The sequence below is a fragment of the Enterobacter sp. 940_PEND genome, from assembly GCF_001059415.1.
GTDB lineage: Bacteria > Pseudomonadota > Gammaproteobacteria > Enterobacterales > Enterobacteriaceae > Enterobacter > Enterobacter cloacae_M.
The window spans coordinates 1-113,772 of sequence record NZ_JUMS01000042.1 but is presented as its reverse complement, the minus strand read 5'-3'; the positions used below and the strand labels follow the sequence as shown (position 1 = coordinate 113,772).

110 protein-coding genes, 1 pseudogene and 1 other annotated feature (1 of these 112 only partly in view) are annotated in these 113,772 nt (G+C 53.5%); of the genes and pseudogenes, 59 read left to right on the top strand and 52 right to left on the bottom strand.

What is annotated here, in order from left to right; translation table 11 throughout:
- Together purU and ADJ24_RS06120 are read right to left on the bottom strand one after the other, a co-directional pair.
- On the bottom strand, positions 1-21 hold the beginning of the coding sequence (gene purU / locus ADJ24_RS06125) for a formyltetrahydrofolate deformylase (RefSeq protein WP_023312104.1). It extends 822 nt beyond the left edge of the window; only the first 21 of its 843 coding nucleotides appear in the window; it begins with the start codon at positions 19-21; its stop codon lies off the left edge, out of view.
- Between the two features lie 46 nt (positions 22-67).
- Positions 68-526 carry a YchJ family protein gene (locus ADJ24_RS06120; protein WP_023312103.1) on the bottom strand — a complete coding sequence of 153 codons (459 nt, stop codon included), beginning with the start codon at positions 524-526 and terminating at the stop codon, positions 68-70.
- 114 nt (positions 527-640) lie between these two features.
- Between ADJ24_RS06120 and rssA the strand changes: the two genes are divergently transcribed.
- The 3 genes from rssA to galU all read left to right on the top strand — a co-directional run bounded on the left by rssA (position 641) and on the right by galU (position 3,757).
- The gene (gene rssA, locus ADJ24_RS06115; RefSeq protein WP_023312102.1) at positions 641-1,543 is read left to right on the top strand and encodes a patatin-like phospholipase RssA; all 903 of its coding nucleotides are present in this window, start codon (positions 641-643) and stop codon (positions 1,541-1,543) included.
- Between the two features lie 91 nt (positions 1,544-1,634).
- A complete protein-coding gene (rssB, locus tag ADJ24_RS06110) occupies positions 1,635-2,648 on the top strand; it encodes a two-component system response regulator RssB (protein WP_023312101.1) in 1,014 nt (337 codons plus the stop codon).
- A gap of 200 nt (positions 2,649-2,848) precedes the next feature.
- Positions 2,849-3,757 (top strand): UTP--glucose-1-phosphate uridylyltransferase GalU, encoded by a 909-nt coding sequence (galU, locus tag ADJ24_RS06105; RefSeq protein ID WP_008502780.1) that lies wholly within the window; start codon positions 2,849-2,851, stop codon positions 3,755-3,757.
- Between the two features lie 201 nt (positions 3,758-3,958).
- Here the strand turns inward: galU and hns are convergent, their stop codons facing one another.
- Positions 3,959-4,372, bottom strand: coding sequence for a histone-like nucleoid-structuring protein H-NS (gene hns, locus ADJ24_RS06100; RefSeq protein ID WP_008502781.1), 414 nt, complete (start codon positions 4,370-4,372; stop codon positions 3,959-3,961).
- A 549-nt stretch (positions 4,373-4,921) separates the two neighbouring features.
- Here hns and tdk point away from each other — a divergent pair.
- Positions 4,922-5,536: a thymidine kinase gene (gene tdk / locus ADJ24_RS06095; RefSeq protein WP_023312100.1), complete on the top strand. Its 615-nt coding sequence runs from the start codon at positions 4,922-4,924 to the stop codon at positions 5,534-5,536.
- Positions 5,537-5,602: 66 nt separating this feature from the next.
- On the opposite strand, the gene adhE is transcribed toward tdk, so the two are convergent.
- On the bottom strand, positions 5,603-8,281 hold the full coding sequence (gene adhE / locus ADJ24_RS06090) for a bifunctional acetaldehyde-CoA/alcohol dehydrogenase (RefSeq protein ID WP_023312099.1): 2,679 nt from the start codon (positions 8,279-8,281) through the stop codon (positions 5,603-5,605).
- A gap of 478 nt (positions 8,282-8,759) precedes the next feature.
- Between adhE and ADJ24_RS06085 the strand changes: the two genes are divergently transcribed.
- The 7 genes from ADJ24_RS06085 to ADJ24_RS06055 all read left to right on the top strand — a co-directional run bounded on the left by ADJ24_RS06085 (position 8,760) and on the right by ADJ24_RS06055 (position 16,647).
- Positions 8,760-9,407 carry a YchE family NAAT transporter gene (locus tag ADJ24_RS06085; RefSeq protein WP_023312098.1) on the top strand — a complete coding sequence of 216 codons (648 nt, stop codon included), beginning with the start codon at positions 8,760-8,762 and terminating at the stop codon, positions 9,405-9,407.
- Positions 9,408-10,177: 770 nt separating this feature from the next.
- A complete protein-coding gene (gene oppA, locus ADJ24_RS06080; protein ID WP_023312097.1) occupies positions 10,178-11,809 on the top strand; it encodes an oligopeptide ABC transporter substrate-binding protein OppA in 1,632 nt (543 codons plus the stop codon).
- Between the two features lie 84 nt (positions 11,810-11,893).
- Positions 11,894-12,814 (top strand): oligopeptide ABC transporter permease OppB, encoded by a 921-nt coding sequence (gene oppB, locus ADJ24_RS06075; protein ID WP_008502786.1) that lies wholly within the window; start codon positions 11,894-11,896, stop codon positions 12,812-12,814.
- A gap of 14 nt (positions 12,815-12,828) precedes the next feature.
- Positions 12,829-13,737, top strand: coding sequence for an oligopeptide ABC transporter permease OppC (oppC, locus tag ADJ24_RS06070; protein ID WP_023312096.1), 909 nt, complete (start codon positions 12,829-12,831; stop codon positions 13,735-13,737).
- 11 nt (positions 13,738-13,748) lie between these two features.
- Entirely contained in the window at positions 13,749-14,762 is a 1,014-nt protein-coding gene (locus ADJ24_RS06065) for an ABC transporter ATP-binding protein (RefSeq protein ID WP_023312095.1), read from the top strand.
- The gene (oppF, locus tag ADJ24_RS06060) at positions 14,759-15,763 is read left to right on the top strand and encodes a murein tripeptide/oligopeptide ABC transporter ATP-binding protein OppF (RefSeq protein WP_023312094.1); all 1,005 of its coding nucleotides are present in this window, start codon (positions 14,759-14,761) and stop codon (positions 15,761-15,763) included. Before ADJ24_RS06065 ends, oppF begins: the two co-directional genes overlap by 4 nt.
- A gap of 14 nt (positions 15,764-15,777) precedes the next feature.
- A complete protein-coding gene (locus ADJ24_RS06055) occupies positions 15,778-16,647 on the top strand; it encodes an ion transporter (RefSeq protein ID WP_047741773.1) in 870 nt (289 codons plus the stop codon).
- A 31-nt stretch (positions 16,648-16,678) separates the two neighbouring features.
- Here ADJ24_RS06055 and ADJ24_RS06050 read toward each other — a convergent pair whose 3' ends face one another.
- Positions 16,679-17,008: an HI1450 family dsDNA-mimic protein gene (locus ADJ24_RS06050; protein ID WP_006810881.1), complete on the bottom strand. Its 330-nt coding sequence runs from the start codon at positions 17,006-17,008 to the stop codon at positions 16,679-16,681.
- A 33-nt stretch (positions 17,009-17,041) separates the two neighbouring features.
- Positions 17,042-18,502 carry a cardiolipin synthase gene (cls, locus tag ADJ24_RS06045; RefSeq protein ID WP_008502791.1) on the bottom strand — a complete coding sequence of 487 codons (1,461 nt, stop codon included), beginning with the start codon at positions 18,500-18,502 and terminating at the stop codon, positions 17,042-17,044.
- Between the two features lie 144 nt (positions 18,503-18,646).
- Here cls and ADJ24_RS24960 point away from each other — a divergent pair, with 144 nt between their 5' ends.
- Both ADJ24_RS24960 and leuE read left to right on the top strand, forming a co-directional pair.
- On the top strand, positions 18,647-18,820 hold the full coding sequence (locus ADJ24_RS24960) for a YciY family protein (protein WP_086379783.1): 174 nt from the start codon (positions 18,647-18,649) through the stop codon (positions 18,818-18,820).
- A gap of 109 nt (positions 18,821-18,929) precedes the next feature.
- Entirely contained in the window at positions 18,930-19,565 is a 636-nt protein-coding gene (gene leuE, locus ADJ24_RS06040; protein WP_023312092.1) for a leucine efflux protein LeuE, read from the top strand.
- 45 nt (positions 19,566-19,610) lie between these two features.
- On the opposite strand, the gene ADJ24_RS06035 is transcribed toward leuE, so the two are convergent.
- Together ADJ24_RS06035 and ADJ24_RS06030 are read right to left on the bottom strand one after the other, a co-directional pair.
- On the bottom strand, positions 19,611-21,827 hold the full coding sequence (locus tag ADJ24_RS06035) for a phosphoglycerol transferase I (RefSeq protein ID WP_048955431.1): 2,217 nt from the start codon (positions 21,825-21,827) through the stop codon (positions 19,611-19,613).
- Positions 21,828-21,935: 108 nt separating this feature from the next.
- A complete protein-coding gene (locus ADJ24_RS06030) occupies positions 21,936-22,232 on the bottom strand; it encodes a YciI family protein (RefSeq protein WP_023312090.1) in 297 nt (98 codons plus the stop codon).
- Between the two features lie 220 nt (positions 22,233-22,452).
- On the opposite strand from ADJ24_RS06030, the gene tonB reads away from it, so the two are divergent.
- Complete coding sequence (tonB, locus tag ADJ24_RS06025; protein WP_032668470.1) at positions 22,453-23,175, top strand: TonB system transport protein TonB; 723 nt, start codon at positions 22,453-22,455, stop codon at positions 23,173-23,175.
- 38 nt (positions 23,176-23,213) lie between these two features.
- On the opposite strand, the gene yciA is transcribed toward tonB, so the two are convergent.
- From yciA to ADJ24_RS23435, 4 genes are all read right to left on the bottom strand, one after another.
- The gene (gene yciA, locus ADJ24_RS06020; RefSeq protein WP_008502796.1) at positions 23,214-23,609 is read right to left on the bottom strand and encodes an acyl-CoA thioester hydrolase YciA; all 396 of its coding nucleotides are present in this window, start codon (positions 23,607-23,609) and stop codon (positions 23,214-23,216) included.
- A gap of 104 nt (positions 23,610-23,713) precedes the next feature.
- Complete coding sequence (locus ADJ24_RS06015; protein ID WP_023312088.1) at positions 23,714-24,253, bottom strand: septation protein A; 540 nt, start codon at positions 24,251-24,253, stop codon at positions 23,714-23,716.
- 56 nt (positions 24,254-24,309) lie between these two features.
- Positions 24,310-25,053, bottom strand: coding sequence for a YciC family protein (locus ADJ24_RS06010; protein ID WP_023312087.1), 744 nt, complete (start codon positions 25,051-25,053; stop codon positions 24,310-24,312).
- A gap of 25 nt (positions 25,054-25,078) precedes the next feature.
- Complete coding sequence (locus ADJ24_RS23435) at positions 25,079-25,483, bottom strand: YkgJ family cysteine cluster protein (RefSeq protein ID WP_021240310.1); 405 nt, start codon at positions 25,481-25,483, stop codon at positions 25,079-25,081.
- On the opposite strand from ADJ24_RS23435, the gene ADJ24_RS25340 reads away from it, so the two are divergent.
- Positions 25,376-25,672 (top strand): hypothetical protein, encoded by a 297-nt coding sequence (locus ADJ24_RS25340; RefSeq protein ID WP_162200813.1) that lies wholly within the window; start codon positions 25,376-25,378, stop codon positions 25,670-25,672. The genes ADJ24_RS23435 and ADJ24_RS25340 overlap by 108 nt on opposite strands.
- 94 nt (positions 25,673-25,766) lie before the next feature.
- On the top strand, positions 25,767-26,399 hold the full coding sequence (ompW, locus tag ADJ24_RS06005; RefSeq protein ID WP_023312086.1) for an outer membrane protein OmpW: 633 nt from the start codon (positions 25,767-25,769) through the stop codon (positions 26,397-26,399).
- A gap of 46 nt (positions 26,400-26,445) precedes the next feature.
- On the opposite strand, the gene ADJ24_RS23955 is transcribed toward ompW, so the two are convergent.
- The 3 genes from ADJ24_RS23955 to yedE all read right to left on the bottom strand — a co-directional run bounded on the left by ADJ24_RS23955 (position 26,446) and on the right by yedE (position 28,352).
- On the bottom strand, positions 26,446-26,784 hold the full coding sequence (locus tag ADJ24_RS23955; RefSeq protein WP_047174179.1) for a hypothetical protein: 339 nt from the start codon (positions 26,782-26,784) through the stop codon (positions 26,446-26,448).
- A 126-nt stretch (positions 26,785-26,910) separates the two neighbouring features.
- Positions 26,911-27,144 carry a sulfurtransferase-like selenium metabolism protein YedF gene (gene yedF / locus ADJ24_RS05995; protein ID WP_003856774.1) on the bottom strand — a complete coding sequence of 78 codons (234 nt, stop codon included), beginning with the start codon at positions 27,142-27,144 and terminating at the stop codon, positions 26,911-26,913.
- Entirely contained in the window at positions 27,141-28,352 is a 1,212-nt protein-coding gene (yedE, locus tag ADJ24_RS05990) for a selenium metabolism membrane protein YedE/FdhT (protein ID WP_023312084.1), read from the bottom strand. The genes yedF and yedE overlap by 4 nt, the downstream gene beginning before the upstream one ends.
- 617 nt (positions 28,353-28,969) lie before the next feature.
- Between yedE and ADJ24_RS05985 the strand changes: the two genes are divergently transcribed.
- Positions 28,970-29,605 carry a response regulator transcription factor gene (locus ADJ24_RS05985; RefSeq protein ID WP_023312083.1) on the top strand — a complete coding sequence of 212 codons (636 nt, stop codon included), beginning with the start codon at positions 28,970-28,972 and terminating at the stop codon, positions 29,603-29,605.
- Between the two features lie 133 nt (positions 29,606-29,738).
- Here ADJ24_RS05985 and trpA read toward each other — a convergent pair whose 3' ends face one another.
- The 6 genes from trpA to trpL all read right to left on the bottom strand — a co-directional run bounded on the left by trpA (position 29,739) and on the right by trpL (position 36,409).
- Positions 29,739-30,548: a tryptophan synthase subunit alpha gene (trpA, locus tag ADJ24_RS05980; RefSeq protein WP_023312082.1), complete on the bottom strand. Its 810-nt coding sequence runs from the start codon at positions 30,546-30,548 to the stop codon at positions 29,739-29,741.
- Positions 30,548-31,741: a tryptophan synthase subunit beta gene (gene trpB / locus ADJ24_RS05975; RefSeq protein WP_023312081.1), complete on the bottom strand. Its 1,194-nt coding sequence runs from the start codon at positions 31,739-31,741 to the stop codon at positions 30,548-30,550. Before trpB ends, trpA begins: the two co-directional genes overlap by 1 nt.
- Before the next feature lie 10 nt (positions 31,742-31,751).
- A complete protein-coding gene (trpCF, locus tag ADJ24_RS05970; RefSeq protein WP_023312080.1) occupies positions 31,752-33,110 on the bottom strand; it encodes a bifunctional indole-3-glycerol-phosphate synthase TrpC/phosphoribosylanthranilate isomerase TrpF in 1,359 nt (452 codons plus the stop codon).
- A 3-nt stretch (positions 33,111-33,113) separates the two neighbouring features.
- Positions 33,114-34,709 (bottom strand): bifunctional anthranilate synthase glutamate amidotransferase component TrpG/anthranilate phosphoribosyltransferase TrpD, encoded by a 1,596-nt coding sequence (gene trpD / locus ADJ24_RS05965; RefSeq protein ID WP_023312079.1) that lies wholly within the window; start codon positions 34,707-34,709, stop codon positions 33,114-33,116.
- The gene (locus ADJ24_RS24785; RefSeq protein WP_023312078.1) at positions 34,709-36,271 is read right to left on the bottom strand and encodes an anthranilate synthase component 1; all 1,563 of its coding nucleotides are present in this window, start codon (positions 36,269-36,271) and stop codon (positions 34,709-34,711) included. Before ADJ24_RS24785 ends, trpD begins: the two co-directional genes overlap by 1 nt.
- A gap of 23 nt (positions 36,272-36,294) precedes the next feature.
- Positions 36,295-36,388: a sequence feature (Trp leader region), on the bottom strand.
- Complete coding sequence (gene trpL / locus ADJ24_RS24950) at positions 36,365-36,409, bottom strand: trp operon leader peptide (RefSeq protein WP_071524153.1); 45 nt, start codon at positions 36,407-36,409, stop codon at positions 36,365-36,367. It overlaps the preceding feature by 24 nt.
- A gap of 139 nt (positions 36,410-36,548) precedes the next feature.
- Here trpL and rnm point away from each other — a divergent pair, with 139 nt between their 5' ends.
- From rnm to rluB, 3 genes are all read left to right on the top strand, one after another.
- The gene (gene rnm, locus ADJ24_RS05955) at positions 36,549-37,430 is read left to right on the top strand and encodes an RNase RNM (protein ID WP_048702282.1); all 882 of its coding nucleotides are present in this window, start codon (positions 36,549-36,551) and stop codon (positions 37,428-37,430) included.
- On the top strand, positions 37,427-38,047 hold the full coding sequence (locus ADJ24_RS05950) for an L-threonylcarbamoyladenylate synthase (protein ID WP_003856793.1): 621 nt from the start codon (positions 37,427-37,429) through the stop codon (positions 38,045-38,047). The genes rnm and ADJ24_RS05950 overlap by 4 nt, the downstream gene beginning before the upstream one ends.
- A gap of 96 nt (positions 38,048-38,143) precedes the next feature.
- Positions 38,144-39,019, top strand: coding sequence for a 23S rRNA pseudouridine(2605) synthase RluB (gene rluB / locus ADJ24_RS05945; RefSeq protein ID WP_023312076.1), 876 nt, complete (start codon positions 38,144-38,146; stop codon positions 39,017-39,019).
- Positions 39,020-39,054: 35 nt separating this feature from the next.
- On the opposite strand, the gene cobO is transcribed toward rluB, so the two are convergent.
- Together cobO and ADJ24_RS05935 are read right to left on the bottom strand one after the other, a co-directional pair.
- Positions 39,055-39,645 carry a cob(I)yrinic acid a,c-diamide adenosyltransferase gene (gene cobO, locus ADJ24_RS05940; RefSeq protein ID WP_023312075.1) on the bottom strand — a complete coding sequence of 197 codons (591 nt, stop codon included), beginning with the start codon at positions 39,643-39,645 and terminating at the stop codon, positions 39,055-39,057.
- On the bottom strand, positions 39,642-40,403 hold the full coding sequence (locus ADJ24_RS05935; RefSeq protein WP_023312074.1) for a YciK family oxidoreductase: 762 nt from the start codon (positions 40,401-40,403) through the stop codon (positions 39,642-39,644). The genes cobO and ADJ24_RS05935 overlap by 4 nt, the downstream gene beginning before the upstream one ends.
- A 251-nt stretch (positions 40,404-40,654) precedes the next feature.
- Here ADJ24_RS05935 and sohB point away from each other — a divergent pair, with 251 nt between their 5' ends.
- Positions 40,655-41,701, top strand: coding sequence for a protease SohB (gene sohB, locus ADJ24_RS05930; RefSeq protein ID WP_023312073.1), 1,047 nt, complete (start codon positions 40,655-40,657; stop codon positions 41,699-41,701).
- A gap of 34 nt (positions 41,702-41,735) precedes the next feature.
- Here sohB and ADJ24_RS05925 read toward each other — a convergent pair whose 3' ends face one another.
- A complete protein-coding gene (locus ADJ24_RS05925) occupies positions 41,736-41,987 on the bottom strand; it encodes a YciN family protein (protein ID WP_023312072.1) in 252 nt (83 codons plus the stop codon).
- A 399-nt stretch (positions 41,988-42,386) separates the two neighbouring features.
- Here ADJ24_RS05925 and topA point away from each other — a divergent pair, with 399 nt between their 5' ends.
- The 5 genes from topA (at position 42,387) to acnA (ending at position 49,872) form a co-directional block, all read left to right on the top strand.
- The gene (gene topA, locus ADJ24_RS05920; protein ID WP_023312071.1) at positions 42,387-44,984 is read left to right on the top strand and encodes a type I DNA topoisomerase; all 2,598 of its coding nucleotides are present in this window, start codon (positions 42,387-42,389) and stop codon (positions 44,982-44,984) included.
- Positions 44,985-45,171: 187 nt separating this feature from the next.
- Positions 45,172-46,146 (top strand): HTH-type transcriptional regulator CysB, encoded by a 975-nt coding sequence (gene cysB / locus ADJ24_RS05915; protein WP_008502814.1) that lies wholly within the window; start codon positions 45,172-45,174, stop codon positions 46,144-46,146.
- Positions 46,147-46,484: 338 nt separating this feature from the next.
- Positions 46,485-46,625 (top strand): YmiA family putative membrane protein, encoded by a 141-nt coding sequence (locus ADJ24_RS23430; protein ID WP_213327741.1) that lies wholly within the window; start codon positions 46,485-46,487, stop codon positions 46,623-46,625.
- Between the two features lie 311 nt (positions 46,626-46,936).
- The gene (gene ymiC / locus ADJ24_RS25490; protein ID WP_032623144.1) at positions 46,937-47,035 is read left to right on the top strand and encodes a small membrane protein YmiC; all 99 of its coding nucleotides are present in this window, start codon (positions 46,937-46,939) and stop codon (positions 47,033-47,035) included.
- A gap of 161 nt (positions 47,036-47,196) precedes the next feature.
- Complete coding sequence (gene acnA / locus ADJ24_RS05910) at positions 47,197-49,872, top strand: aconitate hydratase AcnA (RefSeq protein ID WP_023312069.1); 2,676 nt, start codon at positions 47,197-47,199, stop codon at positions 49,870-49,872.
- A gap of 37 nt (positions 49,873-49,909) precedes the next feature.
- Here the strand turns inward: acnA and ribA are convergent, their stop codons facing one another.
- Positions 49,910-50,500, bottom strand: a complete 591-nt coding sequence (ribA, locus tag ADJ24_RS05905; RefSeq protein WP_008501210.1) for a GTP cyclohydrolase II — start codon at positions 50,498-50,500, stop codon at positions 49,910-49,912.
- 197 nt (positions 50,501-50,697) lie between these two features.
- Here ribA and pgpB point away from each other — a divergent pair, with 197 nt between their 5' ends.
- The 5 genes from pgpB (at position 50,698) to yciH (ending at position 54,348) form a co-directional block, all read left to right on the top strand.
- Positions 50,698-51,465: a phosphatidylglycerophosphatase B gene (gene pgpB / locus ADJ24_RS05900; RefSeq protein ID WP_023312068.1), complete on the top strand. Its 768-nt coding sequence runs from the start codon at positions 50,698-50,700 to the stop codon at positions 51,463-51,465.
- Positions 51,466-51,613: 148 nt separating this feature from the next.
- Positions 51,614-51,922, top strand: coding sequence for a LapA family protein (locus ADJ24_RS05895; RefSeq protein ID WP_023312067.1), 309 nt, complete (start codon positions 51,614-51,616; stop codon positions 51,920-51,922).
- A 6-nt stretch (positions 51,923-51,928) separates the two neighbouring features.
- On the top strand, positions 51,929-53,098 hold the full coding sequence (gene lapB, locus ADJ24_RS05890) for a lipopolysaccharide assembly protein LapB (protein WP_023312066.1): 1,170 nt from the start codon (positions 51,929-51,931) through the stop codon (positions 53,096-53,098).
- Positions 53,099-53,284: 186 nt separating this feature from the next.
- Positions 53,285-54,022 (top strand): orotidine-5'-phosphate decarboxylase, encoded by a 738-nt coding sequence (pyrF, locus tag ADJ24_RS05885; protein WP_023312065.1) that lies wholly within the window; start codon positions 53,285-53,287, stop codon positions 54,020-54,022.
- Complete coding sequence (gene yciH, locus ADJ24_RS05880) at positions 54,022-54,348, top strand: stress response translation initiation inhibitor YciH (protein WP_023312064.1); 327 nt, start codon at positions 54,022-54,024, stop codon at positions 54,346-54,348. Before pyrF ends, yciH begins: the two co-directional genes overlap by 1 nt.
- A gap of 105 nt (positions 54,349-54,453) precedes the next feature.
- On the opposite strand, the gene osmB is transcribed toward yciH, so the two are convergent.
- From osmB to ADJ24_RS05865, 3 genes are all read right to left on the bottom strand, one after another.
- Positions 54,454-54,672, bottom strand: a complete 219-nt coding sequence (gene osmB / locus ADJ24_RS05875) for an osmotically-inducible lipoprotein OsmB (protein ID WP_008501216.1) — start codon at positions 54,670-54,672, stop codon at positions 54,454-54,456.
- A 263-nt stretch (positions 54,673-54,935) separates the two neighbouring features.
- Complete coding sequence (locus ADJ24_RS05870) at positions 54,936-55,688, bottom strand: DNA-binding transcriptional regulator YciT (RefSeq protein WP_023312063.1); 753 nt, start codon at positions 55,686-55,688, stop codon at positions 54,936-54,938.
- Positions 55,689-55,731: 43 nt separating this feature from the next.
- Positions 55,732-55,914: a hypothetical protein gene (locus tag ADJ24_RS05865; protein ID WP_029740522.1), complete on the bottom strand. Its 183-nt coding sequence runs from the start codon at positions 55,912-55,914 to the stop codon at positions 55,732-55,734.
- Between the two features lie 193 nt (positions 55,915-56,107).
- On the opposite strand from ADJ24_RS05865, the gene ADJ24_RS05860 reads away from it, so the two are divergent.
- The gene (locus tag ADJ24_RS05860) at positions 56,108-56,977 is read left to right on the top strand and encodes a crotonase/enoyl-CoA hydratase family protein (RefSeq protein WP_023312061.1); all 870 of its coding nucleotides are present in this window, start codon (positions 56,108-56,110) and stop codon (positions 56,975-56,977) included.
- Here the strand turns inward: ADJ24_RS05860 and pdeR are convergent.
- The 7 genes from pdeR to ADJ24_RS05825 all read right to left on the bottom strand — a co-directional run bounded on the left by pdeR (position 56,974) and on the right by ADJ24_RS05825 (position 68,032).
- Positions 56,974-58,965, bottom strand: a complete 1,992-nt coding sequence (pdeR, locus tag ADJ24_RS05855) for a cyclic di-GMP phosphodiesterase (protein ID WP_023312060.1) — start codon at positions 58,963-58,965, stop codon at positions 56,974-56,976. The genes ADJ24_RS05860 and pdeR overlap by 4 nt on opposite strands.
- A 323-nt stretch (positions 58,966-59,288) precedes the next feature.
- A complete protein-coding gene (locus ADJ24_RS05850; protein ID WP_023312059.1) occupies positions 59,289-61,223 on the bottom strand; it encodes an exoribonuclease II in 1,935 nt (644 codons plus the stop codon).
- Positions 61,224-61,311: 88 nt separating this feature from the next.
- Positions 61,312-62,298, bottom strand: coding sequence for a CMD domain-containing protein (locus ADJ24_RS05845; RefSeq protein WP_048702281.1), 987 nt, complete (start codon positions 62,296-62,298; stop codon positions 61,312-61,314).
- Between the two features lie 153 nt (positions 62,299-62,451).
- A complete protein-coding gene (gene fabI / locus ADJ24_RS05840; protein ID WP_003856831.1) occupies positions 62,452-63,240 on the bottom strand; it encodes an enoyl-ACP reductase FabI in 789 nt (262 codons plus the stop codon).
- A gap of 270 nt (positions 63,241-63,510) precedes the next feature.
- A complete protein-coding gene (locus ADJ24_RS05835; protein WP_048702280.1) occupies positions 63,511-66,606 on the bottom strand; it encodes a multidrug efflux RND transporter permease subunit in 3,096 nt (1,031 codons plus the stop codon).
- Between the two features lie 4 nt (positions 66,607-66,610).
- Positions 66,611-67,522 carry an ABC transporter six-transmembrane domain-containing protein gene (locus ADJ24_RS05830; protein ID WP_023312056.1) on the bottom strand — a complete coding sequence of 304 codons (912 nt, stop codon included), beginning with the start codon at positions 67,520-67,522 and terminating at the stop codon, positions 66,611-66,613.
- Between the two features lie 123 nt (positions 67,523-67,645).
- A complete protein-coding gene (locus ADJ24_RS05825) occupies positions 67,646-68,032 on the bottom strand; it encodes a hypothetical protein (RefSeq protein ID WP_032668468.1) in 387 nt (128 codons plus the stop codon).
- 271 nt (positions 68,033-68,303) lie between these two features.
- On the opposite strand from ADJ24_RS05825, the gene ADJ24_RS05820 reads away from it, so the two are divergent.
- Complete coding sequence (locus ADJ24_RS05820; RefSeq protein WP_023312054.1) at positions 68,304-69,008, top strand: response regulator; 705 nt, start codon at positions 68,304-68,306, stop codon at positions 69,006-69,008.
- Entirely contained in the window at positions 69,005-70,069 is a 1,065-nt protein-coding gene (locus tag ADJ24_RS05815; RefSeq protein ID WP_023312053.1) for an ATP-binding protein, read from the top strand. Before ADJ24_RS05820 ends, ADJ24_RS05815 begins: the two co-directional genes overlap by 4 nt.
- On the opposite strand, the gene ADJ24_RS05810 is transcribed toward ADJ24_RS05815, so the two are convergent.
- From ADJ24_RS05810 to pspF, 7 genes are all read right to left on the bottom strand, one after another.
- On the bottom strand, positions 70,050-70,991 hold the full coding sequence (locus ADJ24_RS05810) for an ATP-grasp fold amidoligase family protein (protein ID WP_023312052.1): 942 nt from the start codon (positions 70,989-70,991) through the stop codon (positions 70,050-70,052). The two genes, ADJ24_RS05815 and ADJ24_RS05810, sit on opposite strands and share 20 nt — an antisense overlap.
- Positions 70,992-71,151: 160 nt before the next feature.
- Entirely contained in the window at positions 71,152-71,958 is an 807-nt protein-coding gene (gene sapF, locus ADJ24_RS05805; RefSeq protein ID WP_023312051.1) for a putrescine export ABC transporter ATP-binding protein SapF, read from the bottom strand.
- Between the two features lies 1 nt (position 71,959).
- Positions 71,960-72,952, bottom strand: coding sequence for a putrescine export ABC transporter ATP-binding protein SapD (gene sapD, locus ADJ24_RS05800; protein ID WP_008501228.1), 993 nt, complete (start codon positions 72,950-72,952; stop codon positions 71,960-71,962).
- On the bottom strand, positions 72,952-73,842 hold the full coding sequence (gene sapC, locus ADJ24_RS05795) for a putrescine export ABC transporter permease SapC (protein ID WP_023312050.1): 891 nt from the start codon (positions 73,840-73,842) through the stop codon (positions 72,952-72,954). Before sapC ends, sapD begins: the two co-directional genes overlap by 1 nt.
- Positions 73,829-74,794, bottom strand: coding sequence for a putrescine export ABC transporter permease SapB (gene sapB / locus ADJ24_RS05790; RefSeq protein WP_023312049.1), 966 nt, complete (start codon positions 74,792-74,794; stop codon positions 73,829-73,831). The genes sapC and sapB overlap by 14 nt, the downstream gene beginning before the upstream one ends.
- On the bottom strand, positions 74,791-76,431 hold the full coding sequence (gene sapA, locus ADJ24_RS05785) for an ABC transporter substrate-binding protein SapA (protein ID WP_023312048.1): 1,641 nt from the start codon (positions 76,429-76,431) through the stop codon (positions 74,791-74,793). The genes sapB and sapA overlap by 4 nt, the downstream gene beginning before the upstream one ends.
- 88 nt (positions 76,432-76,519) lie before the next feature.
- Positions 76,520-77,497, bottom strand: a complete 978-nt coding sequence (gene pspF, locus ADJ24_RS05780) for a phage shock protein operon transcriptional activator (RefSeq protein WP_023312047.1) — start codon at positions 77,495-77,497, stop codon at positions 76,520-76,522.
- Positions 77,498-77,663: 166 nt separating this feature from the next.
- Here pspF and pspA point away from each other — a divergent pair, with 166 nt between their 5' ends.
- The 15 genes from pspA (at position 77,664) to ADJ24_RS05705 (ending at position 92,099) form a co-directional block, all read left to right on the top strand.
- Positions 77,664-78,332: a phage shock protein PspA gene (gene pspA, locus ADJ24_RS05775; RefSeq protein WP_023312046.1), complete on the top strand. Its 669-nt coding sequence runs from the start codon at positions 77,664-77,666 to the stop codon at positions 78,330-78,332.
- A 49-nt stretch (positions 78,333-78,381) separates the two neighbouring features.
- The gene (gene pspB, locus ADJ24_RS05770; RefSeq protein ID WP_023312045.1) at positions 78,382-78,606 is read left to right on the top strand and encodes an envelope stress response membrane protein PspB; all 225 of its coding nucleotides are present in this window, start codon (positions 78,382-78,384) and stop codon (positions 78,604-78,606) included.
- Positions 78,606-78,965, top strand: a complete 360-nt coding sequence (gene pspC / locus ADJ24_RS05765) for an envelope stress response membrane protein PspC (protein ID WP_023312044.1) — start codon at positions 78,606-78,608, stop codon at positions 78,963-78,965. The genes pspB and pspC overlap by 1 nt, the downstream gene beginning before the upstream one ends.
- Before the next feature lie 12 nt (positions 78,966-78,977).
- Complete coding sequence (gene pspD, locus ADJ24_RS05760) at positions 78,978-79,202, top strand: phage shock protein PspD (RefSeq protein ID WP_023312043.1); 225 nt, start codon at positions 78,978-78,980, stop codon at positions 79,200-79,202.
- Positions 79,203-79,399: 197 nt separating this feature from the next.
- Entirely contained in the window at positions 79,400-81,097 is a 1,698-nt protein-coding gene (locus ADJ24_RS05755; RefSeq protein WP_023312042.1) for a sugar phosphorylase, read from the top strand.
- Positions 81,098-81,111: 14 nt separating this feature from the next.
- Positions 81,112-82,404, top strand: a complete 1,293-nt coding sequence (locus ADJ24_RS05750; RefSeq protein ID WP_023312041.1) for an ABC transporter substrate-binding protein — start codon at positions 81,112-81,114, stop codon at positions 82,402-82,404.
- 22 nt (positions 82,405-82,426) lie between these two features.
- Positions 82,427-83,308 (top strand): carbohydrate ABC transporter permease, encoded by an 882-nt coding sequence (locus ADJ24_RS05745; protein ID WP_023312040.1) that lies wholly within the window; start codon positions 82,427-82,429, stop codon positions 83,306-83,308.
- Entirely contained in the window at positions 83,295-84,137 is an 843-nt protein-coding gene (locus ADJ24_RS05740; protein WP_045400139.1) for a carbohydrate ABC transporter permease, read from the top strand. Before ADJ24_RS05745 ends, ADJ24_RS05740 begins: the two co-directional genes overlap by 14 nt.
- A gap of 28 nt (positions 84,138-84,165) precedes the next feature.
- Positions 84,166-85,218: a zinc-dependent alcohol dehydrogenase gene (locus ADJ24_RS05735; RefSeq protein ID WP_023312038.1), complete on the top strand. Its 1,053-nt coding sequence runs from the start codon at positions 84,166-84,168 to the stop codon at positions 85,216-85,218.
- 17 nt (positions 85,219-85,235) lie between these two features.
- Entirely contained in the window at positions 85,236-86,024 is a 789-nt protein-coding gene (locus ADJ24_RS05730) for a sugar phosphate isomerase/epimerase family protein (RefSeq protein WP_023312037.1), read from the top strand.
- Between the two features lie 11 nt (positions 86,025-86,035).
- Positions 86,036-87,094, top strand: coding sequence for a Gfo/Idh/MocA family protein (locus ADJ24_RS05725; RefSeq protein WP_088545041.1), 1,059 nt, complete (start codon positions 86,036-86,038; stop codon positions 87,092-87,094).
- Positions 87,088-89,367: a glycoside hydrolase family 65 protein gene (locus ADJ24_RS05720; protein ID WP_023312035.1), complete on the top strand. Its 2,280-nt coding sequence runs from the start codon at positions 87,088-87,090 to the stop codon at positions 89,365-89,367. Before ADJ24_RS05725 ends, ADJ24_RS05720 begins: the two co-directional genes overlap by 7 nt.
- Positions 89,357-90,025: a beta-phosphoglucomutase gene (gene pgmB, locus ADJ24_RS05715; RefSeq protein WP_023312034.1), complete on the top strand. Its 669-nt coding sequence runs from the start codon at positions 89,357-89,359 to the stop codon at positions 90,023-90,025. The genes ADJ24_RS05720 and pgmB overlap by 11 nt, the downstream gene beginning before the upstream one ends.
- 10 nt (positions 90,026-90,035) lie before the next feature.
- Positions 90,036-91,118 (top strand): ABC transporter ATP-binding protein, encoded by a 1,083-nt coding sequence (locus tag ADJ24_RS05710; RefSeq protein WP_023312033.1) that lies wholly within the window; start codon positions 90,036-90,038, stop codon positions 91,116-91,118.
- A gap of 66 nt (positions 91,119-91,184) precedes the next feature.
- Positions 91,185-92,099, top strand: a complete 915-nt coding sequence (locus tag ADJ24_RS05705) for an OmpG family monomeric porin (protein ID WP_023312032.1) — start codon at positions 91,185-91,187, stop codon at positions 92,097-92,099.
- Between the two features lie 34 nt (positions 92,100-92,133).
- Here the strand turns inward: ADJ24_RS05705 and ADJ24_RS05700 are convergent, their stop codons facing one another.
- Positions 92,134-93,144 (bottom strand): LacI family DNA-binding transcriptional regulator, encoded by a 1,011-nt coding sequence (locus ADJ24_RS05700; RefSeq protein ID WP_023312031.1) that lies wholly within the window; start codon positions 93,142-93,144, stop codon positions 92,134-92,136.
- 155 nt (positions 93,145-93,299) lie between these two features.
- Between ADJ24_RS05700 and ADJ24_RS05695 the strand changes: the two genes are divergently transcribed.
- The 3 genes from ADJ24_RS05695 (at position 93,300) to tyrR (ending at position 97,400) form a co-directional block, all read left to right on the top strand.
- On the top strand, positions 93,300-94,697 hold the full coding sequence (locus ADJ24_RS05695; protein ID WP_023312030.1) for a YcjX family protein: 1,398 nt from the start codon (positions 93,300-93,302) through the stop codon (positions 94,695-94,697).
- Positions 94,694-95,746 carry a YcjF family protein gene (locus ADJ24_RS05690; protein WP_023312029.1) on the top strand — a complete coding sequence of 351 codons (1,053 nt, stop codon included), beginning with the start codon at positions 94,694-94,696 and terminating at the stop codon, positions 95,744-95,746. The genes ADJ24_RS05695 and ADJ24_RS05690 overlap by 4 nt, the downstream gene beginning before the upstream one ends.
- 112 nt (positions 95,747-95,858) lie before the next feature.
- Positions 95,859-97,400 (top strand): transcriptional regulator TyrR, encoded by a 1,542-nt coding sequence (tyrR, locus tag ADJ24_RS05685; RefSeq protein ID WP_023312028.1) that lies wholly within the window; start codon positions 95,859-95,861, stop codon positions 97,398-97,400.
- A gap of 37 nt (positions 97,401-97,437) precedes the next feature.
- Here tyrR and ADJ24_RS05680 read toward each other — a convergent pair whose 3' ends face one another.
- Positions 97,438-98,646 (bottom strand): aldose 1-epimerase family protein, encoded by a 1,209-nt coding sequence (locus tag ADJ24_RS05680; protein WP_023312027.1) that lies wholly within the window; start codon positions 98,644-98,646, stop codon positions 97,438-97,440.
- A 275-nt stretch (positions 98,647-98,921) separates the two neighbouring features.
- Complete coding sequence (tpx, locus tag ADJ24_RS05675) at positions 98,922-99,428, bottom strand: thiol peroxidase (RefSeq protein WP_023312026.1); 507 nt, start codon at positions 99,426-99,428, stop codon at positions 98,922-98,924.
- A 107-nt stretch (positions 99,429-99,535) separates the two neighbouring features.
- Here tpx and ycjG point away from each other — a divergent pair, with 107 nt between their 5' ends.
- Positions 99,536-100,501: an L-Ala-D/L-Glu epimerase gene (ycjG, locus tag ADJ24_RS05670; protein ID WP_023312025.1), complete on the top strand. Its 966-nt coding sequence runs from the start codon at positions 99,536-99,538 to the stop codon at positions 100,499-100,501.
- Here ycjG and mpaA read toward each other — a convergent pair.
- Complete coding sequence (mpaA, locus tag ADJ24_RS05665) at positions 100,492-101,205, bottom strand: murein tripeptide amidase MpaA (protein WP_023312024.1); 714 nt, start codon at positions 101,203-101,205, stop codon at positions 100,492-100,494. The two genes, ycjG and mpaA, sit on opposite strands and share 10 nt — an antisense overlap.
- Before the next feature lie 185 nt (positions 101,206-101,390).
- On the opposite strand from mpaA, the gene ADJ24_RS05660 reads away from it, so the two are divergent.
- On the top strand, positions 101,391-103,007 hold the full coding sequence (locus ADJ24_RS05660; protein WP_023312023.1) for a peptide ABC transporter substrate-binding protein: 1,617 nt from the start codon (positions 101,391-101,393) through the stop codon (positions 103,005-103,007).
- A 90-nt stretch (positions 103,008-103,097) separates the two neighbouring features.
- Here ADJ24_RS05660 and ADJ24_RS05655 read toward each other — a convergent pair whose 3' ends face one another.
- The 4 genes from ADJ24_RS05655 to ADJ24_RS05640 all read right to left on the bottom strand — a co-directional run bounded on the left by ADJ24_RS05655 (position 103,098) and on the right by ADJ24_RS05640 (position 107,548).
- Complete coding sequence (locus tag ADJ24_RS05655) at positions 103,098-103,661, bottom strand: DJ-1/PfpI family protein (RefSeq protein WP_023312022.1); 564 nt, start codon at positions 103,659-103,661, stop codon at positions 103,098-103,100.
- Positions 103,662-103,878: 217 nt separating this feature from the next.
- A complete protein-coding gene (locus tag ADJ24_RS24945; RefSeq protein ID WP_032668497.1) occupies positions 103,879-104,019 on the bottom strand; it encodes an Ecr family regulatory small membrane protein in 141 nt (46 codons plus the stop codon).
- A gap of 74 nt (positions 104,020-104,093) precedes the next feature.
- Complete coding sequence (locus ADJ24_RS05645; protein ID WP_023312020.1) at positions 104,094-105,326, bottom strand: sensor domain-containing diguanylate cyclase; 1,233 nt, start codon at positions 105,324-105,326, stop codon at positions 104,094-104,096.
- 92 nt (positions 105,327-105,418) lie between these two features.
- Positions 105,419-107,548, bottom strand: a complete 2,130-nt coding sequence (locus ADJ24_RS05640; protein WP_023312019.1) for a putative bifunctional diguanylate cyclase/phosphodiesterase — start codon at positions 107,546-107,548, stop codon at positions 105,419-105,421.
- Positions 107,549-108,004: 456 nt separating this feature from the next.
- Between ADJ24_RS05640 and ADJ24_RS05635 the strand changes: the two genes are divergently transcribed.
- The 4 genes from ADJ24_RS05635 to dbpA all read left to right on the top strand — a co-directional run bounded on the left by ADJ24_RS05635 (position 108,005) and on the right by dbpA (position 112,143).
- On the top strand, positions 108,005-109,147 hold the full coding sequence (locus tag ADJ24_RS05635; protein WP_023312018.1) for a methyl-accepting chemotaxis protein: 1,143 nt from the start codon (positions 108,005-108,007) through the stop codon (positions 109,145-109,147).
- A gap of 155 nt (positions 109,148-109,302) precedes the next feature.
- Positions 109,303-110,286 (top strand): zinc transporter ZntB, encoded by a 984-nt coding sequence (gene zntB, locus ADJ24_RS05630; protein WP_023312017.1) that lies wholly within the window; start codon positions 109,303-109,305, stop codon positions 110,284-110,286.
- A 270-nt stretch (positions 110,287-110,556) separates the two neighbouring features.
- Entirely contained in the window at positions 110,557-110,742 is a 186-nt protein-coding gene (locus ADJ24_RS25670) for a hypothetical protein (RefSeq protein WP_419095316.1), read from the top strand.
- A gap of 27 nt (positions 110,743-110,769) precedes the next feature.
- Positions 110,770-112,143 carry an ATP-dependent RNA helicase DbpA gene (dbpA, locus tag ADJ24_RS05625; protein ID WP_048702279.1) on the top strand — a complete coding sequence of 458 codons (1,374 nt, stop codon included), beginning with the start codon at positions 110,770-110,772 and terminating at the stop codon, positions 112,141-112,143.
- Positions 112,144-112,185: 42 nt separating this feature from the next.
- On the opposite strand, the gene ttcA is transcribed toward dbpA, so the two are convergent.
- On the bottom strand, positions 112,186-113,121 hold the full coding sequence (gene ttcA / locus ADJ24_RS05620; RefSeq protein WP_023312015.1) for a tRNA 2-thiocytidine(32) synthetase TtcA: 936 nt from the start codon (positions 113,119-113,121) through the stop codon (positions 112,186-112,188).
- A gap of 35 nt (positions 113,122-113,156) precedes the next feature.
- Positions 113,157-113,225: pseudogene (locus ADJ24_RS25790) on the bottom strand (hypothetical protein); the annotation flags it as partial.
- A 141-nt stretch (positions 113,226-113,366) separates the two neighbouring features.
- Here ADJ24_RS25790 and ADJ24_RS05615 point away from each other — a divergent pair.
- Positions 113,367-113,687 carry a cupin domain-containing protein gene (locus ADJ24_RS05615; RefSeq protein ID WP_023312014.1) on the top strand — a complete coding sequence of 107 codons (321 nt, stop codon included), beginning with the start codon at positions 113,367-113,369 and terminating at the stop codon, positions 113,685-113,687.
- Positions 113,688-113,772 lie beyond the last annotated feature (85 nt).

Below are 113,772 nucleotides of genomic sequence, written 5' to 3'. Positions count from 1 at the left end.
TTTACGTTGTAATGATTGCATCGCCGGGAAATCCTGTTTGTATTTGCGAAGTCTGGGTTGTCAGGCATTACTGCCCGCAACACTTTTTAAATTTTTTACCTGAACCACACGGGCAGGGATCGTTACGACCAAACTGTGGGCGCGTTCCGTCAATATAATACCACTGCCCGCTTTCCTTTAAGAACCGGGAACGCTCGATAATGGCACCAGGTTTATTATTCTCGGTAAAACGAGCAACAAAGCTGACGTAACCTTCATTAACATGGCTGCCCGTTGAGGATTCATAGACGGTAAGGCCGAGCCACTGCGTGTTCGCGAAGCCGGCTTCGATGTCCTGTCTGAATTCGGCAGCCTGGCAGGAGGGATGCCAGGTTTTAATCAGGTAGTCTGCGTCTTTGATCACAAAAGCAGTGTAACGTGAACGCATGAGGTGTGACGGGTCTGGTGCAACCTGATCGCCAGACAGATATCGCTGGCAACATAGGCTATACTCCAGAGCGCTACCACAAGGGCAGAGTTGAGACACGATTCTCTTCCTGGAACAAATAATAAAGGCGTAAAACGCTTCGGGTAGCACTATGTTAACTGAGCTGTTGCGTTGACGCTATGTCAGGAATCCAGGGGAAGTAAAACAGGGCTAATGAGAAAGGTTAAAATTGGACTGGCGCTGGGCTCAGGTGCAGCCCGGGGATGGTCGCACATCGGCGTGATTAATGCCTTAAACAAGATGGGCATTAACGTAGATATTGTCGCAGGTTGTTCAATAGGATCGCTTGTCGGCTCCGCTTACGCGTGCGGGAAGCTTCCGGAACTCGAGACTTGGGTGCGTTCCTTCAGCTACTGGGACGTCCTGCGTCTGATGGACCTTTCGTGGCAGCGGGGTGGGCTGTTGCGCGGCGAACGCGTCTTTAACCAGTTCCGCCAGGTGATGCCTCTCGAAGACTTTACTGATTGTCAGATGCCCTTCGGCGCCGTCGCGACGAACCTCAGCACGGGACGCGAACTGTGGCTAACCGAAGGGGATATCCATCTTGCCGTGCGCGCCTCCTGCAGCATGCCGGGGCTCATGGCGCCTGTCCCACACAACGGTTACTGGCTTGTCGACGGTGGCGTCGTGAATCCGGTTCCCATCTCTCTGACCCGTGCAATGGGGGCGGATATCGTAATTGCCGTCGACCTGCAGCACGACGCCCACCTGATGCAACAGGACCTCATGCCGGTAAATCTCCAGAGCGAAGATGCAGAGGGCGAGAAACTGGCCTGGCATGAGCGCCTGCGCGGCAGAATCGGGCGCATGGCCGCGCGACGCTCGGTTGCCGCGCCGACGGCGATAGAAATCATGACCACGTCAATCCAGGTTCTGGAGAACCGCCTTAAGCGCAATCGTATGGCAGGCGATCCGCCAGATATTCTTATTCAGCCTTACTGTCCGCAAATCTCTACTCTTGATTTCCATCGGGCTGAGGCCGCCATCGCAGCGGGCTCGTTAGCCGTCGAAAAGAAAATGGACGAATTGTTGCCTTTTGTGCAAACAGCACGTTAAGCACCTTTTTTTGACTACTTCAGCAAAATCTGACAGGCGATAGTGCCGATCGCATGCCACTATTTAGTTACTGTCAGCCAGGGGAGGAACCATGACGCAGCCATTGGCCGGAAAACACATTTTGATTGTAGAAGACGAGCCCGTTTTCCGATCGCTACTGGATTCGTGGTTATCCTCGCTGGGAGCAATCACTTCACTCGCTGAAGATGGTATCGACGCCCTGGAAAAAATGATCAGCATTACGCCCGATTTGATGATTTGCGACATTGAGATGCCGCGCATGAATGGACTGAAGCTGGTTGAACATCTGCGTAACGAAGGCAACCAGACGCCGATTCTGGTGATCTCTGCCACAGAGAATATGGCGGATATCGCCAAAGCATTGCGTCTTGGCGTCCAGGATATTCTGCTTAAGCCGGTCAAGGATCTGAACCGGCTGCGAGAAACGGTCTTAGCGTGCCTTTATCCAAATATGTTTAATTCCCGGGTAGAGGAAGAGGAGCGTCTTTTCCAGGACTGGGATGCACTGGTGAGTGATCCTCCTGCTGCGGCGAAACTGTTGCAAGAACTTCAGCCGCCCGTACAGCAAACTATTTCACACTGCCGCGTAAATTATCGCCAGCTGGTGGCGGCTGACCAGCCGGGACTGGTGCTGGATATCGCACCATTATCTGATTCCGACCTTGCGTTTTATTCTCTGGATGTCACCCGTGCGGGGGATAATGGCGTATTAGCCGCGTTACTTCTTCGTGCGCTATTTAATGGTTTGCTGCAGGAACAGTTATCGCATCAGGGACAACGGCTGCCGGAGTTAGGCAGTTTGCTTAAACAGGTAAACCAGCTTTTTCGTCAGGCTAATTTGCCCGGACAGTTCCCGCTGCTGGTCGGCTATTACCACAGCGGTTTAAAGAATCTGATCCTCGTCTCAGCGGGTCTCAACGCTTCACTGAATACCGGTGAACATCATATTGAGGTGAGTAACGGTGTGCCGCTTGGGACATTGGGTACGGCGTATCTTAATCAAATTAGCCACCGCTGTTCCTCCTGGCAGTGCCAAATTTGGGGCGCCGGGGGACGGCTGCGCTTAATGTTGTCCACGGAATAAGCAATTGGATCTTAATTTTAAGATTGCTTTACCTGTGTTTTACGGGGAGTGCTACTATCGCTGCCCAGTTTCATGCGTATTTATCCTAATTGATCGGCAACGCGTTCTTTTCAGACCCGAACTGCGGGGCGAGGCTGATATACTCAACGCGTTATTTATTGCATAAAAGTTCAAAACTTGAACAGCTCAGGAGAATTTGAATGGCTGCCCTAAATTCGAAAGTCAGAAAGGCCGTCATCCCGGTAGCGGGATTGGGGACCAGGATGTTACCAGCAACTAAGGCAATTCCTAAAGAGATGCTGCCTCTGGTTGATAAGCCATTAATCCAGTATGTCGTTAATGAATGTATCGCAGCCGGCATCACTGAAATTGTGCTGGTTACGCATTCATCAAAAAACTCTATCGAAAACCATTTCGATACAAGCTTTGAACTTGAAGCCATGCTGGAAAAGCGTGTTAAGCGTCAGCTGTTAGAAGAAGTTCAGTCTATTTGCCCGCCGCACGTTACCATTATGCAGGTTCGTCAGGGCCTGGCTAAAGGTCTGGGCCACGCTGTGATGTGTGCACATCCTGTTGTAGGTGATGAGCCTGTAGCGGTAATTCTGCCTGACGTAATTCTGGACGAATACGAATCCGATCTTTCTCAGGATAACCTTGCTGAGATGATCAAACGTTTCGATGAAACCGGCAGCAGCCAGATCATGGTTGAGCCTGTTGAAGACGTGACGGCATACGGTGTGGTTGACTGCAAAGGCGTTAACCTTGAACCGGGCGAAAGCGTGCCAATGGTTGGCGTGGTAGAGAAGCCTAAAGCCGACGTAGCGCCTTCAAACCTGGCCGTTGTAGGTCGCTATGTCCTGAGCGCTGAAATCTGGCCTCTGCTGGCGAAAACGCCTCCAGGAGCGGGGGATGAGATTCAGCTGACGGATGCCATTGATATGCTGATCGAGAAAGAGACCGTTGAGGCTTACCATATGAAAGGTAAGAGCCATGACTGCGGTAATAAGCTTGGTTATATGCAGGCGTTCGTTGAATATGGTATTCGCCACAATACTCTTGGTGAAGAATTTAAAACCTGGCTCAAAGAGAGCGTAGGTATTAAGAAATAAGCCACGGTTACATATGTCCGAAACCGGTGAGGCGCTGCCCACCGGTTTTTTTATGCCCTAAACACTTCTGAAACCTGTCTCTAAGTACAGTTATTAAAATTGCCAAATAATGCTTTATGACAGAGTGTAAGGGGTTGTTTGCGACAAATTTAGGTTAAAAAAAATCCCGCATTACGCGGGATTTTTCTGAATACGGTTGGATTAATCCTTGATCAGGAAGTCGTCCAGCTGTTTGCCTTGTTCGTCCATGGCTTTCTTGATAACAGCAGGAGTGCGGCCCTGGCCAGTCCAGGTTTTAGTTTCGCCGTTCTCGTCAACGTAGCTATATTTAGCAGGACGAGCAGCACGCTTGGCTTTAGTACCGGTTTTAGCTGCAGCCATGCTGTTCAGCAATTCATTTGGATCGATACCATCAGCAATCAGCATTTCACGATATTGCTGCAGTTTACGAGTACGTTCTTCGATTTCAGCAGCAGCTGCGCTTTCTTCTTCACGACGTTCATTAACTACAACTTCTAATTTTTCCAGCATTTCTTCAAGCGTTTCGAGGGTGCATTCTCTTGCCTGCGCACGAAGAGTACGGATGTTGTTCAGAATTTTAAGTGCTTCGCTCATTGTAGTAATCTCAAACTTATAATGGGGGGTGGTTTGTTGACCTAATAATAGAGCCATAAATTCAGTTGTGCAATAGCCAGGAATGTAAGGAATTCAAAAAATACTAAATAATGCCGCTATTATTAATTACGCTAACTTAAATTTCATCACCCAACAGTCTCGTTTGTTATCAGCTAACCCGGCTGGACCCGGTCGATTGCATCTTTTTTTTGTGACATTTACCGCAGGAATTATAGTTGCGGCGGAGAAATATCAGCCTTTTGTATTAGTTCCCCACCGTGATGTTAAGACTGTAATAGTTAATAAATAGTGAATTTTAAAGAACGGGGATTCCACTATAAAAAGCAGTGTTATGTTTGGCTGAACATATAACATATTGGCCGGGCAGAAGGAGTTTACTTCATGTTTTAACGGGCTATTTTCATGAAAAGAAGGTCGTGAACTCCACGCTGAAACGCTTCTTCTGTGTGCTGCATCGCTGATGACCAGACAAATTATGGTACAATGAATCATCGGGAATATTACACATTGATTAGGGTTTTACGGCCAATGGCACAACTTTATTTCTACTATTCGGCAATGAATGCCGGGAAATCCACCGCGTTGCTGCAATCCTCGTACAATTACCAGGAGCGCGGGATGCGTACCGTTGTCTATACGGCTGAAATTGACGATCGCTTTGGCGCAGGGAAGGTGAGTTCCAGAATAGGGCTCTCGTCGCCTGCCAGACTGTTTAACCCGAAAAGCGATCTGTTTGAGGACATTCGTACAGAACATGCTTTGCAGCCCATTCACTGTGTTCTGGTAGATGAAAGCCAGTTTCTGACGCGTGAACAGGTTCATGCCCTTTCAGAGGTGGTCGATGAGCTTGATATTCCCGTGCTGTGTTATGGCCTGCGTACGGATTTCCGCGGTGAGCTCTTTGCTGGTAGCCAATATTTGCTTGCCTGGTCGGATAAGCTTGTCGAATTGAAAACAATCTGCTTCTGCGGTCGCAAAGCCAGCATGGTGCTTCGTCTCGACCAGGCCGGGAAACCTTATGCAGATGGCGAGCAGGTGGTGATAGGCGGTAATGAACGCTATGTTTCAGTCTGTCGTAAGCATTATAAAGAAGCGTTGTCTGTAGGCTCGCTGACGGCGATTCAGCACGACAACAGGAAATAACGCCGGCCTTGTTATACAGACATAAAAAAACCCGCCATAAAGGCGGGTTTTTTCTTCTACTTTCAATTAAGCGCTTTTCTTCGCTTTCTTGTCAGCTTTGATGACAGGAACTTCTGTTTTCACAGCGGCAACGTCACCTTCTTTGAACTCACGACCGTAGAAGGTATCCAGCAGAATCTGTTTCAGCTCGGAGATCAGTGGGTAGCGCGGGTTAGCACCAGTACACTGGTCATCGAATGCATCTTCAGACAGCTTATCTACATGAGCGAGGAAGTCAGCTTCCTGAACGCCTGCTTCACGGATAGATTTAGGAATACCCAGCTCAGCTTTCAGGCTTTCCAGCCATGCCAGCAGTTTCTCAATCTTCGCAGCAGTACGGTCACCCGGTGCGCTCAGACCAAGGTGGTCTGCGATTTCAGCGTAACGACGACGCGCTTGCGGACGGTCATACTGGCTGAAAGCAGTCTGCTTGGTTGGGTTGTCGTTAGCGTTATAACGGATAACGTTGCTGATCAACAGGGCGTTCGCCAGACCGTGAGGAATGTGGAACTGAGAACCCAGCTTGTGCGCCATAGAGTGGCAAACACCCAGGAAGGCGTTCGCAAACGCGATACCGGCGATGGTTGCTGCACTGTGAACGCGTTCACGTGCTACCGGGTTTTTAGACCCTTCGTTGTAGGACGCTGGCAGGTTTTCCTTCAGCAGTTTCAGAGCCTGCAGAGCCTGACCGTCAGAGAACTCAGATGCTAGCACAGAAACGTAAGCTTCCAGGGCGTGAGTTACCGCATCCAGACCACCGAACGCACACAGTGATTTCGGCATCTCCATGACCAGGTTCGCATCAACGATAGCCATGTCTGGGGTCAGTGCATAGTCAGCCAGTGGATATTTCTGACCTGTTGCATCGTCCGTTACTACTGCGAATGGCGTAACTTCTGAACCGGTACCGGAAGTGGTGGTTACCGCGATCATTTTCGCTTTTACGCCCATTTTCGGGAACTTGTAGATACGTTTACGGATGTCCATAAAGCGCAGCGCCAGTTCTTCGAAGTGGGTTTCAGGATGCTCGTACATGACCCACATGATTTTCGCGGCGTCCATTGGGGAACCACCACCCAGTGCGATAATCACATCTGGTTTGAAGGAGTTAGCCAGTTCAGCACCTTTACGCACAACGCTCAGGGTAGGGTCAGCTTCAACTTCAAAGAACACTTCAGTTTCAACGCCAGCCGCTTTCAGTACAGAGGTGATCTGGTCAGCGTAGCCGTTGTTGAACAGGAAACGGTCAGTCACGATGAGCGCACGTTTGTGGCCATCAGTAATCACTTCATCCAGCGCGATTGGCAGTGAGCCACGGCGGAAGTAGATAGATTTCGGAAGTTTGTGCCACAACATGTTTTCAGCTCGCTTAGCAACGGTTTTCTTGTTGATCAGGTGTTTTGGACCAACGTTTTCAGAGATGGAGTTACCACCCCAGGAACCACAACCCAGAGTCAGGGAAGGTGCGAGTTTAAAGTTGTACAGATCACCGATACCACCCTGAGAAGCAGGGGTGTTAATCAGGATACGTGCAGTTTTCATCATCTGACCGAAGTGGGCAACGCGTTCTGGCTGGTTGTCCTGGTCGGTGTACAGACAAGAAGTGTGACCGATACCGCCCATGGCAACCAGTTTCTCGGCTTTCTCTACCGCGTCTTCGAAATCTTTCGCACGGTACATGGCAAGCGTTGGAGACAGTTTTTCATGTGCAAACGGCTCGCTTTCGTCGACAACTTTCACTTCACCGATCAGGATTTTGGTTGTTGCCGGAACGGTAAAGCCTGCGAGTTCAGCAATTTTGTAAGCCGGCTGACCCACGATAGCAGCGTTCAACGCGCCATTTTTCAGGATAATGTCCTGAACGGCTTTCAGCTCTTTGCCCTGCAGCAGGTAGCCGCCGTGGCTGGCGAAACGTTCACGAACAGCGTCGTACACGGAATCGACAACAACAACAGATTGTTCAGATGCACAGATCACGCCGTTATCGAAGGTTTTAGACATCAGTACAGACGCAACGGCACGTTTGATGTCAGCGGTTTCGTCGATAACAACAGGGGTGTTACCCGCGCCCACACCGATTGCTGGTTTACCGGAGCTGTAAGCGGCTTTAACCATGCCAGGACCACCGGTCGCCAGGATCAGGTTAATGTCCGGGTGATGCATCAGCGCATTGGAGAGCTCAACGGAAGGTTGGTCGATCCAGCCAATCAGATCTTTTGGTGCGCCAGCAGCGATCGCCGCCTGCAGGACAATATCTGCCGCTTTGTTGGTCGCGTCTTTCGCACGTGGGTGTGGAGAGAAGATGATTGCGTTACGAGTCTTCAGGCTAATCAGTGATTTGAAGATAGCTGTAGACGTTGGGTTAGTTGTCGGAACAATACCGCAGATGATGCCGATAGGTTCAGCGATGGTGATGGTACCGAAGGTGTCGTCTTCGGACAGGACGCCACAGGTTTTCTCATCTTTATAGGCGTTGTAGATATACTCGGAAGCAAAGTGGTTTTTAATCACTTTATCTTCCACGATACCCATGCCGGATTCGGCAACGGCCATTTTAGCGAGAGGGATTCGAGCATCTGCAGCAGCCAGTGCGGCCGCGCGGAAGATTTTATCAACCTGTTCTTGGGTGAAATTGGCATATTCACGCTGGGCTTTTTTAACGCGCTCGACGAGGGCGTTCAGTTCAGCGATATTAGTAACAGCCATAATGCTCTCCTGATAATGTTTAAACTCTTTTAGTAAACCAGCGCTCGATACGTCACACAGTATAGACAGAGCCGATACGACTTGCGTAACACAAAGTAAAACAAAGAGTTACTTTATGCGTCAGCACACTAATTTACTAAAAGAGCCTTACCTTAGCATCATCCCTTTTTGTCAGGTGATCTCCCTGGGGGCGTAACCAAGATTACTCACTTCTGAGTACGGAAATCATGATCTGCGTCAATTTTCCCCCAAGCTGATACCTTTCAGCAGGGTTATTTCGTTGAGGTTTTTCAAGTGTTAAATAATTACGTAAGTAATGGAAGTGGCGCTGTCATTGATTATACATATATTTAACATCCTGAAATGGTAACGTTTTGCCGCAGATTTCGAGTGAAGTATGCTAATAAAAAGGGTATCTTCAGCGCGATTTCTCATGACAAATTGTCAGGCCCGGGCATGTGTATAAGCGGAGCAAAACGTGATTCAAACGCTCTTTGATTTTCCAACGTATTTTAAATTTTTTATTGGTTTGTTTGCCCTGGTCAACCCGGTGGGGATCATTCCTGTCTTCATTAGTATGACGAGTTATCAGACGGCGGCGGCCAGGAATAAGACCAACCTCACCGCTAACCTGTCAGTAGCTATCATCTTGCTCACCTCCCTTTTCCTGGGTGACGCCATTCTCCAGCTCTTCGGGATTTCGATTGACTCGTTCCGCATAGCGGGTGGGATCCTGGTCGTGACCATCGCCATGTCAATGATCAGCGGTAAGCTAGGCGAGGATAAACAAAACAAGCAGGAGAAGTCAGAAACTGCCATCCGCGAAAGTATTGGCGTGGTGCCGCTGGCCTTACCGCTCATGGCTGGCCCTGGCGCCATCAGTTCAACCATTGTCTGGGGCACGCGTTACCATAGCCTGATGCACCTGATTGGCTTTTCCGTTGCCATTGCACTTTTCGCGCTGTGCTGTTGGGGAGTATTCCGCATGGCACCCTGGCTGGTGCGACTGTTGGGGCAGACGGGCATTAACGTCATAACGCGTATTATGGGCCTGCTGTTGATGGCGTTAGGGATTGAATTCATCGTTACAGGAATTAAAAGCATTTTCCCCGGTTTGCTGCACTGATATTTCGTATGAAAGAACGGAGCCACGGCTCCGTTTTTTTACGTCATTATCAGTAAATCCTATAACTAAAGTTGAAATGCTCACATATCATAATAAATTCTACTAATAATGTTCATTGGTTGTATTTCAATGAGTTATTAATTTCCGCCAAACCCGCCTGCGCAGAAAACCTTCGATCGAACTGTTATTTTACTCACATGATACTCTGGGGCTTGCTGAGAGATAACCGAAATGATATTAGTAAATTCAACATTCCCCTAGATGAATGTGCTAAATAATAACCAGTTGTTAAATTTTCATACAAAATCACTCGATGATAGCGCAGCGACGCGCTTGTAGAGAAAATTTTCTCTATCCTATTGAATGTCATATTTTTTTAGTGGCATTCAATGTCCGGCAAGGCTGCCCTCAACGATGCGGTACTCACCGTAAAAGAGAATTGCTTAACAAATTTGCAAAATGTATTGGCGCGCGTTTACGCCATTTGATACTTTCCGGCCTAATATTTTGCAGCATAAAACAAGCAGATGAGAATTATTTTCATATGGTTCTCTTCTCAGATATCCAGCGCAGGTCTCAAACAGGGGAGGCCTGTAACGAATCGACGCAAGACGGCCATACGAGCGGTCAGTAATAAAAAAGTCGGTGATAGCAAGCAGTAAAAGAAGAACCTGACAGCAGCAAAAAAAACTCCTGCGCTGTACAGGCCCCAACAGGGGATTACACAGCTGGCGAAGGCCAGTCATTATAATGAGTGGAGTACCAACACAATGTCCATCATCACAAAAAAAAATCTGGTAGCGGCGGGGATTTTAACTGCGCTAATCGCGGGCAACGCTGCAATGGCTGCGGACGTTCCTGCAGGTGTTCAACTGGCGGAGAAACAGACGCTGGTGCGTAACAACGGTGCGGAAGTTCAGTCTCTTGACCCGCACAAAATTGAAGGTGTCCCTGAGTCTAACGTTAACCGCGACCTGTTCGAAGGCCTGCTGGTGACAGACGTAGACGGCCACCCGGCACCGGGTGTAGCAGAAAAATGGGAAAACAAAGATTTCAAAGTCTGGACATTCCATCTGCGTAAAGATGCGAAATGGTCCGACGGTACACCGGTTACGGCCGAAGATTTCGTTTATAGCTGGCAGCGTCTGGCGAATCCAACCACCGCCTCTCCGTATGCGAGCTACCTGCAATATGGCCACATTGCCAATATTGATGACATCATCGCGGGCAAAAAACCTGTAACCGATCTGGGCGTAAAAGCGATCGATGCCAATACCTTTGAAGTGACGTTGAGCGAACCTGTTCCGTACTTCTATAAGCTGCTGGTTCACCCGTCCGTCTCTCCGGTACCAAAATCCGCTGTGGAAAAATTTGGTGAAAAATGGACGCAGCCTGCCAATATCATCACCAATGGTGCCTATAAGCTGAAAGACTGGGTGGTCAACGAGCGTATGGTCCTTGAGCGTAACCCACAATACTGGGACAACGCTAAGACCGTTATTAATCAGGTTACCTACCTGCCAATTTCGTCCGAAGTGACTGACGTTAACCGCTACCGCAGCGGTGAAATCGACATGACCTATAACAACATGCCGATTGAACTGTTCCAGAAACTGAAAAAAGAGATCCCTAAAGAAGTTCACGTCGATCCGTACCTGTGCACCTATTACTATGAAATCAACAACCAGAAAGCACCGTTCACCGACGTACGTGTCCGTACCGCGCTGAAGCTGGCACTGGATCGCGATATCATCGTGAACAAAGTGAAAAACCAGGGCGATCTGCCGGCGTACAGCTATACCCCGCCATACACCGATGGCGCAAAACTGACCGAGCCAGAGTGGTTCAAACAGACTCAGGAACAGCGTAACGCAGAAGCGAAGAAACTGCTGGCCGAAGCGGGCTACACCGCAGATAAGCCGCTGACCTTCAGCCTGCTCTACAACACTTCCGATCTGCACAAAAAACTGGCTATCGCCGTCGCCTCAATCTGGAAAAAGAACCTGGGCGCGAACGTCAAGCTGGAGAACCAGGAGTGGAAAACCTTCCTCGACAGCCGCCATCAGGGCACCTTTGATGTGGCTCGTGCTGGCTGGTGTGCGGACTATAACGAACCGACCTCCTTCCTGAACACCATGCTGAGCGACAGCTCGAACAACACCGCTCACTATAAGAGCCCGGCGTTCGACAAGCTGATTGGCGACACGCTGAAAACCACTGACGAAGCACAGCGTAAAGAACTGTACTCTCAAGCAGAGCAGCAGCTGGATAAAGATTCCGCGATCGTTCCGGTTTACTACTACGTTAACGCCCGTCTGGTGAAACCGTGGGTAGGTGGGTATACCGGTAAAGACCCGATGGATAATATCTACGTTAAAAACTTGTATATTATCAAGCATTAATGGCAATGAGTGGGGCGGGCGTGCTCGCCCCACGGTGTCTAACCAACGTCACATAATATAGGCACACGCCAGAAGGTACGGGCAATGTTGAAATTTATCCTACGTCGCTGTCTTGAAGCGATTCCAACGCTATTTATTCTCATCACGATTTCCTTCTTCATGATGCGCCTTGCGCCGGGAAGTCCATTTACCGGTGAGCGTACGCTGCCGCCTGAAGTCATGGCGAATATCGAAGCGAAATACCACTTAAACGATCCTATCTCCACCCAGTACTTCAATTATCTGAAGCAGCTGGCCCACGGCGATTTTGGACCGTCATTTAAATATAAAGACTATTCCGTTAACGACCTGGTCGCGTCCAGCTTCCCGGTTTCGGCTAAGTTGGGTGCTGCGGCATTCATTCTGGCCATCGTTTTCGGGGTCACCGCAGGCGTTATCGCCGCGCTCAGACAAAATACCAAATGGGATTATGCCGTAATGGGGGTGGCAATGACCGGGGTAGTAATACCCAGCTTCGTTGTCGCGCCATTACTGGTGATGATATTTGCCATCACGCTGAAGTGGCTGCCTGGCGGCGGCTGGAACGGCGGGGCATTGAAGTTCATGATTTTGCCGATGGTGGCATTATCTCTGGCGTACATCGCCAGTATCGCGCGTATCACCCGTGGTTCAATGATCGAAGTGCTGCACTCGAACTTCATTCGTACCGCGCGCGCTAAAGGGCTGCCGATGCGTCGGATTATCTTCCGCCACGCGCTCAAACCGGCGCTGTTGCCCGTGCTCTCCTACATGGGACCGGCATTCGTTGGGATCATCACCGGCTCTATGGTTATCGAAACAATCTACGGCCTGCCTGGCATTGGTCAGCTGTTCGTTAACGGCGCGCTCAACCGCGACTATTCGCTGGTGCTGAGCCTGACCATTCTCGTCGGTGCGCTGACCATTCTCTTTAACGCTATTGTCGATGTGCTGTATGCCGTCATCGACCCGAAAATTCGTTACTAACGCTGGAGCACGCCATGATGTTGAGTAAGAAAAACAGCGAGGCGCTGGAAAACTTCAGTGAAAAACTGGAAGTAGAAGGTCGTAGCCTCTGGCAGGACGCGCGCCGTCGCTTTATGCACAACCGTGCAGCGGTTGCCAGTCTGGTTGTTCTGGTGATCATCGCGCTGTTTGTAACCCTGGCGCCGATGCTGTCGCAATTTACCTATTTCGACACTGACTGGGGCATGATGTCCAGCGCGCCGGATATGGAATCAGGCCACTATTTTGGCACGGACTCCTCTGGACGCGACCTGCTGGTGCGTGTCGCTATCGGTGGCCGTATCTCGCTGATGGTCGGTATTGCTGCCGCGCTGGTCGCGGTGATCGTGGGTACGCTCTATGGCTCACTTTCCGGATACCTCGGCGGCAAAATAGACTCGGTAATGATGCGTCTGCTGGAAATCCTGAACTCCTTCCCGTTTATGTTCTTCGTCATCCTGCTGGTGACCTTCTTCGGCCAGAATATCCTGCTGATCTTCGTGGCCATCGGGATGGTGTCCTGGCTGGATATGGCGCGTATTGTTCGCGGCCAGACGCTGAGCCTCAAACGCAAAGAGTTTATCGAAGCGGCGCAGGTAGGCGGTGTGTCCACCGGGAATATCGTGGTTCGCCATATCGTTCCTAACGTGCTGGGCGTGGTGGTGGTTTATGCCTCACTGCTGGTACCAAGCATGATCCTGTTTGAATCTTTCCTGAGCTTCCTGGGTCTCGGCACACAAGAGCCTCTGAGCAGCTGGGGCGCGCTGCTGAGCGATGGCGCAAACTCGATGGAAGTTTCACCGTGGCTGCTGCTTTATCCGGCGGGTTTCCTGGTCGTTACCCTGTTTTGTTTTAACTTTATCGGCGATGGCCTGCGTGATGCCCTCGACCCGAAAGACCGTTAAGGAGCGCCGTCATGACAATTATTGAAACGGCCACTGCGCCACAGGCGCAACAGCAGAATAACCTTTTGCTGGATGTGAAAGACCTCCGCGTGACCTTTAAAACGCCGGACGGGGATGTTACCGCCGTCAACGATCTCAACTTCAACCTGCGCGCGGGTGAAACGCTGGGGATCGTGGGGGAATCCGGATCCGGGAAATCTCAGACCGCCTTTGCGCTGATGGGCCTGCTGGCTGCTAACGGCGTGATTGGCGGCTCCGCTAAATTCAACGGTCGTGAAATCCTTAACCTGCCGGAGCACGAGCTGAACAAGCTGCGCGCCGAACAGATCTCGATGATTTTCCAGGATCCGATGACCTCGCTGAATCCGTATATGCGCGTAGGCGAGCAGCTGATGGAAGTCCTGATGCTGCACAAAGGCCTGGGTAAAGCGGAAGCTTTTGAAGAGTCGGTCAAAATGCTGGATGCGGTGAAAATGCCGGAAGCACGTAAGCGTATGCGCATGTTCCCGCATGAGTTTTCTGGCGGTATGCGTCAGCGCGTGATGATTGCGATGGCGCTGCTGTGCCGGCCAAAGCTGCTGATTGCCGATGAACCTACCACCGCGCTGGACGTTACCGTTCAGGCGCAAATCATGACCCTGTTGAACGAGCTGAAGCGCGAGTTCAACACGGCGATTATCATGATCACCCACGACCTGGGCGTGGTGGCAGGCATCTGCGACAAAGTGCTGGTGATGTATGCCGGTCGTACCATGGAATATGGCAAAGCGCGCGATGTCTTCTATCAGCCTGCGCACCCGTACTCCATTGGTCTGCTGAACGCGGTACCCCGTCTTGATGCGGAAGGGGAATCCCTGCTCACCATTCCGGGCAACCCGCCAAACCTGCTGCGTCTGCCGAAAGGCTGTCCGTTCCAGCCGCGCTGCCCGCACGCGATGGAAATCTGTAACAGCGCTCCGCCGCTGGAAGAGTTTGCACCAGGCCGTCTGCGCGCCTGCTTTAAGCCGCAGGAGGAGCTGGTATGAACGCATTAGATGAAAAACGCAACGTGCTGCTCGAAATCGCCGATCTTAAAGTGCATTTCGACATCAAAGACGGCAAACAGTGGTTCTGGCAGCCACCGAAGACCCTGAAAGCGGTGGACGGCGTCACGCTGCGCCTGTACGAAGGGGAAACCCTGGGCGTGGTGGGAGAGTCCGGCTGCGGTAAATCGACCTTTGCGCGAGCCATTATCGGTCTGGTCAAAGCCACCGACGGTAAAGTGGCCTGGCTGGGTAAAGATCTGCTGGGCATGAAGCCCGACGAGTGGCGCGAGGTGCGCAGCGATATCCAGATGATTTTCCAGGATCCGCTGGCATCATTAAACCCGCGTATGACCATCGGCGAGATTATTGCCGAGCCGCTGCGGACCTATCATCCAAAGATGTCTCGTCAGGAAGTGCGCGACCGCGTGAAGGCGATGATGATGAAAGTCGGCCTGTTGCCGAACCTCATCAACCGCTATCCGCATGAGTTCTCCGGCGGTCAGTGCCAGCGTATTGGTATTGCCCGTGCGCTGATCCTCGAACCGAAGCTGATTATCTGCGATGAGCCGGTTTCCGCACTGGACGTTTCCATTCAGGCGCAGGTGGTTAACCTGCTGCAGAAGCTGCAGCGCGAAATGGGACTGTCGCTGATCTTCATCGCGCATGACCTGGCCGTGGTGAAACACATCTCTGACCGCGTGCTGGTGATGTATCTGGGGCATGCCGTGGAGCTGGGCACCTATGACGAGGTGTACCATAATCCATTGCACCCATACACCAGAGCGCTGATGTCCGCGGTGCCGATCCCCGATCCGGATCTGGAAAAGAATAAAACCATCCAGCTTCTGGAAGGGGAATTACCTTCGCCGATTAACCCGCCGTCAGGCTGCGTCTTCCGCACGCGCTGCCCGATGGCCGGACCGGAATGTGCTAAAACGCGACCGGTTCTCGAAGGCAGCTTCCGACATGCGGTTTCCTGCCTGAAAGTAGACCCGTTATAATCGCAAGGGCTGACATGATGTCAGCCCTTATTTTTTGCGAGGTAACTGTGTCGCGTTTATTCACGTTAGCCCGTCGGCGGCTATATCATTTTTTATTCGATCCTGAAACGGTTTCCGGGCGACGCTTTGAAGGTCTGTGCGGTTTATTTGCGCTCCTCAGCGTGGTTGTCATCTTTATTGAATCGGGTGCCGGGACGCAATACCACCTGACGTTTGACGAATGGCATATCTTTGTCTGGCTTGAGCTGGCGATTACCCTGGTTTTTACCGCTGAATATCTCCTGCGGGTAATAGCCTGGCCCAACCCGGCCAGATATGTTTTCAGCTTCTGGGGATTTATCGATTTAGCCACCATCCTGCCGCTCTATGTTATGTGGCTGTGGCCGGAGATTAGCCTGAGTTATGTCTTTGCCTGGCGAGCGATGCGCGTGATTCGGGTATTACGTATTCTGAAATTACTGCGTTTTATGCCGTCATTACGCGTGTTCTGGAGTGCGATCGTCAGCGCCCGCCATCAGCTTATTTTGTTCTACTCGTTTATTGCCATCGTCATGATTGTTTTTGGCGCGCTGATGTATTTAATAGAAGGGCCTAAATATGGCTTTACGACGCTCAATGCGTCCGTCTACTGGGCCATTGTGACCGTCACCACCGTGGGTTACGGTGATATCACGCCCCATACGCCACTGGGGCGCATCGTGGCGTCCGTGCTGATTTTGATTGGCTATTCGGTTATTGCCATCCCGACGGGACTTATTACCACACACATGAGCAGCGCGTTTCAGAGCCGCAAGCAACAGCGCAAATGTCCTCATTGCCAGAAGGGTGAACATGAACACGACGCGCGGTTTTGTCACCGCTGCGGCAGTGAATTACCGGAGTAAATAAAAAAGGCTGCAATCGCAGCCTTTTTTATTATTCGCGCCAGAGAATATGGCACAGCTTGTGGTCTTTCTCCCGACAGAGCAGGACGCGGGCGAAAATATCGTTAATTTCGCCGCCGTCTTCATCGGCCAGCCCAATCACCACTTCGGCAAAGAAGTCAGGATTCAGGTCGAAATCCACATGCTCAGCCCAGTCTTCTGAAGGGTCGAACAATTCAGCACCGCCGCGCTCTTCGAACTGCAGATTAAAGAGGATCACGTCTGCGGGATCGAGGTTATCAACCGCCAGTTCGAGAAAAATGTCATAGGCCTGCTCGAGCGTTTCGTCTTCGGTCAGGCGATTGTTCAGATCCATTTCCATGATGACTACCTGTTTAACATCGTTGGGCACGTTTTACAGCAACGGACTAAAGAAGTAAAACAGTCGTTCGGCAATTCTCTGCCACAGCGGTCGTTTTACCCACAGTCTGGCATCCAGCAGCCGCGAGCGGGAGATATAATCATCCTGCACCGCCGCAAGGTCGCCGCCAAAGCCAGCATCATCAATGACCAGCGTGATTTCAAAGTTTAGCCACAGGCTGCGCATATCCAGGTTGACCGTTCCCACCAGGCTCAGCTCACCGTCGACAAGAACGCTCTTGGTGTGGAGCAATCCGCCTTCAAACTGGTAAATTTTCACCCCTGCGGCCAGCAGTTCGCTGAAGAATGCCCGGCTGGCCCAGCCCACCAGTAGGGAGTCATTTTTGCGTGGCAAAATGATGCTCACATCGACACCGCGCTGCGCGGCGGTACAGATCGCATGCAGGAGGTCGTCGCTGGGGACAAAGTAGGGCGTCGTCATGATCAGATATTCACGCGCCGAGTAGGTTGCCGTCAGCAGCGCCTGATGGATTAAGTCTTCCGGGAAGCCCGGCCCGGAAGCAATGGTATGAATGGTATGACCGCTCGCCTCTTCAAACGGCATAATATTGCCGTCCGGAGGTGGCGGCAGGATACGCTTGCCGGTTTCTATTTCCCAGTCGCAGGAATAAACGATGCCCATCGAGGTGGCAATCGGCCCCTCCATTCGCGCCATCAAATCAACCCATTGACCTACGCCCGAGTCCTGTTTGAAGAAGCGCGGGTCAACCATATTCATGCTGCCGGTGTAGGCAATATAGTTATCGATCATGATCATTTTGCGATGCTGACGAAGATCCATCCGGCGCAGAAATACGCGCAGGAGATTCACTTTCAACGCCTCAACCACTTCGATCCCGGCATTACGCATCATGCCCGCCCAGGGGCTACGGAAAAATGCCACGCTACCCGCGGAGTCAAGCATCAGGCGGCAATGAATGCCGCGCCGCGCGGCGGCCATCAGCGACTCAGCGACCTGGTCAGCCATCCCGCCGGGCTGCCAGATATAAAAAACCATCTCGATATTATGACGCGCCAGCTGAATATCGCGGATTAACGCCTGCATGACGTCGTCGGACGAGGTCAGCAGCTGCAGTTGATTGCCCTTGACGCCGCCAATCCCCTGACGGCGCTCGCACAGCTTAAACAGTGAGGAGGCGACGCTGCTGTTCTCCTCGGCAAAAATATGTTTGCAGGCTTTAAGGTCGTTCAGCCACTTCGCGGTGGAGGGCCACATGGCGCGGGCCCGCTCGGCGCGGCGTTTACCCAGATGAAGCTCGCCGAAAGAGAGATAGGCAATAATTCCCACCAGCGGGAGGATATAAATGATCAGAAGCCAGGCCATGGCAGAGGGTACGGCTCTGCGCTTCATCAGGATGCGTAATGTCACACCCGCGATTAACAGCCAGTATCCCAAAATGACCAGCCAACTCACCACGGTGTAGAAGGTTGTCATAGGTAAAAAAATCCTTTTGAAAGCGTATTGTTATGAGTGTACGCATCAGGATTCATCTGGCAAATAAAAACGCCAGGTAAAAGCGCTGGTTTGCTGCCGGGTTGGGTTTATAATGGCGACTCTGTTAGTTAAAGAGTTGTAGACATGAAGCGCAGTAGAACAGAAGTAGGGCGCTGGCGCATGTTGCGACAGGTGAGTCGTCGCAAGGCTCGTTGGCTGGAAGCTCAATCCCGCCGCAATATGCGTATTCACGCCATCAGAAAATGTGGATTGACCAGGCACCGCAATGCGTTGCTGTTCGCAGTCCAGGATATCTGAAACCATGAGGGCACCGTAACGGGTGCCCGCTGATTTTATAGCGTCTGATTTTTTAGGAATAGCGTATTTGCAGCGATATTCCTGTTGTGTTTAGCAAAAGGAGGGAGAAGTGTTTGCGGAGTTTGGCGTACTGAATTTCTGGACGTATGTTGTCGGCGCATTTTTTATCGTGCTGGTGCCAGGGCCGAATACCCTGTTTGTGCTAAAAACCGGGATCGGTCACGGCGTTAAAAAAGGGTATCTTGCCGCCACGGGCGTATTTATCGGCGATGCGGTGCTGATGTTTCTGGCCTGGGCGGGCGTCGCGGCATTAATCCAGACCACGCCGGTACTGTTTAATATCGTGCGCTATCTCGGGGCCTTCTATCTGCTCTGGCTGGGCGGCAAAATGCTCTGGTCAGTGGTGAACCGCCAGAAAAATGCCCATGAGAGCGGCCCCGAACCGGCCAGTATGATCATGAAACGTTCGCTGGTGTTAAGCCTGACCAACCCCAAAGCGATTCTGTTCTACGTATCGTTCTTCGTTCAGTTTATTGACGTGAATGCGCAGAGCACCGGCACTTCTTTCCTGATCCTCGCAACGACGCTGGAGTTAATAAGCTTTATGTATATGAGCTTCCTGATCTTCTCCGGTGCGTTTGTCACACGTTATCTGAAAACGAAAAAGAAACTGGCAAAGCTGGGGAACGGGCTCATAGGGCTGCTGTTTGTCGGGTTTGCGGCGAGGCTAGCGTCGCTACATTGATGGTTTGAAAGGCTCCTGAGGGAGCCTTTCAAAAGATTATAAAAATTATCTACAGTCTTTGAAAATGGTACATAATTCATTCAGCTTATAATTTGTTTTGTTTATAAACACATCTAATGGGATATCAGGGCTCCCTAAAATGAACTTAGTATCACTTTTAGTATAAGTTCCTATTATTTGCTGTCTGGGGGCCAGGTCAGTAGCCGCATTCGAGCGCAATAATTCATTAACTGATGGTCTGGTTTCATAAGGGATACAAAAAACAGACTCATTTGAAGCAATGATGAGAGTCGAACTGTCTTTACCAATCAAGTTTTTTACTGCATTCACATCAACTGGAACGTTATTGCATGTGTTAAAATTGGCCAAGAGTTTAAGTTCATTATTTTCTCCTTCCAGTTTGTAAAAATTAACCCCATATGGCATGGTTTGCTCTTGAGTATTATCATTAATGCCTGTCTGGACATTAAGTGGCCCAGACGAAATGCCAATAAGTTCCTCAGAAAACAAAGGAGATGCAACGTTAAGTTCTCTTCTATTGAAAATACCTTTTTCATTTATTTGGTACTGTGTCGTACTATTATGTGTTAGTTCATAACCACATAAACCTTGTTTACTTTTTGATGTTACTGAACAATCATTTATATAATAAAGAATATTATCTCCCCCAGTAATTTTTTGCGCGTTTAAGGCAAAGGCTTCAAAATAAATGCTCTTGATGTTTTTATTCTTATCAGCGGATCCGAAGAGGGGCCATTTATATTCTTGTTGGCCAATTGTCAATTTGCCATCTTTAAATGAAAATTTCTCATTTAGGGAAGGGTAATTCCATAGTGAAGACGAAAACCCTAGATAGTCACTAATGTTTTTAGATTTTTCCCATAATTGTAATATCTGGCTTTTTTCATTCCGAAGTAAACTGTGACCAAATCCAAAATCAGGTTTATCAGCCGAAGAGACGTCAAGTATAGTCGGCCAGACATCAAGTAATGTTCCTGGTTTGGCGATTTTAGTGGGTTTAATTCCTTTTTTTATAATAATAAAATTGTTCGTACGCTTGTCCTGAATGCTGTCAAGCTCTTTACTGGCAGCGTTAGCCATCATCAAATGATCTGAAACAAGAACAATGATTGTATTGTCAAAATGGTCTGAGTTGATGATTTTTTTAATAAATGTACCAATAAGATAATCAGAACAACTTGCTGATTTAAACATTGGGTTACTGATGGCAGCATTAATATGTCCATCACAGGCAGATAAATAGGTACCTGCTGGCGGGTGAGTATTGACGGTTAATAATGAGAGGAGGAAATTATTTTTTGAGGTCGATAACTTTTCAAATTCATTATATACATGGTCAATGAGCGAATCATCATGAACACCCCATCCGCTGATGTCATTTTTATTTACTACGTGATGATTAAGCAAATATTGTTTATCATGTTGATAAATCCAGCCATGCTGAGAAAAGAACTTACCCCCTCCAGCAAATTCTTTATCACTCCCACGTATAAATTCCGTAGTGTATCCACTTTTTTTCAAATGCGTTGCAATGCAATCAGCCCCACCCAAGAAATGAGACATATTATTCGCTGAATTACCCTGAGGGAGTACTAATGGGATAGCACATTGGGTATTGACCATTCCTGCCATTGTCCACCCCATACCCGGAATTTGACGTATGTCAGTGAATTCAAGATATTGATCTGCAAGTTTGCTTATTTGTGGAATATAATTGATGCCATCAATGTTTCTCAGTGAACGTTCAAGGCTCTCAGCATAAATAAAAACATAGTTGTACTTATTATTCATTTCGTAATCAATGCTGTTATACTCCCTGGCCACTTTTACCCCATTTCCATAGGATAAGTTCAGAAGCGAATTGTATATATTTTGGGTTGCATTAGATTGAAAAACGAATAATAAAAGGGATATGATAAACAAAACATTATAAAATGTGACATTGTGCCGTGGTAATTTTTTTCGAAATCGGAATGACGCAAATATTATCGCTATGGAAATCAAAATAAATATGCTTGCGGCAAAAACTTTAGGCAATATATCATCAATAGACGTCCCGTGAACATTACTTCTAAGATGATAATAAACTGCATCATTTACACCATTTCCGGTAAACATATTTGATATAAACCAGAAAGCAAATATAAGTAATGCAATAACCACCACAATTGATTTGATTCTGATAAATGTAGCATTAGCAAAACAAACGGCCAATAATAATACTAATAAGATATAATCCATAACAAAATTTTCTAAGTAAAAGAGATGAATGGATTATATCTTTTTTCATTCAAAAAGGTAGTAGGGCAATGCAACGTTAGTTTGCTGCCCTACATTTACACGATTGATTTAAAACACTTTCTTATACGGTCTGACCGTCACTTTCGCATACACACCTGCGGCAACATACGGATCTGCGTCAGCCCATGCCTGAGCGCTTTCCTGAGATTCAAACTCAGCAATCACAGTGGAGCCGGCAAAACCGGCAGCACCCGGATCGTTGCTGTCTACTGCGGGCATGGGGCCAGCGGTCAGTAAACGGCCTTCATCCTGGAGCAGCTGCAAACGTGCAAGGTGCGCAGGGCGCACAGACTGGCGTTTTTCGAGCGAATCAGCAACATCTTCAGAGTAAATCACGTAAAACACGGCGAAGCTCCTTAACCGGTAAAAGTGTCAGTTACGTTATGTGAAAGGGCAAACGACTGCAATGTAAAATAAAAACAATGTTAATACCCTGATCTGAATGCGCCTTTTTTGGCCTCTCAGGCGCTAAAGTTGCGCCAGAACAAAGTGTCTTATTGAATATGATTGCTATTTGCATTTAAAATCAGGGTTCGGTTTTTTAACGTTGATGAATATGACTTCGATGACCCTTGATTTACCTCGCCGCTTTCCCTGGCCGACACTGCTTTCTGTCGTGATTCACGGTGCCGTTGTGGCGGGTTTGCTGTATACCTCGGTTCATCAGGTTATTGAAATGCCCGCGCCCGCGCAGCCGATTTCCGTGACGATGGTATCGCCAGCGGATCTCGAGCCGCCGCAGGTTGCCCCTCCGCCGCCGCAGCCGGTGGCAGAGCCTGAGCCAGAACCCGAGCCCGTTCCGGAGCCACCGAAGGAAGCCCCGGTAGTGATCCACAAACCTGAACCGAAGCCAAAACCTAAGCCGAAGCCAAAGCCGGTGAAGAAGGTCGAGGAGCGTCCGAAACGCGAGGAACGTCCGGTTGAACCGCGCGCGACCCAGACGGTGGAGAATGCGGCGCCTTCGCGTCCGGTGATGAATAACACCGCAGCCGCGCCTAAGCCGACAGTCAGTGCCCCTGCGGGTCCGCGCGCGCTGAGTCGCAACCAGCCTCAGTATCCGGCGCGAGCGCAGGCCTTGCGTATTGAAGGCCGCGTACGGGTTAAATTTGACGTTACTGCCGATGGCCGCGTGGATAACGTGGAAATATTGTCCGCTCAGCCTTCTAATATGTTTGAGCGCGAAGTGAAATCGGCGATGCGCAGATGGCGCTATGAGGCCGGGAAACCGGGCAACGGACTGATTGTGAATATTGTTTTCCGCCTGAACGGCGGGGCGCAAATGGAATAAAAAAAGCCTCCTGATGGAGGCTTTTTTTTGCCTGTCAATCAGGCCTGCGGAAGTTGACGAGGCTTGCCTTCGCTGTCCACTGCGACATAAATAAACAGCGCTTCGGTGGCCTTATAACGCTGCCCAATAGGTTCAGAAGAGACTTTCTTAACCCATACTTCGATGTTGATTGAAATAGAGGTGTTGCCGCGTTTGACGCAGCGCGCGTAGCAGCAAACCACATCTCCCACCGCAACCGGGCGCAGGAAGGTCATGCCGTCCACTCGCACAGTCACCACGCGCCCGTGGGCAATCTCTTTTGCCAGAATTGCGCCGCCCATATCCATCTGCGACATCAGCCAGCCGCCAAAAATATCGCCATTGGCATTGGTGTCAGCGGGCATTGCCAGTGTGCGTAAAACCAGTTCGCCCTGCGGGGCGTTAGTTGTTGTCATTGTTTTAACTCGTAACGGAAGACTTCAGGCGGGATGCTACTATGATTTTACAGTGGAGAGAATAGACCAGAACGCCTGTCGTTGACGTTCTGGTCAGTCATTAATCAGTGCTTGTCGTCTTGCGGCATGTGGCGATAGATGTATACGCCGCTTAACAGCGTGAAGATAAGGGTCAGCGCAGTCAGGCCAAAGACCTTGAAGTTGACCCATATATTCTGCGGCAGCCAGAAGGCGATATAGATATTGGCAAGACCACAGAGAATAAAGAAGACCGCCCAGGCGATATTCAAACGGGACCAGACTTCCTGAGGCAGCGTCAGCTCTTTGCCCAGCATGCGCTGGATCAGCGGTTTTTTCATCACCCACTGGCTGATTAACAGTGCACCAGCGAACAGCGCATAAATGACGGTCACTTTCCACTTAATAAATTCATCATTGTGGAAGAACAGCGTAAGCCCGCCGAACACGGCGACCAGGACGAACGTTATCAGCGCCATCTTTTCGACTTTACGATAGCGAACCCAGCTGTAGATCAGAACAACAGCCGTTGCAACGATCAGCGCAGTGGTCGCGGCATAAATGTCATACAGCTTATAAAAAGCAAAAAAGACCACGAGCGGTAAAAAATCAAGAAACTGCTTCATTCTGTGATTCCATCTTCTGAACGGGGCGGGTGGCAGCGATGCCGCCCGCCTCAGGATTACTGACGAATTAACATATACAGGCGGAACAGATAGACCAGCAGTACCGCTGAAATCAGATTGCTCAGCGTATTCGCCACTACCGCGCCAACGTTCGGCGTTAATACCGCAAAATTCGGTGCAAACAACAGCAGGAGCGTTTTGGCGAGCAGCCAGCCGATCACGGCGGGAGCCACCAGACGCATATTCGCCCATGCCAGTCTGATGCTGCTGCGCATCGCGGTAAAAATCCCCATCTTATCCTGCACCACCATCACAGGCGCAAATGAAAGCACGATAGCCAGTAATACGCCCGGCACCACGACCAGCATAATCCCCATTTGCACCAGCATGGTAGTTAAAAAGATCAGGATAAACAGCTTAGGTAAGACTGGCGCACTCGCACCAATCGCCCGTAAGGCGCTGACCCGGTGACCCGCCGAGACCAGCTGAATCATCAGCAAAACGCCGCCCGCCAGAACCGCATTACCAATCAGGCCTGAGAACGTTGACGCGGCAGACGCCCGCAGCAGAATCTGCTGCTGCTCCGGCGTCATGTTTTGCACCAGTTCAAACAGCCCCACGCTTCCGGCGAGGTGGTCGCCCTGGCTCAGGCTGGCAATCTGTTCATCACTCGGTGAGAAGGCATGGCCCAGCACCACCGTGATAAAGGCACATAGCAACGCGATCAGTAAAAAGGTTATGAACTGATTGCGGAAAAAGTTTCCCGTGTCACGGTAGACAGACTTCGCCGTGATAGACATGCACTCTCCTTGAGTATTGCAGGTGTTAATTAGCCGGCAATTGTACACCGGATGCACCTGCTGTGGCAGCATCAAGGCTTGTATGGAAAAGCATATCTTTGTAAAGCGGCGGTAATCCAACGCGCGCCCGGGCGCGATTGCAGGCTTCGTTGACCTGCCCATCCTCCCCCGACATGGCAAATTCCCGGCACGGGCTGGGCCGATCCTCATAGATGGAACACCTGGTAGAGACCCCGGGCTCGCCCTGTAGCGCCACGCAGCGGGCCTGCTTTTGGTTTGTGCCGCTCATGCAGCGCAGAAAAGGCGTTAGCGGCTCTGTGAGATGAACCGGAACGGTACCGCCGCCATCGCTGGCTTCGGCCCAGTAGAAAGAGACTCGAAAATACGCACAACAGGCTCCGCACGTCATGCACGGGTTGATATCACTCATGGCACACCTGCTAAAGAAGAACGCATCAAATCAACTTGTGAGAGCGATAAATTATCCAGCCGCCAGAGGAAGAGCAAGAGGGGGAAAAGGGAAAATTTTGTAACCGTGAAATGCCAAAAATTGACATGGAAACAACTTATCGCTTTTGGATGTGCAACAAAAAAATTAATCCAGATCAATGAATGTTAAGTTACTGGTTTTAATGTGATCTGTAGCAGATCACTTATTACTCATTTGTGAGTATATTCTCATCCGCGATTAAAACCACAACGATGGAGCGGATATGAAAAAATTAGCGGTGGCAGCCCTTGTATTAAGCAGTCTCTCTGGCGGCGCGTATGCGCATGAAGCAGGCGAATTCTTTATTCGTGCCGGTTCGGCTACGGTTCGCCCGACTGAAGGATCGGATAACGTGCTGGGTATGGGCGGTTTTAACGTCAGTAATAACACCCAGTTAGGGTTAACGTTCACCTATATGGCGACGGAAAACGTTGGTGTTGAGCTTCTGGCTGCAACGCCGTTCCGTCATCGCGTAGGTCTGGGCGCAACCGGTGATATCGCTACGGTTCACCATTTACCGCCAACGCTGATGGCGCAATGGTACTTTGGTGATGCCAGCAGCAAGGTGCGTCCTTATATTGGCGCCGGTGTGAACTACACCACTTTCTTCGACGAGAAGTTTAACGATACCGGTAAAGAGGCCGGCTTGACTGACCTTAGCCTGAAAGATTCATGGGGTATGGCGGGGCAGGTCGGTCTGGATTATCTAATTAACCGCGACTGGCTGATTAACGCCTCGGTCTGGTACATGGATATTGATACGGACGTACGCTTCAAAGCGGGCGGTCAGCAGCAAAGTATCAATACTCGCCTGGATCCGTGGGTGTTTATGTTCTCTGCGGGTTATCGTTTCTAATCCCCCGTCAAACTGGCCACAGGGTGGCCAGTTTGCTTTGCTCACTTCAAAACGACGGATAAACCGGCCGCTCATCAAGCTTTACGCAGTGCCTCAGGATATTTTCTCCATCATATAAATAGCTGAAAGCGTCGCTGGACAGGGAATGAAAGAGAATATCGCCGTTGGCAAACGGGATGATTTCGGTATCACCTGCACGTTTATGTCCCGCGCCGGTTTCAAAATGGCCGTGCCATCGTTCCTGGGTATGGTCATAAACGTGCAGAATGACCTCGACAAGTCCTCTTTGCGGACAATTAAGGCGCAGGAAGGTAGAAGAGAAATTCAGGGACAGCGCATGGAAGGGAATCAATAAGGCGAAAACCAGTAAAGCTCGTAAATACATCAAATCGCGAAAACCTCCTTCAAAAGGGAAGTGAGATTTTACTTAAGTCAAAAAACGCGTTTTTGCCGTGGATCAAGATGTCTTATAATTCAATACGATAAAGGCCCCGCGCGAGGCCCTTAGCGATCATTTTTGAATCAAATAGCGAATGGTCGGGCCATCCTGCTGGATATCCAGCACCGTGTAGCCGTGGTTTTTCGCATCCAGCGGAATGTTGTTGATGGACTGCGGACAGTCGCTGACCACTTCCAGAATTTCCCCTTTTTTGAGCTGCGGTAGGGCTTCAAGCGTGGCAACAGCCGGATAAGGGCAGGGTTCACCGACCATATCCAGACGGTAATCGGGCACGATCTCTTTCATGCAGCATTCTCCTGGGTTTCTGTTTTAACACTCGCGCGACGGAAGAAGCGTTTCTCCTGCGCGACAACCAGTAAAAAAGCGACCAGCAGCAGGGCGTAGGTGACCAGCAGGCCGCCGAGAGGCCCGAAGGTGTTCAACAGGTTTACCTTGTCCCAACTCGTGGCAAGCGCCGGAGACAGATCGTCCCAGAAGTAAGCCAGGATCGTCGAGCCGATAACATTTCCCAGGCCCACCCACCAGTAATGCACCTGACCTTCAACGGCGCGGTACATCCAGCCGGTTTCACACCCGCCAGCCAGCACGATCCCGAAGCCGAACAGCAGGCCGCCAATGACCGCGTTAGGACCGGCCCACATGATTTTCGGTTCGACGCCGAGCTGAACATAGCTGAAGATACCGATGGCGCTGACCGCCATCCCGGCGATAATCGCCTTTGCCATCATCGTACGGCCGGTGATCCACATATCGCGAAACGCGGAGGTAAAGCAGATCTGCGCGCGTTCAATGAGCAGACCAAAACCCACGCCGAACAGCATCGCCAGGCCGAGTTTGGGCTGATTCATTGCAGTGCAAAGCGCCCAGGCGACCATAGCCAAAAAGACCAGCATACCGAGGCGGAAACGGCGACGCGCCTGGTCTGGCTTCTGGGTTAACGGAGACGCTGCGCTGACTTTTGTCATTTTCACCGGAATGCGGAACAGCGGTAGCAGGGTGAATTTTGCACCGAAGTAAGAGCCGATGGCCGTGGCGACGGCAAAGAACCAGGCGTGAAGCGAAAACTGAGGAATCCCCGTAAAGAAAGCGGCCAGGTTACAGCCCATCGCCAGGCGGGCGCCAAACCCGGCAATGATACCGCCGACCACCGCCTGCATTATGCGAATACGGCTTTTGGGCATCCGCAACTTAACGTTGTTTGCCCACAGCGCCGCCGCGAAACAGCCGCCGAACATGCCGATGATCATCATCCCGTCGATGCGGGTGAGCGGCGTGCCGTCCAGATGAATGAGTTTAAAGTAACCCCACTCTTCGGTATGCACGCCAGCGAGCTGTAGCAATTGACCACCCCAGCGGGTGAACTCGCCGGTCACGGCCCAGAAGGTGCCGGTGATGCCGAAATAGTAGGTAGAGAGAATGCCTGCCGCGATAACGGCCGGAACAGGTGACCAGAACTTAACCAGGTAAGTCTGTTTGAAGGCGTGCCATGACATGAATAAGCCTCTGAACTCAGAAGGTGTAAGTGAATTTAACGGACTGGAATATATATCTTTTTCGTTTGCCTCAAAACCTCTCAAAACCTTTTCTGCAAAATACCGCCTCTTTTTATGACCTTAGTCATTAAACCGTGCTGCGTTTGGATTCTCGGTACGGCTGCGGAATTCAGAGAAGCAAGAGCCGTTGATATACCTGATGTTCTGACAGAGACTCTGGCGGAGTGCGGGTGGATCCCGAATCGGCGTTAACACCAAAAACGCACTCTTATTCAGCTAACCACCTGGCAGATATAAAAACTGCACCTTAAAACGACAGGGCTAAGGTAATTCCCGCGATATGAGTCAAATATATACAAAAGGGTTTGCTTGACGGATGAGTTTTAACAGTACCCCTGCTCAAAAACGACTATTATATGAATCTTTTTTCAGAATATCCTCATGCTAATTACCTTTGCTAAATTAGAATATTCGCATATGGACTGTTAGTCTTTGATTTTGTTACTTCCGGTTATTAAACGATATCAGACATAGAAGCTGGCAATTCTAAAATTTTTTGTGAATGGACGCCTCCGCTCGTATTATGTACGTCGAAGGCCTGGTGAGGAGAGAGTGATATGGAAGATGTTGTTTATGTTATCGATGATGATGATGCATATAGGCTGTTTGTGGTTAAATTGTTAATGGCGAAAGGTTATCAAACTTTTGACTTCAAAAATGCCGAAGAATTTCTCTCCTGCCCCATAGTTGATCATCCCTCATGCTTAATACTTGAAATTAACACGCCAGACACTAACGGTTTCGATGTGATAGATGCCCTGAAGGAACGTGGCTGTACAATACCGATAATTATCCTGACTATGACCAGCTCAATCCCACTCTGCGTACAAGCGATGAAAGCAGGTGTTCGGGACTTTTTGACTAAGCCAGTCGAACCGGAACAATTTATCAATGTCGTGAAAGATGTGCTAATCGAAGCGACTAATAATTTTTTAGAGCAGCAAAGAATATTCGAGCTTTGTAAAAACTATCAGGCATTGACACGGCGCGAGAAGCAGACCTTTGAGTTGGCGATTAATGGCCTGCAAAACAAACAAATTGCGTCTGAACTGGGCATATCAGAAATTACCGTGAAGGTCCATCGACGTCGGGTTATGGATAAAATGCAGGTTCGTACTTTAGCTGATTTGGTCCATGCTGCCGGTACTTTACAAATTGGTAAGTCCCGATGCCCGCCCCGGAAACGTTATTAATAAAGCATAATTGAGGCATTCATCATTACTGGCCTGTCAATTGCGTTCTTAAATAGCAGCCCGCACGTCAGCAGCATGAAGAGTGATAACCAGGAAGGGGAACCGTCTGGCAGGAAGCCAGACGGTAGAGAGGTTATGCTTTACGCGTCGCCGCTTTCATTGCGGTCACAAACGCTTTCAGCTCGGCCAGCATCTGCTCGGGCTTGTCCACGTTCTTTTCGATGATCTTCACAATCGCGGAGCCGGAGATGGCACCAGCCGCCTTCGCGTCAATCGCTGCGGTGACCTGATCCGGGGATGAAATCCCGAACCCCTGCAGCGGAGGCGCGGCATGGTACTCGGCCAGCTTCTCCACCAGATGATGCAGCGGCAGGGCGGCTTTATTCTCGGCACCGGTCACGCCCGCGCGGGAGAGCAGGTAGGTATACCCGCGTCCGTAAGAAGCAATCTGGCGCAGCAGTTCGTCATCGGCGTTCGGCGGGCAGATGAAAATCGGGGCGACGTTATGCCGCATCGCCGCCTGACGGAATGGCGCAGACTCCTCAACCGGCACGTCTGCCACCAGAACGGAGTCGACGCCCACGCGCGCGCACTCGGCATAGAACTCATCAATACCGCGGTTAAAGACCAGGTTGGCGTACATCAGCAGGCCGATCGGAATGGTCGGGTGCTTCTGGCGAATCGCCGCCAGCATCTCGAAGCACTGGGTTGGCGTCACGCCGGAGGCGAATGCGCGCAGCGTCGCATTCTGGATGGTCGGGCCATCCGCCAGCGGATCGGAGAACGGAATACCCAGCTCCAGCGCGTCGGCGCCGGCTTCAATCAGGGTGTCGATAATCTTCAGCGACTGTTCCGGGCCCGGATCGCCCAGGGTGACGAAGGGAACGAACGCGCCTTCCTGGCGGGATTTCAGCTCTGCAAATACGTTATCATAGCGTTCCATCAGATTTCCCCTCGTGCTTTCAGAATATCGTGAACGGTGAAGATATCTTTGTCACCGCGGCCGGAAAGGTTCACCACCAGCAGCTGTTCTTTTTCCGGATTTTCTTTCATCATTTTCAGCGCGTGCGCCAGCGCGTGCGAAGACTCCAGCGCCGGGATGATCCCTTCGCTGCGGCACAGCGTTTTAAAGGCTTCCAGCGCTTCGTCATCGGTAATGGAGACATAGTCCGCGCGGCCGGTGCTGTTCAGATACGCATGCTGCGGCCCGACGGACGGGAAGTCGAGGCCGGCAGAAATAGAGTAAGACTCTTCAATCTGACCCTCATCGGTTTGCATCATCGGGGATTTCATCCCGAAGTAGATCCCCACGCGGCCATGCTTCAGCGGCGCGCCGTGTTCACCCGATTCAATGCCGTGACCGGCAGGCTCGACGCCAATCAGGCCCACGCTGGTGTCGTCGATAAAGTCTGCGAACATACCGATGGCGTTGGAGCCGCCGCCGACGCAGGCGATTACCGCATCCGGGAGGCGACCCTCTTTTTCGAGGATCTGCGCTTTGGTCTCTTCACCGATCATGCGCTGGAATTCGCGCACGATAGTCGGGAACGGGTGCGGGCCCGCCGCGGTACCGAGCATATAGTGTGCGGTTTCATAGCTGCCAGACCAGTCGCGCAGCGCTTCGTTACAGGCGTCTTTCAGCGTCGCGGAGCCGCTGTGCACCGGGATCACTTCTGCTCCCATCAGACGCATACGGAAGACGTTCGGAGACTGACGCTCAACGTCTTTCGCTCCCATATAGATGCGGCATTTCAGGCCGAGCAGGGCGCTGGCAAGCGCAGAGGCCACGCCGTGCTGACCCGCACCGGTTTCGGCGATGATTTCGGTTTTGCCCATACGCTTCGCAAGCAGCGCCTGACCCAGCACCTGGTTAGTTTTATGCGCGCCGCCGTGCAGCAGGTCTTCACGCTTCAGATACAGCGTGGTTTTGGTGCCTTCCGTCAGGTTGCGGCATTTGGTCAGCGCGGTCGGACGACCGGCGTAATTTTTCAGCAGGTCGGTAAATTCAGCCTGAAACGCCGGGTCTTTCTGCGCGCTGACAAACGCTTCTTCCAGCTGGCGCAGCGCGGGCATCAGGATTTGCGGGACGTACATCCCGCCGAACTCACCAAAATACGGGTTAAGTAATGTCGTCATCTTCTCTTCCTTAATATGCACGCAGAGTTTTAAAAACCGAGGCCAGCTTGCTGGCATCTTTGATACCCGGCTGGGACTCTACGCCTGAATTGAAATCGAGGCCTGCGCAGCCGGTTTTAGCGGCTTCTACGCAGTTATCCGGGCCTAATCCACCCGCCAGCAGGACGTTGTCCAGCTTTGCGCCGTTCAGCAGCGACCAGTCAAAACGCTGGCCGGTACCGCCCTGGCCGTTATCGAGGACGTATTTATCCACGTAGTTCAGGTTACGCGAGGGCAACGTATCGCCAACGCTTTGCGCTTTCCAGATCTGCACCTGTGGTGCCAGCGCGGCGCGCAGGGCATCGATATAGATCTGGTCTTCATCGCCGTGGAGCTGCACCGCGCTCAGGGATAACGCGTCGGCTTTTGCCGCAACGTCTGCAATATCTGCATTGCGGAAAACGCCCACGTAGCTGAGCGGAGCCGCTGCGATGACCTTACGCGCCTGCTCTACGCTGACCGCGCGAGGAGAGGAATCCACAAAGATCAGCCCGCCATAAATCGCCCCGGCTTCATACGCGGCCTGAGCATCCTGTTCGCGGGTTAAGCCGCAGACTTTGTTTTCACCCAGCAGCACGCGACGCACAGCCGCATTGAGATCGTCATGTTCCATCATGGCGGAGCCAATCAGGAAACCGTTGGCGAAGTGGCTCAGCTCGCGCACCTGGGCGTAGCTATTAATGCCGGATTCGCTGATCACCGTGACGCCAGACTCCAGACGCGGCGCCAGCTGACGCGTACGGTTAAGGTCAATGGACAGGTCGCGCAGATCGCGGTTGTTAATGCCGACCACTTTGGCTTCCAGCGCAATCGCGCGCTCCAGCTCCTCTTCGTTGCTCACTTCGGTCAGCACGCCCATATTCAGGCTGTGCGCCACGGCGGAAAGCTGGCGATACTGCTCATCGTCGAGCACCGAGAGCATCAGCAGGCAGGCGTCGGCCTGGTAAAAACGCGCCAGCCAGATCTGATACGGGTCGATAATAAAGTCTTTGCACAGGATCGGCTGCGGCGCGATGCCGCTGACGATGGGCAGAAAATCGAAGCTGCCCTGAAAATATTTCTCATCCGTCAGCACGGAGATGGCTGAAGCATGATGCTTATAAATGCCGGCAATACGTGCCGGATCGAAATCGTCACGAATAACGCCTTTGGAGGGGGACGCTTTTTTGCACTCAAGAATAAACGCGGTGCGCGTACCCCGCAGGGCGTCATAGAAACGACGGCTGCTCGGGACGACGTCATTCTGGAAACTGGCAAGCGGCTGCTGTTGCTTGCGGGCTTCCACCCAGATGGCCTTATCGGCAACGATTTTCGCTAAAACGGTCTGCATTCTTTACCCTCTTGCCGCAAGTGCGGTAACGCGATCGTAAGCTGCACCGGAGCGCAGTACATCCAGAACTTTTTGAACGTTGGCCTTCAGGTCTTCCTCACCGTGCAAACGCATCAGCATGGCGACGTTGGCAGCAACGGCGGCCTCATGGGCGACCTCTCCTTTACCTTGTAATAAGCGCGTGAGAATGTCACGGTTTTCTTCCGGCGTACCGCCAGCCAGCGCTTCCTGATGGTATGGCGCAAGGCCGAAGTCGGCAGCCTCCAGCTGATAGCTCAGGATTTCACCGTCGCGCAGTTCGGCCACCAGCGTTGGCGCATGAAGAGAAACCTCATCCATACCGCCGCTGTGCACCACGGCGGCACGCTGATAACCCAGCACGCGCAGCGTCTCGGCAATCGGCAGAACCAGTTCCGGGCTGTAAACGCCAATCAGCGCCAGCGGCGGGTGGGCCGGGTTGATCAGCGGGCCGAGCACGTTAAACAGCGTGCGGGTTTTAAGCTGCTGACGAACCGGCATCGCGTGGCGGAAACCGGTGTGGTACTTCGGCGCAAACAGGAAGCAGACGCCCAGGTCATCCAGCGCTTCACGGGAACGCTCGGCGTTCATATCGAGGTTAATACCGAATGCGGCGAGCAGATCGGAAGAACCTGACCGGCTGGACACGCTGCGGTTGCCGTGCTTCGCGACCTTCAAACCACACGCCGCCGCCACGAAGGCGCTGGCGGTGGAGATATTGATGCTGTTACTGCCGTCACCGCCGGTACCGACAATATCCGCAAACTGATAGTCCGGGCGCGGGAACGGGGCGGCATTTTCCAGCAGTGCCGTGGCGGCACCGGCGATCTCCTGCGGGCTTTCGCCGCGCACCTTCATGCTCACCAGCGCGGCTGCCAGCTGCTCAGGCTTCAGCTCACCGCGAACCACGGCGGAGAAGAGCTGATGGCTCTCCTGCTGGCTCAGGGTCTGCGCCTGGTACAGTTTTTCCAGAATCGGCTGAAGGGTGTTGGTCTGCTCCAGCTTCTGTAACGCCCAGTCGAGCGTCTGCTCCAGCAGGCGGGCGCCATGGGAGGTCAGGATTGATTCCGGGTGGAACTGCAGGCCGCAGACGCGGTCCGCATCGTGGCGCACCGCCATCACCATACCTTCAAACGAGGCGTTGATCGTCAGCCCGGCGGGAATATTGCTGCCAACCAGCGAATGATAGCGCGCGACCGGGAGCGGGTTCGGCAGCCCGGCAAACATCGCCTGGCCGTCATGTTCAATGCTGGACGCTTTACCGTGCAGGATCTCACCCGCCTGGCCAACGTAGCCGCCGTAGGCTTCAACAATCGCCTGATGGCCAAGGCAGATGCCGACGATCGGCAGTTTCCCGCGCATGCGGGTCAGCAGCTCCGGCATACAGCCCGCTTCGCTCGGCGCGCCTGGCCCCGGGGAGAGCATCAGCACCGGGTTTTGCATGGTGGCCAGACGGTCAATCAGGGTCTGCGCCGGAACGTGGTTGCGGTAGATAACGACGTTGTGGCCATTCGCACGCAGCTGATCTGCCAGGTTATAGGTAAAGGAGTCGATATTATCGAGCAGCAGAATGTCAGCCATCAGAAAATCTCCTGTGCATGGTGTGCGGTAGCAATGGCTCGTAGGACCGCACGGGCTTTACTGCGCGTTTCGTCAGCTTCAGACTGCGGAACAGAATCAAGAACAATCCCGGCACCCGCCTGAACGGTGGCGATACCGTCTTCAACGTAGGCGGAGCGGATTACGATGCAGGTGTCGAGGTCACCGTGGGCGGTGAAGTAGCCCACCGCGCCGCCGTAGCTGCCGCGACGGCGTCCTTCGGCGGCAGCAATCAGCTGCATGGCGCGTACTTTCGGCGCGCCGCTGAGGGTGCCCATGTTCATGCAGGCGCGGTAGGCGTGCAGCACGTCGAGATCGTGGCGCAGCTCGCCGACCACGCGGGAGACCAGGTGCATCACGAACGAATAGCGGTCGACTTTGGTCAGGTCCGCCACGTAGCGGCTGCCGGGAGTACAAATGCGTGCCAGATCGTTACGCGCCAGGTCAACCAGCATCAGGTGCTCGGAGAGTTCTTTATGGTCGGTGCGCATCTCCAGCTCGATGCGGCTGTCCAGATCGCGGTCCAGCGAGCCATCGGCGCGGCGTCCGCGCGGACGGGTACCGGCAATCGGGTAGATCTCAATCTGACGGCTGGTGGCGTCGTATTTCAGCGAGCTTTCCGGCGAGGCGCCGAACAGCGTGAATTCGTTGTCCTGCATGAAGAACATGTACGGGCTTGGGTTACTCTTTTTCAGCACGTCGTAGGCTGCGAGCGGCGACGGGCAGGGCAGTGAGAAGCGACGGGACGGCACGACCTGGAAAATTTCCCCGGCGCGAATCGCTTTTTGCATCTGGCGAACCACGGCGCCGTACTGATCGTCAGTCTGGTTAACGTCGCAGGTCATTTTCTCCACGCGCTGCACCGGCAGCGCGGGTGGTGCTTCCGTCATCTGCTGCTGCAGCTGAGCGATGCGGTACTCAAGACGGTTTTTCTCAGCGGCAGACGGCGTGAACAGGCTTGCCTGGATGCGGGTGTATTGCTTCTGGTGGTCGATCACCAGCAGCGTTTCAGCCAGATAGAAGCAATAATCCGGGCAGCGATTGCCCTGCTCGGTTTCCGGCAAATCTTCAAAACCGGCAACCAGGTCGTAAGCAAACAGCCCGCCGAAGAACATCGCCTCACGCTCGTCTTCCGGCACGGTGACCAGATTCTGCAGCAGGCGGAAGGCATCGAAAACGGACAGGGAGCAGAGGCGCGCGTCTTCGTCCAGCAGCTGGCTCACCGGCGGGAAATGCAGAATGCGCATTTCTGGATGACGTTCATTTTCAATGCCCGACGGCAGGGCGGCATCCAGCAGCGGCAGCAGCGATGCGCCATTGTCTGATAATGCCTTGATGGTGACAGTGTCACCTAAAGCGGTAATGCGCAGCGCGCTGTCGACCAGCAGCAGGCTCTTGAGATCGTCCTTGCTGTCGATATCCGCCGATTCCAGCAGCAGCGTTGCCGGACGTGCCCCGCACACCTGATGAAACAGCGCGGTCGGGTTGTGGCGATAGGCCGCCTCGCAGGTCAGCAGTTCGAGATGAGGTTTGGCTGTTTGCATGTTGTTGTTCTCATATTTTGTTCAAAAAAAAGCCCGCTGGGTAGCGGGCGGGTATCTGTTTGCATTTCGCAGACGCGTGACACTGCCCGAAGATCAGGAAGTGCGCCACCAGCCGTGAAGAGCGAAATGTGCTGTCATTTTCAGATACCTTTCTCGTGTGAACTTGCGTACTAGTTAACTAGTTCGATGGCAAGTTGTCAACCCTTGATTTCAGAATTTCGCGTTAAGTCGGTATCATGGTGTTTTCGGATGTCTCCAACCTGTTATGGGAAGTGCTTTGAGCGATACCACCTACGCCATTATTTATGATTTACACAGCCATACTCAGGCCTCTGACGGCCTGCTGACACCCGAAGCCCTGGTTCATCGCGCCGTTGAAATGCGCGTCGGCACGCTGGCGATAACCGATCACGATACCACTGATGCCATTCCGGCGGCGCGCGCAGAGATTGCCCGCAGCGGGCTGGCGCTGAATCTGGTGTCCGGCGTCGAGATCTCGACCGTCTGGGAAAACCATGAGATTCATATTGTTGGCCTGAACATCGATATAGACCATCCGGCACTTACGGCATTTTTGCAAGAACAAAAAACGCGCCGCAATCAGCGCGCAGAGATGATCGGCGAGCGTCTGGAAAAGGCGCATATTCCGGGCGCGCTGGAAGGCGCGCAAAAGATGGCGAACGGCGGGGCGGTCACCCGCGGTCATTTCGCCCGTTTTCTGGTCGACGCGGGCAAAGCGACGAACATGGCGGACGTCTTTAAAAAGTATCTGGCACGCGGTGAAACCGGATACGTTCCGCCACAGTGGTGTACAATAAAACAAGCTATTGATGTGATTCATCATTCTGGCGGTAAGGCCGTGCTGGCCCATCCTGGGCGGTATAATCTTTCTGCTAAATGGCTGAAAAGGCTGCTGGCACACTTTGCCGAATGCGGTGGCGAGGCGATGGAAGTCGCCCAGTGTCAGCAGGCGCCCAACGAGCGCGCGCAGCTCGCGACCTATGCCCGCCAGTTCGGCCTGCTTGGGTCACAGGGCTCTGATTTCCATCAGCCCTGCGCGTGGATCGAACTGGGGCGCAAGCTCTGGTTGCCCGCTGGCGTTGAGCCGGTCTGGCAGCTCTGGGAACAGCCGCAGCAAATTGAAGAGAGGGAAGTATGAGTCAGTTTTTCTATATCCATCCGGATAACCCGCAGCCACGTCTGATCAACCAGGCCGTGGAGATCGTCCGCAAAGGTGGCGTGATTGTCTACCCGACCGATTCAGGCTATGCGCTGGGCTGTAAAATTGAAGATAAAGGGGCAATGGAGCGCATTTGCCGTATTCGCCAGCTGCCGGACGGCCATAACTTTACTCTGATGTGCCGCGATCTCTCTGAGCTGTCGACCTATGCGTATGTTGATAACGTGGCGTTTCGCCTGATTAAGAACAACACGCCGGGCAACTACACCTTCATCCTGAAGGGCACGAAGGAAGTACCGCGTCGTCTGCTGCAGGAGAAACGCAAAACCATCGGTATGCGCGTGCCGTCGAACCCGATTGCGCAGGCGCTGCTGGAAACCCTCGGCGAACCGATGCTTTCTACCTCGCTGATGCTGCCCGGAAGTGAGTTTACCGAGTCCGATCCGGAAGAGATCAAAGATCGTCTTGAGAAGGTGGTCGAGCTGATTATTCACGGCGGCTATCTCGGCCAGCAGCCGACCACCGTGGTCGACTTAACCGAAGATGCACCGGAAGTGATTCGTGAAGGCGTGGGTGACGTAAAGCCTTTCTTGTAAAGGTATAAGCAGATATACTACGCGGCCATCAAAGCAGGGCTCAGCCCTCTTTTGACCTGATTCGACGCCTGTGAAGGCGACACCTGAGGAAGCTCAATGAGCGAGAAGTTACAGAAAGTGCTGGCGCGCGCCGGCCACGGCTCACGCCGTGAAATCGAAGCCATTATTGAAGCGGGTCGCGTGAGTGTGGACGGGAAAATCGCCACGCTGGGTGACCGCGTTGAAATCGTACCGGGGCTGAAGATCCGCATCGACGGTCACCTCATCTCCGTGAAAGAGTCCGCTGAACAGATCTGCCGCGTGCTGGCTTACTACAAGCCGGAAGGCGAGCTGTGCACCCGCAACGACCCGGAAGGTCGTCCGACGGTGTTTGACCGTCTGCCTAAACTGCGTGGCGCTCGCTGGATTGCCGTCGGTCGTCTGGACGTGAACACCTGTGGTCTGCTGCTGTTCACCACCGATGGTGAACTGGCAAACCGTCTGATGCACCCAAGCCGTGAAGTGGAACGTGAATACGCGGTGCGCGTATTTGGCCAGGTTGACGAAAATAAACTGCGCGATCTGTCGCGTGGCGTTCAGCTTGAAGACGGTCCTGCGGCGTTCAAAACCATCAAATTTACCGGTGGGGAAGGCATTAACCAGTGGTACAACGTAACCCTGACCGAAGGCCGTAACCGCGAGGTGCGTCGTCTCTGGGAAGCGGTAGGCGTCCAGGTGAGCCGTCTGATCCGCGTCCGTTACGGCGACATTCTGCTGCCGAAAGGACTGCCGCGCGGGGGGTATACCGAACTGGATCTGACCCAAACCAACTACCTGCGCGAGCTTGTCGGCCTGACGCCGGAAACCACCTCAAAAGTGGCGGTGGAAAAAGATCGTCGTCGCATGAAGGCGAATCAGATCCGTCGCGCGGTGAAGCGCCACAGCCAGGTGAGCAGCAGCCGCCGCTCCGGGAGCCGTAACAACAACGGTTAATATAAAAGCCCGGTGAACGCACCGGGCTTTTTTCTTTAGTAATCAATTCCAATTTGCGCTTTGATGCCTGCATCAAACGCATGTTTGACCGGACGCAGCTCGCTGACGGTATCGGCCATCTCCAGAATATCCCGATGACACCCGCGCCCCGTGACGATAACCGTCTGGTGTACAGGACGATTCTTTAGAGCATCCAGCACGGCTTCCAGCGGCAGGTAGTCGTAGGCGACCATATAGGTGATCTCATCCAGCAGAACCATATTCAGCGAGGGATCGGCCAGCATTCTCTTTGCATGCTCCCAGACGGCGAGACAGGCTGCGGTGTCCGTTTCCCGATTCTGAGTATCCCACGTAAAACCGGTCGCCATCACCTGAAACTCAACGCCGTGAGGCTCAAGCAAATTCCGCTCACCGTTGGGCCATTCGCCTTTGATAAACTGGATGACGCCCACTTTTTGCCCGTGTCCGACGGCGCGTGTCGCCGTGCCGAATGCGGCGGTGGTTTTCCCTTTTCCGTTGCCGGTAAAAACGATGACGATCCCACGTTCGTCCTGGGCTGCGGCAACGCGTGCATCGACCTGTTCTTTCAGACGCTGCTGGCGCTGCTGATGACGTTCTTCACTCATTGCGAAATTCCTGGTTTACGTCCCGGCTGGGCGTCAAAGGTCATCCCGGTTTTGCGGCGGCTGTCGTCGCCCATCAGCCAGAGATAGAGCGGCATAATGTCTGCCGGGGTTTTCAGCTTCTGCGGATCTTCGCTCGGGAACGCGCTGGCGCGCATTTTGGTGCGCGTACCGCCCGGGTTAATGCAGTTTACGCGCAGATGGCGGCTCTGATACTCCTCCGCCAGCACCTGCATCATGCCTTCGGTCGCGAATTTTGATACGGCATAGGCTCCCCAGTTTGCGCGTCCTTCACGGCCAACGCTGGACGAGGTAAAGACCAGGGACCCGGACTCGGATTTGAGTAATAAAGGAAGCAATGCCTGTGTCAGGAAAAACGTGCCGTTGACGTTGACCTGCATCACCTGCTGCCAGATATCAGGATCCTGTTCATCCATCGGACGAACCTCGCCTAACAAACCGGCGTTATGCAGCACGCCGTCGAGTCTCGGATAGTGAACGCTGATGCGCTGGGCTAATTCCTGGCACACCGCGGGCGTGCAGGTCAGTAAATCGAGTGTATACCACGGGGCAGGCGTGCCGCATTTAGCCTCAACCTCCTGAGCGACGTTTTGCAGTTTTTCTTCGCTGCGGCCGATCAGAATGACGTTCGCGCCATATTCGGCGTATGTCAGGGCCGCCTCGCGGCCAATCCCGTCGCTGGCACCGGTGACAAGAATAATCCGGTTGTGCAGCAGATTTTTTTGCGGTTGATAATGCACGGTGACTCCTCAGGCGACCGGTGACGCAATGGTGCCTTTATAATGACTTTTCGGCTTTATGCCCGAATTCGCCTGATAATTCAATCAGTCTACAGGACGCATTACTGTAAAATTAACATTTTGCAAATATTTAATCTCCGGTCCGGGGATTCCTGAAGGCGCCTCGCAGAGGTAATGTCGCGAGCGAGACGCATGGGCAGGGCTGTTGTACACTGCCGTGAAAGATTCGTGGTTAAATCAAGGTGGAACGCGTGGAATTACTTTCTCAATATGGGTTGTTTTTGGCCAAAATCGCGACGGTGGTGATTGCCATTGCGGTGGTAGCCGTTCTGATTGTCAACCTGACGCAGCGCAAGCGTCAGCGTGGGGAGTTACGCATCACCCGCCTGAGCGAGCAGTATAAAGAGATGCAGGAAGAGATGTCTCTGGCGCTGCTTGATAGTCATCAACAGAAACTCTGGCTGAAAGCGCAGAAGAAAAAGCATAAACAGGAAGCCAAAGCGGCAAAGGCAAAAGCAAAGTTCAATGTGCCGCAGGATAAGGCCACGCCGCGCGTCTATGTGCTCGATTTTAAAGGCAGTATGGATGCGCATGAAGTGTCTTCTCTGCGGGAGGAAGTGACTGCCGTTCTGGCCGTGGCGACACCGCAGGATCAGGTTGTCGTGCGTCTTGAAAGCCCGGGCGGGGTGGTTCACGGTTACGGACTGGCCGCCTCACAGCTGCAGCGCCTGCGTGAAAAACAGATCCCGCTGACCGTGGCCGTGGATAAAGTGGCGGCGAGCGGTGGCTACATGATGGCCTGCGTGGCGGACAAAATTGTTGCCGCGCCGTTCTCCATAATTGGCTCGATCGGCGTGGTCGCGCAAATTCCGAACTTTAACCGCTTCCTGAAAAATAAAGAGATCGATATCGAACTTCACACGGCGGGTCAGTACAAACGTACTCTGACGCTACTGGGGGAAAACACGGAAGAAGGGCGTCAAAAATTCCGCGAAGATCTCAATGAAACGCATCATCTCTTTAAAGATTTTGTACACCGTATGCGCCCAACGCTCGATATTGAACAGGTCGCGACGGGCGAGCACTGGTACGGCGTCCAGGCGCAGGAGAAAGGGCTGGTGGATGAAGTTGGAACCAGCGACGATCTGCTGCTCAATCTGATGGAAGGTCGGGAACTGGTGGGCGTGCGCTTTACCCAGCGTAAGCGACTCCTTGACCGCTTTACCAACAGTGCCGCAGAAAGCGCGGACCGCCTGCTGCTGCGCTGGCTACAGCGCGGACAAAAACCGCTGCTGTAAACAAAAACGCGAGGCATATGCCTCGCGCTTTGCGTTAATCGACCAGGTGATATTTCTCTGAAAGCGTATGCGCCAGGTATTTGAACATGTTAAACACGGCGGTGCTTTTCGGGGTCGGTAAACCCTGTTCGTCAAGGAAGTATTCGCCGCTGAAAATCAGCACGCCATTACGCTGCTCTACGCCGGTGGCTTCAATGCCCGCCAGCGTATCTTCATGGTCACGGATAAGCTTGTTTGCTTCGATAAGCAGAGAGGCTCGGTCAATAGGTTGGGTCGTATTCTGCATAATCCACTCCTTAAACAGTGACAATAGTCTACGCCGAGGGCGCTTTGGGGGCAAATTTTCCCTGTAATGTGAGGGGATAAGGTGCAGGGTCCTGGCTGGCGGGATCTGCTTTTGCATGCTAATAAAGTTGCGTAACGAATTTTATCAGGTAGAGTGTGCGCTTTCGTCATTCTGGCAACAGAATTGCTTGACATTCAACCGGGAATTCGTCACGAATTACACGAGATGTGAGAAAAATACCCGAAAACTCAATCACCTGGGCGTCTTCTCATTAACGTCCGGTAAGACAAAGGGGTTGATATCTCCTGACGCAGTCGCAATATCATTGGCTCGTCGTCAGCGGAAGGGAAATCAACGTGCGGCGTATTCCTGGAAGAATTAAATTAGGTAAAGGTGAATATGGGTAAAGCTCTCGTCATCGTTGAGTCCCCGGCAAAAGCCAAAACGATCAATAAGTATCTGGGTAATGACTACGTGGTTAAGTCCAGCGTGGGTCATATCCGCGATTTGCCGACCAGTGGCTCAGCCAGCAAAAAGAGCGCAGACTCTACCTCCACCAAAGGGGCTAAAAAGCCTAAAAAGGATGAACGTAGCGCGCTTGTCAACCGCATGGGTGTTAACCCATGGCATAACTGGGATGCACAATATGAAGTGCTGCCCGGTAAAGAAAAAGTCGTTAACGAACTGAAGCAGCTTGCTGAAAAAGCAGACCACATCTATCTCGCAACCGACCTTGACCGCGAAGGGGAAGCCATTGCGTGGCACCTGCGGGAAGTGATTGGTGGTGATGACAAACGCTACAGCCGTGTAGTGTTTAACGAAATTACGAAGAATGCGATTCGTCAGGCGTTTGAGAAGCCGGGCGAGCTGAATATTGACCGCGTAAACGCACAGCAGGCACGTCGCTTTATGGACCGCGTTGTGGGCTACATGGTCTCTCCACTGCTGTGGAAGAAGATTGCCCGTGGCCTGTCCGCAGGGCGTGTGCAGTCCGTCGCCGTGCGTCTGGTCGTTGAGCGTGAGCGCGAAATTAAAGCCTTCGTGCCGGAAGAGTTCTGGGAAGTCGATGCCAATGTGACCACGCCGGGCGGTGACGCTCTGCCGCTGCAGGTGAGCCATCACAACGACAAGCCTTTCCGTCCGGAAAACCGCGACCAGACCATGGCCGCCGTAGCGCTGTTGGAAAAAGCACGCTATCAGGTGCTGGAACGTGAAGACAAACCGACCAGCAGCAAGCCGGGTGCGCCGTTTATTACCTCTACGCTGCAGCAGGCTGCAAGCACGCGTCTGGGTTATGGCGTGAAGAAGACCATGATGATGGCGCAGCGCCTGTATGAAGCGGGCTACATCACCTACATGCGTACCGACTCAACCAACCTGAGCCAGGATGCGGTCAACATGGTCCGCGGCTACATCAGCGACAATTTCGGTAAGAAATACCTGCCGGAAAGCGCTAACCAGTTCGCCAGCAAAGAGAACTCTCAGGAAGCTCACGAAGCGATTCGTCCTTCTGACGTCTCGGTGTTAGCGGAATCGCTGAAAGACATGGAAGCTGACGCGCAGAAACTGTATCAGCTGATCTGGCGTCAGTTCGTGGCGTGCCAGATGACCCCAGCGCAGTACGACTCCACCACGCTGACCGTCGGCGCGGGTGATTTCCGCCTGAAGGCGCGCGGTCGTATTCTGCGCTTCGACGGCTGGACGAAGGTGATGCCTGCGCTGCGTAAAGGCGATGAAGACAGAACGCTGCCTGCGGTTAATAAAGGTGACGAGTTGTCGCTTGTCGATCTGGTTCCGGCACAGCACTTCACCAAGCCACCTGCGCGCTTCAGTGAAGCGTCCCTGGTGAAAGAGCTGGAAAAACGCGGTATTGGTCGTCCATCGACCTACGCGTCCATCATCTCGACCATTCAGGACCGCGGCTACGTGCGCGTTGAAAACCGCCGTTTCTATGCGGAAAAAATGGGTGAGATCGTCACTGACCGTCTGGAAGCAAACTTCCGCGAGTTGATGAACTACGATTTCACCGCGCAAATGGAAGACAGCCTCGACCAGGTTGCCAGCCATCAGGCGGAATGGAAAAAGGTACTCGACAGCTTCTTCAGCGACTTTACCGACCAGCTTGAAAAAGCGGAGAAAGACCCTGAAGAGGGCGGCATGCTGCCTAACCAGATGGTTCTGACCAGCATCGACTGTCCAACCTGCGGCCGCAAGATGGGGATCCGCACCGCAACCACAGGCGTGTTCCTTGGCTGCTCCGGCTATGCGCTGTCACCAAAAGAGCGCTGCAAAACCACCATCAACCTGGTGCCTGAGAACGAAGTTCTCAACGTGCTGGAGGGTGACGATGCGGAAACTAACGCTCTGCGTGCCAAACGCCGCTGCAAGAAATGCGGCACGGCAATGGACAGCTACCTGATCGATCCAAAACGTAAGCTGCACGTTTGCGGTAATAACCCAACGTGTGACGGGTATGAGATCGAAGAGGGCGAGTTCCGCATTAAAGGCTATGACGGCCCGATTGTGGAATGCGAGAAGTGTGGTTCTGAAATGCACCTGAAAATGGGGCGTTTCGGTAAGTACATGGCCTGTACCAACGACGAGTGTAAAAACACGCGCAAAATTCTGCGTAACGGCGAAGTGGCTCCTCCTAAGGAAGATCCGGTTCCGCTGCCAGAACTGCCGTGCGAGAAATCAGACGCGTACTTCGTGCTGCGTGATGGTGCTGCAGGTGTCTTCCTGGCCGCCAACACCTTCCCAAAATCGCGTGAAACGCGCGCGCCGCTGGTGGAAGAGCTGCATCGCTTCCGCGATCGTCTGCCTGAGAAACTGCGTTATCTGGCCGACGCGCCACAGCAGGATCCGGAAGGCAACAAAACCGTGGTACGGTTTAGCCGTAAAACTAAGCAGCAGTATGTTACGGCAGAGAAAGAGGGTAAAGCGACCGGATGGTCAGCCTTCTTTGTCGATGGCAAATGGGTTGAAGGCAAGAAATAATCTTCCCTTACCGTAACTTACCTGTAAAAGGGCCGGATTTCCGGCCCTTTTTTATTACCTTGTTATTATTTTTTGTTCCGTACTATACAGTCAGGCTATAAATGATATAGTGGTTATAGTTAACCTGTTTCTTATTATTAAATCGTCTTAAGCGATTGACCGCATGCGCTAAATCGGATGGTCTGGCATGAAATTACAGCAGCTTCGTTATATCGTTGAGGTGGTGAATCATAACCTTAACGTCTCTTCTACCGCCGAGGGGTTGTATACCTCGCAACCGGGCATCAGCAAACAAGTTCGTATGCTGGAGGACGAGTTAGGTATCCAGATATTTGCCCGCAGCGGTAAGCATCTCACTCAGGTGACGCCTGCGGGGCAGGAAATCATCCGCATTGCGCGGGAAGTCCTCTCTAAAGTCGACGCAATTAAGTCTGTGGCGGGGGAACACACCTGGCCGGATAAAGGTTCGCTGTATATTGCCACGACGCACACCCAGGCGCGCTATGCGCTACCCGGTGTGATCAAAGGCTTTATCGAGCGTTATCCTCGCGTCTCTTTGCATATGCACCAGGGCTCGCCAACGCAAATTGCTGAAGCCGTATCCAAGGGGAATGCAGACTTTGCCATCGCCACCGAAGCGCTTCATCTGTATGACGATCTGGTGATGCTTCCATGCTATCACTGGAACCGTTCTATCGTGGTGACCCCCGATCACCCCCTGGCGGGTAAAGGGTCGGTCACTATCGAAGAGCTGGCTCAATATCCGTTGGTGACGTATACGTTTGGCTTTACCGGACGGTCCGAGCTTGATACGGCCTTTAACCGGGCAGGGTTAACGCCGCGCATTGTCTTTACCGCGACGGATGCCGACGTGATTAAAACCTATGTGCGGCTTGGTCTGGGGGTGGGCGTTATTGCCAGCATGGCGGTGGATCCGGTGTCAGACCCTGACCTGGTGCGTCTTGATGCGCATGATGTTTTCAGTCATAGCACTACAAAGATTGGCTTCCGTCGTAGCACCTTCCTCCGCAGCTATATGTATGATTTTATTCAGCGCTTTGCCCCTCATTTAACGCGTGACGTGGTTGATACCGCCGTTGCATTACGCTCAAATGAAGATATTGAAGAGATGTTTAAAGACATCAAACTCCCCGAAAAATAATCACACCCGGTATCTTTCCCTTAGGGAAAGATACCGAAATAACGCCTCAAAGCTAAATTAGAATTATCATCATCTACGCATCCCCTGTCATATAATGTCATTATCCATTTAATCTGTAAGGCCATAATGTCGTGAATTGGCGACAAAAGTAGAAACTAATTTACGCCTTCGCAAATTTTTCTTTTCAATTATTTATTTCTGGTCAAAAGATTGAATATTTCATACCTTCCGGTGCGTAAATTCACTGGCTTTTCGGCTAAAGTTTCTTTAGGATTTATCTCAACAGATGATTAATTGTACCAATTGTTTGGTCCTAAATGATAAGCGATGTCGATTGTATGAGGTTAGCAATGCCTTCAGGAAGTGAAGAACCGCAAAGGGATCCTGCGCTCAAGCGTAAAGCCTGGCTGGCGGTCTTTCTCGTCTCTACCCTGTTTTGGGTGGTGGTTGCTCTCCTGGCCTGGAAATATTGGGGTTAAATATGGCAGTGACGGTACGTACAGAAACGGTAAAACAGATGTGTCAGCATCGTGACAACGGCCACAGAGGGCGTAAAGCACCTGCGACTGTTGTACCCGCGTCCTGGAAACTAACGCCGCAGCAGCAAGCGTTTATTGATGTGTTCGCAGAAGACGAACCCAAAAAACAATAATTTAGTTAATTGCGTAATGATGCAAATAGTCTGAATATCGACTCTGCACTTTCGTACTCTTTAATAAATACACATCAGCAATATAGCACTGAGGACTTACCTCGGAACTTTTAATAAATAATGCCTGGTGTCCCTATGATGAATAACATGACGTCTCACAAATACTGGTCATGGATCGGCGTTTTTACCGTGTCGATTCTGTTCTGGAGTCAGCTCATCTGGTTGGCCCTCCACTAAATTGTAAAACCTCGCTACGGCGGGGTTTTTTGTTTTTCCTTTCTGGACCAATCCTAAATTTATCAATTTGGGTTGTTATCAAAACGTTACGACATCTTTGTGTTATCTTTAATTACGGCCCTGATGATTGTCGGGGCATCTCTGTGATTAAGGAGGAGCTTATGTCGTTAACCCTACGCGAAGCCAGTAAGGATACGTTACAGGCAGAAAATAAAACCTGGCATTACTACAGCCTGCCGCTGGCTGCCAGAACGCTTGGGGACATTTCGCGTTTACCCAAGTCATTGAAAGTTTTACTGGAAAACCTATTGCGCTGGCAGGACGGTGACTCTGTCACCCTCGATGATATCAAGGCGCTGGCAGGGTGGCTGGAAAATGCCCATGCCGACAGAGAAATCGCCTACCGCCCGGCCAGGGTGCTGATGCAGGACTTTACCGGTGTCCCGGCCGTCGTTGATTTAGCCGCGATGCGCGAGGCCGTTAAGCGTCTCGGCGGAGATACGGCAAAAGTGAATCCGCTTTCCCCCGTTGACCTCGTCATTGACCACTCCGTAACCGTTGACCGCTTTGGTGATGACGACGCCTTTGGCGAGAACGTGCGTCTGGAGATGGAACGCAACCACGAGCGCTACGTGTTTCTTAAGTGGGGGCAGCAGGCGTTCAGCCGGTTTAGCGTGGTCCCGCCGGGTACCGGTATTTGTCACCAGGTGAACCTTGAATATCTGGGTAAAGCCGTCTGGAGTGAATTGCAGGATAAAGAGTGGGTCGCCTATCCGGACACGCTGGTGGGCACGGACTCCCATACCACCATGATCAACGGTCTGGGCGTGCTGGGCTGGGGCGTCGGGGGTATCGAAGCGGAAGCGGCCATGCTCGGCCAGCCGGTGTCCATGCTTATCCCTGACGTGGTGGGCTTCAAGCTCACCGGCAAGCTGTCTGAAGGCATTACCGCCACCGATCTGGTGCTCACCGTCACCCAGATGCTGCGTAAGCATGGTGTGGTGGGTAAGTTTGTAGAATTCTACGGTGATGGTCTGGATTCGCTGCCGCTTGCCGACCGTGCCACCATTGCCAATATGGCGCCGGAATACGGTGCAACCTGCGGCTTTTTCCCCATCGATGACGTCACGCTGGAATACATGCGCCTTAGCGGGCGCAGCGAAGAGCAGGTCGCGCTGGTGGAGGCCTATACCAAAGCGCAGGGCATGTGGCGAAACCCGGGCGATGAACCGGTCTTCACCAGCACGCTTGAACTCGATATGGGAAGCGTCGAGGCGAGCCTCGCCGGGCCGAAACGTCCACAGGATCGGGTTGCGCTGAGTGACGTGCCAAAAGCCTTTGCCGCCAGCAATGCCCTGGAAGTGAACGTGGCGCAGAAAGATCATCGTCCGGTCGACTATGTTCTGAACGGACATCAGTATCAGCTCCCGGACGGCGCGGTTGTTATTGCGGCCATTACCTCCTGCACCAACACCTCGAACCCCAGCGTCTTAATGGCGGCAGGTCTGCTGGCTAAAAAGGCGGTAGAGCTTGGGCTAAAACCTCAGCCATGGGTCAAGGCCTCGCTGGCACCGGGTTCCAAAGTGGTATCGGATTATCTGGCGCAGGCCAAACTGACGCCGTACCTTGACGAACTGGGCTTTAACCTCGTGGGCTATGGCTGTACGACCTGCATTGGTAACTCCGGTCCACTGCCTGAACCGATTGAAACGGCGATTAAGCAGGGCGACCTGACGGTAGGCGCGGTCCTGTCCGGTAACCGAAACTTTGAAGGGCGTATTCACCCGCTGGTGAAAACCAACTGGCTTGCCTCGCCGCCGCTGGTCGTGGCGTATGCCCTTGCAGGCAACATGAATATCAACCTGGCGACCGATCCGATTGGGCACGATCGCAAGAATGATCCTGTCTACCTGAAAGATATCTGGCCATCTTCGCGTGAAATCGCGCTGGCCGTTGAAAAGGTCTCAACCGAGATGTTCCGCAAAGAGTATGCGGAGGTCTTTGAAGGCACGCCGGAGTGGAAAACCATCAACGTCGTGGGCTCAGATACCTACGACTGGCAGGATGACTCGACCTATATTCGTCTGTCGCCGTTCTTTGATGAGATGCTGGCCGAGCCGGCACCGCTTAAAGATATCCACGGCGCGCGCATACTGGCGATGCTGGGGGATTCCGTCACGACGGACCACATCTCTCCGGCGGGGAGTATTAAAGCCGATAGCCCGGCAGGACGTTATCTGCAGAGCCGGGGTGTCGAACGCCGCGATTTTAACTCCTACGGCTCGCGTCGCGGCAACCATGAGGTCATGATGCGCGGGACCTTTGCCAACATCCGCATTCGTAACGAAATGGTCCCGGGCGTGGAAGGGGGCATGACGCGCCATCTGCCGGGGACGGAAGTGGTTTCGATTTATGATGCGGCGGTCAAATATCAACAGGAAGGTACGCCGCTGGCGGTGATCGCCGGGAAAGAGTACGGTTCCGGCTCCAGCCGCGACTGGGCGGCGAAAGGTCCGCGTCTGCTGGGCGTTCGCGTGGTCATCGCCGAATCGTTCGAACGTATTCACCGCTCGAATCTGATTGGTATGGGGATCCTGCCGCTCGAGTTTCCGCAGGGTGTGACGCGTAAAACGCTGGGACTGACCGGGGAAGAGCAGATTGAGATTAGCGGTCTGCAAAACCTGCAGCCGGGGAAAACGGTGCCGGTGAAGTTAACGCGGGCAGACGGGAAAATCGAGGTGCTGGATTGCCGGTGCCGTATTGATACGGCAACCGAGCTGACCTATTACCAGAACGACGGCATTTTACATTATGTGATTCGTAAGATGCTGGATTGATGAAACGAGCCCGGCACCCGTGCCGGGCTTTTTAGCATTACTCTTTCAGCAGATGACCCATTTTGGCGGCTTTGGTATCCAGGTAGTGGGCGTTCTTCGGGTTACGGCCGACAATCAGCGGTACGCGCTCGACGATATTGATCCCCGCTTCGGTCAGGATCTCCACTTTTTTCGGGTTATTGGTCAGCAGGCGAACTTCGTCCACGCCCAGCAGCTTGAACATATCGGCGCATAAGGTGAAGTCGCGTTCGTCAGCGGCAAAGCCGAGCTGATGGTTTGCTTCAACCGTATCGTAGCCCTGGTCCTGAAGCGCGTAGGCGCGGATTTTATTCAGCAGACCAATATTACGACCTTCCTGACGGTGATAAAGCAGCACACCGCGGCCTTCTTCTGCAATATGAGACAGGGCGGCTTCCAGCTGGAAACCACAATCACAGCGCAGGCTGAACAGCGCGTCGCCGGTAAGACACTCTGAATGGACGCGGGACAGAACCGGCGTCTGCCCTGAAATGTCACCATAAACCAGCGCGACATGATCCTGTCCGGTTGCCAGTTCTTCAAAACCCACCATCAGGAAATCGCCCCATGGGGTTGGCAGTTTGGCTTCTGCCACACGTTTAAGCTGCATGTGATTCTCCAGAGTAGGCTGACACGTTTCGTGCCTTTGCCCTGTTTTGCTTTCTGTATCAGTTCATTTTGCCACAAGCTCAGCAGGTTCGCCTAATGGGCACCATGCTATATGAACGTTAAACGCACGATCCGACATATCCACCAGGATGATTAATTTCAGTTATGATTGTGACGCTTAGCGAAAAAGGAGAAGACATGCTTTCAATCGCCAGACGTACGGCAGCAGGTGCGGCCATTTTACTGATTATGCCTCTGGCCGTATGGCTTTCAGGCTGGATGTGGCAGCCCGGGCACAATGCCACGTGGCTGAAAACGTTATACTGGATAACGGAAACGGTCACCCAGCCGTGGGGGATTATTACCCACGTACTCCTCTGCGCCTGGTTTCTGTGGTGCCTGCGCTTTCGTTTGCGCGCGGCGCTGATGCTCTTTGCGATCCTCGGGGGCGCTATCCTTGTCGGCCAGGGCGTAAAGTCCTGGGTTAAAGATCGCGTTCAGGAACCGCGTCCTTTTGTCGTCTGGCTGGAAAAAACGCATCATGTTCCGGTGGATGAGTTCTACAATTTAAAGCGTAAAGATCGTGGCGCGCTGGTGAAAGAACAGCTTTCGGAACAGCAGGATATCCCGAAATTCTTGCGTAAACACTGGCAGAAAGAGACCGGGTTCGCGTTTCCTTCCGGTCACACCATGTTTGCGGCCAGCTGGGCGTTGCTGGGGGTTGGGCTGCTTTGGCCAAGGCGCCGAACGATCACTATCGTGATTTTACTGGTCTGGGCGACGGGAGTCATGGGCAGCCGCCTGCTGCTGGGGATGCACTGGCCGCGCGACCTGGTCGTCGCCACGCTCATCTCATGGCTGCTGATCGTGCTGGCGACCTGGCTCACTGAACGATTCTGCGGCCCGCTAACGCCACCGCCAGAAGAGAAAGAAGAAATTGCCGAAAGGGACCAGACAGACGCCTGACGGTTGATATTCCGCATTTTGCCCATAGATCCATGACCTGCGCGTCACTTTTTCCGTTTCGCGCTCGTCGCTAAAATGGTAGTTTATAAGGCTGATTGCGGTGAATTGAACACACTTTATTCGCTTGAACCACATAACGGGAAGTAATGTGAAATATTTACTCATTTTCTTACTGGTATTGGCGATTTTTGTCATTTCAGTCACGTTGGGTGCACAAAACGATCAGCAGGTGACGTTTAACTATCTGCTGGCTCAGGGTGAGTATCGCGTCTCGAGCCTGCTGGCGGTCTTATTTGCTGCCGGATTTGCCATTGGCTGGCTGGTTTGCGGTCTGTTCTGGCTTAAAGTCCGTGTTTCTCTTGCGCGCGCTGAACGTAAAATTAAGCGACTCGAAAATAACATTGCCCCTGCGTCTGACATCCCGGAAAGCTCTGGTGTGCCGGTCGTGAAGGAATAATCGACTATGCTGGAGTTGTTGTTTCTGCTTTTGCCTGTAGCCGCAGCCTATGGCTGGTATATGGGCCGCAGAAGTGCGCAACAAACAAAACAGGATGAGGCCAACCGGCTCTCCCGCGACTACGTTGCGGGGGTGAACTTCCTTCTGAGCAATCAGCAGGACAAAGCGGTAGACCTGTTCCTCGATATGCTGAAAGAGGATACGGGGACGGTTGAAGCGCATCTCACCCTGGGCAACCTGTTCCGCTCGCGCGGCGAGGTCGATCGTGCCATTCGTATTCACCAGACCCTGATGGAAAGCGCCTCGCTGACCTACGATCAACGTCTCCTTGCGGTGCAACAGCTGGGGCGGGATTACATGGCCGCAGGTTTGTACGATCGCGCAGAAGATATGTTCGCGCAGCTGGTGGACGAAACAGATTTCCGCATCGGCGCGCTGCAGCAGCTCCTGCAGATTTATCAGGCCACCAGCGACTGGCAGAAAGCCATTGATACCGCGGAACGTCTGGTGAAGCTGGGTAAAGATAAGCAGCGCGTTGAGATCGCCCATTTCTACTGTGAGCTGGCTCTTCAGCAGATGGGCAACGACGACATGGATAAAGCCATGGCGCTGCTGAAGAAAGGCGCCGCCGCGGACCGCAACAGCGCGCGAATCTCCATCATGATGGGGCGCGTCTTTATGGCGAGTGGCGACTACGCCAAAGCCGTTGAAAGCCTGCTGCGGGTTATCGACCAGGACAAAGAGCTGGTCAGTGAAACGCTGGAAATGCTGCAAACCTGCTATCAACAGCTGGACAAGCAGGAAGAGTGGGTAGCTTTCCTGCGTCGCTGCGTGGAAGAAAATACCGGTGCCACCGCTGAACTGATGCTCTCAGACGTCGTTGAGCAGTATGAGGGAAGCGACACCGCGCAGGTTTATATTACGCGTCAGCTGCAGCGCCATCCGACCATGCGGGTGTTCCATAAGCTGATGGATTACCACCTGAACGACGCTGAAGAAGGGCGCGCCAAAGAGAGCCTGATGGTGCTGCGCGACATGGTTGGCGAACAGGTGCGCAGCAAGCCGCGCTATCGTTGCCAGAAGTGTGGTTTTACCGCGTATACGCTCTACTGGCACTGTCCTTCCTGCCGCGCCTGGTCCACCATCAAGCCAATCCGTGGTCTGGACGGGCAGTAATTTTTTTAAAACACTCCACTTTAGTTACAACATACTGATCTTTTTTCCCATATCCTGAACTCCGTGCGGTTTGTCGGCCTGGCAGGCGCGTAAATGGATCCTGTCAATTTGCGACGTCGGCAGGTAGAATGCTGGCCGTTTATCTGTTCCGCGCCGCTGCGCGCCCATAGACGAAAAGGGCTGGTCATGACGTCTGTTACATCCTCCACTTCCCGCGTAATTACGGATTCTCCTGTTGTTGTTGCGCTTGATTACAATAAGCGTGACGCTGCACTGGCGTTTGTCGACGGCATCGACCCTCGCGACTGCCGTCTGAAAGTTGGCAAAGAGATGTTCACGCTGTTTGGACCGCAAATCGTTCGCGATCTGCAGCAGCGCGGCTTTGACGTTTTCCTCGACCTGAAATTCCATGATATCCCGAATACCACGGCGCACGCCGTTGCCGCAGCCGCAGAGCTGGGCGTATGGATGGTCAACGTCCATGCATCGGGTGGGGCAAGAATGATGACGGCCGCCCGTGAGGCGCTCCTGCCGTTCGGTAAAGATTCACCGTTGCTGATTGCGGTCACCGTTCTGACCAGTATGGACGAAAACGATCTACGCGACCTGGGCGTGACGTTGTCACCCGCCGAGCATGCCGAACGTCTCGCGCGTCTGACGCAGCATTGCGGCCTGGATGGCGTCGTCTGCTCCGCGCAGGAAGCGGTACGTTTCAAATCAGCGCTGGGCCAGGATTTTAAACTGGTTACGCCGGGTATCCGTCCTGCAGGCAGCGAAGTGGGCGATCAGCGCCGTATTATGACGCCTGAGCAGGCGCTGGCTGCTGGCGTTGACTACATGGTCATCGGGCGTCCGGTAACGCAGTCTGCCAACCCGGCTGAGACGCTTAAGGCTATTAACGCCTCACTGAAAAAGGGGGCGTAATGACCGATTCCAACAGCCGTCTGGTCTATTCAACCGACAGCGGGCGTATAGACGAGCCGAAAGCGAAAGTGGAACGTCCTAAGGGGGACGGCATCGTTCGGATCCAGCGCCAGACCAGTGGACGAAAAGGGAAAGGGGTTTGCCTTATCTCCGGCATTGACTTGGATGATGCTGAACTGGCAAAGCTGGCGGCCGAGTTGAAAAAGAAATGTGGCTGCGGCGGCGCCGTGAAAGACGGCATTATTGAAATCCAGGGGGATAAGCGTGATTTAATAAAATCTCTGCTTGAAGCCAAAGGGATGAAAGTCAAACTGGCAGGCGGCTAAAATAAATGAGCCACGGCAAATGCCGTGGCTCGTGTTATATACGTGCGTATGTCAGACCTGAAATGCGTTCAAATATCGCAATACCGGGGAAGGCTTAGATAATAATTATTTGCCAACCTGGTGACCGATAATACCACCGACAGCAGCGCCACCTAATGTACCCAGCGTACTACCATCCGTTAATACTGCACCACCGAGAGCACCGGCACCGGCACCAATAGCGGTGTTACGGTCACGTTTAGACCAGTTAGAGCACGCGCTCAGGGACATTGCTACAGTGATTGCCAGAACAGCGGCGGCTAATTTTTTGCTGGTTAAGGTCATAATACTTTCTCCTGAATTATCGATTCACGGAAAGATGTACACGTTAAGTATAGACGAATCGAATACTTAATTCTGTTCTCCGTGAAAGCTGGTCGCGCAGGCGTTACGTAATCACGCAGGTGATAGTCACTTCCTGTTATATCGCTAACATTAATTTTACGACTTTAATGCAGGTTAAACAGGTAAAAACTCTTAAAGAAGTACCAGGAATCATCTCAGAGAAAGAAGGGCGTATGCGCCCGAAATTCGGGCGCGGAGGGAACTCAGGCGGTCGTTTTAATAATATTGACGATCAGCCCGTCATCTTCCAGTTTATTACGGTGCGCGTCGCTCAACCGTTCATCGGTAATCACGCGGCTAAAGCGTGAAACCGGGCCCATCGTATAAGGGTGAACGGCGCCAAATTTAGAGCTGTCGGTCAATACAATGGCTTCACACTCTTTTTCCAGCACGGCATTCACGACGTCAGAGCGCATCATATCCCGGCCGGTAAAACCTGTCTCAGGCTGCCAGCCGTCAATCCCGATAAAGGCCTTGCTGAAATGAACCTGCTGAACATACTGACGGGTCAGCGGGCCAACCATGCTTTCACTTTTTTTCTGGTAAATACCGCCCAGCAGAATCACCTCGCAGCGCGTCTCTTTGAGCAAATGCGCGATATAGCTGCTGACGGTGATGATGGTAACGTCTTTTTGATCGGCAAGCGTGCGCGCCAGCAGGGCATTACTGCTGCCGTTTTCAATAAAAACGGTCTCGCCGTTGTTCACCAGGGACGCGGCAAATTCCGCCAGTTCACGTTTGAGCGCGTAGTTATTCATCATGCGCGTCTCAACGTCATCGCTGTCCAGCGGGACAGCATATCCGTGCGCGCGACGAAGGTAGCTCTGTTTTTCCAGCAGATTAAGATCCTGACGAATGGTGACTTCAGACACGCCAGTGGTTTTAGCGAGATCGACTACGCTTACGCGTCCCTGATCGATGACCATCTGCAAAATGAGTTGTTGTCGGGAATTCATAGCATCCATTTAATAAAGCGAAACGAGGTCGGAGACGGTGGGATTAAACTTCCCACGGCGCTTTTGGCTGTCCGTTTTCTGGCGCATTGTCGGCACCATTCTGAGCAAGAAGTTCAGACTTCAGGATCTCGAGATTACGGATAGCAGAGTGATAATCGCCCGCCACCAGGATATCCAGCACGGTATCAATTCGTTGTGCTACAGCTTGTGCGTCAATAGTCGACATAATCTCACCCCAGGCGCGAAAAGTTAATATTTTCAATGATGCAGAAAATAGGATCAAAAGAGAAGGGAAAAAATGCAATAACTAAATTACATAAACGTAAGTGATAAATTTATTCCCCCTCATGCAGCAGGCTTAATGAGTGGATTAGTCTAAAACTGCGCGCAAGGCGCTTTTTTATAAGAGGAATTAGACTATGACAGTTATCAATCAGCCTACCTGCACACTGTTTACCGATACTGAACGGTTCACGCAGCTGTCAGGGTATTACGAGGCGGAGCGTCACACGGTCTGGATGATGCTGCGGGCTCAGCCACGTCCTTGCTTTAACCATGCGTTAATAGAGGAGATCATGAACTTTTCATGGCTGGTTCGCCAGTCCGGGTTTGCGGTTGATTTTTGGGTAACCGGATCGCTGGTTCCCGAGATGTACAATACGGGCGGTGATTTACAGTTCTTCGTCGAGTGCATTCAGAACGGACGTCGGGAAGCGTTACGGGCGTACGCTCGCGCCTGCGTTGACTGCGTCCATGCGGCCTCGCGAGGGTTTGATACGGGAGCCATCACTCTGGCAATGGTCGAAGGCAGTGCGTTAGGGGGCGGGTTTGAGGCCGCTCTGGCGCACCATTTCGTCCTGGCTCAGCGCGATGCCCGTTTAGGTTTCCCTGAAATTGCCTTCAACCTGTTTCCGGGTATGGGAGGATATTCCCTGGTTGCACGCCGTGCAGGCATGAAGCTGGCGGAGGAACTCATCTACAAAGGGGAATCCCATACGGCTGAATGGTACGAACAGCACGGGCTGGTGGATGTCCTGTTTGAACCGGGACAAAGCTATGTCTCTACCCGAACCTTCATCGATACGCTGCGGCCAAAACTGAATGGCGTAAGGGCGATGCTGCGCGCCCGTACGCGCGTTCTGCAATTGCCCCGCAGTGAACTGATGGACATCACGGAAGACTGGGTTGATGCCGCTTTCTGCCTGGAGCCGAAAGATATCACCTACATGGAGCGTCTGGTCACGCTGCAAAACCGCCATCACGCGGCGGGCCTGCGTAAAGCCAGTTAACGTTGATTTCGCGCTTGATATCGTTTTAGCCATCGCTCGAATGCGGCAGCGGGCATCGGCTTAGCAAACAGAAAACCCTGCCGTTCGTTGACGCCGTTCTTGGTCAGAAAGGCGTCTTCTTTTGCATTTTCCACACCCTCGGCAATCACCTGCAGATTTAACGCCTGCGCCACCGCGACGATAGCGCGCACCAGCGACTGGGAAATAGACTGCTTATGAATATCCCTGACGAAAGATTGATCGAGCTTAATGGCGTCGATAGGGAAGCGGGCCAGCTGAGAAAGGGAAGAGTAGCCGGTGCCAAAATCATCAAGATGAATTTGCGCCCCGAGTCGGCTGAACTGCTGGATCACGGACAGCGCCAGCTCTTCATTTTCGATAAGACAGCTTTCGGTCAACTCAACGTCGACCGGGCAGTATTCAAAATTCAAATCCTTCAGCGCCTGCTTTAAGTCGCTGAAGATGGTCTGGTCGGCCAGCTGGCGTGCAGAGACGTTCACCGCCACGCGCAGGTTTATTCCCTTATCGCGCCATTTTGCCACCTGGCGAACCACGTCGAGCATCACCCAGCGGCCCAGCGGCACAATCAACCCCGACTCCTCGGCATAAGAGATAAACTCCAGCGGCGGGATCAGGCCGCGTTCTGGTGATTGCCAGCGGACCAGCGCTTCAAGGCTTCTGACTTCTCCGCGCCAGGTTATTTTCGGCTGATAGTGGATCAGAAGCTGATCGTTATCTAGGGCTTTGCGCAGGTTGGTATCCAGCCAGAGATATTCAAACACGCGCTGGTTCATCTCGGGTGAGAAGACGCAGAACTTGCCCCGGCCGTTCTCTTTGGCAGTGTACATGGCGGTATCGGCGTTGCGAATAACGCTTTCCCGGTCGTTCCCGTGCTGCGGGGCGAGGGCGATACCCAGAGAGCAGCCGGTATAAATCTCAATCAGACCGATTCGGAACGGCTGGCGCAGACGGGTTAAAATGCGCGACGCCATCGCCTCCAGAGAGCCCTGAGAGGTATTGGTGGCCATGACGATAAACTCATTGCCGCCAAGACGCGCCAGCACCTGTTCTTCATCCAGACAACTCAAAATGGCGAGGGCGACGGCCTGCAACAGCTGGTCGCCAAACATATGCCCGTAAGCGTCGTTGACCTTTTTAAAGTTATCCAGATCGAGATACACCACGCCCACCTGCGTGTCGCCGCGGTTGTCGATGGCGTCAGAAATCAGATCGTGGATTGCATTGCGGTTTGGCAGGCCGGTGATGGTATCGGTATTGGCCAGCACGCGCAGCCGCTCCTGAGCGCGGCGCTCCTCGGTAATATCTGTCCCGGAACAGATGAGGAAAATTTCATTTTTACCGCTGCCGCTGTGAACGAATTTGTTTCTGAACAGAAACAGCCGCTGCCCTTTACGCGTTTTGATCCAGCGTTCGACTTCGTAGGAGCTGCCGTTGCGAAAAAAACCGGTAATATTGCGCTTTGAGGCTGCCGCTTCGCTGCGGCTCATAAACAGCTTAAATACGTTCTGACCAATGACTTCTTGCTCTTTCAGGCCGGTGTACTCTTCGCTAAGCCGGTTAAAACGCTGAATATTGCCGTGCTGATCGAGGATAACAATGACGGAGTTGGCCTCGGAGACAACCTGTTCCGCAAAAGAGAGCCCCTGAGCCAGATCGCGCGCCACGGAGGGCGTATCATTCCAGGCGGAAGCGGTGCCTGCCCACTCGTTGCGGGTAATTTTACGGCCCACAAGATGAACCGGGACATCTTCCCCGTATAGGGAGAGCGACATGGAAATGCTGGAGGTAATAACGGTTAAATGACGGATGAGATCGGCCTGTTCATCGTCCAGCGCCACGACCTGAGTGACATCGGCATTTTCGCTGGTGGAAAGGTGCAGAGCGTTGCTGTCAGCTGACAGGCGCCACCACGGGCTGTGAGTCCCCATGTAGCGAAACAGCAAATTCTGCTCCAGATCGTCCATCATGTTTTCTCCCGCAGCTGTTCATTAGCGCACAAATTATTCATTTGCTGTCGACTTTTCCGTTGAGAAACAGCGGCAAAACCGAAGTGAACCTGTTGTTTTTCCCTGCTTTCTTATAATAAAACGAGCCAGGTGAAAAAGGATACTGAGCGTATAGAAATTCACGTAACCGAATATAACAACACTCTTTTACTGTAGATAATTATGGCGATTTTGGGCGAAGGGATACTGAAAATAGTAAGGAAAAATAATGATTTTGTGGCGGGGATAAAAAGAAAAATTGTCGGCCCTTCCGGAAAGGAAATGGCCGACAATTGAACCGGTTATCAGGCGACAGGGCGCGCGATAATACTGCGGGTTTCCATGCGAACTTCGGCGATAGTAACGTCAATCACGTCGGTGACTTTGTAAACTGTTTCACCTTTAATTTGCACGGTACCGTTTTCCTGGCTATAGACCATTTCGTCACGAACCGCATGCAGGAACGGCGCAGGAATAAACGCGACAGCACCGTTATCGACCAGGCGGACGCGCATACCTCCGCGGCTGATATCAATGATCTCTGCGGCGAAACGGGTATCCGTACCGGCTTTATCCTGCAGGAAGCGTGCGTACAGCCAGTCTCCAACGTCACGTTCCGCCATGCGGTTCAGGCGGCGACGATCGGCCATCTGCAGCGTGGTGTCCTCCTGAGGACGGGCAATGGTTTCACCTTTGATAATCGCTTTCAGCAGACGATGGTTAACCATATCGCCATACTTACGGATCGGCGATGTCCAGGTGGCGTAAGCTTCGAGGCCAAGGCCAAAGTGCGGGCCAGGCTCGGTGCTGATTTCCGCGAAGGACTGGAAGCGACGAATGCGGCTGTCCAGGAAACCCGACGGCTGAGCGTCCAGTTCTCGGCGAAGCTTGCAGAAGCCCGGCAGCGTCAGCACTTCTTCCGGATCAACGTGCACATCGTGAGTCTTCAGCAGGGCCGCCAGCGCTTCGGTATTCGCCGGATCAAAACCGGTGTGGACGTTGTAAATGCCAAAGCCCAGCTTGTCGCGCAGCACGCGTGCGGCGCAGATGTTGGCGGAAATCATCGCCTCTTCAACGATGCGGTTCGCAATGCGTCGCGGTTCGGCCACGATGTCCAGCACTTCTCCTTTCTCGCCCAGAACAAAGCGATAGTCCGGGCGGTCTTTGAACACCAGCGCATGGGTTTTACGCCACTCGCCGCGGTTGAGGCAGATGCGATGCAGCAGACGGATTTGCGCGGCAATGGCGTCTGATTCAGGTTTCCAGCTACCGGTATTTTCAAGCCAGTCGGAGACGTTATCGTAGGCCAGCTTGGCTTTCGATTCGATGGTGGCGGCAAAGAACTCGATATCGTCTTCAATCGCGCCATCTGCGGCGATAGTCATGCGGCAGGCAAGGACCGGGCGCACTTCATTTGGACGCAGCGAGCAGAGATCGTCTGACAATTCGCGCGGCAGCATCGGAATGTTGAAGCCCGGCAGATAGTTGGTGAACGCACGGATTTTCGCGGCGTCATCCAGCTTGCTGCCTTCGGCAATCCAGGCGGTTGGATCGGCAATGGCGACTGTCAGATGGAGTTTGCCATCGGCGCCTTCTTCAGCGTACAGCGCGTCATCCATATCTTCCGTGCTGGCGCTGTCGATGGTGACAAACTCCAGTGCGGTGAGATCGCGGCGCGTCAGACCTTCGTCCTGCATCTCGGTCGCTACGCCGTTCGGCGCTTCTTTTTCAAGATTATGGCGTGCCAGCGTGACCCACCATGGCACGAAATGGTCGGCGCCAAAGGTGATGAACTGGGTCAGCTCAGCATAAAAACCGCGATCGCCTTTCAGGGGATGACGACGCATTTCTGCTACGGCCCAGTCACCTTCTTTAAAATCATGCTCAACGCCACGGGCGGCGCGGCAGGGAATGGCATCTTTCAGCAGGGGATGATCCGGCACGATAGCAAGACGATCGTCTTTTCTCTGCACCTTACCCACAAAACGGGTCAGGAACGGTTCGATCAGTTCTTCCGGCTCGGCAGACTCGCGGTCCTTCTCGGTATGAATGACGGCCATGACGCGATCGCCATGCATCACTTTCTTCATCTGCGGAGGCGGAATGAAGTAGCTTTTCTGCGCGTCAACCTCAAGGAAGCCAAAGCCTTTTTCCGTGGCTTTTACGACCCCTTCTGCACGCGGCGTCTGGGAATGCAGTTGCTGTTTAAGCTGCGCTAGCAGCGGGTTGTCCTGAAACATAATGTTCTATTTTCGTAGCCATTGAGCGGCTGACAGTTTTACGCGATTCTCACTGTCTCAGCAAGCGCTCTTTGGGTAATTAGTATGGTTATTCCTCTTTACCAAACGCGACTTTCAAACGATTGAGCCAGCCATCAAACGCGCTCCGGGTAAGCAGCATGATGGCATGTTCACCGTGGAGTCCTTGATCCGTGAGAGGGGTAAACTGCGCGGCGCTGAAGCGGTCCGGAGAGCGCGTCAGCAGTTCGACCGCCGCCGAAAGTGCGGGGGACGTCAGCGGGATCGCTTCGCGGGTGTTTAACAGGATTTCTCCGGTCAGGTCGAGCAGCGACGGCTCGTGGCAAAGGACCGGCGTCAGTGCCTCCAGCGCGGGTTCTGCCTGCCAGCGGGACAGCGACTCAAGCTGATGCGCACTCGCATAGCGCAGCTCGACGACGGGCAACAGCGGCACCCAGGCGGCGTGGCTCGCGGGCAGCGTGTGCGGCTGAATATGATGGCCTGGCAACCAGCGAACGGGGTGTCCTAACAGCGCCTGAAAAACCGCGACCACGCGCGCCTGAAAACCAATAAACCCGATAATCTGGTTAATCACCACAATGTCATATATTGACAGGCCAACCTCATCAAGCTGGTTCTGCGCTTTATCATCAATGACATCAGGGGAGCTGGCGAGCTGGCGGGCATACTGCGTAATTTGCGCCAGACGTCGGTTGCTTTCACGCGAGGAGTCCGGGCCGGGAAGCGGGGCGAGGAGGGCGGCGTAATGGTTACAAAGCCGCTGAACGCCACAGGCCTGGGCGACCGTTAGCGCGGTGCTGAGCCGATCGTAGGTGCTGAGCGTATGCAGGCGGTTCACGGGAATCGAGAGCGGAAACAGCTGGTGGCACAAGGCTCTGGCAGGGGTAAGCCAGCCAGAACAGGCGGCGACAATCTCATCAGGCAGGGCTAAATCGAGCAAAAAACGATCGTCGACGTTAGCGGCTTCGGGCACCAGAGGCAGAACATCTGTCTGCGCGTGGTTCGACTGGGTCTCGTGATACCAGTGGCCTTTGCCGGAAAAACGGCGTTGTTCCATGTGCGTTCCTTGATCTCAAAATGGCGATCAATATCCTGGCGTAAGGCAGATAAAGGGAAAAATATTGTTAGGTGATAACAAATAGCAGAACGGAATAACGAAGGGGCGGTGCGGGGGAGAAACTCTCTTCCCGTGCGGGAAGAGAGTCACAGCTTATTTAATTTCCAGCTCGTTCATTGCAGCGATGTTGAAGCCGCCGTCAACGTGAACTACTTCGCCGGAGATACCAGCGGAAAGGTCAGAGCACAGGAATGCTGCAGAGTTACCCACATCTTCAATGGTAACGGTACGACGAATCGGGGTAACCGCTTCGCAGTGTGCCAGCATTTTACGGAAATCTTTAATACCGGAAGCTGCCAGGGTGCGGATAGGACCTGCAGAGATGGCGTTAACGCGCACGCCTTCAGGACCCATTGCGTTCGCCATGTAGCGTACGTTGGCTTCCAGAGAGGCTTTCGCCAGGCCCATAACGTTGTAGTTAGGGATAGCACGCTCAGCGCCCAGGTAGGACAGAGTCAGCAGGGCTGCGCCCGGGTTCAGCATCGCGCGGCAGGATTTCGCCATCGCAACGAAGCTGTAGGAGCTGATGTCGTGAGCGATTTTGAAGCCATCACGGGTAACCGCGTTCACGTAGTCGCCGTCCAGCTGGTCGCCAGGAGCGAAGCCAATGGAGTGAACGAAACCGTCGAATTTCGGCCATGCTTTTGCCAGTTCAGCAAACATGCCGTCGATGCTTTCGTCTTGTGCAACGTCACATTCCAGAACGATGCTGGAACCCAGCTGCGCGGCAAACTCTTCAACACGGCCTTTCAGCTTGTCGTTCTGGTAGGTGAACGCCAGCTCAGCGCCTTCGCGATGCATTGCCTGTGCGATGCCGTATGCGATGGACAGTTTGCTGGCAACGCCAGTCACCAGAATGCGCTTACCGGAAAGAAAACCCATAGCTTTAATCCTTATATTCATTGCTAATTTTGCCTTGTAATTCATAGCGTTACAGGCAGTATTTCAAAATCATTCGAAATTAGCTCGAAATTATAGCCCACTCACAGCCCCTTGTGTCACGATATTTCTCGCTGTTCTCCGAAGACGCCTGCTCCGAAGAATGCGCCGCGGACTCGCGGGGGCTCAAAATTTCAGCATTCGTCCAGTATATCACCCGGCAACAGCTTCGCCTCATCCAACCAGCGAGGAAGCGCGATCCCGCAAGGGTATTCACGCTTTCCTGAGGTTGTCGATGAAGCGCGCGATGACGATAAAGAAAACCGGTACGAAGAAAATGGCGAGAAGCGTACCGCTAATCATCCCGCCAAATACGCCGGTACCGATGGCATGCTGCGTACTGTCGCTCGCCCCATGGGCCAGCATCAACGGAACAACCCCTAAGGTGAAGGCTAACGACGTCATCAGAATAGGGCGCAGGCGCTGGCCGGCGGCATGAATGGTTGCCGCCAGCAGGGGCTGCCCCTGGCGATGGAGCTGCCTCGCAAATTCAACAATCAGAATGGCGTTTTTGGCTGACAGGCCGATAAGCGTAATCAGGCCGACCTTGAAGAAAACGTCATTCGTCATGTCGGCAACGGACACCGCTATCACCGCGCCGATAAGGCCCAGCGGAACGACCAGCATGACCGCAAATGGAATAGACCAGCTCTCATACAGGGCGGCCAGCACCATAAACACGACCAGTATCGACAGGACGATAAGGCCCGGAAGCTGAGATTCCGATTTTCTCTCCTGCAATGAGCTCCCGGCCCACTCGCCCGCCATGCCCTGAGGTAAATCTCTGGACAAACTCTCCATAACCTTCATTGCGGTGCCGCTGGACTCTCCCGGCGCCGCATTTCCGGTAATGCGAATAGCCGAATATCCCTGATAACGCGTCAACTGCTGCGGCGCAACGTGCCAGGAAAGCGTGGCAAACGTTGATACCGGCACCATCTGCCCCATCCGGTTTTTCACTGATAATGTCAGTATCTGCTCAGGCTGCATTCGGTAGGGCGCATCGCCCTGAATAATCACCTGCTGACCGCGGCCGTTGTTCGTATAGTCATTAACGTAATTTGAGCCCAGGGTGACGGAGAGCGTCTGGTTGATTTCATCAAACGAGACGCCCATTGCTTCCGTCTTTTCTCTGTCCACCTGGAGCGCAAGGTTTGTTCCTTCCGGCAGACCGTCTATATACACGTCACTCAGTTCAGGGCGCTGGTTGGCCTGCAGGACCAGCGCGTCGGCAGCGCGCTTTAACGCCTCGTAGCCAAGTCCCGCTCTGTCCTGCACGTACCAGGTGAAGCCCGACGAGGTGCCCATATCCGAAATGGCCGGCGGGAGGAGGCTCATCGTGACGGCATCAGAGACGTTCGCCATGCTGGCCTGTATCCGGTCGGCTTCCCCCTGGGCCGTCGAGCCCTGCCGATCTTTCCAGTCCTTCAGCGTGGTGAAGGCCATAGCCGAGTTTGGCCCTGAACCTGAAAATCCAAAGCCCAGGATCATAATGTTGCTTTCAATATCCGGCCGGGCCGCAATTTCCTCTTCAAATTTTTTAACCACGTTGAGGGTGCGCTGCATCGTGGCATCAGAAGGCAGCTGGATTGAGGACATAAAGTAGCCCTGATCTTCGTCCGGCAGAAAAGACGACGGTAGCGAAGACAATCCCAGAAACAGCGCTGCACAAAGCGCAGCGTACAGGAGCAGCATACGCCCGGTTCGCTTCAGAACGGCACCCAGCCCGGCTTCGTAACAGGCGGTGAGCGAACGAAAGCGCACGTTAAACCCGACCGCGAACCTTCCGCCTCCGCTCTTTCCTGCCTTATGCGGCTTGAGTAACGTTGCGCACAGGGCAGGCGTCAGCGTCAGGGCAAGAAACGCGGACAGCAGTATGGAGACCGCCATGGAAATACAAAATTGTCGGTAGATAATCCCGACGGATCCTTCAGCAAACCCCATGGGGATAAAGACGGCGGTCAGCACCAGCGTGATGCCAATAATCGCCGGGGTGATTTCCTGCATGGCTTGCCGCGTGGCGTCACGCGGGGACAGGCTTTTTTCCTCCATCAGACGTTCGACGTTTTCTACGACCACAATGGCATCATCAACGATAATCCCTATCGCCAGCACCATGCCGAACATCGTCAGAATATTGATGGAGTAGCCGCTCAACAGCATCACGGTGAAGGTGCCAAGAAGGGCGACGGGCGCAACAATCGCCGGGATAAGCGTACAGCGTATCTTGTGCAGAAACAGCAGCATAACCAGGAAGACCAGGACCATCGCTTCCACAAATGTCTGAACAACCTTCATGATAGAAAGTTTCACAAACGGCGCGGTATCGAAGGGGATCGTAAACGCCATTCCTTCGGGTAACACCCGGGAAAGTTCGTCGATGCGCGCCCGTACGCCGGAAGCCGTACTCATTGCGTTGGCGCCAGGCGAGAGCTGGATTGCCGCCGCCGTTGCGGGCACGCCATTTTCGCGGATACCAAAAGCGTAGCTTTGCAGACCAGATTCAATCCGCGCAATGTCGGACAGTTTCAGGCGGGCGCCGGATGCGTCAGATTTCAGGGTGATATTCCTGAACGCCTCTACCGAGGAGAGCTGTCCCTTCACGGTGATGGGATACGTCACCCCTTGTCCTGCAGAGGCGGGCTCATCTCCCGTTTTGCCGGGCGAAACCAGGGCATTTTGCTGGCCAACGGCGGTAAGAACATCGCTTACCGAAAGCCCGTAGCCGTGGAGCTTCATGGGATCCAACCAGATGCGCAGCGCTTTTTCGCCGCCAAACAGCTGAACTTTCCCTACGCCGGGCACGCGACGAAGCTCGTCACTGACGTTTCTGGCAAAATAGTCGCTTAAATCGGCTTCCTCAAATTGACCCGTCGCGGACTTAAGCCCCACCATCATTAAAAAGCCAGAGTTAGCGGCCTCGACGTTAATCCCGTTTTGCCTTACCGCCTGAGGTAGACGAGGCTCGACGTTCTTAATCTGATTTTGCAGATCCATCTGCGCCAGCTTGATGTCCGTGCCCGGCTTAAACGTGACGGTAATCGATGCCGAACCGGTTGTGTCACTGGATGATTCAAAGTAGAGCAAATTATCTACGCCAGAGATTTCGCGCTCGATTAACGATACCACCGACGTGTTCATGATATCGGGACTGGCCCCCGGATAACTGACGGAAATAATGATTCCAGGCGGTGCTACCGCCGGATACTGCGCAACCGGTAAACGGGGAATAGACAGGAGTCCTGCCAGAACGATAAAAAGCGCTACTACCCAGGCGAAAACGGGGCGTTCAATAAAAAAATGCGGCATTAAATTAACGTCCGGTTACGTGAATTTCATCATCAGTGGATACGCGCTTGCCGATATCCCTGAGCTGCGAAAATTTCTCAAGAAGCTGCGGCGCGTCATCGAGGCTCGTTGCGAACATCCACATATAGGTCATCACCGAGTAAATATGTCCGGCGGTGATGCCGGTTGAGCGCGTCATCCAGACGATGGTCAGCGTAAAAAGCGCGGCAACAAGCACGCCAACCCACAAATAGCCCCACGCCTCGCGGTCAGATAATGCGATACGTAAACGCGCCAGCGTGGAGTAATGTCGGTGAAGCGTGGCCGTGCCCGCCTTGTGGACATAATCCACTTCTTTTTCCAGCCGATTATTCAGGCGCATGAACAGCCATTCATTTTTACGGGCATATCCTGAGACAAATCCGAGCAGGATAAATACAATCGCAAAGCACATGACGCCGGCCCAAAATTCAATAAACAGCAACATGATTGCGGCACCAAAAAGTGAGCTCAGCGAGGTAATAAGCAGGGGAAGGTGCATTTCAAAGAAATCCACATATTCGCGCGAGAGCGTTACCCTGGCGGCGATCGCCGAATGGTTAAGCTGGTATTTGCGCTGTGCCAGGACGACGGAAACCGCGAGTCCGGCATAAATGCGTGCAAACGTGCGCGTGTCTACGCTTCGTCTGGCCGCACCGATGAACCACATGCAAAGCACCATCAGGCCATACAGCGCGGCGTTAAGCGTTTCACCGGCGAGGATGGCATTTATCGCGATGCCAGCCAGAACGGGATAAAGTAAAAACGTCACGTTTTCGGCCACCACCAGGAAGAAAGTGACAGCCAGTTTTTTTCGGTGCCGTATCGCGAGTTTTTTAAGCGAGCGCATCATACCGGCAGGTTCAGAAGAACGAAAATTATTATTACGGTTCATCATTATGGGTAAGTCATGTCAGACTTTTCAGTGAGTTATTTTTGTGTGAAAGAGTGAGGTAGAGACTCTACCGCGCGCCTGTTTAGCGGACATGGGCGGTTTATGGAGGACGTGTGGAGCAGCGGCTCAAATCATTCTCATAATGAGGTACAGCGGTGCTCCGCCAAAAAAAATGATCAAATAACACTCGTAGTAAAAGATCAGATCTTCGATATCGGGCATCGCGTTTAACAGTACGGTGAACGTAATAATGAGATAGACAAAAATCATCATCAGCCAGAAGGCGACGACGAGTAGCTCAGTCAACGCGCCGGCTTTATTTTGGATCATCAGAGAGACCACCGATAATGCGATGCAGCCATAGATAATGGGTGAAGAGAGTAGCGTCGAGGCGACTTTTTCATCCATTCTGTGCACCAGTACCAGCCAGGTATAAAGTAATCCCCACGACAGCAGCAGGAACAGGGAATATATACCCAGTTTTTTAGGAGAGAAATATTTAGAAAGTTCCATGTTCATTATTTCAGCCAACTTCATAAAATCTTTAAGAAACAGTGGTAATTTGCAACGCGCAATGCACAAAGGACTATGCCTCAATAGCGATTATGCGCGGACATTGTCGAGTCTTTATTGACTGAATGTGTAGGCTGTGTGGAGAAATAACCGGGCATTTAAATCAACCGGGAAATTTTCGTGACCACGGCACTTTTTCGCGGAGGCTGTGTCTTATTGTGCTAAAGATATCTGATAGCGTGCTCAAAGGGATTTCACCCACGGAGATAAAATGCACAAAAATACGCTGATCCTTATTGTTGAAGATGAAGACGAAATCGCCGATATACTGATGAGCTACTTAGAGCGTTCGGGAATGAAAACGCTCAGAGCCAGGCAGGGCGAGCAGGCCATAACGCTCAATCGCCTCAATAAACCGGATCTCATATTGCTGGACATTCACCTGCCCGTATGTGACGGCTGGAGCGTACTTACCACGCTTCGTCAGGAAAGCGCTGTCCCCGTCATTATGGTTTCCGCTCTCGATCAGGATGTCGATAAGCTCATGGGGCTGAGGCTGGGCGCGGATGATTACGTGATCAAACCCTTCAACCCTTCTGAAGTCGTCGCCCGGGTTGAGGCGGTGCTGCGCAGGACAAAACCCGCGCTTCAGCAGGCGGGTTCCCAGCCGCTCAGAACGCCATTTATTACGGTCTACCCGGATGACTTCTACGTGGAAGTCACCGTGGGGGCAGAGGTTGTCTCCCCGGTATTAACGACGACCGAATTTAAATTGCTCACATACCTGGTGAGATATCCGCGAAAGGTCTGCTCACGCGAAGAGCTACTCAACGCGTGTCTGCCGGAAGGGGATACGCTCGACAGAACGGTCGACAGCCACATGAGCAAGTTGCGTAAAAAACTGGAGCTTGCCGGCCTTTACGGTGTTCCCGAGAGCATCAGAGGCATGGGTTACCGGCTTGGGGAAAAGAAATGAACAAAGAGTCTGTCCTGAGTCGTCAGATCTTAACGTATATGCTGTTGCTGACGTTTACGATCATTGCCATCGCCATACTCGGCTCCTGGTTTTTTTACTCCTTTATTCTGGATCACCTCCCGGGCGGCCCTGCAGCGGGCGATGACGAGCAGATGACGATGTGGGACTGGGCATGGATTGGGACCGCGACTACGATCAGTATGATTATTGCCCTCTTTTTCACGGTCAAACTTTCATCGCGGATACTCACCCCGCTAAACGCGGTAGCGTCCAGCCTGAAAAAGATTTCTCAGGGCGATCTGGACGCCAGGGCATTTTGCGCCAGTTCCCGGCTGGGTGAGATCAATCACCTGGTGACGGATTTCAATGAAATGGCGGAAAAATTACAGACGCTGGATATTCAGAGGAAATCCTGGAATGCCGCTATCGCGCATGAGCTGAGAACCCCGGTCACGATCTTACGCGGACGGCTTCAGGGGTTGGTTGACGGCGTTTTTACCCCGGACCCGGTGCTGTTTAATAATCTTCTCAAACAGACGGAAGGGTTAACCCGCCTGATTGAAGATCTCCGGGTTGTCAGTTCGGATGGCGGGGCGGGATACACGTTATGCCAGTCAAGAACGGATCTAAAAGGGACAATACAGAACGCACTCGATACGTTCATGCCCGAGTTCATCCGTAAGGCGTTTACCGTCAATACAGACCTGAGGGAGCAGCAGTGCGTATTCGATCCATTACGCATCAATCAGTGTCTGACCGTTTTATTTGATAATGCCTTACACTATTCAACCTCGCGCACGCTCATCGTGAAAAATGGCGTTTCTGATAAAGGCAATTATATCCTTATTCAGGACGGGGGACCGGGCATCCCCAGAGAGTTTCATGATTTCCTGTTTCAGCCCTTTCAGCGCGATAATGGCGCCAGACATGTGAACCCGGAAGGCTGTGGCTTGGGCTTGTCGGTGGTAAAAGCCATCATGCTGGCTCATGGTGGCGATGTTTCCTATACCTTATCGACGCAAAACCACTCGATATTTAAGCTCACCTGGCCCGACTCGTGAGCTTCAGCGGAAGGTCAAATCTGCCTGCCGGCGATAAATGCCATATTTTTCCTAACTTAGCATCCCATTCCTGCGGGGTAATCGTCAGTTTACCGCGTCTCGGGCTTAAGGTTATTTCGCTGAAATAGATTTCATCTTTTTTTAGCATAAGGTCAACGCGGCAGTAGTCAATTCCATCCGCCAGCTCCTGGGAGGCCAACAGTGCCTGACGGAACAAGAGCGGTTCGCCAGGCGTTGCTGAAGTATTCGGATATTCCATCCGGAAGGGTTGTAAGTTCCACTGCCTGTCATAAACGTTGATAAACCCTTTGCCGTTATCATCCGTAAAATCTGCTTCTACATAGTGGGCAACGCCATGAAAACAGTGGATCCTCAGCATTTCGGGCGTTGTGTTTCTGTCAGCATCGTCGAAGAGATCGACAAACGGCTCGCAAAGTATGCTCGGCGTAATGTTTTTGTACTGCCATTCGCGCGTGGTGTAGTAAAGATTTTTCTTTAACGCGAGGCTCAGCTTTTTACACGCTTCTTTTTCATTAAATTGCGCTTTGTTTGTACATATTATTGTGCTGCCGCTGTCATGGTTGCACTTAAGGACGAATTTGTCAGGAAGAATTGAAAAATCAATCTGCGACGGCCGGGTATAAACGCCAATTAATGGCACCGTTTTCACGCGCGTTGTTCTGGAGGAAACGTATGCCCGAACGGCGAGTTTATCCGCAAGCATCGTGTAGAATTTATTATGGTCATAGACCAGACGATGACATATTTTTTCACTCAACGTCGTGGGCGAGTTAATGTCAGGAGTTTCCCCGGTTGATTTTTTAAGCCTCACGGTATGAAAATGCAGGTCCGTCACTAAAAATGAGCGGCATTTTCTGATGAGATACTCTGTGTATTTTAAAACGTAAGTGGCGGTGTTCATTTCTTCTCCTCCGTAATGTCCGGATATTCTGGAGAAGAACTGTTGAATGATATTGCTTAAAATATGGAGCAGGGATGGAGACGAAAATTAAAGGATTAAATAGCGCACGCAGACTATTTAATCCTTAATTTAATGGGGTAGTTTTTGTGAAGCGTCGCGCTTAGCGGTCCTTTCTCCACGCATCGGCGGTTAATGCTTCACCGAAATGACCGGCAATCAGCCGTTTTGTCAGTTCATGAAGCGGAGAGGCCATCACATCCGCGGTGCTGCCGCGCTCTACCACTTCACCCTGGTGCATGACCATCACCTGATCGCTGATGTGCTTCATCATTCCCAGATGCTGGGTGACGTAGATATACGAGATCCCCTGTTTTTCCTGCAATTCCAGCATCAGGTTAATTAGCTGCGAGCGCATCGACATATCCAGCGAGGCAAGCGCTTCATCCGCAATGATCACTTTTGGCCGCAAAATCAACGCACGCGCCAGACCCAGACGCTGTTTCTGGCCTGGTGCCAGCATATGCGGGTAGTAGCTTTCGTGATCGGGCAACAGCCCAACCATACGCAGGGTTTCAAATACGCGCTTACGGCGCGCCTCTGGCTCCAGGTCGGTGTTCAGACGCAGCGGAAAATCGAGGATCTGCGAAATGCGCTGGCGCGGGTTAAGCGAGGTAGACGGATCCTGGAAGATCATGCGGATGCGCTGGCTGCGGAAAGAGTAGTCGCCAAACGTCAGAGGATGATCGTCAATCAGCACTTCGCCTGCAGTCGGTTCAACCATGCCAGCGAGCATTTTCGCCAGGGTGGATTTCCCGGAACCGTTCTCGCCGATGATCGCCAGGGTCTGTTTTTCACGCAGCGTAAAGCTCAGCGGCTTCACCGCGTCGACAGTTTGACGATGAAACAGCCCCGTGCGGTAGCGAAAGGTCTTACTCAGGTTGCGGACTTCCAGTAAGGTTTCGACCATTTCACTCTCTCTCCATGTTCAGCGGGAAATGACAGGCGTATAGATGATTTTTGGCCCCGGTCAGGCGTGGCGTCTCGATACATTTACGCTGAGCATAGGGGCACCGTGGCCCCAGACGACAGCCTATCGGCAGGGATTCCAGCAGCGGAATCGCCCCCGGCAGGGTATTCAGGCGACTCTTATGCGGCATCGCGCTGCCAAAATCTGGAATGGCGCGAATAAGCGCCTGCGTATACGGGTGGTGCGGCGCGGTGATCAGATCTTCACTCGGCGCGGTTTCGACCGTTTGTCCGCAGTACATCACGTCAATTTTATCCGCCCATTTGCTGAGCATTTGCAGGTCATGGCTGATCAGCAAAATGGTGGTGTTGTTATTCTGGTTGAGACGCGACAGCAGGCGGAAAATTTGCGCCTGCGTGGTGGGTTCCATCGCGTTGGTGGGCTCATCCGCAATCAGCAAGCGCGGCTGATTTGCCAGCGCGATAGCAATCATCACTTTCTGACATTCGCCGTCGGTCAGCTCATAAGGGAAGCTGCGCATCGCATCTTTGTGATCTTTGATCCCGACGCGGTGTAAAAGCTCGATGGCGCGGCGCTTGCGCCAGCCAACGCGTTGCCACCAGCGGCCTTTATAGGTCCAGCCGGGAATGTTCTGCATGAGCTGTTTACCCACGCGTTCGGACGGATCGAGACAGGACTGCGGCTCCTGGAAAATCATCGAGACGTTATGCCCGACCAGCTTACGCCGCTCGCGGGGGGAGAGGCGCAGCAGATCGATATCGTCAAAACGCATACGGTCTGCCGTCACGCGCCAGTTGTCTTTCGCCACGCCGCATATAGCTTTGGCAATCAGACTTTTTCCCGAGCCGGATTCCCCCACCAGCCCGCGAATTTCACCCTCCGCGAGGGTGATACTGATGCGATCGACGGCTTTAACCCAGCCTTCACCGGTTTTGAATTCGATGGTGAGGTTGCGAATATCAAGAAGCGGCATTATTGCACCCCCGCGTTAATTGCACGGCGAATACCGTCGCCCAGCAGGTTGATAAGCAGCACGCTCACCATAATGGCCGCACCCGGCAGCATGACCGTCCACGGCGCCACGTAAATTAACTCCAGCGCGTCGCCGAGCATCGCACCCCATTCGGGCGACGGCAGCTGTGCACCGAGATCGAGGAAGCCGAGCGCCGCGATGTCCAGGATCGCCATCGACAGGGCGCGGGTGATCTCTGTGACCAGCCCGGCGGCGATGTTGGGCAGTACGGCAAACCACAGAATGTTGAAGGTCGTCGCGCCGTCCAGACGCGCGGCAACGACGTACTCTTTTTCGAGTTCATCATGCACCATGCTGTAAACCGAGCGCACGATGCGGGGCAGGATAGCCAGCCAGACGGCGAACATGGCGTGCGACAGGTGCGGACCGGCAAAGGCAACAACGATGATCGCCAGCAGCAGGGACGGAATCGACAGCAGGGTATCCAGAATGTGGTTAAGCACCGCCGAACGCAGGCCATGGGTGGATCCCGCAAAAATACCGAGCGCCAGCCCGCAGATCGTAGCCGCGAGCGTCACCATAAATGCGCCGCCCACCGTCGGGGCTGCACCGCTCAGCAGGCGGCTCAACACGTCACGTCCGAGGTCGTCCGTTCCCAGGAAGAAAGAGACTTCACCGTAGCGCGACCAGGACGGTGGCAGCAGCTGATAGCCAAGGAACTGCTGGTCGATGCCGTACGGCGCAAACCACGAGCCAAAGACGCAAAGCAACACCAGGCCGGCGCAGCCGTAAAGGCCGATCATAGCCGTGGTGTCACCGTAGAACTTACGCCACACGGTACGCAGCACGCCGGGCGTGCGCTTTTCACTGTATACGCTATCGTAAGGCATACCATTCCTTATGCTTCAATGGGTTAGCCATGGCACCCAGAATATCGGACAACACGTTAACAATAATCACCAGCGAACCAATCACCATCACGCCGGCAGAAATAGCGGCGTAGTCCTGCTGGCGGATGGCGTTAATCAGCCATCGCCCCAGGCCCGGCCAGCTAAAGACCATCTCGGTGATCATGGCCAGCGTCAGCATGGTGGAAAACTGTAATCCCAGACGCGGAATTACCGGCGGCAGCGCGTTGTGCAGGACGTTGCGGCGCAGTATGGTCAGGCGCGACAGCCCGCGCGTGGCCGCGGCTTTGACGTAGTTCTGGTCAAATACCTCAATGGTGCTCAGGCGCATCAGGCGGATCACTTCGGTGGTTGGCGCAACCGCCAGCGTCAGCACCGGCAATACCATATGGCGCACGGCGCTGACGATCATCTCATGGCGCCACACCGAATCGGACAGCCACGCGTCAATGATGGCAAAACCCGTCACCGTTTTAACCGTATAGAGCAGGTCAAAGCGGCCCGAAACCGGCAGCCAGCCCATCGTCAACGAGAAGAACAGCGTCAGCAGCAGCGCCAGCCAAAATACCGGGATGGAGAAACCGAACAGGGCGAGGGCGCTGATAAACTTATCCTGCCATTTATTGCGATAGATCCCGGCCAGCATGCCCACGGGGATCCCGACCATCAGAGCAAAGCCGAAGGCCAGAATGCACAGCTCCATCGTGGCCGGGAATACCTCTTTCAGCTGCTGGGAAATCAGCTGCCCGTTAATGCTGGACACGCCGAAATCCCAGTGCAGCAGCCCGTTAAACCAGAACAGCCAGGCATCCCACAGCGACGACCCCTGGAGCGGGGCGTGGGGCGTGAAATAGCTCAGGCTGAAGCCGACAAAGTTCAGGAAAAAGAGCGTCACCAGCAGCAAAAGGAGCCGACGTAAGGTAAAAATAATCATGGTTTTTTTACCTCTTGTTCTTTTTCACGCGACACGCCGGCGAACGAGGCGTTGCCGAACGGGCTCAGCACCAGGCCTTTAATATCATAACGATAGGCCTGAAGGCGCAGGGAAGAGGCCAGCGGCAGCACCGGGAGTTCCTGGGCAAGGATCTTCTGCGCTTCATCATAGGCGTCAATGCGCGAGGCCAGCTGCTGGGAAGCCAGCGCTTTTTGCAGCACGGCGTCAAACTCCCGGTTACACCAGTGGGCGTAGTTGGTCTGCGAATTTATCGCCGCACAGCTTAACAGCGGCCGGAAGAAGCTGTCCGGATCGTTACTGTCGGTCGCCCAGCCGGTCAGGGTTAAATCATGATTCATGTCCATCAGGCGCGCCTCCTGGAAACGGCCCTCAACCGGTACGATGATCACTTTGACGCCCACCTGCGCCATATCTGCCTGCAGCAGTTCGGCGGTCTTGAGCGGGCTCGGGTTCCACGCCTGGGAGCTGGTTGGCACCCAAAGCTGCAGCGTGAGGTTTTCCGCCCCCAGCGCCTTCAGCTGTTCACGCGCTTTTGCCGGATTGTATTCCGTAATTTTAGCTTCACCGTCATAGGCCCACGAGGCGCGCGGTAAAATTGAGGCGGCGGTTTCCGCCGTGCCGTAGTAGATCGACTGCATTAAACGCTGGTTGTTAATCGCCAGCGCCAGAGCGTGACGTACGGCAGGGTTATTCAACGGCGGCTTATCCGTGTTAAAGGCCAGATAGGCGATATTCATGCCGGGACGTAACGTCAGGCGCAGGCGCGGATCGTCACGCAAAATGGTGAGCTGGCTGGCCGCGGGCCAGGCGAGCACGTCGCACTCCCCGGTGAGCAGTTTTGACAGACGTCCTGTCCCACCTGAACCGAGATCGACCACCACCTGCGGCATCAGCGGAGTGCCGCGCCAGAAATGCTCATGACGCTGCAGACGAATATATTGCCCGGCGCGGTATTCGGCGAGCTGGAACGGACCGGTGCCAACCGGCTGACGATCGAGCAACTCCTGACGATCTTTTTTTGTCAGGTTCGCCGCGTATTCAGCGGACATGACTGACGCATAGTGGGTCGCCAGGTGCCAGAGGAAGGAGGCATCCGGGCGCGTCAGCGTAAATTCAACCGTGCGGTTGTCCAGCTTGCGCACGCTCTTGACGGTGTCGGCAAACTGCAGGCTGTCGAAATAGGGGAAGTTGCTGCCGTTAACGTTATGCCACGGGTGGTTGCGGTTAAAGATGCGCTGGAAGGTAAAGACCACGTCATCTGCGTTCAGCTTGCGCGTGGGGGTAAACCACGGCGTGCGCTGAAATGCGACGTCATCGCGCAGATGAAAACGGTAGGTTGCGCCGTTATCCAGCACTTCCCAGCTTTCCGCAAGCTCAGGCACCAGACGGTAGGTGTACGGATCAACATCAAGCAGACGGTCGTAAAGCTGCGCGGCCAGGGTATCCACGATCAGGCCGCTGCCCGCTTTTTGCGGGTTGAAGGTGTCCACCTGGCCGCTTACGCAATAGACGAAGCCGCTGTCACGAATATCAGGCTGCGGAGTTAGCCCGGGCGCGGCAAAGGCCAGGCTGCTAAACAGACCGAGAGCAAAAAAGGACGATAAAACCAGACGCATAATTTTTAAGGTTTTTAGGTTTGATCTGCAAAGTGTATCGCACTTACGCATGCTTCGTAAAAATGTCTGCAGGTAAGTGCTGATATTGTCAGCGCATTTGATGCTTTTTGAGCAATGCCCTTAACTGATGGTAGGTCAGACCCAGCAGTTCAGCCGCCCGTTTCTGGTTATATTTCGCCGTCTTCAGGCTTTGCTCCAGCAGCTGTTTCTCCTGTTCGTTCTGGAACTGGCGTAAATCAAGGGGGAGAGTAGGGGCATAGCCTGAAGACGCTGGTGTGGGTAGCGACGGCGCGCTGCGCTGAAAAGGATCGATAATGATGTTGTCCAGCTCCGTCTCGCTGCTGCCGTGACGATAGACGGAGCGCTCCACGACGTTTTTCAGTTCACGGATATTTCCCGGCCAGTGGTAAGCGAGCAGCGTCTCCTGTGCATAATCGCTGAAGCCTGGGAACAGCGGCAGTCCGAGTTCGCGGCACATCTGAATCGCAAACTGGTCTGCCAGCAGCATGATGTCGCTTCTGCGCTCGCGCAGCGGAGGAAGTTGAACGACGTCAAAGGCCAGGCGGTCAAGGAGGTCGGCACGGAATTTCTCCTCCGCCACCATCTCCGGCAGGTTGGCGTTAGTGGCGCACACCAGGCGCACGTTAACCTGCAGCGGCTGGCTACCGCCGACGCGCTCCAGTTCGCCGTACTCAATCACGCGCAGCAGTTTTTCCTGCACCAGCATGGGGGCGGTGGCCAGCTCATCCAGAAAAAGCGTACCGCCGTCGGCGCGCTCAAAGCGTCCGGGATGGCGTTTCTGGGCACCGGTAAACGCGCCCGCTTCATGGCCGAAGAGCTCGGTGTCGAGCAGGTTTTCATTCAGCGCCGCGCAGTTAAGGGAAATAAATGGGCCATCCCAGCGCCCGGACAGGTAATGCAGACGGTTGGCTATCAGCTCTTTCCCCGTTCCACGTTCACCGATGATCAGCACCGGTTTGTTAAGCGGCGCCAGGCGAGAGACCTGTTCCAGCACTTCGAGAAAGCTGTTTGCTTCGCCGAGTAAATTGTCTTTGTATCCGGGCATGATGAAATTAACCACTCCTTAGCGATATTCACCAGGGAAGAATAGTTCTTCACTGCGCAAAAAGCAATCATGCTTAGTAAAATCAATGAGATAAAAACCTGGCATGATGTTTGTATTATCAGTACAGCAGGGCCTGGCCCGATAACAGAACTATGAGGATCAGATTATGGGTATTTTTTCTCGTTTTGCCGACATCGTGAACGCCAACATCAACTCACTGCTTGAGAAAGCGGAAGATCCGCAGAAGCTGGTACGTCTGATGATTCAGGAGATGGAAGACACGCTGGTTGAAGTGCGTTCAACCTCCGCCCGCGCGCTGGCGGAGAAAAAACAGCTTACGCGTCGCATTGAACAAGCTACCGCTCAGCTGAACGAATGGCAGGAAAAAGCGGAACTTGCGCTGCGCAAAGATAAAGAAGATCTGGCCCGTGCGGCGCTGATCGAAAAACAGAAGCTGGCCGATATGGTCGCGACGCTCGAGCATGAAGTGACGCTGGTGGACGACACGCTCAACCGTATGAAGAAAGAGATTGGTGAGCTTGAAAACAAACTGAGCGAAACCCGCGCGCGTCAGCAGGCGCTGACCCTGCGTCACCAGGCGGCAAGCTCCTCCCGCGACGTGCGTCGTCAGCTGGACAGCGGTAAGCTCGATGAAGCGATGGCGCGTTTTGAATCGTTTGAACGTCGTATCGACCACATGGAAGCGGAAGCCGAAAGCCACGGCATCGGCAAGCAGAAGTCGCTGGATCAACAGTTCGCCGATCTGAAGGCTGATGATGAAATCAGCGAGCAGTTGGCGGCACTGAAAGCCAAAATGAAGCAAGACAACCAATAATAATTCCTGCGGCACCTGAGCGTGCCGCATCATAAGACAAGGAGTACACATGAGCGCGCTTTTTCTGGCCATTCCCCTGACAATTTTCGTGCTGTTCGTTTTGCCGATTTGGCTATGGCTGCACTACAGCAACCGTTCTTCTCGGGGCGAACTCTCCCAGAGTGAACAACAGCGTCTGGTGCAGCTCTCCGACGAAGCGAACAAAATGCGCGAACGCATTCAGGCGCTGGAAGCCATCCTGGATGCTGAGCATCCAAACTGGAGGGACCGTTAATGTCTGGACTGAATCTGAACAAAAAGCTGTGGCGAATTCCACAGCAGGGCATGGTGCGCGGCGTTTGCGCCGGGCTGGCTCACTATCTTGATGTCCCGGTTAAACTTGTCCGCGTGGTCGCGGTGCTATCGATCTTCTTCGGCCTGGCGTTTATTACCCTGGTGGCATACATCGTCCTGTCGTTTGTTCTTGACCCGATGCCGGAAGGAGAGCTGGCTGCGGAGGGAGCCCCGACCAGCAGCGATCTTCTCAATGCCGTTGATGAGCAACTCGCCGCCGGTGAGAAGCGGCTACGGGAAATGGAACGCTATGTCACCTCGGATACGTTTACGCTGAGAAGTCGCTTTCGTCAGCTTTAAGAGAGAGATGAGATGAAACAACACTGGCAACAGGCCGGTCAGAAGGTAAAACCCGGCCTGAAAATCGCAGGTAAACTGGTCCTGCTGACCGCGTTACGGTTCGGCCCGGCAGGTGTGGCAGGTTGGGCAATTAAATCCGTTGCCCGCAAGCCGGTCAGAATGGTGCTGGCCGTGGCGCTCGAACCGCTGTTGCAAAAGGTGGCAAAACGGCTTTCTCGCCGCTACTTATCCCAATAATTCCCGCTGGCGTTAGCCCTTTCCCTGACGGGGGAGGGTCTGGCGACGGTTAACCGCATTTCCTCTTTTCCCCGTTCTTTCTTTGCGGCAGCTCACAATATTGCGCTGAGCTGCTTTGCAATCACCTTTTTCTCCTTTCTGGTCCGTTGACAGATATTTTTCATGGGAGTAGATTGCCACTCCGTGGGACCGCTACCATGGAAAATGAAATGGATACAAAAATTAAAGAGATCATTAATTTTGTTTACGGGGAAACGTTTTCTGAAGCCCATCTTAATGTGCTGCTGGAAAATATTGAAAAGGCCGCTTCTGTTATTACGGAAAAACGTAAAACGGGTTGGGATGAAAAAGACGTTGTCCTGATCACCTATGCCGATCAGTTTTCAGCGAAAGGGGAGAAGGCGCTGCCTGTTTTTACACGTTTTTATAACAGATGGCTTTCTCATTCTTTTTCTCATGTCCATCTCTTGCCTTTTTATCCATGGTCTTCGGACGACGGGTTTTCTGTTATTGATTATCATGAGGTTGCACCGGAAACCGGAACGTGGCGAGACGTTGCCGAATTAAAAAAGTCAGCCAGTTTAATGTTTGATTTCGTCTGTAACCATATGTCAGCCAAAAGTAAATGGTTCGCTAATTACCTGAAGCAAATTCCTGGGTATAGCGATTTCTTTATTTCTGTCGATCCTGAAACAGATTTATCCGCGGTGACGCGTCCGCGTGCTTTACCGCTTCTTACGCCTTTCACGCTGCATGACGGCAGCGTGCGACACCTGTGGACCACCTTCAGCGAGGACCAGGTTGATCTCAATTTCGCCTCTCCGCATGTGCTGATCGCGATGGTCGACGTGCTGCTGCATTATCTTATTGAAGGGGCGCGATACATTCGTCTGGATGCTGTAGGCTTCATGTGGAAACTACCCGGAACAAACTGCATCCACCTTGAGCAAACCCATCAGCTCATCCAGCTTTTCCGCGCCATTACCGAGGCTGTCGCCCCGGGAACGGTGATTATCACCGAGACGAACGTTCCGCATAAAGATAACGTTGCTTACTTTGGTGACGGTGAAAATGAAGCGCAGATGGTTTATCAGTTCTCTTTGCCCCCGCTGGTGCTGCATGCGGTGCATTGTCAGGACGTCCGGACGCTGAGCCAGTGGGCGGCGTCGCTGACGTTGCCTTCCACGAAAACCACCTGGTTTAACTTCCTGGCCTCGCATGACGGGATTGGTCTGAATCCGTTACGCGGAATTTTACCCGAGCCGGAAATCCTCTCGCTTGTGGAAAAACTTCAGGCTGAAGGGGCGTTGGTTAACTGGAAAAATAACCCGGATGGCACACGCAGTCCTTATGAAATTAATGTGACCTATCTGGATGCATTAAGTACGCGTAACAGTCCTGACAGCCAACGGATTGCCCGTTTTATTCTGGCGCATGCCGTCCTTTTAAGCTTCCCCGGCGTGCCTGCGGTTTATATCCAGAGCATTCTCGGTTCCCGTAATGATTATGCAGGTGTTGAGCGCCTGGGATACAACCGTGCGATTAATCGAGAGAAATACACGGCAGGGCAAATTGATAGCGAGCTTGAAGATAAAAATAGCCTGCGTTCTCAGGTCTATTGCTCGTTAAGCCAGTTAATCGCGCTGCGTCGGGCGGAGAAAGCATTTCACCCAGACAGCGAGGCTTATTTTAGCGCGTCAGGTGAACATGTTTTAAAAATCGTTCGCGTGGCGGGTTGTGGTGAAAAAATAACGGCGCTGTTTAATTTCAGTGACAGCATTCAAACGGTGGAATCCGATATTCAATCCGGAAATGACTTGATCACCGGAAACGATATTACAGACAAAAAGTTGACCCTACATCCATGGCAGGTGTTGTGGATTAAAGAAAACTAAAAAGGACCTTAAAAATGAAAATGCCCAGAATCGTGCTGATTTCAGCACTGGTTTCGTGCGCCTTGTTATCAGGCTGCAAGGACGACAAAAAGACTGCTGTCACTATTGAGTTTATGCACTCGTCAGTCGAGCAGGAGCGCCAGGCGGTTATAACGAAGCTTATCGAAAAGTTCGAGAAAGAGAACCCCGGTATCACGGTGAAACAGGTGCCGGTCGAAGAGGATGCCTACAACACCAAGGTCATTACGCTCGCCAGAACGGGCGCGCTGCCCGAGGTGATCGAAGTCAGCCATGACTACGCGAAAGTTATGGACAAGGAACAATTGCTGGATCGCAAAGCTATCGGCGAAGCCATTAAAGCGGTAGGCGAGGACACCTTCTATGACGGCATTTTGCGTGTTGTTCGTACGGAAGACGGTTCTGCCTGGACGGGAGTGCCAGTCAGCGCCTGGCTATCCGGCGTCTGGTATCACAAAGATGCGCTTGCTGCGGCGGGTATCCAGGAGCCGCATAACTGGGAACAGCTGCTGAAAGCCAGCCAGAGGCTCAACGACCCGGCTAAAAAACATTACGGCATTGCGCTGCCCACCGCCGAAAGCGTGATGACGGAGCAGGCATTCTCCCAGTTTGCGCTTTCCGGCGGCGCGAACGTTTTTGATGCCAAAGGGAATGTCGACATCGATACCCCTGAAATGGCAAAAGCCCTGGCGTTTTATAAAGATCTGGCCGCGACCACCATGCCGGGTTCAAACGACGTCATGGAGATCAAAGATGCCTTCATGAACGGTTCTGCGCCGATGGCGGTGTACTCCACCTACATCCTTCCGGCGGTATTCCAGGACGGAAAACCTGCCAATCTGGGCTTCGTCGTCCCAACAGAAACCTCTTCTGCTGTTTATGGCATGGTCACGTCGCTGACGATTACCACCGGTCAAACTGAAGATGAGACTCAGGCGGCTGAGAAATTTGTGACATGGATGGAGCAGGCTCAAAACGCAACCGACTGGGTCATGATGTCGCCCGGCGCGGCACTGCCGGTGAACAAGCTGGTGGTGGGCACCGATACCTGGAAAAACAACGATGTGATTAAAGCGTTTGGACAACTGCCTTACGAACTGATTGCGCAGTTCCCGAATGTGCAGGTGTTTGGCGCGGTGGGGGACAAAAACTTCACACGCATGGGCGATGTTACCGGGTCCGGCATCATCAGTTCCATGGTGCATAACGTCACGGTGGGGAAAAAAGATCTCAGCAACACGCTTAGTAACAGCCAGAAGCGTCTGACCGATCTGATTTCACAACGATAGGAGCGCTCTGCGGAAGGAAATTATGAAGACGTTGTTTTCTGGTCGTTCAGATATGCCTTTCGCCATGCTGCTGTTGGCCCCCAGCCTGATTTTGCTGGGGGGCCTGGTGGCCTGGCCAATGATTTCCAATATTGAAATCAGTTTCTTACGTCTGCCGCTTAACCCGCGCATTAGCGCTGTGTTTGTCGGGCTGGATAATTACATTCGCATTCTCAGTGATGCAGCATTCTGGCACTCGCTGTGGATGACGTTCTGGTACACCGCGCTGGTGGTGATCGGCAGCACGGGGTTGGGTCTGGCGGTTGCGATCTTCTTTAACCGTGAATTCCGTCTGCGGAAAACGGCACGTTCACTGGTGATTTTGTCCTACGTCACCCCGTCCATTTCGCTGGTGTTTGCATGGAAATACATGTTCAACAACGGCTACGGCATTGTGAACTATCTGGGCGTTGACCTGCTGCATCTGTATGACCAGGCCCCCCTGTGGTTCGACAATCCTGGCAGCAGCTTTGTGCTGGTGGTGCTGTTCGCCATCTGGCGCTACTTCCCGTACGCGTTCATTTCGTTCCTCGCGATTTTGCAGACCATTGATAAGTCGCTGTATGAAGCGGCGGAAATGGACGGCGCGAATGCCTGGCAGCGTTTTCGAATCGTTACGCTGCCCGCGATTATGCCGGTGCTGGCAACGGTAGTGACGCTCCGCACTATCTGGATGTTCTACATGTTTGCGGATGTCTATCTGTTGACGACCAAGGTCGATATTTTGGGCGTCTACCTCTACAAAACGGCATTCGCTTTCAACGATTTGGGTAAGGCTGCGGCGATCTCCGTCGTGCTGTTCGTGATCATCTTCGCGGTGATTCTGCTGACCAGAAAAAGGGTAAACCTCAATGGCAACAAATAAGCGCGTACTGAGCCGTATTGGTTTTTATCTCGGTCTGGCGGTGTTCCTGGTCATCACGCTATTCCCGTTCTTCGTGATGCTGATGACGTCATTCAAGAGCGCGAAAGAGGCCATATCGCTTAACCCGACCATTTTGCCGCAGGCGTGGACGCTGCAGCATTACGTCGACATCTTTAACCCGCTGATTTTCCCGTTTGTGGACTATTTCAAAAACAGCATGGTGGTGTCGCTGATCTCCTCGGTGATTGCCGTGTTTCTCGGCACGCTGGGGGCTTACGCCTTGTCCAAACTGCGTTTTAAAGGCCGCACGACGATCAACGCGAGTTTTTACACCGTCTACATGTTCTCCGGAATATTGCTGGTGGTGCCGCTGTTCAAAATCATCACTGCCCTTGGGATCTACGACACCGAGCTGGCGCTGATTATCACCATGGTGACCCAAACGTTACCGACAGCGGTGTTCATGCTGCGCAGCTATTTCGACACCATCCCGGACGAAATCGAAGAAGCCGCGATGATGGACGGCCTTAACCGCCTGCAAATCATCTTCCGCATCACCGTGCCGCTGGCGATTTCCGGGCTCGTATCGGTGTTTGTCTACTGCTTCATGGTGGCGTGGAACGACTATCTGTTTGCGTCCATTTTCCTGTCCAGCGCCAGCAATTTCACCTTGCCGGTCGGGCTGAACACGCTCTTTAGCACACCAGATTATATCTGGGGTCGCATGATGGCGGCATCGCTGGTGACGGCGCTTCCGGTGGTCATCATGTACGCCCTGTCTGAACGTTTTATTAAAAGTGGTTTGACCGCCGGTGGCGTGAAGGGCTGAGGCGGCCAATTTTAACAAGGAGTCAGTCATGAAAAAATTAGTAGCGACAGCGCCACGCGTGGCGGCGCTGGTGGAATATGAAGATCGTGCTGTGGGAGCACATGAAGTGAAAATTCGTGCACGCTTTGGCGCGCCAAAGCACGGCACTGAAGTCGTGGATTTCCGCGCGGCAAGCCCGTTTATTGACGAAGAGTTCAACGCGGAGTGGCAGATGTTCACGCCGCGTGAAGAAGGGGCGGCCCGCGGGATCGAATTCGGTAAGTTCCAGCTGGGCAACATGATTGTTGGCGAGATTATCGAATGCGGTGATGACGTCACTGAATATCAGATCGGCGACAGCGTCTGCTGCTACGGCCCGCTGCAGGAAACGGTGATCGTTAACGCGGTGAACAACTACAAGCTGCGCAAAATGCCTCAGGGTGCGTCCTGGAAAAACGCCGTTTGCTACGATCCGGCGCAGTTCGCCATGAGCGGCGTGCGTGATGCCAACGTTCGCGTGGGCGACTTTGTGGTCGTGGTCGGTCTGGGAGCCATTGGGCAGATTGCGATCCAGCTGGCGAAAAAAGCCGGTGCGTCAGTGGTTATCGGCGTTGATCCAATCGAACACCGCTGTGAGATCGCCCGTCGTCATGGGGCAGACCACTGTCTGAACCCAATAGGCACTGATGTCGGTCTGGAAATCAAAAAGCTGACCGGGAAGCAGGGCGCGGACGCGATCATCGAAACCAGCGGCTTTGCAGATGCGCTGCAGTCCGCGCTGCGCGGACTTGCCTACGGCGGCACCATCTCCTATGTAGCTTTCGCAAAACCGTTCGCGGAAGGCTTTAACCTCGGCCGCGAAGCGCATTTCAATAACGCGAAGATTGTCTTCTCCCGTGCCTGCAGCGAACCCAACCCGGACTACCCGCGCTGGAGCCGCAAGCGTATTGAAGAGACCTGCTGGGAATTGCTGATGAACGGTTATCTGAATTGTGAAGATCTGATCGACCCGGTCGTGACCTTCGCCACCACCCCGGAAAGCTATATGAAGTATGTCGATCAGCACCCGGAACTCAGTATCAAAATGGGCGTCACTTTTTAAGCTAAGGACAGCAAATCATGAAGATCGCAACACAAAACCAGGCCTTTTTCCCGACCAGCATCATGGAAAAATTCGAGTACATCAAAGCGATGGGCTTTGATGGTTACGAAATTGACGGCCGCCTGCTGGTGGAAAACCTCGATGAAGTGAAAGCGGCCATCAAAGCCACCGGTCTGCCGGTGACGACAGCATGTGGCGGATACGATGGCTGGATCGGTGATTTCATCGAAGAACGCCGTCTGAACGGGTTACAGCAGATCGAACGCATTCTGGAAGCGCTGGCGGAAGTTGGCGGAAAGGGCATTATCGTGCCTGCTGCCTGGGGGATGTTTACCTTCCGTCTGCCACCAATGACCTCTCCACGCAGCCTGGACGGTGACCGCAAAGCCGTAAGCGCCTCCCTGCGCTGGCTGGATGAGGTGGCGGCGCGCACCGGAACAACCGTCTACCTGGAGCCGCTGAACCGTTATCAGGATCACATGATCAACACCCTGGCTGACGCGCGTCGCTATATCGAAGAGAACGGTCTGAAGCACGTGCAGATCATCGGCGATTTCTATCATATGAACATCGAAGAAGACTCGCTGACGGATGCGCTGCATCAGCACCGCGATCTGCTGGGCCATGTGCACATTGCAGATAACCACCGCTACCAGCCGGGCAGCGGTAGCCTCGATTTTGCCAGCCTGTTCGATCAGCTGCGTGCCGATAACTACCAGGGTTACGTGGTGTATGAGTGCCGTGTTCGCGCCGAGGATCCGGCTCAGGCATACCGGGATTCGCTCACTTACTTGCGTGAATGCTAAGGATGACGAGCGTGATGAGTGCTTCTACACCTTCGCCTCTGCGCGTCGCCATCATTGGCGCCGGGCAGGTCGCGGATAAAGTGCATGCCTCGTATTACGCCACGCGCAGTGATGTTCAGATGGTGGCTGTCATGGACAGCCATCCTGAACAGGCTCTGGCGTTTGCGGAACGTCATGGTATTTCCTCGGTATGGCAGGATGCGCGAGACATGCTCGAGGCGGTTAAGCCGGATGTGGTGAGCGTCTGTTCGCCTAACCGGTTCCATTTCGAGCACGTCATGGCAGCGCTGGAAGCTGGCTGCCACGTGATGTGTGAAAAACCACCTGCTATGACGCCGCAGGAGGCCGATCGGATGCGCATGGCCGCGCGCAAGGCGGGAAAAGTGCTGGCCTATGATTTTCACCATCGTTTTGCTCTCGATACGCAACTGCTGCGTGAGGCCGTGATGAAGGGGGCGCTGGGAGAAATTTATTACACCACTGCGCAGGCGCTACGCCGCTGCGGGGTTCCCGGCTGGGGCGTCTTTACCAACAAAACGCTACAGGGCGGTGGGCCGCTGATTGATATTGGCATCCATATGCTCGATGCCGCGATGTACGTGCTGGGGTTCCCGGCGGTAAAAAAGGTGACGGCACACAGCTTCCAGAGGCTGGGAAACCGTAAAAGCAGCGGCCAGTTTGGCGCGTGGGATCCCACGCAGTTTACCGTTGAAGATGCCCTGTTTGGCACCATTGAATTTTGCAACGGCGGCATTCTGCGTCTGGACACGTCGTTTGCGCTCAATATCCGTGAACAATCCATCATGAACGTCGCATTTTGCGGTGAAAAGGCGGGCGCCATGCTGTTCCCGGCGCACATCTACAACGACGAAGCCGGGACTTTAGTCACCCTCACGCAGCGTGAAGAGGCTGACGATCGGCGTCATATGCGCAGTATGGATGCCTTTGTGCGGCATGTGCAGGGAGAGCCCGTCATGATCGCTGATGCAGAGCAGGGGCTGGTTATCCAGCAGCTCGTCGCCGCGCTGTATGAATCTGCAGAAACAGGGGAAAGCGTGACGTTATGCTAAACGTGTCTGTATTAACCGACCCGGGCTTTTGTCCACACAGCCTGAATAAATACGCCTCCATCATGGCCTGCGGTAATGGCTACATGGGGATCCGCGCTACGCACGAAGAAGATTACACCCAGCAAACCAGAGGCATGTATCTTGCGGGTCTCTATCATCGTGCTGGTCGCAACGAGACCACTGAGCTGGTCAATCTGCCGGATATCATCGGTATTGATGTTGAGCTGGATGGCGTCAATTTCACGCTCCTGTCAGGCGAAATCCTCGAGTGGCAGCGCGAGCTGGCGTTTGCCAATGGCGAACTTCGTCGCTGCGTCGTCTGGCGCTCGCCTGACGGGAAACGCTATCGTCTGGAGAGCCGTCGTTTTGTGTCGCTGGACCAGTTGCCCTTAGTGGCCATGCAGCTTTCCATCACGCCGCTCGATGCCGTCACGCACGCCGTGCTGCAAACCGGCATTGACGCAACGCAAACGAACAGCGGCAGACAGCATCTGGATGAAGTGTCGGTCAGAGTGTTCGATCAGGAATACATGCAGGGCGTGTATGAAACGCAGGACCGCGCGTCTGAGATTGTTGTTTCAGCGTATTGTCAGCTCTCAGCCAAGAGCGACAGCTGTTTCACCGCAAAAAATCGTCGTCTCAGCGCTCATCATTCGCTGACGATTGCGAAGGGTGACACTGTCACGCTTGAAAAAATCGTCTGGGTGGCACATCGCAGTGATAAGGCACTGTCGCAGGCCTCTTTCGCCCGCAACGCGCTGGCCGATCTCAAAGTCTGTGCGGCAAGAGGCTATGACGCCTTGCTTGAGAGTTCGGCGTGTGCCTGGCAAGAGGTCTGGCGTAACGCTCGGGTGGAGGTTGACTCTACGGAACATCAGGATCAGATGGCGCTGGATTACGCCGTCTGGCATTTGACGGCCATGACGCCAGCCCATGATGAGCGAAGCAGTATCGCCGCCAAAGGGCTGACTGGAGAGGGGTATAAAGGCCACGTCTTTTGGGATACCGAAATTTTCCTGCTGCCTTTCCATCTCTTCACGCGTCCCCAGACCGCCCGTAGCCTGCTGCGCTATCGTTGGCTCAACCTGGCCGGGGCGCGGGAAAAAGCCCGTCGCAACGGCTGGCCCGGCGCGTTGTTTCCATGGGAAAGCGCCGCCAGCGGGCTGGAAGAGACGCCGGAGTTCGCGGCTATCAACATCCGAACCGGCACGCGTCAGAAGGTGGCCTCCGCGCTGGCGGAACACCACATCGTGGCGGACATCGCCTGGGCCGTCGTCGCTTACTGGCAGGCGACGCACGATGAGACCTTTATGCGGAATGAAGGTCTGACGCTCTTGATGGAAACCGCTGCGTTCTGGATGGGCCGCGCGACGGAAATTAATGGTCGTCTCGAAATCCATGACGTTATCGGACCTGACGAATACACCGAGCATGTGAACAACAACGCTTATACCAACTATCTGGCCTGGCACAACGTCGCCTGCGCTCGTCAGTTTATGACGATGTTTGGGCGAGAGGATGAAGGTTTTACGCAGAAAGCGACACGGTTCCTGGCGCGCTTATGGCTGCCGGAGGCCAATTCAGACGGTGTGATCCCGCAGGATGATACCTTTATGGCAAAACCTGCCATCGATCTGAGCCGCTACAAAGCCAAAGCGGGTAAGCAGACCATTCTGCTCGATTATTCACGCGCGGAAGTCAACGACATGCAGATCCTTAAGCAGGCCGATGTGGTGATGCTTACCTACCTGTTGCCGGAGCGGTTTACCCCGCAGCAGTGCGCCGCCAATCTGGCGTTCTACGAGCCCCGCACGATCCATGATTCTTCGCTGAGCAAGGCCATTCACGGCATTGTGACTGCCCGCTGTGGTGACGTCGAAGGTGCCTACGCCTTCTGGCGCGATGGCGTCGCCATTGATCTTGGGGACGACCCGCACAGCTGCGATGACGGAATTCACGCCGCTGCGACCGGCGCTATCTGGTCCGGCGTCATTCAGGGATTTGCCGGTGTGCAGATTGTAGAAGGGGAGCTGCATCTTGCGCCGAAACTGCCAGCTCACTGGCAAAAACTCACATTCCCTCTGCGCTGGCGGAACGCAACGCTGCACTTCACCTATGAAAATGAGGTGTTAACCATAGAAGCTTCGGCACCTGCCACGCTGACGCTGTGGGGCAAAACGCTACAGGTATCGGGGCGGAAAATTTGCGCTTATAAGGATTTTCTTGCATCTGAAAATGGGACCGCTACCACGGAGAGACGCCATGATGCTTAAGGCTGTTGTATTCGATCTGGACGGTGTGATCACCGATACCGCACACCTCCATTTTCTGGCCTGGCGTGCAGTGGCGGATGAAATCGGCATCACCTTCGACGAAGCGTTTAACGAACAGCTGAAGGGCATTAGCCGCATGGATTCCCTTCAGCGCATCCTGAAGCATGGCGGGAAAGAGGGGACGTTTAGCGATGAGCAGTGCCTCGCGCTGGCGACGAAGAAAAACACGCTCTATGTCCAGTCTCTGGCGTCGCTGACGGAGGATTCACTGCTTCCCGGTATTCGCGACGTGCTGGCGGATATCCGTGCGGCGAAGGTCAAAATTGGGCTCGCCTCAGTTTCCCTGAATGCCCCGGGGATCCTGCACGCGCTTGGCATTGATCAGGCCTTCGATTTTTGCGCCGATGCTTCCCGTATTCGCCGCTCAAAACCAGACCCGGAGATCTTCCTCGCCGCCTGTGCAGGCCTGAATGTGCGTCCTGACGCGGCTATAGGTATCGAAGATGCACCTGCAGGCGTTGAGGCGATCAACGCGGCGGGATTGCTATCGGTTGGGATTGGGGCTGGCCTGAACCATGCGGGATTACAACTTCATTCAACGCGGGAACTGACCTGGAAATGCCTGACCGAGTTTTGGGCATCCCGGACGTATTGCTAAGGAATTAACAATGGCTCAACTGTCCCTGAAACATATTCAGAAAATCTATGATAACCAGGTCCATGTGGTTAAGGATTTCAGTCTCGAAATCGAAGACAAGGAGTTCATCGTCTTCGTTGGGCCTTCGGGCTGCGGTAAATCCACGACGCTGCGAATGATTGCCGGTCTGGAGGAGATCAGCGCCGGTGAACTGATTATTGACGGGGTGTGCATGAATGACGTGCCCGCCAAGTCTCGCGATATTGCGATGGTCTTTCAGAACTATGCGCTTTATCCGCATATGACGGTCTACGACAACATGGCGTTTGGCCTGAAGATGCAAAAAATTGCGCCTGCGGTTATCGAAGACCGCGTTAACTGGGCGGCACAGATCCTCGGATTACGCGAGTACCTCAAGCGCAAACCCGGCGCGCTGTCCGGCGGCCAGCGTCAGCGCGTGGCGTTGGGCAGGGCGATCGTGCGCGAGGCGGGCGTGTTCCTGATGGATGAACCGCTCTCTAACCTCGATGCCAAGCTTCGCGTGCAGATGCGGGCTGAAATCAGCAAGCTGCACCAGAAGCTCAACACCACCATGATTTACGTGACCCACGATCAGACGGAAGCCATGACCATGGCGACCCGCATCGTGATCTTAAAAGACGGCATTATTCAGCAGGTTGGTGCACCGAAGCAGGTGTACAACGAACCGGCAAACATGTTTGTTGCAGGATTTATTGGATCGCCAGCCATGAACTTTATTCGCGGCGCTATCGACGATCGCTATTTTGTTACGGAAACGCTGCGTCTGGCGATCCCGGAGGACAAGCTCGCTTCACTGAATGCCGCAGGGTATCAGCGCAAAGCTGTGGTCTTTGGGATCCGCCCGGAAGATATTCTCACGCTGCAGAGTCGAGGTGAGAATATCGCGGCGAAAGTCAGCGTAGCCGAACTGACCGGCGCGGAGTTCATGCTTTACGCCACCGTTGGGGGCCATGAGCTGGTTGTGCGCGCTGGCGCTGCGAATGATTATGCCTCTGGGGATAATATCGACATCCAGTTCGATATGAACAAGTGCCATTTCTTCGACGCTGAAACCGAAGCGGCTATTAGATAAGAAAGGTGTTCGCCGGAAATGCAAATTTCCGGTTTTTTTGTTTGTTACTTATAAAGGGAAAATTAAATGAGTACTCTACTAAGAAGTGCTGCGCTCGTGCTGTGCGCAGGGGTTAGCTGTGCACAAGCATCAGAAACAGCGAAACAGTGGGAATTTAATATCGGCGCGATGTATGAAATCGAAAACGTTGAGGGGCAGGGCGACGATAAAGATGGATTATATGAACCTTCCGTGTGGTTTAATGCAACCTGGGATGCGTGGACTATTTCGCTGGCGATGTATCAGGAGGGGCCGGTTGATTACAGCAGTATGACCCGTGGAACCTATTTCGACCGTCCTGAATTTGAATTACGCTATCGCTTTATCGGAACCGATGATTTTACTTTCGGTCTGACCGGTGGTTTCCGTAATTATGGCTACCACTTTAAAGATGAACACGGAGCCAAAGACGGCAGCGCGAATATGCAGCGCTACAAAGTTCAACCTGACTGGGATATTAAATTAACCGATGACTGGCGCTTTGGCGGCTGGTTTGCCATGTATCAGTTTGCCAACGATCTGGAGAAAACCGGTTATTCTGATAGCCGCGTTGAAACCGAAACGGGCTTTACCTGGACCATTAACGAAACCTTTGCGGCTAAAGTGAATTACTATTTAGAGCGCGGTTTCAATATGAACGGTTCGCGTAATAACGGCGAATTCTCCACCCAGGAAATTCGCGCCTACCTGCCTATTTCATTGGGCCAGACGACCTTAACGCCTTATACCCGACTGGGGCTCGATCGCTGGTCGAACTGGGACTGGCAGGACGATCCTGAGCGTGAAGGACATGATTTCAACCGCCTGGGTATGCAGTATGCCTATGACTTCAACAACGGTTTATCCATGACGCTTGAATACGCCTATGAATGGGAAAACCATGACGAGGGTAAAAACGACCGCTTCCACTATGCGGGCGTTGGGGTAAATTACGCGTTCTGACCGAGAGCACGCCAGGGGCGCTAAGCCCCTGGTTTTAGCGCAGCGAGGCCGCCAGTAAAAAGTGGGTATCAACGAGAACTTTTTGCGGTGCGGGCTGACCCGCAATACGCCTGAAAAGAAGATCGCAGCTCTCTTCGCCCAGTTTTCGGGTCGGGATATCGAAGCCGCCAGGTGCGGGCGTTAAAATGAGAGACAGCATCGGGTCACTGTATCCGGCGATGACCACCTGCTCCGGGATCATCAGATTCAACTCATCCGCCGCGCGATAGAGGCTAAGTAACTTCATGCTGTCGGTAGCGAATACTGCATCAGGCGGCGTGGGTGAAGACAACAATTCCAGCGCCGCCGTAAGCGCACTCTCATGGGTATAACCGCCATCCCTGATCCAGTCCGGGTTGAGGGCAATATGGTACTTTTCCAGACTGGCTTTATAGCCCGCAAGACGATCGATCGAAACATGATAATCAAGCGGGGCATGCAGACAGGCAATTTTACGGCGTCCGTTTTTAATAAAGGTTTCGGTCAGCGTGGCGCTGTCATGGAAATTATCCGTGTCGACGGAATAAATATTCTGAAACTCACCTTCGACTTTGCCGATAACTACTACCGGTACGCCATACGCATCCAGCGTGGTGAAAAAGGATTCATTTGCCGGTGAGCTCAGCATAATGATCCCTTTGATCATCTTCTGTTTTATTTTATTCACGCATTTCAGCAGATCGTCTTCGCTGCTTTTTGACGTTTGTAAAATAACGTCAAATCCTTCTTCTTCCGCTTTTGCCGTAATGGCATGCAGGACATCTGAGAAAAAAGGATTTCCGGCAGTGGTTTTGGTTGAACGGGTCGAAATAACCATAATGGCATCGAAGCCTGAAGAGGTCAGGGCGCGGGCCAGTTTGTTGGGCTGATAATTTAATTCGTCAATCGCCTTCAGCACTTTTTCACGCGCTTCGGGAGAAATATTCGTTTGTTTATTCAGAACGCGGGAAACGGTTGATTTCGATACGCCCGCAACCCGTGCGATATCATAGATGGTGGGTGACATACACCTTACTCACTCCGGACTGACAGCAATGTCGTTCATCTTACTGGAGAGAAAACGGCAATAGCAATAAATAAGAATTGATAATCAACGATCTGCCCCCATTTATTGTATTCTGAAGCCATGCGTTCAAGGCTTCCAGGCAACGAAGGACGGCGATGAAGCGACTTAAAAACGAAATCAATTCACTGGTGAACCGTGGCGTTGACCGCCATCTGCGTCTGGCCGTGACAGGGCTTAGCCGCAGCGGTAAGACGGCGTTTATCACCGCGATGGTAAACCAGCTCCTGAACCTGCACGCCGGCGCGCGTCTGCCGCTGCTCAGCGCGGTGCGGGAAGAACGCCTGCTGGGCGTGAAGCGCGTCCCTCAGCGTGATTTTGGTATTCCACGCTTTACCTATGACGAAGGGCTGGCGCAGCTCTACGGCGATCCGCCCACGTGGCCGACGCCGACGCGAGGGGTGAGTGAGATTCGCCTCGCGCTGCGCTTTCGCTCGAATGAATCCCTGATGCGCCACTTCAAGGATACTTCTACGCTGTACCTTGAAATCGTCGATTACCCCGGTGAATGGTTGCTCGACCTGCCGATGCTGGCGCAGGACTACCTCAGCTGGTCCCGCCAGATGACGGGGTTGTTGCAGGGGCAGCGCGCCGGGTGGTCGGCCAAATGGCGACAGCTGTGCGAAGGCCTGGATCCGCTTGCACCGGCCGATGAAAACCGTCTGGCGGCCATTGCCGAAGCCTGGACGGCGTATTTGCATCAGTGCAAGCAGGAAGGGTTGCACTTCATTCAGCCGGGTCGCTTTGTCCTGCCGGGTGATTTAGCGGGCGCGCCTGCGCTTCAGTTCTTCCCCTGGCCAGACGTGGACGGGGTGGGCGAGTCGAAGCTGGCGCAGGCCGACAGGCACACTAACGCCGGGATGCTGCGCGAGCGTTACAATTACTACTGTGAAAAAGTGGTTAAGGGATTCTATAAAAACCACTTTTTGCGATTTGACCGTCAAATTGTGCTGGTGGATTGTCTGCAGCCGCTCAACAGCGGGCCGCAGGCCTTCAACGATATGCGCCTTGCCCTGACGCAGCTGATGCAAAGTTTTCACTACGGCCAGCGGACGCTGTTTCGCCGTCTGTTCTCTCCGGTGATCGACAAACTGCTTTTTGCGGCCACAAAGGCCGATCACGTCACGGTCGACCAGCATGCCAATATGGTATCGCTGCTGCAGCAGCTGGTGCAGGACGCCTGGCAAAACGCCGCCTTCGAAGGGATCGGCATGGATTGCCTTGGGCTTGCGTCCGTGCAGGCAACGCAAAGCGGGCTGATCGATCTTAACGGCGAGAAAATACCGGCATTACGCGGGAACCGGCTCAGCGACGGTGAACCGCTTACCGTCTATCCGGGGGAAGTGCCTGCGCGGCTGCCGGGTCAGGCCTTCTGGCAGAACCAGGGCTTCCAGTTTGAAGCCTTCCGCCCTCAGGCAATGAGCGTCGATCGGCCATTACCACACATCCGTCTGGATGCGGCGCTGGAGTTTTTGATTGGAGATAAATTGCGATGACGGAACCGTTAAAACCGCGCATAGACTTTACCGGAACGCTTGAGCAGGATCCTCAGGAGGCGTTTAAAACCGCGCAGACCTTCAGCGGCACGCAGGCTGATAACTTTTCCCCGGCCCTGATCGAGGAGCCCGGCGTTGAGGAAGGTCCGGCAGAGGCGGTTGTGGAAGCCGCCCTGCGTCCAAAGCGCAGCCTGTGGCGCAAGATGGTCACCGCCGGGCTGGCGCTGTTTGGCGTAAGCGTGGTTGGTCAAGGCGTGCAGTGGACGATGAATGCCTGGCAAGCTCAGGACTGGGTCGCGCTGGGCGGATGTGCCGCAGGCGCGCTGATTGTGGGGGCGGGTATCGGGTCGGTTGCCACCGAGTGGCGGCGGCTCTGGCGTTTGCGCCAGCGCGCGCACGAGCGTGATGAAGCGCGGGATCTGCTCCACAGTCACGGCACCGGCAAAGGCCGCGCGTTCTGTGAAAAGCTGGCCAGCCAGGCCGGAATCGATCAGTCGCATCCGGCGCTTCAGCGCTGGTATGCCGCCATCCATGAAACCCAGAATGACCGGGAAGTAGTGACGCTTTATTCCCATATGGTTCAGCCGGTGCTGGATGCCCAGGCGCGGCGCGAGATTAGCCGCTCTGCGGCGGAATCCACCCTGATGATTGCCGTCAGCCCGCTGGCGCTGGTCGATATGGCCTTTATCGCCTGGCGTAACCTGCGCCTGATCAACCGTATCGCGAACCTTTACGGCATAGAGCTGGGTTATTACAGTCGGCTCAGATTGTTCAAACTGGTCCTGCTCAATATCGCGTTTGCCGGAGCGAGTGAGCTGGTGCGCGAAGTGGGCATGGACTGGATGTCGCAGGATCTGGCGGCGCGTCTTTCTGCTCGTGCCGCTCAGGGTATCGGTGCGGGATTATTAACCGCGCGTTTGGGGATTAAAGCGATGGAGGTCTGCCGTCCGCTGCCGTGGATCGATGGCGATAAGCCCCGTCTGGGAGATTTCAGGCGCGAACTGATCGGTCAGCTCAAAGAGACGCTCAATAAGAAACCCGCTCCGTGAGGTTTTGTTCACTTATCGTGCTGGCTGTCAATATTTGTTGACAGCCATCTTCCCGATCACCGTGTTCTGACATATCATTTTACTGTTATTGGCTTAAAACGGTGAATTTCCCATGCGTCTTGAAGTCTTCTGTGAAGACCGTCTCGGTCTGACCCGCGAATTACTCGATCTTCTTGTTTTACGTAGCATTGATTTACGTGGCATTGAGATCGATCCTGTCGGGCGAATTTACCTCAATTTTGCCGAAATTGAATTTAACACCTTCAGCAGCCTGATGGCGGAAATCCGCCGTATCGCTGGCGTTACGGATGTACGCACCATTCCCTGGATGCCTTCAGAGCGTGAGCACCTGGCCCTGAGCGCGCTGCTGGAGGCCATGCCGGAGCCGTTCCTCTCCCTGGATTTGAAAAGCAAAGTTGAGCGCGTTAACCACGCGAGCTGCCAGCTTTTCGCGCAGAGCCAGGAGAAGCTCAGCAATCATAACGCCGCGCAGCTGATCCCCGGCTTTAACTTCCAGCGCTGGCTGGACAGCAATCCGCAGAACACGCTTAGCGAGCATGTGGTGATTAACGGGCAGAATTTCCTGATGGAGATCACGCCGGTCTATCTGAAAGGGGAAGGGAATACCCGCGTGTTGACCGGGGCGGTGATCATGCTGCGCTCGACGTTACGCATGGGTCGCCAGCTGCAAAACCTCTCCAGTCAGGATGTCGGCGCGTTCAGCCAGATTATTGCCGTCAGCCCGAAAATGCGCCATGTGGTTGATCAGGCGCGCAAGCTCGCAAGCCTGACCGCACCGCTGCTGATTACCGGGGATACCGGCACCGGGAAAGACCTGCTGGCTCACGCGGTGCATCTGGCGAGCCCGCGTGCGGCTAAGCCTTATCTGGCACTTAACTGCGCCTCTATTCCGGAAGATGCCGTTGAAAGCGAGCTGTTTGGCCACGCGCCGGAAGGCAAGAAAGGGTTCTTCGAGCAGGCTAACGGCGGCTCCGTGCTGCTGGACGAAATCGGCGAAATGTCGCCGCGTATGCAGGCTAAGCTGCTGCGTTTCCTGAATGACGGAACCTTCCGCCGCGTCGGAGAGGATCACGAAGTGCATGTGGACGTGCGCGTCATTTGCGCCACCCAGAAAAACCTGGTTGAGCTGGTGCAAAAAGGGATCTTCCGCGAGGATCTCTATTACCGCCTCAACGTCCTGACGCTGAATATTCCACCGCTGCGCGATTGTCCGCAGGACATCATGCCGCTAACGGAGCTGTTCGTTGCCCGCTTTGCCGACGAGCAGGGGGTGCCGCGTCCGAAGCTGTCTGCCGATCTCGGCACGGTGCTGATGCGCTACGGCTGGCCGGGCAACATTCGCCAGCTCAAAAACGCCGTTTATCGCGCGCTGACCCAGCTGGAAGGTTATGAACTGCGTCCGCAGGATATTCTGTTGCCTGATTACGACGCGGGGACGGTATCGGTCGGCGAAGAGGCGATGGAAGGTTCGCTGGACGATATCACCAGCCGTTTTGAGCGCTCAGTGCTGACGCAGCTGTACCGCAGCTATCCCAGCACCCGCAAGCTGGCAAAACGCCTTGGCGTCTCGCACACCGCGATCGCCAACAAGCTGCGCGAGTACGGTTTGAATCATAAGAAAGGCGATGAATAACAAAAAAGCCTCTGTAAAGAGGCTTTTTGCTTTATGGTTATTCCTTCGCCATCGGCGTGTTAACGATTTCTGTTTTTGTCTCTCCCTGAATCGATGCAATCCTGTTTTCGACCTCTTTCACCTGCTGCGGGCTGTGCAGCAGGGTATAGGTCAGGTCAAACTGCGCGCTGGCACCGGGCTGCAGCTGCTTAACCCGCTTCTGCTCGCGTTCAATCGTAACGGGGTAGGCGTAGCTGGTGCCTGGCTCAATGCCCGTGACGTAGCCCTGCTTCAGCGTGTCGGTGTTCTTCCACAAGGTCAGCACGGGCAGCTGGCGGGTATCAAACTGGATTGACGCGCCTTTATCTCCAGCTTTATTGACCACCGCCGCAAGCGTTTCGTGGTTATTGTCGGCGAGCGGTTTAATATTAAAGACCATCTCATCAAAGCCTTTTGTCGGCCCGGCATAGGTTTGCCAGTCGTTAACCCCCGCTTTGGCGTAGTCATTGAATGGGCTCACGCTCGCCGCTGGCGCAAGGAAACGCGCGCCTTCTTCAAGGATCGGCGTGCCGAAGTTGCTGTGATAGATGATTTGGTAGTCATGAGGGTAATCCGCATGGTTGGTCAGAACATCATGCAGGCTGAACTGGTTGGTTCCGGGAACGTAGCGCAGTTCGGTCATGGTTTGCAGATCCGCTTTTTTAAACGTGCTCTCTTTGATCAAACCGCGAACGCGGATCTCATGCGGGGCGGCATCCGCGATTTCAACCTCGACCTGCGAAACAGGGGTATTACCGGCCCTGCCGTGCAGGGTGTAAATTTGCCCGTCAGCGGTGACCGGATGTCCTGTCCACTCATAGCCACAGCGCACCATCATCTCGTTGAAACCATCCAGCCAGCCGAGACCGTTGCGGCTTTCAAGGTTGATGTAGGCCGGATTAACAACCTCTTTAACGGGCGAATTCCACCCCAGTCGGGTGCCAAAGCCTTCTACATTCAGAAGGTTCATCCCGCGGGTCGGGCTCAGGCTAATCGTCAGGCCATCTTTGCTGCTAATTATGATGACTTTGCTGCCTTCCTGTTTACCACCATGCAAGACTTTTTGCTCAATGCTGAACGTTTGATTTTTAACTTTCAGCTCATCACTGGAAATCTTCCAGTTTCCTTTCTCTACGCTGCTTTCAGCGCTTGTCAGCACCCAGGTTTTAGCCGCTGCATGACCAGATATCAGTACCGCAAGGAGCGTAAAAGCGAATTTAATCTTCATATATTATCCTTTTTGCTGAAACGATTATTTTCTTTCGTAAGCAAATCTAATGTTTAGATAAAAAGGGAAATGTGATGTGCTTCACTGGGGATGAAAATAGGGGAATTTAACGATTATTATGCGTTATTGATCACGCTCATGTTACATATTGTCTAAGTTATTGCATGATTAATGTGATTTGTGTGCATTTGTGCTTTAACGATTCAGCTTTGGCGCAATAAAAAACCCCGCCGCGGCGAGGTTGAGAATAAGTTGTATAGAATGCTAAGTACTTATTATGCTTTCAGCACGTCCAGCGCGGCAGTGTAATCCGGCTCGGTGGTGATTTCGTTAACCAGTTCGCTGAAGACAACGGTGTCGTTTTCATCCAGAACCAGTACGGCACGTGCTGCCAGACCTTTCAGTGGGCCTTCCGCGATGCTGACGCCGTATTTCTCGAGGAAATCTGCGCTGCGCAGGGTGGAGAGGGTAATAACGTTGCTCAGGCCTTCGGCACCGCAGAAACGGGACTGGGCAAACGGCAGGTCAGCGGAAATGCACAGCACAACGGTGTTGTCCATTTCAGTCGCCAGCTGGTTGAATTTACGCACGGACGCGGCACAAACGCCGGTATCAATGCTTGGGAAAATGTTCAGTACTTTGCGTTTACCCGCAAACTGAGCCAGTGTGACGTCAGACAGATCTTTAGCCACCAGAGTAAAAGCCTGCGCTTTGCTGCCAGTCTGCGGAATGGAACCTGCAACAGCAACCGGGTTGCCCTGGAAATGAACGAGTTGTGACATAGATATCTTCCTGTTTACATATAGTTAACGTCGGGGCTAGTGTATGCCATCAGCGGATAACACGGCAAACCATATTTTTCGCCTTTCCGGGCTGCAAGGAGTCAGTGATGAGAAGCGTTAAGGTCTATGAAGAAGCCTGGCCATTGCATACCCCGTTTGTGATCTCCCGCGGCAGCCGAAGTGAAGCCAGCGTGGTCGTAGTCGAAATCGAAGAGGAGGGGTTTAAAGGCGTTGGGGAATGTACGCCATACCCGCGCTATGGAGAAAGCCCTGCGTCGGTGATGGCGCATATCATGACCCTGGTGCCAGAGCTGCAAAAAGGGCTCACGCGCGAGGCGTTACAGCAGCGTTTACCCGCCGGGGCAGCACGTAATGCTATCGACTGTGCGCTCTGGAGCCTTGAGGCCGCCAGGCAGCAGCAATCGCTGACGTCCTTGCTGGGAGCGGCGATGCCGGAGTCCGTCGTGACGGCGCAAACGGTCGTGATTGGTGAGCCGGAGCAGATGGCCGCCAGCGCAAAAGCGCTCTATGACGCCGGGGCCACGCTGTTAAAAGTGAAGCTCGACGATCGCCTGATCAGCGAGCGGATGGTCGCCATTCGCTCGGCGGTTCCCTCGGCCACGCTGATTGTTGACGCCAACGAGTCGTGGCATCCCGAGGGGCTTGCCGCCCGATGCCAGCTGCTGGCTGACCTGGGCGTGGCGATGCTGGAGCAGCCTCTGCCAGCGAAGGATGATGCGGCGCTGAAGAATTTTATCCATCCGCTGCCCGTCTGTGCGGATGAAAGCTGTCATACCCGCGAGAATTTGAGCGCGCTAAAGGGCTGCTATGAGATGGTCAATATCAAGCTCGACAAGACCGGCGGGCTGACAGAGGCGCTGGCCCTGGCGGCGGAAGCGCAGGCGCAGGGCTTTTCCCTGATGCTGGGATGCATGCTCTGCACATCCCGGGCGATCGGCGCGGCGCTGCCGCTGGTCAATCAGGTCCGTTTCGCCGATCTGGATGGCCCGACGTGGCTGGCGGTTGACGTTTCACCGGCGCTTAATTTTACCAGCGGCGTGCTTCATCTCTGAGGCTGCCAGCGCAGAAGCTCCATCATCGCGTTTAAGTATTTTTCGCTGGCTTCGTCGGAGGAAATCGGCGGGAATTCAGCGGTGATGCAGGGCAGGCTCAAATCGGCGCACCAGCTACCGAACGATCCGGGTGTTTCATAGCCCACGCTGGTGACGAGCGGCAGGGAGAAAGCCTGCGCCAGCCACGCGCCCAGGTCGGAGTGACGCGGATCTTCAATGCAGGCCAGCGGATCGTGGAAGGAGACAACCCATGCGGGGTGGATCTTATGGATAAGCTGGCACAGCGCCTGCGTTTCCGGCTCGGAGCCGGGCTTGTCTCCCGTCAGCAGCACCACGTCCCGCTCCTCGGCGGAGCTGTTCCAGCGATAAACCGTTTCGCCGGCGCGCCAGTTTGCCGCCGGGAAATTACGGTTCAGGTCGACTCCCCTCGCATTCGCCCGTAAACCAAGCTGACAGCCGTCCGGATTGACGGCAAGAATTACGTGGTGACGTCGCAATGAAGGCGTCAGCGTCCGCAGCGCGCAGGAAAGCGTGACGATGGACGAGTTCTCATCTCCGTGCGTGCCGGCAATGATCAAACCGCTGCTGCGATCGGCATCGGGCGCCGGGAAGCAGATCAGCGACGCGCCTAAAAATGAGCGGCCATATTGCTCAGCGCCCGGCGGAAAGGCTCCGCGCTCCGCTCGTGGTCGGGTGATTGCCATACGAAATCCTGATAAAGAAGTCTCTACTGGCAGTGTTGTGCAAAACTCGCTGTTAATCAAATAGTTTCCGTAACGGTTGAGAATTGCCTTAAATCACTATTCAGGCGTAAGGTATTTGCATTTCTCTGTTTCGAAACAAATAATTACGCATCTGCTTGTTACCTGAATTTATTAAAGGGGATCATATGAAGCATCCTGTTTCGCGTCTCTGCGCTGCACTGTACCTGTGCGGACTCTCTACACTCTCGTACGCTGCTGATGTGCCCCAGGGCACGGTACTGGCGCAAAAACAGGAGCTGGTCAGGCATATTAAAGACGAGCCTGCTTCGCTCGATCCGGCAAAAGCTGTGGGATTACCCGAGATTCAGGTGATTCGCGATCTTTTCGAAGGGCTGGTGAATCAGAACGAGAAAGGGGAGCTGACCCCGGGCGTGGCGACGCGCTGGCAGAGCAACGATAACCGTATCTGGACGTTTACCCTGCGCGATAACGCGAAATGGTCAGACGGTACGCCCGTCACCGCGCAGGATTTTGTCTACAGCTGGCAGCGTCTTGTTGACCCGAAAACCACGTCTCCGTTTGCCTGGTTTGCGGCGCTGGCAGGCATCAACAACGCGCAGGCCATTATCGATGGCAAAGCGGCGCCAGATACCCTGGGCGTGACGGCGGTGGATGCCAGAACCTTACGCGTCCAGCTGGACAAACCGCTCCCGTGGTTTAGCAACCTGACGGCGAACTTCGCCTTCTATCCGGTGCAAAAAGCGAACGTTGAAAGCGGGAAAGAGTGGACGCGTCCGGGCGCCCTGGTGGGTAACGGTGCGTACGTCCTGAACGACCGCGTGGTGAATGAAAAACTGGTTGTCGTGCCGAATACGCACTACTGGGACAACGCGAAAACTGTCCTGCAAAAAGTGACCTTCATTCCGATTAATCAGGAATCGTCCGCCACTAAGCGCTATCTGGCGGGGGATATTGATATCACCGAATCGTTCCCGAAAAACATGTATCAGAAGCTCCTGAAGGACATTCCGGGACAGGTGTATACGCCGCCTCAGCTCGGAACCTATTACTACGCATTTAACACGCAAAAGGGCCCGACGGCCGATGCCCGGGTTCGTCTTGCGCTGAGCATGACTATCGATCGCCGCATTATGGCAGAAAAGGTATTAGGTACAGGCGAGAAGCCGGCCTGGCATTTCACCCCTGACGTGACGGCGGGTTTCACCCCAGAGCCTTCACCGTTCGAGCAGATGTCCCAGCAGGAGCTGAACGCTCAGGCGAAAACGTTGCTCCAGGCCGCAGGTTACGGTCCTAAGCGTCCGCTGAAGTTGACCCTGCTGTACAACACCTCGGAAAACCACCAGAAAATCGCCATTGCGGTGGCGTCCATGTGGAAGAAAAATCTCGGTGTGGACGTCAAACTGCAAAACCAGGAGTGGAAAACCTATATCGACAGCCGTAATACCGGCAATTTTGATGTGATCCGCGCGTCATGGGTAGGCGATTACAACGAGCCGTCGACCTTCCTGTCCCTGCTGACCTCAACCCACAGCGGTAATATCTCGCGTTTCAATGACCCGGCCTACGATAAAATTATCCACCAGGCAACGCTGGAAACCACGGCGAAAGCGCGTAATACGGACTACAACATGGCGGAGAAAATCCTCATGGAGAAAGCGCCTATCGCGCCCATTTACCAGTACACCAATGGTCGTCTGATTAAGCCCTGGGTGAAAGGCTACCCTATTAATAACCCGGAAGACGTGGCGTATAGCCGGACGATGTATATCGAGAAGCACTGATGTTTTATGAGACCCGGCGCGGGAATGCGCCAGGTCTGCAATACGCGGTACCGCTTCATCCGCTATGCGTGGCCCAATGCCGGGTCTCTGTTATTCTAATAGCGCATTAAACTTCGCCAGCCACTGCGGATGCGCGGGCCAGGCGGGAGCCGTCACCAGGTTACCGTCTACATGGGCCTGATCGATGCCGATAGCGGCGTAGTGTCCGCCGCTGAGACGGACCTCAGGCGCGCAGGCCGGGTAGGCGCTACAGGTTCGTCCTTTCAGGATCCCCGCGGCAGCAAGCAGCTGTGGGCCGTGGCACACTGCGGCAATCGGCTTACGCGCGGCGTCAAATGCCTGTACCAGCTTTAAGACGTCCTCATTTAACCGCAGATACTCGGGGGCTCTCCCGCCGGGGATGAGCAGCGCGTCGTAGTCCTGCTCCTTTACGGCTGAAAAATCGGCGTTGAGGGTAAAGCGGTGACCGGGCTTTTCGCTGTAGGTCTGGGCGCCGTCAAAGTCATGGATTGCCGTCATGATGTAATCGCCTTTCGTTTTGTCGGGGCAGACCGCATCTACCTGATGGCCAATCATCTGCAACGCCTGAAAAGGCACCATGGTTTCGTAATCTTCGGCGTAATCGCCAACCAGCATCAGGATCTTCTTGCTCATCTTTCCTCACCTCTATCAATAAAGATGATTAAGATATAGCCTGGCGTGGGTGAATTGCCGGAAATAAAAAAGCCCGTCAGAGCACGGGCAACATAAGCAAATGAATAAGTGATTCGTTATCAACGTTGTTGGAGGATAACGCCGCGTATTTTACGCGGCTGTAAGGGAAGCAGATACCTGACATATTCGGTAGGTGAAACAAGCGATTAAACGTGCGTTACGGTGCGTCGAAGGTCGGGTAAAGGCTATTTTCAAGAAATTCGACGAGATGCCAGATCTCACCGCTAAAAATAAACCAGAAGCCAAATATAATAAGGAGTAAAATAATTAAGGTGAGTATTATTTCTGTTTTTCCCATTGCGGCTTTTACCCACCTGACGCTAATTGATTCGAGGTGGGCATTGTAGCGGGGCTTTTCCGGATACTCCAGTTTCATGCCGCAAGCACTTTATTGCGTCCGTCATTTTTAGCGCGATACAGCGCATCGTCCACACGCTTAAACAGCTCGTCAATACTCTCTCCCTGATTGTGCCGCGCCACGCCAATGCTGACGGTAAACCGCGGCAGGCCCGGAATCGTAATGCGGGCAACGGCTGCGCGGACTGACTCGGCAATCTGCATCGCGGTATCGAGAGAGGTGCGGGGCAGCAGGATAACGAACTCTTCGCCTCCCCAGCGGAAGACCATATCGCCCTCCCGACTACAGGCTTCCAGCGTCCGGGAAAGGGCGATAAGCACCTCATCGCCTTTCAGATGGCCGAACAGGTCATTAATGTTTTTGAAATGGTCGGTATCCACCAGCAGCAGGCTAAATTGCTGCTGCGCGGGAAGTGTATTCAGGTTGCTTTGATCGGTAATCGCGTAGAACTGGCGCCGGTTGAGTAACCCCGTCATGGAGTCACGTAACGCCGCATGTTCCAGCTCCTGCTCCAGCCTTTTTTGCTCGGTGATATCGTGGATGATGCACAGCATCAGCTTGTCACCGTAGATCTCAATGGGCCCGGCATACGTCTGAACGTGGCGGGTGGATCCATCGGCAAGGCGGTGAACAAAATTGAGCGGCTTATGACCACCGGGCAGCGCGGCAATCGCAGTCATAATGGGCATCACATCTCGCCCCAGCGTATTTATTTCCCAGGTATGCTTACTGCACATGTCATCATGTGAATAACCATAAAAATTGAGAGCGGCCAGATTCGCATCGACGATTTGACCGTCGCGGGCCGGATCGATTAACAGCATCGGGGCGCTGTTGGTCAGAAAAAAGCGCGCATAAAAACCCTGCTTTTTCCGCCGGTAGGTAGCGGAACGGCTGGCCTTCAATCCTGAGAGTATTTGCTGGGAGATGCCCTCGAAAACAATCACATCGCCCCAGGGCGCGTAGTGGGCAAGCGAGAGGCGACAGCTTAACGGCGTATCCTGTCCATCCCGGCTCGTTGTCCAGATTTCGACGATCTCCTGCTCTGTTTTCAGTTCAGATACATACATCGACAGGACGGTTTGCGCACTGGCAGAGTAGATCCCTTTGCGCAGGTCATCGAGCGTTTTATCCCCCATGATCTGCGTTGCGGACACATTCGCAAAAATGATCTTTTCCGACACGGGTGAAACGAGCCACACGGGTGTTTTAATTACATTTAACGCATCAAAACAAGGTTGCGACATAGGCGTTTCCTGTTCATCGACAACATGTGTCTGACAATCATGACAGAATTGACTCGCGTGTACTCCCTTGAAACATACTCCACTTAACCCCGTCAGGCATGATTTTTTTGAGAAATAAATGCGGGGTCCGTTTGAATTTTATTAATGGGTATAATCTGTTTGTCTGAGTTTATCTGCAGCAGTAGCCACGGTACCTGCTCGGCAGGTAAGGGCCGGGAGAAAAGGTAACCCTGCAGGTAATCGCAGCCGAGACGGGTGAGAACCGCCTGCTGTTCTTCCGTCTCGATCCCTTCTGCCACCACGTTCATCTCCATGGTCCGGGCGATACTGATAATGGTTTCAACCAGCTTGTAGCTTTTTTCATTTTCCAGCATCGACGTGACAAAGCTTCTGTCGATTTTGAGCTCTTTTGCCGGAAGCACGCTCAGCATCAGAAGGTTGGAATAGCCCGTCCCAAAATCATCAATCGAGACAACGATCCCCGCGTGATTAAACGCATTGAGCAACTCAATGCTGCGGTCGAGATTTTTAAGCGCGGTGCTTTCCGTTACCTCCAGGATCAGCCGGGACGGAGACAGGCTATATTTTTCCAGCATCGACGAAACGATCTGGAAAATATCCGGCTGTTCAAACTGGATGGGGGATAGGTTGAGCGACAGCGTCCACTGGCTGAAACCTTGCTCAGTCCAGAAATGAAGCTGTCGGCATGCCGCTTCAATGGCCCAGTTACCTACCGGAATAATTAAACCCGTTTGCTCCAGGGAGGGGATAAACAGATTGGGCAGTACAACCCCTTGCTCAGGATGCCGCCAGCGCAGAAGGGCTTCAAAACCGTGAATGGTTTTATCTCCCGCATGCCAGGTTGGCTGGTACCACAGCTCAAACTGATCGCGTTCAAGCGCCTGCGAAAGCTCCTGCAGGAAACCGGGTTTCGCCGGGATCGCCGTTGACATCTCGGCCCGGTAAATCGCCCAGCCGTTGCGGCCCTCTTCTTTGACACGATGTAGGGCTGCATCCGCCTTGAGCTTCAGCTCGTGCAGCGTTTCGCCATCCTGAGGGTAAAGGCTGACACCCGCGCTGATCGTTGTGCTTAGCGTGTGCCCACAGATAGAAAGAGGGCGTCGCACGTCTTCAAGCAGCGCGGTGACCAGGGCGTTGAGCCTGTCGTCGTCACATTCCGGCACCAGCAGGATAAAGGCGTCGCCTCCCAGCCTTGCCAGGGTCATCTCACGCGTGAGCCGTGCCGTGATGCGCTGCGCGACCGCGATCAATAGCTCATCACCGACCCCATGACCCCATGTATCGTTAACGCGTTTGAAGTGATCGACGTTCAGGAAAATAACCGCAAAGGGCTTTTTGCTCAGCAGCGCGCTGCGCAGACAGTCCTGCATGCGGAGATCCATCTGGTGGCGGTTTGCGAGCCCGGTGAGCGCGTCAAACCGCGCCTGTAGCTCAAGCTGGCGGTTGAGCTGATGCAGATTATCCGTCAGCCGGCTGGTGCGCCGGTGGGAATCGATAAGTGAGATGATTAACATCACCCCGAGCAGGCAGAGCGTGGTGACTGAAACCCAGATGGATAACCCCAGCTCGCCGATCCCGCCCGGGAGGGTATGCGCCATTTCCTGAAACTGCGCGGCACTCATGCCGGTATAGTGCATCGCACAAATCGCGGCAGCCATGACGAAAGCCGCGATAATGCGATCGATAAAAACGCCTTTGCGTTTATCCCGCAGACGAAAAGCCAGCCACAGCGCCGTACCGGAGGCAACAACGGCAATAACCACGGACAACCCCACGAGGCGGCGATCCCAGATGATGCTGCCATCCAGCATCAGGGCCGCCATACCGATGTAGTGCATCGACACCACGCCAGCGCTCAGGATCGCCGTGGCAAAGATCAGTCGAAAGGGAGAAAGTTTTTTGCCCGCGACGGCAATATTAAGTGCCGTGGCCGATGCAACCACCGCGACGCCCAGTGACGCAAGGGTTAACCAGAGGTCGTAGCTCATCATCATGGGCATTTGCATCGACAGCATGCCGATAAAGTGCATCGACCAAATGCCAATGCCCAGCGTGACCCCACCGGCAATACGCCAGAAGAGGGCAGCCTTTCGGCTGGAGAGGGGGATCTTTCCGGCGCTGTCCAGCGCCACAAAGGAGGCGATAAACGCCACCAGATAAGAGATAGCGATTAACACAGGGTCCCACGATATATTGAGCATTATGCAGTCCCACGTCTGAGAGGGTTACCGATTTCGCCTGCCGGGTACATCTTTATCGGGCAACGAACATGCGCATTCAAACCATATTAGTTATTTATCGTGAAAAATGACCAGTCATATTAATACTCTAAAACTTATTAAGAATATAAAATATATTCTCTTGTTAATATATTAAGCATTGCTAAACAAGAACGAATAACAGTAGCAAAGCTCCTTAAATAGGAAGGCGATCGTATCGTCTCACCGCGGGCGATACTATCGCTTAAGATGGCGGGAAACCAGTATCGCAGCATGCTGAGCAAAACATTTTCACTAATACGCTTTTTTTATCTGACTTAAGACAAATCTCAGGATGCTAACGGCGAAACAAAAAACAAGCGTTGTTTGCGATGAAAAACTTCCGGGCCAATGCTATAAGTCTAAGTGCCGACCAAAATATAAAACGTGGGTATTATCATGCTAAAAAATATTAGTGTCAGGACCTTTATTATCGGGTTCCTTTTCTCTCTTTTTTTGGTAAGTGCGGGTGTCGTTGTTCTATTTTCCAGCAATACGTCTCTCTTTATTTCGCTTAATGTCATCAATTTCGTTGCGCTATTTTTGCTCTGGGTCTATATGACGAAGTATCTTGTGACGCCGATCAATACGGTGAAGAGGAGTATTGAGGAGGTGACCGCAGGTAACCTTGGCGTATCTATCCCTGAATTTGGCAATAACTGTGCGGGCCGACTCATCCCCGGTATAAACAGCCTTTCCGGCAATATTGCGACGCTGGTGCGGGAGATCAGGGCGTCATCGCAAACTGCTATGACCTTATCGGACCAACTCTCGGCACGTAGCGCTCAGCTATCGGTGAAAACCGAGCAGCAGTCTGCGTCTTTGGTGCAAACCGCAGCCAGCATGGAGCAAATGGCCGCGAGCACCAAAAACAATGCCGATAACACCCGCCTGGCGAGCGAGCAGGCAAATGTGGCGACGTTACAGGCGCGCAAGGGCGGTGAGCTCATGGGGCAGGTCGCCAGCAATATGCAGTCCATTACCGAATGCGCGCAGCAGATGACGGAGATTATTTCGTTGATTGACGGCATTGCGTTCCAGACGAATATCCTGGCGCTCAACGCGGCCGTTGAGGCGGCAAGGGCGGGCGATCACGGAAAGGGGTTTTCTGTCGTCGCGGAAGAGGTAAGAAACCTGGCACACCGCAGCGCAGAGGCCGCGAAGAATATCAAAACGCTGATTGAAGTCACCAGCAGTAACGTCACGCAGGGAGCCAGCGTTGTGTCACAGGCAGAGAAAAATATGCATGAAATCGTGACGGGCTCGGGGAATGTCAGCCGCTTAATGGACGAAATTTCCTCGTCAACGTCAGAGCAGGAGAAAGGTATTTCTCAGATTACCCTGGCGCTATCGGAGCTGGAGCGGGTCACGCAAAGTAACGTGGCAATGGCAGAGGAGCTCAATGGTTCCTCGGACGTACTGCGTAATCAGGTGATTGAGCTGCAGACCCGAACGCGTAATTTCAGACTTGACCAGGGCTCTCCTTCCTTATTATCAGGCGGCTCGCCATCCTTCCTTCAGCGGCCAGAACACTCTCTCTGACAGTATCGTAAAGCCTGGCATGCCAGGCTTTTTTAATGCCCCCGGCCAGAATGTACAATTCCTGAGCGATTTCAGCGCGATGGGATACATAGTTGTTGCTTAACACCTGATGAAAGCTAGACTGACACCGAAAGAGGTAAAAAGGTGGAGGCGCTGTGGAAAGCATTAAAGGATCTGAACTAAACGTTCCAGACGCAGTTTTTGCGTGGGTACTGGATGGCCGCGGCGGTGCGCGACCGCTGGAAGATAATGATGCGATCGATAGTGCGCATCCCTGCTGGCTACATCTGAACTACACCCACCCGGACAGCGCTGACTGGCTGGCCTCGACGCCGCTGTTGCCCAATAACGTGCGCGATGCGCTGGCGGGTGAAAGCCTGCGGCCCCGCGTGAGCCGAATGGGTGACGGGACGCTAATCACCCTGCGCTGCATTAACGGCAGCACGGATGAACGCCCGGATCAGCTGGTTGCGATGCGTGTCTACATGGACGACGGGCTCATTGTGTCGACCCGGCAGCGAAAAGTTCTGGCGCTGGATGACATCGTCAACGATCTGAAAGAAGGCACCGGGCCGGTCGACTGCGGCAGCTGGCTGGTGGACGTCTGTGACGCCCTAACCGATCATGCGAGTGAATTTATTGAAGAGCTGCACGACAAAATCATCGACCTGGAAGATAACCTGCTCGATCAGCAGATCCCGCCCCGCGGTTTTCTGGCCTTATTGCGTAAGCAGTTGATTGTGATGCGCCGCTACATGACGCCGCAGCGCGATGTGTATGCGCGTCTTGCCAGCGAAAGGCTCGCCTGGATGAATGACGATCAGCGGCGCAGAATGCAGGATATTGCCGACAGGCTGGGGCGCGGGCTGGACGAGATTGATTCCTGTATTGCCAGAACGGCGGTGATGGCGGACGAAATCGCGCAGGTGATGCAGGAGTCGCTGGCGAGAAGAACCTATACGATGTCTCTGATGGCGATGGTGTTTTTACCCAGCACGTTTCTTACCGGGCTGTTTGGCGTGAACCTGGGGGGAATTCCGGGTGGCGCTTATCGCTACGGCTTTACCGCGTTTTGCGTGATGTTAGTTGTTTTGATTGGTGGTGTTGCATGGTGGTTGCATCGTAGTAAATGGCTGTAAATTTACGCTTTTTTCAGCTTTTAACGGGATCAAAACGCTCTTTTAATTGAGCGAAGTCAATAAACATCTACCCCGTAAGGTGCAATATTACTCCCGCAGGTGAATGCAACGTCAAGCGATGGGCGTTGCGCTCCATATTGTCTTACTTCCTTTTTTGAATTACTGCATAGCACAATTGATTCGTACGACGCCGACTTCATAGTCGGCTTTTTTTTGCCTCCTGATTCTCAGCGTCTACCCTAAAAGGGACGACAGCAAATTCTGGAGGGAATGATGAGCATCCTGAACGCTCTGCTACTGCAACAATCGCGTCAATCCGATCCCGTCCCCACCGATCCGGTGCCAATGCCCGATCCCATCCCGCGTCCGCAGCCGATGCCCGACCCGCCGCCAGATCAAGAACCGATTAAATTGTCGCATCGAACCGCGAGATCTGCGAGGATACGCGCCATCTGACCGCAAAGATGACCACGAGAGACTACTGTGACCGCTTTTTCTACCCTGAATGTTCTGCCCGCCGCCCAGCTCGATAACCTCAACGAGTTGGGTTACCTCACGATGACGCCTGTTCAGGCGGCCGCGTTGCCCGCCATCCTTGAGGGCCGTGACGTGCGCGTGCAGGCAAAAACGGGCAGCGGGAAAACGGCGGCATTTGGCCTTGGCCTGTTGCAGCATATCGATGCGGCGCTTTTTCAGACCCAGTCTCTGGTGCTGTGCCCGACCCGCGAACTGGCGGAACAGGTCGCGGGTGAACTGCGTCGCCTGGCGCGTTTCCTGCCAAACACCAAGATTTTAACCCTCTGTGGCGGACAGCCGTTCGGCGCGCAGCGTGATTCACTTCAGCATGCGCCGCACATTATTGTCGCAACGCCCGGCCGCCTGCTGGATCACCTGCAAAAAGGCACCGTCTCGCTGGATGCGTTACAAACGCTGGTGATGGACGAGGCAGACAGGATGCTGGATATGGGCTTCAGCGATGCGATTGACGAGGTGATCCGTTTCGCCCCGGCCGATCGTCAAACGCTGCTGTTCTCCGCGACCTGGCCGGAGGCCATCGCCGCCATCAGCGGGCGCGTGCAGAAAAATCCGCTCACCATTGAAATCGACAGCGTAGACGCGCTGCCCGCTATCGAGCAGCAGTTCTTTGAAACCTCGCAGCAGGGGAAAATTTCGCTCCTGCAGAAACTGCTGAGCCAGCATCAGCCTGCGTCCTGCGTGGTGTTCTGTAATACCAAAAAAGACTGTCAGTCGGTCTGTGACGCCCTGAATGCTGCCGGCCAGAGCGCATTGTCTCTGCATGGCGATCTGGAGCAGCGCGATCGCGATCAGACGCTGGTCCGCTTCGCTAACGGCAGCGCCCGCATTCTTGTCGCAACCGACGTCGCTGCGCGCGGTCTGGACATTAAATCCCTTGAGCTGGTGGTGAACTTCGAGCTGGCGTGGGACCCTGAAGTGCACGTGCACCGTATTGGTCGTACCGCGCGCGCGGGAAACAGCGGTCTGGCGATCAGCTTCTGCGCGCCGGAAGAGGCGCAGCGCGCCAACATTCTCTCTGAGATGCTGCAGATTAAGCTGAACTGGATGAATGCACCGGCCAGCGTCAGCGTAGTGCCGCTGGAGGCTGAAATGGCGACGCTGTGCATTGATGGCGGTAAAAAAGCCAAGATGCGTCCAGGTGACGTATTAGGGGCGCTGACCGGGGATGTGGGTCTGGACGGGGCGGATATCGGCAAGATTGCGGTCCATCCGGCGCATGTCTACGTAGCGGTTCGCCAGGCTGTTGCCCATAAGGCATGGAAGCAGCTGCAAAACGGGAAAATTAAGGGTAAAACCTGTCGCGTACGTCTGCTGAAATGACGAATGGAGCGTCTCAGAAGGTCCTTCTGAGACGCTAATCGCTTACTTCACTTCAAGCACGTTGAGACGCAGCTCTTCAAACTGATTGTCATCTTCTTCCGGCTGCCAGCCCGCTGGCTGCATGGGAATATCTTCCCGATCAAACGCCAGGTCCCCGCCGTTCACGACTTCTGACTCGTGGTTGATGCCTTTAAAGTCGAACAGCTCCACATCCGCGAGATGGGAAGGGACGACGTTCTGCATCGCGCTGAACATGGTTTCGATACGCCCCGGATAACGCTTATCCCAGTCGCGCAGCATGTCGCCAATTACCTGACGCTGCAGGTTCGGCTGAGAGCCGCACAGGTTACATGGAATGATCGGGAAACCTTTAGCCTGAGAAAAACGCTCAATGTCTTTTTCGCGGCAGTAGGCGAGAGGGCGGATCACAATGTGCTTGCCGTCATCGCTCATCAGCTTAGGCGGCATGCCTTTCATCTTGCCGCCGTAGAACATATTGAGGAACAGCGTTTGCAGGATATCGTCGCGGTGATGGCCCAGCGCAATTTTGGTCGCGCCCAGCTCCGTCGCGGTACGATACAAAATACCGCGGCGCAGGCGAGAGCAGAGTGAGCAGGTGGTTTTCCCTTCCGGGATTTTCTCTTTCACAATACCGTAGGTATTTTCTTCGACGATTTTATACTCAACGCCCAGCTTCTCGAGGTATTCCGGCAGAATGTGCTCCGGGAAGCCCGGCTGTTTCTGGTCAAGGTTGACCGCTACCAGGGAAAATTTCACCGGTGCGCTTTGCTGAAGATTACGCAGGATCTCCAGCATGGTATAGCTGTCTTTACCCCCTGACAGGCAGACCATGATGCGGTCACCTTCTTCAATCATGTTGAAGTCTGCAATGGCTTCGCCCACGTTACGGCGCAGTCGCTTTTGCAGTTTATTCAGGTTGTATTGCTCTTTTTTGTTAATCTCTTGATTTTCTTGCATTTAGTACTACCTTCGGAGCCAGCAGGGGCAAACATTGTATGCCGCGTATGGTACGGATTCCGGCGGCGAATGCCAGCACGTTTTACAGCGGGGTTATAACTGGCGCAGCAACGCCGTTAGCGTGCGGTGTGATTTAAGGACCTCATATAGCATTTTACTCGTGTTAGTTTTCCATATTTGTTATATGACCGAGGGGAACTTATATGGCATAAGAGCGTTAAATGAACATAAAAAGGAATGACTTTATGTCGCTTTATGACCTCAAAACAGAAGCACTTGCCTTACCGGAGACCTGGCACTCTCGTGTATTGGGCCGCATTGGAACTGCAAATCTTAAAGTTTTACGAATGGATGAACGCTCAGTGATTGAAGAGGTACATGAGTATGACGAGGGGTTACTGGTCATTGATGGACGTCTGGAGCTGGGCGTGAAGGGTAAAAAAATCTCTGTAACGGCTGGACAGCTCTATATCGCTAAAGCTGGCACTCCCCATACTGTAGAAACAGGCAGTTTTGGTACACTGGTTATCATTGATTTACCAGAAACGGAAGTGGCCTCGCTTTAAGCGGCTTGCGATAAGGTCACAGATTGTCAGGATTGTTGGTAATGACTCCAACTTATTGATAGTGTTTTATGTTCAGATAATGCCC

What these genes read in the sequence shown, in the direction of transcription:
- rssA (WP_023312102.1), top strand. Translation starts at nt 641, where the DNA reads ATGAGAAAGGTTAAAATTGGACTGGCGCTGGGCTCAGGTGCAGCCCGG.
- rssB (WP_023312101.1), top strand. Translation starts at nt 1,635, where the DNA reads ATGACGCAGCCATTGGCCGGAAAACACATTTTGATTGTAGAAGACGAG.
- galU (WP_008502780.1), top strand. Translation starts at nt 2,849, where the DNA reads ATGGCTGCCCTAAATTCGAAAGTCAGAAAGGCCGTCATCCCGGTAGCG.
- hns (WP_008502781.1), bottom strand. Translation starts at nt 4,372, where the DNA reads ATGAGCGAAGCACTTAAAATTCTGAACAACATCCGTACTCTTCGTGCG.
- tdk (WP_023312100.1), top strand. Translation starts at nt 4,922, where the DNA reads ATGGCACAACTTTATTTCTACTATTCGGCAATGAATGCCGGGAAATCC.
- adhE (WP_023312099.1), bottom strand. Translation starts at nt 8,281, where the DNA reads ATGGCTGTTACTAATATCGCTGAACTGAACGCCCTCGTCGAGCGCGTT.
- oppA (WP_023312097.1), top strand. Translation starts at nt 10,178, where the DNA reads ATGTCCATCATCACAAAAAAAAATCTGGTAGCGGCGGGGATTTTAACT.
- oppB (WP_008502786.1), top strand. Translation starts at nt 11,894, where the DNA reads ATGTTGAAATTTATCCTACGTCGCTGTCTTGAAGCGATTCCAACGCTA.
- oppC (WP_023312096.1), top strand. Translation starts at nt 12,829, where the DNA reads ATGATGTTGAGTAAGAAAAACAGCGAGGCGCTGGAAAACTTCAGTGAA.
- ADJ24_RS06065 (WP_023312095.1), top strand. Translation starts at nt 13,749, where the DNA reads ATGACAATTATTGAAACGGCCACTGCGCCACAGGCGCAACAGCAGAAT.
- oppF (WP_023312094.1), top strand. Translation starts at nt 14,759, where the DNA reads ATGAACGCATTAGATGAAAAACGCAACGTGCTGCTCGAAATCGCCGAT.
- ADJ24_RS06055 (WP_047741773.1), top strand. Translation starts at nt 15,778, where the DNA reads ATGATGTCAGCCCTTATTTTTTGCGAGGTAACTGTGTCGCGTTTATTC.
- ADJ24_RS06050 (WP_006810881.1), bottom strand. Translation starts at nt 17,008, where the DNA reads ATGGAAATGGATCTGAACAATCGCCTGACCGAAGACGAAACGCTCGAG.
- cls (WP_008502791.1), bottom strand. Translation starts at nt 18,502, where the DNA reads ATGACAACCTTCTACACCGTGGTGAGTTGGCTGGTCATTTTGGGATAC.
- ADJ24_RS24960 (WP_086379783.1), top strand. Translation starts at nt 18,647, where the DNA reads ATGAAGCGCAGTAGAACAGAAGTAGGGCGCTGGCGCATGTTGCGACAG.
- ADJ24_RS06035 (WP_048955431.1), bottom strand. Translation starts at nt 21,827, where the DNA reads ATGGATTATATCTTATTAGTATTATTATTGGCCGTTTGTTTTGCTAAT.
- tonB (WP_032668470.1), top strand. Translation starts at nt 22,453, where the DNA reads ATGACCCTTGATTTACCTCGCCGCTTTCCCTGGCCGACACTGCTTTCT.
- yciA (WP_008502796.1), bottom strand. Translation starts at nt 23,609, where the DNA reads ATGACAACAACTAACGCCCCGCAGGGCGAACTGGTTTTACGCACACTG.
- ADJ24_RS06015 (WP_023312088.1), bottom strand. Translation starts at nt 24,253, where the DNA reads ATGAAGCAGTTTCTTGATTTTTTACCGCTCGTGGTCTTTTTTGCTTTT.
- ADJ24_RS06010 (WP_023312087.1), bottom strand. Translation starts at nt 25,053, where the DNA reads ATGTCTATCACGGCGAAGTCTGTCTACCGTGACACGGGAAACTTTTTC.
- ADJ24_RS25340 (WP_162200813.1), top strand. Translation starts at nt 25,376, where the DNA reads ATGAACCGGAACGGTACCGCCGCCATCGCTGGCTTCGGCCCAGTAGAA.
- ADJ24_RS23435 (WP_021240310.1), bottom strand. Translation starts at nt 25,483, where the DNA reads ATGAGTGATATCAACCCGTGCATGACGTGCGGAGCCTGTTGTGCGTAT.
- ompW (WP_023312086.1), top strand. Translation starts at nt 25,767, where the DNA reads ATGAAAAAATTAGCGGTGGCAGCCCTTGTATTAAGCAGTCTCTCTGGC.
- ADJ24_RS23955 (WP_047174179.1), bottom strand. Translation starts at nt 26,784, where the DNA reads ATGTATTTACGAGCTTTACTGGTTTTCGCCTTATTGATTCCCTTCCAT.
- yedF (WP_003856774.1), bottom strand. Translation starts at nt 27,144, where the DNA reads ATGAAAGAGATCGTGCCCGATTACCGTCTGGATATGGTCGGTGAACCC.
- yedE (WP_023312084.1), bottom strand. Translation starts at nt 28,352, where the DNA reads ATGTCATGGCACGCCTTCAAACAGACTTACCTGGTTAAGTTCTGGTCA.
- ADJ24_RS05985 (WP_023312083.1), top strand. Translation starts at nt 28,970, where the DNA reads ATGGAAGATGTTGTTTATGTTATCGATGATGATGATGCATATAGGCTG.
- trpA (WP_023312082.1), bottom strand. Translation starts at nt 30,548, where the DNA reads ATGGAACGCTATGATAACGTATTTGCAGAGCTGAAATCCCGCCAGGAA.
- trpB (WP_023312081.1), bottom strand. Translation starts at nt 31,741, where the DNA reads ATGACGACATTACTTAACCCGTATTTTGGTGAGTTCGGCGGGATGTAC.
- trpCF (WP_023312080.1), bottom strand. Translation starts at nt 33,110, where the DNA reads ATGCAGACCGTTTTAGCGAAAATCGTTGCCGATAAGGCCATCTGGGTG.
- trpD (WP_023312079.1), bottom strand. Translation starts at nt 34,709, where the DNA reads ATGGCTGACATTCTGCTGCTCGATAATATCGACTCCTTTACCTATAAC.
- ADJ24_RS24785 (WP_023312078.1), bottom strand. Translation starts at nt 36,271, where the DNA reads ATGCAAACAGCCAAACCTCATCTCGAACTGCTGACCTGCGAGGCGGCC.
- ADJ24_RS05950 (WP_003856793.1), top strand. Translation starts at nt 37,427, where the DNA reads ATGAGTCAGTTTTTCTATATCCATCCGGATAACCCGCAGCCACGTCTG.
- rluB (WP_023312076.1), top strand. Translation starts at nt 38,144, where the DNA reads ATGAGCGAGAAGTTACAGAAAGTGCTGGCGCGCGCCGGCCACGGCTCA.
- cobO (WP_023312075.1), bottom strand. Translation starts at nt 39,645, where the DNA reads ATGAGTGAAGAACGTCATCAGCAGCGCCAGCAGCGTCTGAAAGAACAG.
- ADJ24_RS05925 (WP_023312072.1), bottom strand. Translation starts at nt 41,987, where the DNA reads ATGCAGAATACGACCCAACCTATTGACCGAGCCTCTCTGCTTATCGAA.
- topA (WP_023312071.1), top strand. Translation starts at nt 42,387, where the DNA reads ATGGGTAAAGCTCTCGTCATCGTTGAGTCCCCGGCAAAAGCCAAAACG.
- cysB (WP_008502814.1), top strand. Translation starts at nt 45,172, where the DNA reads ATGAAATTACAGCAGCTTCGTTATATCGTTGAGGTGGTGAATCATAAC.
- ADJ24_RS23430 (WP_213327741.1), top strand. Translation starts at nt 46,485, where the DNA reads ATGAGGTTAGCAATGCCTTCAGGAAGTGAAGAACCGCAAAGGGATCCT.
- ymiC (WP_032623144.1), top strand. Translation starts at nt 46,937, where the DNA reads ATGAATAACATGACGTCTCACAAATACTGGTCATGGATCGGCGTTTTT.
- acnA (WP_023312069.1), top strand. Translation starts at nt 47,197, where the DNA reads ATGTCGTTAACCCTACGCGAAGCCAGTAAGGATACGTTACAGGCAGAA.
- ribA (WP_008501210.1), bottom strand. Translation starts at nt 50,500, where the DNA reads ATGCAGCTTAAACGTGTGGCAGAAGCCAAACTGCCAACCCCATGGGGC.
- pgpB (WP_023312068.1), top strand. Translation starts at nt 50,698, where the DNA reads ATGCTTTCAATCGCCAGACGTACGGCAGCAGGTGCGGCCATTTTACTG.
- lapB (WP_023312066.1), top strand. Translation starts at nt 51,929, where the DNA reads ATGCTGGAGTTGTTGTTTCTGCTTTTGCCTGTAGCCGCAGCCTATGGC.
- pyrF (WP_023312065.1), top strand. Translation starts at nt 53,285, where the DNA reads ATGACGTCTGTTACATCCTCCACTTCCCGCGTAATTACGGATTCTCCT.
- yciH (WP_023312064.1), top strand. Translation starts at nt 54,022, where the DNA reads ATGACCGATTCCAACAGCCGTCTGGTCTATTCAACCGACAGCGGGCGT.
- osmB (WP_008501216.1), bottom strand. Translation starts at nt 54,672, where the DNA reads ATGACCTTAACCAGCAAAAAATTAGCCGCCGCTGTTCTGGCAATCACT.
- ADJ24_RS05870 (WP_023312063.1), bottom strand. Translation starts at nt 55,688, where the DNA reads ATGAATTCCCGACAACAACTCATTTTGCAGATGGTCATCGATCAGGGA.
- ADJ24_RS05865 (WP_029740522.1), bottom strand. Translation starts at nt 55,914, where the DNA reads ATGTCGACTATTGACGCACAAGCTGTAGCACAACGAATTGATACCGTG.
- ADJ24_RS05860 (WP_023312061.1), top strand. Translation starts at nt 56,108, where the DNA reads ATGACAGTTATCAATCAGCCTACCTGCACACTGTTTACCGATACTGAA.
- pdeR (WP_023312060.1), bottom strand. Translation starts at nt 58,965, where the DNA reads ATGATGGACGATCTGGAGCAGAATTTGCTGTTTCGCTACATGGGGACT.
- ADJ24_RS05850 (WP_023312059.1), bottom strand. Translation starts at nt 61,223, where the DNA reads ATGTTTCAGGACAACCCGCTGCTAGCGCAGCTTAAACAGCAACTGCAT.
- ADJ24_RS05845 (WP_048702281.1), bottom strand. Translation starts at nt 62,298, where the DNA reads ATGGAACAACGCCGTTTTTCCGGCAAAGGCCACTGGTATCACGAGACC.
- fabI (WP_003856831.1), bottom strand. Translation starts at nt 63,240, where the DNA reads ATGGGTTTTCTTTCCGGTAAGCGCATTCTGGTGACTGGCGTTGCCAGC.
- ADJ24_RS05835 (WP_048702280.1), bottom strand. Translation starts at nt 66,606, where the DNA reads ATGCCGCATTTTTTTATTGAACGCCCCGTTTTCGCCTGGGTAGTAGCG.
- ADJ24_RS05830 (WP_023312056.1), bottom strand. Translation starts at nt 67,522, where the DNA reads ATGATGAACCGTAATAATAATTTTCGTTCTTCTGAACCTGCCGGTATG.
- ADJ24_RS05825 (WP_032668468.1), bottom strand. Translation starts at nt 68,032, where the DNA reads ATGGAACTTTCTAAATATTTCTCTCCTAAAAAACTGGGTATATATTCC.
- ADJ24_RS05820 (WP_023312054.1), top strand. Translation starts at nt 68,304, where the DNA reads ATGCACAAAAATACGCTGATCCTTATTGTTGAAGATGAAGACGAAATC.
- ADJ24_RS05815 (WP_023312053.1), top strand. Translation starts at nt 69,005, where the DNA reads ATGAACAAAGAGTCTGTCCTGAGTCGTCAGATCTTAACGTATATGCTG.
- ADJ24_RS05810 (WP_023312052.1), bottom strand. Translation starts at nt 70,991, where the DNA reads ATGAACACCGCCACTTACGTTTTAAAATACACAGAGTATCTCATCAGA.
- sapF (WP_023312051.1), bottom strand. Translation starts at nt 71,958, where the DNA reads ATGGTCGAAACCTTACTGGAAGTCCGCAACCTGAGTAAGACCTTTCGC.
- sapD (WP_008501228.1), bottom strand. Translation starts at nt 72,952, where the DNA reads ATGCCGCTTCTTGATATTCGCAACCTCACCATCGAATTCAAAACCGGT.
- sapC (WP_023312050.1), bottom strand. Translation starts at nt 73,842, where the DNA reads ATGCCTTACGATAGCGTATACAGTGAAAAGCGCACGCCCGGCGTGCTG.
- sapB (WP_023312049.1), bottom strand. Translation starts at nt 74,794, where the DNA reads ATGATTATTTTTACCTTACGTCGGCTCCTTTTGCTGCTGGTGACGCTC.
- sapA (WP_023312048.1), bottom strand. Translation starts at nt 76,431, where the DNA reads ATGCGTCTGGTTTTATCGTCCTTTTTTGCTCTCGGTCTGTTTAGCAGC.
- pspF (WP_023312047.1), bottom strand. Translation starts at nt 77,497, where the DNA reads ATGCCCGGATACAAAGACAATTTACTCGGCGAAGCAAACAGCTTTCTC.
- pspA (WP_023312046.1), top strand. Translation starts at nt 77,664, where the DNA reads ATGGGTATTTTTTCTCGTTTTGCCGACATCGTGAACGCCAACATCAAC.
- pspB (WP_023312045.1), top strand. Translation starts at nt 78,382, where the DNA reads ATGAGCGCGCTTTTTCTGGCCATTCCCCTGACAATTTTCGTGCTGTTC.
- pspC (WP_023312044.1), top strand. Translation starts at nt 78,606, where the DNA reads ATGTCTGGACTGAATCTGAACAAAAAGCTGTGGCGAATTCCACAGCAG.
- pspD (WP_023312043.1), top strand. Translation starts at nt 78,978, where the DNA reads ATGAAACAACACTGGCAACAGGCCGGTCAGAAGGTAAAACCCGGCCTG.
- ADJ24_RS05755 (WP_023312042.1), top strand. Translation starts at nt 79,400, where the DNA reads ATGGAAAATGAAATGGATACAAAAATTAAAGAGATCATTAATTTTGTT.
- ADJ24_RS05750 (WP_023312041.1), top strand. Translation starts at nt 81,112, where the DNA reads ATGAAAATGCCCAGAATCGTGCTGATTTCAGCACTGGTTTCGTGCGCC.
- ADJ24_RS05745 (WP_023312040.1), top strand. Translation starts at nt 82,427, where the DNA reads ATGAAGACGTTGTTTTCTGGTCGTTCAGATATGCCTTTCGCCATGCTG.
- ADJ24_RS05740 (WP_045400139.1), top strand. Translation starts at nt 83,295, where the DNA reads ATGGCAACAAATAAGCGCGTACTGAGCCGTATTGGTTTTTATCTCGGT.
- ADJ24_RS05735 (WP_023312038.1), top strand. Translation starts at nt 84,166, where the DNA reads ATGAAAAAATTAGTAGCGACAGCGCCACGCGTGGCGGCGCTGGTGGAA.
- ADJ24_RS05730 (WP_023312037.1), top strand. Translation starts at nt 85,236, where the DNA reads ATGAAGATCGCAACACAAAACCAGGCCTTTTTCCCGACCAGCATCATG.
- ADJ24_RS05720 (WP_023312035.1), top strand. Translation starts at nt 87,088, where the DNA reads ATGCTAAACGTGTCTGTATTAACCGACCCGGGCTTTTGTCCACACAGC.
- pgmB (WP_023312034.1), top strand. Translation starts at nt 89,357, where the DNA reads ATGATGCTTAAGGCTGTTGTATTCGATCTGGACGGTGTGATCACCGAT.
- ADJ24_RS05710 (WP_023312033.1), top strand. Translation starts at nt 90,036, where the DNA reads ATGGCTCAACTGTCCCTGAAACATATTCAGAAAATCTATGATAACCAG.
- ADJ24_RS05705 (WP_023312032.1), top strand. Translation starts at nt 91,185, where the DNA reads ATGAGTACTCTACTAAGAAGTGCTGCGCTCGTGCTGTGCGCAGGGGTT.
- ADJ24_RS05700 (WP_023312031.1), bottom strand. Translation starts at nt 93,144, where the DNA reads ATGTCACCCACCATCTATGATATCGCACGGGTTGCGGGCGTATCGAAA.
- ADJ24_RS05695 (WP_023312030.1), top strand. Translation starts at nt 93,300, where the DNA reads ATGAAGCGACTTAAAAACGAAATCAATTCACTGGTGAACCGTGGCGTT.
- ADJ24_RS05690 (WP_023312029.1), top strand. Translation starts at nt 94,694, where the DNA reads ATGACGGAACCGTTAAAACCGCGCATAGACTTTACCGGAACGCTTGAG.
- tyrR (WP_023312028.1), top strand. Translation starts at nt 95,859, where the DNA reads ATGCGTCTTGAAGTCTTCTGTGAAGACCGTCTCGGTCTGACCCGCGAA.
- ADJ24_RS05680 (WP_023312027.1), bottom strand. Translation starts at nt 98,646, where the DNA reads ATGAAGATTAAATTCGCTTTTACGCTCCTTGCGGTACTGATATCTGGT.
- tpx (WP_023312026.1), bottom strand. Translation starts at nt 99,428, where the DNA reads ATGTCACAACTCGTTCATTTCCAGGGCAACCCGGTTGCTGTTGCAGGT.
- ycjG (WP_023312025.1), top strand. Translation starts at nt 99,536, where the DNA reads ATGAGAAGCGTTAAGGTCTATGAAGAAGCCTGGCCATTGCATACCCCG.
- mpaA (WP_023312024.1), bottom strand. Translation starts at nt 101,205, where the DNA reads ATGGCAATCACCCGACCACGAGCGGAGCGCGGAGCCTTTCCGCCGGGC.
- ADJ24_RS05660 (WP_023312023.1), top strand. Translation starts at nt 101,391, where the DNA reads ATGAAGCATCCTGTTTCGCGTCTCTGCGCTGCACTGTACCTGTGCGGA.
- ADJ24_RS05655 (WP_023312022.1), bottom strand. Translation starts at nt 103,661, where the DNA reads ATGAGCAAGAAGATCCTGATGCTGGTTGGCGATTACGCCGAAGATTAC.
- ADJ24_RS24945 (WP_032668497.1), bottom strand. Translation starts at nt 104,019, where the DNA reads ATGGGAAAAACAGAAATAATACTCACCTTAATTATTTTACTCCTTATT.
- ADJ24_RS05645 (WP_023312020.1), bottom strand. Translation starts at nt 105,326, where the DNA reads ATGTCGCAACCTTGTTTTGATGCGTTAAATGTAATTAAAACACCCGTG.
- ADJ24_RS05640 (WP_023312019.1), bottom strand. Translation starts at nt 107,548, where the DNA reads ATGCTCAATATATCGTGGGACCCTGTGTTAATCGCTATCTCTTATCTG.
- ADJ24_RS05635 (WP_023312018.1), top strand. Translation starts at nt 108,005, where the DNA reads ATGCTAAAAAATATTAGTGTCAGGACCTTTATTATCGGGTTCCTTTTC.
- ADJ24_RS25670 (WP_419095316.1), top strand. Translation starts at nt 110,557, where the DNA reads ATGATGAGCATCCTGAACGCTCTGCTACTGCAACAATCGCGTCAATCC.
- ttcA (WP_023312015.1), bottom strand. Translation starts at nt 113,121, where the DNA reads ATGCAAGAAAATCAAGAGATTAACAAAAAAGAGCAATACAACCTGAAT.
- ADJ24_RS05615 (WP_023312014.1), top strand. Translation starts at nt 113,367, where the DNA reads ATGTCGCTTTATGACCTCAAAACAGAAGCACTTGCCTTACCGGAGACC.